Annotated in this window: 102 protein-coding genes, 2 tRNA genes, 1 pseudogene and 1 riboswitch (1 of these 106 only partly in view); of the genes and pseudogenes, 52 read left to right on the top strand and 53 right to left on the bottom strand. The window is 63.4% G+C overall.

Going from position 1 to position 113,610, the window contains the following annotated elements; genetic code table 11:
- Positions 1-265, bottom strand: partial view of a DUF6152 family protein gene (locus tag M2267_RS04645; protein ID WP_429112788.1) — the 5' portion only. The gene continues 125 nt to the left of window position 1, outside the view; 265 of the gene's 390 nt are visible here — the first part of the coding sequence; its start codon is at positions 263-265; its stop codon lies beyond the left edge, outside the window.
- 392 nt (positions 266-657) lie between these two features.
- Here M2267_RS04645 and M2267_RS04640 point away from each other — a divergent pair, with 392 nt between their 5' ends.
- The 4 genes from M2267_RS04640 to cysN all read left to right on the top strand — a co-directional run bounded on the left by M2267_RS04640 (position 658) and on the right by cysN (position 6,079).
- Positions 658-2,571: a HAMP domain-containing methyl-accepting chemotaxis protein gene (locus tag M2267_RS04640; RefSeq protein ID WP_429112786.1), complete on the top strand. Its 1,914-nt coding sequence runs from the start codon at positions 658-660 to the stop codon at positions 2,569-2,571.
- A gap of 247 nt (positions 2,572-2,818) precedes the next feature.
- Entirely contained in the window at positions 2,819-3,577 is a 759-nt protein-coding gene (locus tag M2267_RS04635) for a phosphoadenylyl-sulfate reductase (protein ID WP_429112785.1), read from the top strand.
- Between the two features lie 43 nt (positions 3,578-3,620).
- Entirely contained in the window at positions 3,621-4,574 is a 954-nt protein-coding gene (cysD, locus tag M2267_RS04630; RefSeq protein WP_043616754.1) for a sulfate adenylyltransferase subunit CysD, read from the top strand.
- Positions 4,574-6,079 carry a sulfate adenylyltransferase subunit CysN gene (gene cysN / locus M2267_RS04625; RefSeq protein WP_429112782.1) on the top strand — a complete coding sequence of 502 codons (1,506 nt, stop codon included), beginning with the start codon at positions 4,574-4,576 and terminating at the stop codon, positions 6,077-6,079. Before cysD ends, cysN begins: the two co-directional genes overlap by 1 nt.
- A 137-nt stretch (positions 6,080-6,216) precedes the next feature.
- Here cysN and M2267_RS04620 read toward each other — a convergent pair whose 3' ends face one another.
- Both M2267_RS04620 and M2267_RS04615 read right to left on the bottom strand, forming a co-directional pair.
- Positions 6,217-6,360, bottom strand: a complete 144-nt coding sequence (locus M2267_RS04620) for a hypothetical protein (RefSeq protein ID WP_089045238.1) — start codon at positions 6,358-6,360, stop codon at positions 6,217-6,219.
- A gap of 417 nt (positions 6,361-6,777) precedes the next feature.
- Entirely contained in the window at positions 6,778-7,737 is a 960-nt protein-coding gene (locus M2267_RS04615; protein WP_429112781.1) for a bile acid:sodium symporter family protein, read from the bottom strand.
- Positions 7,738-7,945: 208 nt separating this feature from the next.
- Between M2267_RS04615 and M2267_RS04610 the strand changes: the two genes are divergently transcribed.
- Entirely contained in the window at positions 7,946-8,119 is a 174-nt protein-coding gene (locus tag M2267_RS04610) for a hypothetical protein (RefSeq protein WP_192447550.1), read from the top strand.
- An 84-nt stretch (positions 8,120-8,203) separates the two neighbouring features.
- Here the strand turns inward: M2267_RS04610 and M2267_RS04605 are convergent, their stop codons facing one another.
- Entirely contained in the window at positions 8,204-8,617 is a 414-nt protein-coding gene (locus tag M2267_RS04605) for a hypothetical protein (RefSeq protein WP_043616768.1), read from the bottom strand.
- A gap of 267 nt (positions 8,618-8,884) precedes the next feature.
- Between M2267_RS04605 and M2267_RS04600 the strand changes: the two genes are divergently transcribed.
- Complete coding sequence (locus M2267_RS04600) at positions 8,885-9,817, top strand: ribose-phosphate pyrophosphokinase (protein WP_043616745.1); 933 nt, start codon at positions 8,885-8,887, stop codon at positions 9,815-9,817.
- Positions 9,818-10,021: 204 nt separating this feature from the next.
- On the opposite strand, the gene M2267_RS04595 is transcribed toward M2267_RS04600, so the two are convergent.
- A tRNA-Pro gene (locus tag M2267_RS04595) sits at positions 10,022-10,098 on the bottom strand.
- A 317-nt stretch (positions 10,099-10,415) separates the two neighbouring features.
- Here M2267_RS04595 and M2267_RS04590 point away from each other — a divergent pair.
- Entirely contained in the window at positions 10,416-10,853 is a 438-nt protein-coding gene (locus M2267_RS04590; RefSeq protein WP_034801335.1) for a hypothetical protein, read from the top strand.
- 63 nt (positions 10,854-10,916) lie between these two features.
- On the opposite strand, the gene M2267_RS04585 is transcribed toward M2267_RS04590, so the two are convergent.
- Complete coding sequence (locus tag M2267_RS04585; protein ID WP_043616741.1) at positions 10,917-11,099, bottom strand: YegP family protein; 183 nt, start codon at positions 11,097-11,099, stop codon at positions 10,917-10,919.
- Positions 11,100-11,220: 121 nt separating this feature from the next.
- A tRNA-Gln gene (locus M2267_RS04580) sits at positions 11,221-11,295 on the bottom strand.
- 203 nt (positions 11,296-11,498) lie between these two features.
- Between M2267_RS04580 and M2267_RS04575 the strand changes: the two genes are divergently transcribed.
- Genes M2267_RS04575 through M2267_RS04560 form a run of 4 tightly spaced genes read left to right on the top strand, consistent with a single transcriptional unit; the run spans position 11,499 to position 13,772 of the window.
- Positions 11,499-11,795: a cupin domain-containing protein gene (locus M2267_RS04575; RefSeq protein WP_043616738.1), complete on the top strand. Its 297-nt coding sequence runs from the start codon at positions 11,499-11,501 to the stop codon at positions 11,793-11,795.
- A 17-nt stretch (positions 11,796-11,812) separates the two neighbouring features.
- The gene (locus M2267_RS04570; RefSeq protein ID WP_402323158.1) at positions 11,813-12,736 is read left to right on the top strand and encodes an MBL fold metallo-hydrolase; all 924 of its coding nucleotides are present in this window, start codon (positions 11,813-11,815) and stop codon (positions 12,734-12,736) included.
- 2 nt (positions 12,737-12,738) lie between these two features.
- Entirely contained in the window at positions 12,739-13,191 is a 453-nt protein-coding gene (locus M2267_RS04565; protein WP_429112776.1) for a thiol-disulfide oxidoreductase DCC family protein, read from the top strand.
- Positions 13,188-13,772, top strand: a complete 585-nt coding sequence (locus M2267_RS04560; protein WP_429112773.1) for a DUF4166 domain-containing protein — start codon at positions 13,188-13,190, stop codon at positions 13,770-13,772. Before M2267_RS04565 ends, M2267_RS04560 begins: the two co-directional genes overlap by 4 nt.
- Before the next feature lie 49 nt (positions 13,773-13,821).
- Here the strand turns inward: M2267_RS04560 and M2267_RS04555 are convergent, their stop codons facing one another.
- Entirely contained in the window at positions 13,822-14,730 is a 909-nt protein-coding gene (locus M2267_RS04555) for a DUF1499 domain-containing protein (protein WP_043616723.1), read from the bottom strand.
- A 268-nt stretch (positions 14,731-14,998) separates the two neighbouring features.
- Between M2267_RS04555 and M2267_RS04550 the strand changes: the two genes are divergently transcribed.
- A complete protein-coding gene (locus M2267_RS04550) occupies positions 14,999-15,382 on the top strand; it encodes a hypothetical protein (protein WP_043616720.1) in 384 nt (127 codons plus the stop codon).
- Between the two features lie 352 nt (positions 15,383-15,734).
- Positions 15,735-16,007 (top strand): hypothetical protein, encoded by a 273-nt coding sequence (locus M2267_RS04545; RefSeq protein WP_043616716.1) that lies wholly within the window; start codon positions 15,735-15,737, stop codon positions 16,005-16,007.
- 51 nt (positions 16,008-16,058) lie between these two features.
- On the opposite strand, the gene ppdK is transcribed toward M2267_RS04545, so the two are convergent.
- A complete protein-coding gene (gene ppdK / locus M2267_RS04540; RefSeq protein WP_043616713.1) occupies positions 16,059-18,725 on the bottom strand; it encodes a pyruvate, phosphate dikinase in 2,667 nt (888 codons plus the stop codon).
- A 317-nt stretch (positions 18,726-19,042) separates the two neighbouring features.
- Here ppdK and M2267_RS04535 point away from each other — a divergent pair, with 317 nt between their 5' ends.
- From M2267_RS04535 to M2267_RS04525, 3 genes are all read left to right on the top strand, one after another.
- The gene (locus tag M2267_RS04535) at positions 19,043-20,908 is read left to right on the top strand and encodes a caspase family protein (protein WP_429112769.1); all 1,866 of its coding nucleotides are present in this window, start codon (positions 19,043-19,045) and stop codon (positions 20,906-20,908) included.
- 56 nt (positions 20,909-20,964) lie between these two features.
- Complete coding sequence (locus M2267_RS04530) at positions 20,965-22,782, top strand: caspase family protein (protein WP_429112767.1); 1,818 nt, start codon at positions 20,965-20,967, stop codon at positions 22,780-22,782.
- A gap of 64 nt (positions 22,783-22,846) precedes the next feature.
- A complete protein-coding gene (locus M2267_RS04525; protein WP_429112764.1) occupies positions 22,847-24,601 on the top strand; it encodes a caspase family protein in 1,755 nt (584 codons plus the stop codon).
- A gap of 4 nt (positions 24,602-24,605) precedes the next feature.
- Here the strand turns inward: M2267_RS04525 and M2267_RS04520 are convergent, their stop codons facing one another.
- The 3 genes from M2267_RS04520 to M2267_RS04510 form a co-directional block, all read right to left on the bottom strand.
- Positions 24,606-28,067: a chromosome segregation SMC family protein gene (locus tag M2267_RS04520; RefSeq protein ID WP_429112761.1), complete on the bottom strand. Its 3,462-nt coding sequence runs from the start codon at positions 28,065-28,067 to the stop codon at positions 24,606-24,608.
- Between the two features lie 102 nt (positions 28,068-28,169).
- Positions 28,170-29,009 (bottom strand): DsbA family protein, encoded by an 840-nt coding sequence (locus M2267_RS04515; protein ID WP_429112759.1) that lies wholly within the window; start codon positions 29,007-29,009, stop codon positions 28,170-28,172.
- Positions 29,010-29,227: 218 nt separating this feature from the next.
- The gene (locus tag M2267_RS04510; RefSeq protein ID WP_043619908.1) at positions 29,228-29,734 is read right to left on the bottom strand and encodes a DUF721 domain-containing protein; all 507 of its coding nucleotides are present in this window, start codon (positions 29,732-29,734) and stop codon (positions 29,228-29,230) included.
- Between the two features lie 92 nt (positions 29,735-29,826).
- Here M2267_RS04510 and mutY point away from each other — a divergent pair, with 92 nt between their 5' ends.
- From mutY to M2267_RS04495, 3 genes are all read left to right on the top strand, one after another.
- Positions 29,827-30,915, top strand: a complete 1,089-nt coding sequence (gene mutY / locus M2267_RS04505; protein ID WP_402323168.1) for an A/G-specific adenine glycosylase — start codon at positions 29,827-29,829, stop codon at positions 30,913-30,915.
- Positions 30,916-30,973: 58 nt separating this feature from the next.
- Entirely contained in the window at positions 30,974-31,591 is a 618-nt protein-coding gene (locus M2267_RS04500; protein WP_429112755.1) for an HAD family hydrolase, read from the top strand.
- A 99-nt stretch (positions 31,592-31,690) separates the two neighbouring features.
- Positions 31,691-32,623, top strand: coding sequence for a hypothetical protein (locus M2267_RS04495; RefSeq protein ID WP_429112753.1), 933 nt, complete (start codon positions 31,691-31,693; stop codon positions 32,621-32,623).
- A gap of 57 nt (positions 32,624-32,680) precedes the next feature.
- Here M2267_RS04495 and M2267_RS04490 read toward each other — a convergent pair whose 3' ends face one another.
- From M2267_RS04490 to M2267_RS04475, 4 genes are all read right to left on the bottom strand, one after another.
- Complete coding sequence (locus M2267_RS04490) at positions 32,681-33,082, bottom strand: YkvA family protein (protein ID WP_429112750.1); 402 nt, start codon at positions 33,080-33,082, stop codon at positions 32,681-32,683.
- A 240-nt stretch (positions 33,083-33,322) separates the two neighbouring features.
- On the bottom strand, positions 33,323-34,453 hold the full coding sequence (locus M2267_RS04485) for a site-specific DNA-methyltransferase (RefSeq protein WP_043619897.1): 1,131 nt from the start codon (positions 34,451-34,453) through the stop codon (positions 33,323-33,325).
- 197 nt (positions 34,454-34,650) lie between these two features.
- The gene (locus M2267_RS04480) at positions 34,651-35,001 is read right to left on the bottom strand and encodes an antibiotic biosynthesis monooxygenase family protein (protein ID WP_402323172.1); all 351 of its coding nucleotides are present in this window, start codon (positions 34,999-35,001) and stop codon (positions 34,651-34,653) included.
- Positions 35,002-35,004: 3 nt separating this feature from the next.
- Positions 35,005-35,325 (bottom strand): NIPSNAP family protein, encoded by a 321-nt coding sequence (locus M2267_RS04475; protein WP_043619930.1) that lies wholly within the window; start codon positions 35,323-35,325, stop codon positions 35,005-35,007.
- A gap of 94 nt (positions 35,326-35,419) precedes the next feature.
- Here M2267_RS04475 and M2267_RS04470 point away from each other — a divergent pair, with 94 nt between their 5' ends.
- The gene (locus M2267_RS04470) at positions 35,420-36,100 is read left to right on the top strand and encodes an ArsR/SmtB family transcription factor (RefSeq protein ID WP_429112747.1); all 681 of its coding nucleotides are present in this window, start codon (positions 35,420-35,422) and stop codon (positions 36,098-36,100) included.
- A 15-nt stretch (positions 36,101-36,115) separates the two neighbouring features.
- On the opposite strand, the gene M2267_RS04465 is transcribed toward M2267_RS04470, so the two are convergent.
- The gene (locus M2267_RS04465) at positions 36,116-36,784 is read right to left on the bottom strand and encodes a GntR family transcriptional regulator (protein WP_034801282.1); all 669 of its coding nucleotides are present in this window, start codon (positions 36,782-36,784) and stop codon (positions 36,116-36,118) included.
- A gap of 181 nt (positions 36,785-36,965) precedes the next feature.
- On the opposite strand from M2267_RS04465, the gene M2267_RS04460 reads away from it, so the two are divergent.
- Positions 36,966-37,661 (top strand): HAD family hydrolase, encoded by a 696-nt coding sequence (locus M2267_RS04460; RefSeq protein ID WP_043619891.1) that lies wholly within the window; start codon positions 36,966-36,968, stop codon positions 37,659-37,661.
- Between the two features lie 228 nt (positions 37,662-37,889).
- Entirely contained in the window at positions 37,890-38,996 is a 1,107-nt protein-coding gene (locus tag M2267_RS04455; RefSeq protein WP_043619889.1) for an ABC transporter substrate-binding protein, read from the top strand.
- Between the two features lie 68 nt (positions 38,997-39,064).
- On the opposite strand, the gene M2267_RS04450 is transcribed toward M2267_RS04455, so the two are convergent.
- Complete coding sequence (locus M2267_RS04450) at positions 39,065-39,616, bottom strand: hypothetical protein (protein WP_043619928.1); 552 nt, start codon at positions 39,614-39,616, stop codon at positions 39,065-39,067.
- A gap of 281 nt (positions 39,617-39,897) precedes the next feature.
- Here M2267_RS04450 and thrC point away from each other — a divergent pair, with 281 nt between their 5' ends.
- From thrC to M2267_RS04430, 4 genes are all read left to right on the top strand, one after another.
- Positions 39,898-41,298 (top strand): threonine synthase, encoded by a 1,401-nt coding sequence (gene thrC, locus M2267_RS04445; protein ID WP_429112744.1) that lies wholly within the window; start codon positions 39,898-39,900, stop codon positions 41,296-41,298.
- A 16-nt stretch (positions 41,299-41,314) separates the two neighbouring features.
- The gene (locus M2267_RS04440; protein ID WP_043619885.1) at positions 41,315-42,616 is read left to right on the top strand and encodes a M16 family metallopeptidase; all 1,302 of its coding nucleotides are present in this window, start codon (positions 41,315-41,317) and stop codon (positions 42,614-42,616) included.
- Positions 42,617-42,922: 306 nt separating this feature from the next.
- Positions 42,923-43,534: a GNAT family N-acetyltransferase gene (locus M2267_RS04435; protein WP_043619883.1), complete on the top strand. Its 612-nt coding sequence runs from the start codon at positions 42,923-42,925 to the stop codon at positions 43,532-43,534.
- Positions 43,534-46,443: an EAL domain-containing protein gene (locus tag M2267_RS04430; RefSeq protein ID WP_429112741.1), complete on the top strand. Its 2,910-nt coding sequence runs from the start codon at positions 43,534-43,536 to the stop codon at positions 46,441-46,443. The genes M2267_RS04435 and M2267_RS04430 overlap by 1 nt, the downstream gene beginning before the upstream one ends.
- A 116-nt stretch (positions 46,444-46,559) precedes the next feature.
- Here the strand turns inward: M2267_RS04430 and M2267_RS04425 are convergent, their stop codons facing one another.
- Positions 46,560-47,165 carry a YqgE/AlgH family protein gene (locus tag M2267_RS04425; RefSeq protein WP_043619926.1) on the bottom strand — a complete coding sequence of 202 codons (606 nt, stop codon included), beginning with the start codon at positions 47,163-47,165 and terminating at the stop codon, positions 46,560-46,562.
- A gap of 196 nt (positions 47,166-47,361) precedes the next feature.
- On the opposite strand from M2267_RS04425, the gene M2267_RS04420 reads away from it, so the two are divergent.
- Both M2267_RS04420 and M2267_RS04415 read left to right on the top strand, forming a co-directional pair.
- Positions 47,362-48,177, top strand: a complete 816-nt coding sequence (locus M2267_RS04420; RefSeq protein WP_429112738.1) for a protein-disulfide reductase DsbD domain-containing protein — start codon at positions 47,362-47,364, stop codon at positions 48,175-48,177.
- A 73-nt stretch (positions 48,178-48,250) separates the two neighbouring features.
- Positions 48,251-48,736, top strand: a complete 486-nt coding sequence (locus M2267_RS04415; RefSeq protein ID WP_034801256.1) for a peroxiredoxin — start codon at positions 48,251-48,253, stop codon at positions 48,734-48,736.
- Between the two features lie 45 nt (positions 48,737-48,781).
- Here the strand turns inward: M2267_RS04415 and rnhA are convergent, their stop codons facing one another.
- The 13 genes from rnhA to coxB form a co-directional block, all read right to left on the bottom strand.
- Positions 48,782-49,249 carry a ribonuclease HI gene (gene rnhA, locus M2267_RS04410; protein WP_043619877.1) on the bottom strand — a complete coding sequence of 156 codons (468 nt, stop codon included), beginning with the start codon at positions 49,247-49,249 and terminating at the stop codon, positions 48,782-48,784.
- Positions 49,246-50,226 (bottom strand): homoserine kinase, encoded by a 981-nt coding sequence (locus tag M2267_RS04405; protein WP_429112736.1) that lies wholly within the window; start codon positions 50,224-50,226, stop codon positions 49,246-49,248. The genes rnhA and M2267_RS04405 overlap by 4 nt, the downstream gene beginning before the upstream one ends.
- A gap of 40 nt (positions 50,227-50,266) precedes the next feature.
- Entirely contained in the window at positions 50,267-51,277 is a 1,011-nt protein-coding gene (gene ispH / locus M2267_RS04400; RefSeq protein ID WP_034801247.1) for a 4-hydroxy-3-methylbut-2-enyl diphosphate reductase, read from the bottom strand.
- A gap of 3 nt (positions 51,278-51,280) precedes the next feature.
- The gene (locus M2267_RS04395; protein ID WP_429112735.1) at positions 51,281-51,646 is read right to left on the bottom strand and encodes a DUF1304 domain-containing protein; all 366 of its coding nucleotides are present in this window, start codon (positions 51,644-51,646) and stop codon (positions 51,281-51,283) included.
- Positions 51,647-51,699: 53 nt separating this feature from the next.
- The gene (locus tag M2267_RS04390; protein ID WP_429112734.1) at positions 51,700-52,467 is read right to left on the bottom strand and encodes an SURF1 family protein; all 768 of its coding nucleotides are present in this window, start codon (positions 52,465-52,467) and stop codon (positions 51,700-51,702) included.
- Positions 52,436-52,819: a DUF983 domain-containing protein gene (locus M2267_RS04385; RefSeq protein ID WP_429112732.1), complete on the bottom strand. Its 384-nt coding sequence runs from the start codon at positions 52,817-52,819 to the stop codon at positions 52,436-52,438. Before M2267_RS04385 ends, M2267_RS04390 begins: the two co-directional genes overlap by 32 nt.
- Positions 52,816-53,301, bottom strand: a complete 486-nt coding sequence (locus M2267_RS04380) for a L,D-transpeptidase family protein (RefSeq protein WP_429112730.1) — start codon at positions 53,299-53,301, stop codon at positions 52,816-52,818. Before M2267_RS04380 ends, M2267_RS04385 begins: the two co-directional genes overlap by 4 nt.
- A gap of 101 nt (positions 53,302-53,402) precedes the next feature.
- Positions 53,403-54,281: a cytochrome c oxidase subunit 3 gene (locus M2267_RS04375; protein WP_043619866.1), complete on the bottom strand. Its 879-nt coding sequence runs from the start codon at positions 54,279-54,281 to the stop codon at positions 53,403-53,405.
- 64 nt (positions 54,282-54,345) lie between these two features.
- Positions 54,346-54,939: a cytochrome c oxidase assembly protein gene (locus tag M2267_RS04370; protein ID WP_043619864.1), complete on the bottom strand. Its 594-nt coding sequence runs from the start codon at positions 54,937-54,939 to the stop codon at positions 54,346-54,348.
- Between the two features lie 11 nt (positions 54,940-54,950).
- The gene (locus tag M2267_RS04365; RefSeq protein ID WP_043619862.1) at positions 54,951-55,091 is read right to left on the bottom strand and encodes a hypothetical protein; all 141 of its coding nucleotides are present in this window, start codon (positions 55,089-55,091) and stop codon (positions 54,951-54,953) included.
- Positions 55,091-56,047, bottom strand: a complete 957-nt coding sequence (locus M2267_RS04360; RefSeq protein WP_192447583.1) for a heme o synthase — start codon at positions 56,045-56,047, stop codon at positions 55,091-55,093. Before M2267_RS04360 ends, M2267_RS04365 begins: the two co-directional genes overlap by 1 nt.
- Before the next feature lie 98 nt (positions 56,048-56,145).
- A complete protein-coding gene (gene ctaD / locus M2267_RS04355; protein WP_043619858.1) occupies positions 56,146-57,834 on the bottom strand; it encodes a cytochrome c oxidase subunit I in 1,689 nt (562 codons plus the stop codon).
- 20 nt (positions 57,835-57,854) lie between these two features.
- Complete coding sequence (gene coxB / locus M2267_RS04350; RefSeq protein ID WP_043619856.1) at positions 57,855-58,736, bottom strand: cytochrome c oxidase subunit II; 882 nt, start codon at positions 58,734-58,736, stop codon at positions 57,855-57,857.
- Between the two features lie 366 nt (positions 58,737-59,102).
- Between coxB and M2267_RS04345 the strand changes: the two genes are divergently transcribed.
- Positions 59,103-59,633 (top strand): invasion associated locus B family protein, encoded by a 531-nt coding sequence (locus tag M2267_RS04345; protein WP_034801218.1) that lies wholly within the window; start codon positions 59,103-59,105, stop codon positions 59,631-59,633.
- A 124-nt stretch (positions 59,634-59,757) separates the two neighbouring features.
- On the opposite strand, the gene ribB is transcribed toward M2267_RS04345, so the two are convergent.
- The 3 genes from ribB to M2267_RS04330 all read right to left on the bottom strand — a co-directional run bounded on the left by ribB (position 59,758) and on the right by M2267_RS04330 (position 65,392).
- Complete coding sequence (ribB, locus tag M2267_RS04340) at positions 59,758-60,858, bottom strand: 3,4-dihydroxy-2-butanone-4-phosphate synthase (RefSeq protein ID WP_429112725.1); 1,101 nt, start codon at positions 60,856-60,858, stop codon at positions 59,758-59,760.
- A 40-nt stretch (positions 60,859-60,898) separates the two neighbouring features.
- Entirely contained in the window at positions 60,899-61,996 is a 1,098-nt protein-coding gene (aroC, locus tag M2267_RS04335) for a chorismate synthase (protein WP_205239339.1), read from the bottom strand.
- A 216-nt stretch (positions 61,997-62,212) separates the two neighbouring features.
- Positions 62,213-65,392: a bifunctional diguanylate cyclase/phosphodiesterase gene (locus tag M2267_RS04330; RefSeq protein WP_429112722.1), complete on the bottom strand. Its 3,180-nt coding sequence runs from the start codon at positions 65,390-65,392 to the stop codon at positions 62,213-62,215.
- A 295-nt stretch (positions 65,393-65,687) separates the two neighbouring features.
- On the opposite strand from M2267_RS04330, the gene M2267_RS04325 reads away from it, so the two are divergent.
- Positions 65,688-65,948 (top strand): DUF1344 domain-containing protein, encoded by a 261-nt coding sequence (locus tag M2267_RS04325; protein ID WP_043619849.1) that lies wholly within the window; start codon positions 65,688-65,690, stop codon positions 65,946-65,948.
- Between the two features lie 145 nt (positions 65,949-66,093).
- Here the strand turns inward: M2267_RS04325 and M2267_RS04320 are convergent, their stop codons facing one another.
- From M2267_RS04320 to M2267_RS04305, 4 genes are all read right to left on the bottom strand, one after another.
- Positions 66,094-66,678, bottom strand: a complete 585-nt coding sequence (locus M2267_RS04320) for a histidine phosphatase family protein (protein ID WP_043619847.1) — start codon at positions 66,676-66,678, stop codon at positions 66,094-66,096.
- 47 nt (positions 66,679-66,725) lie between these two features.
- Positions 66,726-67,544: an enoyl-ACP reductase FabI gene (fabI, locus tag M2267_RS04315; RefSeq protein ID WP_043619845.1), complete on the bottom strand. Its 819-nt coding sequence runs from the start codon at positions 67,542-67,544 to the stop codon at positions 66,726-66,728.
- 208 nt (positions 67,545-67,752) lie between these two features.
- Complete coding sequence (locus M2267_RS04310; RefSeq protein WP_043619843.1) at positions 67,753-68,832, bottom strand: DnaJ C-terminal domain-containing protein; 1,080 nt, start codon at positions 68,830-68,832, stop codon at positions 67,753-67,755.
- A 229-nt stretch (positions 68,833-69,061) separates the two neighbouring features.
- Positions 69,062-69,514 carry an RT0821/Lpp0805 family surface protein gene (locus M2267_RS04305; protein ID WP_429112718.1) on the bottom strand — a complete coding sequence of 151 codons (453 nt, stop codon included), beginning with the start codon at positions 69,512-69,514 and terminating at the stop codon, positions 69,062-69,064.
- Between the two features lie 141 nt (positions 69,515-69,655).
- On the opposite strand from M2267_RS04305, the gene pdxH reads away from it, so the two are divergent.
- Positions 69,656-70,276 (top strand): pyridoxamine 5'-phosphate oxidase, encoded by a 621-nt coding sequence (gene pdxH / locus M2267_RS04300; RefSeq protein ID WP_043619841.1) that lies wholly within the window; start codon positions 69,656-69,658, stop codon positions 70,274-70,276.
- Positions 70,277-70,327: 51 nt separating this feature from the next.
- Positions 70,328-70,888, top strand: a complete 561-nt coding sequence (locus tag M2267_RS04295) for an N-acetyltransferase family protein (RefSeq protein WP_429112715.1) — start codon at positions 70,328-70,330, stop codon at positions 70,886-70,888.
- Between the two features lie 33 nt (positions 70,889-70,921).
- Here the strand turns inward: M2267_RS04295 and M2267_RS04290 are convergent, their stop codons facing one another.
- Positions 70,922-71,953 carry a polysaccharide deacetylase family protein gene (locus M2267_RS04290; protein WP_429112713.1) on the bottom strand — a complete coding sequence of 344 codons (1,032 nt, stop codon included), beginning with the start codon at positions 71,951-71,953 and terminating at the stop codon, positions 70,922-70,924.
- Between the two features lie 247 nt (positions 71,954-72,200).
- Between M2267_RS04290 and M2267_RS04285 the strand changes: the two genes are divergently transcribed.
- Complete coding sequence (locus M2267_RS04285; protein ID WP_429112710.1) at positions 72,201-73,478, top strand: serine hydrolase; 1,278 nt, start codon at positions 72,201-72,203, stop codon at positions 73,476-73,478.
- A 21-nt stretch (positions 73,479-73,499) separates the two neighbouring features.
- Here M2267_RS04285 and M2267_RS04280 read toward each other — a convergent pair whose 3' ends face one another.
- From M2267_RS04280 to M2267_RS04270, 3 genes are all read right to left on the bottom strand, one after another.
- Positions 73,500-74,153: a hypothetical protein gene (locus M2267_RS04280; RefSeq protein WP_429112708.1), complete on the bottom strand. Its 654-nt coding sequence runs from the start codon at positions 74,151-74,153 to the stop codon at positions 73,500-73,502.
- 6 nt (positions 74,154-74,159) lie between these two features.
- On the bottom strand, positions 74,160-75,575 hold the full coding sequence (gene tldD / locus M2267_RS04275; RefSeq protein ID WP_429112706.1) for a metalloprotease TldD: 1,416 nt from the start codon (positions 75,573-75,575) through the stop codon (positions 74,160-74,162).
- Positions 75,576-75,710: 135 nt separating this feature from the next.
- Positions 75,711-76,907 (bottom strand): winged helix-turn-helix domain-containing protein, encoded by a 1,197-nt coding sequence (locus M2267_RS04270; protein ID WP_429112704.1) that lies wholly within the window; start codon positions 76,905-76,907, stop codon positions 75,711-75,713.
- Between the two features lie 132 nt (positions 76,908-77,039).
- Between M2267_RS04270 and M2267_RS04265 the strand changes: the two genes are divergently transcribed.
- From M2267_RS04265 to M2267_RS04245, 5 genes are read left to right on the top strand one after another with little or no spacing between them, the layout of a single operon-like run.
- A complete protein-coding gene (locus M2267_RS04265) occupies positions 77,040-77,720 on the top strand; it encodes an energy-coupling factor ABC transporter ATP-binding protein (RefSeq protein ID WP_429112702.1) in 681 nt (226 codons plus the stop codon).
- Entirely contained in the window at positions 77,714-78,319 is a 606-nt protein-coding gene (locus M2267_RS04260; RefSeq protein ID WP_429112700.1) for an energy-coupling factor transporter transmembrane component T family protein, read from the top strand. Before M2267_RS04265 ends, M2267_RS04260 begins: the two co-directional genes overlap by 7 nt.
- A 36-nt stretch (positions 78,320-78,355) precedes the next feature.
- The gene (locus M2267_RS04255; RefSeq protein ID WP_429112698.1) at positions 78,356-78,919 is read left to right on the top strand and encodes a biotin transporter BioY; all 564 of its coding nucleotides are present in this window, start codon (positions 78,356-78,358) and stop codon (positions 78,917-78,919) included.
- A 4-nt stretch (positions 78,920-78,923) separates the two neighbouring features.
- Positions 78,924-80,426: a class I adenylate-forming enzyme family protein gene (locus M2267_RS04250; RefSeq protein ID WP_429112696.1), complete on the top strand. Its 1,503-nt coding sequence runs from the start codon at positions 78,924-78,926 to the stop codon at positions 80,424-80,426.
- The gene (locus tag M2267_RS04245; RefSeq protein ID WP_429113041.1) at positions 80,404-81,594 is read left to right on the top strand and encodes a thiolase family protein; all 1,191 of its coding nucleotides are present in this window, start codon (positions 80,404-80,406) and stop codon (positions 81,592-81,594) included. The genes M2267_RS04250 and M2267_RS04245 overlap by 23 nt, the downstream gene beginning before the upstream one ends.
- 108 nt (positions 81,595-81,702) lie before the next feature.
- On the opposite strand, the gene M2267_RS04240 is transcribed toward M2267_RS04245, so the two are convergent.
- The gene (locus M2267_RS04240; protein ID WP_429112695.1) at positions 81,703-82,104 is read right to left on the bottom strand and encodes an acyl-CoA thioesterase; all 402 of its coding nucleotides are present in this window, start codon (positions 82,102-82,104) and stop codon (positions 81,703-81,705) included.
- A 16-nt stretch (positions 82,105-82,120) separates the two neighbouring features.
- On the opposite strand from M2267_RS04240, the gene M2267_RS04235 reads away from it, so the two are divergent.
- The 5 genes from M2267_RS04235 to dxs all read left to right on the top strand — a co-directional run bounded on the left by M2267_RS04235 (position 82,121) and on the right by dxs (position 87,585).
- Positions 82,121-83,092: a zinc-dependent alcohol dehydrogenase family protein gene (locus M2267_RS04235; protein WP_429112694.1), complete on the top strand. Its 972-nt coding sequence runs from the start codon at positions 82,121-82,123 to the stop codon at positions 83,090-83,092.
- Between the two features lie 62 nt (positions 83,093-83,154).
- Positions 83,155-84,084 carry a histone deacetylase family protein gene (locus M2267_RS04230; protein ID WP_429112692.1) on the top strand — a complete coding sequence of 310 codons (930 nt, stop codon included), beginning with the start codon at positions 83,155-83,157 and terminating at the stop codon, positions 84,082-84,084.
- 2 nt (positions 84,085-84,086) lie between these two features.
- Positions 84,087-84,338 carry an exodeoxyribonuclease VII small subunit gene (locus M2267_RS04225; protein WP_043619815.1) on the top strand — a complete coding sequence of 84 codons (252 nt, stop codon included), beginning with the start codon at positions 84,087-84,089 and terminating at the stop codon, positions 84,336-84,338.
- 163 nt (positions 84,339-84,501) lie between these two features.
- Complete coding sequence (locus M2267_RS04220) at positions 84,502-85,425, top strand: pirin family protein (RefSeq protein ID WP_429112691.1); 924 nt, start codon at positions 84,502-84,504, stop codon at positions 85,423-85,425.
- 246 nt (positions 85,426-85,671) lie between these two features.
- A complete protein-coding gene (dxs, locus tag M2267_RS04215) occupies positions 85,672-87,585 on the top strand; it encodes a 1-deoxy-D-xylulose-5-phosphate synthase (protein ID WP_034801149.1) in 1,914 nt (637 codons plus the stop codon).
- A 70-nt stretch (positions 87,586-87,655) separates the two neighbouring features.
- Here the strand turns inward: dxs and M2267_RS04210 are convergent, their stop codons facing one another.
- A complete protein-coding gene (locus tag M2267_RS04210; protein ID WP_429112689.1) occupies positions 87,656-89,869 on the bottom strand; it encodes a methyl-accepting chemotaxis protein in 2,214 nt (737 codons plus the stop codon).
- Between the two features lie 234 nt (positions 89,870-90,103).
- On the opposite strand from M2267_RS04210, the gene M2267_RS04205 reads away from it, so the two are divergent.
- Both M2267_RS04205 and M2267_RS04200 read left to right on the top strand, forming a co-directional pair.
- Positions 90,104-90,874, top strand: a complete 771-nt coding sequence (locus M2267_RS04205; protein WP_429112687.1) for a TlyA family RNA methyltransferase — start codon at positions 90,104-90,106, stop codon at positions 90,872-90,874.
- The gene (locus tag M2267_RS04200) at positions 90,871-92,121 is read left to right on the top strand and encodes a class I SAM-dependent RNA methyltransferase (protein WP_429112686.1); all 1,251 of its coding nucleotides are present in this window, start codon (positions 90,871-90,873) and stop codon (positions 92,119-92,121) included. The genes M2267_RS04205 and M2267_RS04200 overlap by 4 nt, the downstream gene beginning before the upstream one ends.
- A 308-nt stretch (positions 92,122-92,429) precedes the next feature.
- Here the strand turns inward: M2267_RS04200 and M2267_RS04195 are convergent, their stop codons facing one another.
- From M2267_RS04195 to M2267_RS04180, 4 genes are all read right to left on the bottom strand, one after another.
- The gene (locus M2267_RS04195) at positions 92,430-94,604 is read right to left on the bottom strand and encodes a methyl-accepting chemotaxis protein (protein ID WP_429112684.1); all 2,175 of its coding nucleotides are present in this window, start codon (positions 94,602-94,604) and stop codon (positions 92,430-92,432) included.
- 329 nt (positions 94,605-94,933) lie between these two features.
- Positions 94,934-97,012 (bottom strand): methyl-accepting chemotaxis protein McpU, encoded by a 2,079-nt coding sequence (mcpU, locus tag M2267_RS04190; protein WP_429113039.1) that lies wholly within the window; start codon positions 97,010-97,012, stop codon positions 94,934-94,936.
- Positions 97,013-97,390: 378 nt separating this feature from the next.
- Positions 97,391-98,143 carry a crotonase/enoyl-CoA hydratase family protein gene (locus M2267_RS04185; protein WP_429112681.1) on the bottom strand — a complete coding sequence of 251 codons (753 nt, stop codon included), beginning with the start codon at positions 98,141-98,143 and terminating at the stop codon, positions 97,391-97,393.
- Between the two features lie 11 nt (positions 98,144-98,154).
- Complete coding sequence (locus tag M2267_RS04180; protein WP_429112680.1) at positions 98,155-99,936, bottom strand: acyl-CoA dehydrogenase; 1,782 nt, start codon at positions 99,934-99,936, stop codon at positions 98,155-98,157.
- 286 nt (positions 99,937-100,222) lie between these two features.
- Here M2267_RS04180 and M2267_RS04175 point away from each other — a divergent pair, with 286 nt between their 5' ends.
- Both M2267_RS04175 and M2267_RS04170 read left to right on the top strand, forming a co-directional pair.
- Positions 100,223-101,212 carry a transporter gene (locus M2267_RS04175; protein ID WP_043625919.1) on the top strand — a complete coding sequence of 330 codons (990 nt, stop codon included), beginning with the start codon at positions 100,223-100,225 and terminating at the stop codon, positions 101,210-101,212.
- A 75-nt stretch (positions 101,213-101,287) separates the two neighbouring features.
- Positions 101,288-101,722: a VOC family protein gene (locus M2267_RS04170; RefSeq protein WP_429112678.1), complete on the top strand. Its 435-nt coding sequence runs from the start codon at positions 101,288-101,290 to the stop codon at positions 101,720-101,722.
- Between the two features lie 130 nt (positions 101,723-101,852).
- On the opposite strand, the gene M2267_RS04165 is transcribed toward M2267_RS04170, so the two are convergent.
- On the bottom strand, positions 101,853-102,305 hold the full coding sequence (locus tag M2267_RS04165) for a BA14K family protein (RefSeq protein WP_429112677.1): 453 nt from the start codon (positions 102,303-102,305) through the stop codon (positions 101,853-101,855).
- Between the two features lie 372 nt (positions 102,306-102,677).
- On the opposite strand from M2267_RS04165, the pseudogene M2267_RS04160 reads away from it, so the two are divergent.
- Positions 102,678-103,715: pseudogene (locus M2267_RS04160) on the top strand (glycoside hydrolase family 25 protein); the annotation flags it as partial.
- A gap of 221 nt (positions 103,716-103,936) precedes the next feature.
- Here the strand turns inward: M2267_RS04160 and M2267_RS04155 are convergent.
- A complete protein-coding gene (locus M2267_RS04155) occupies positions 103,937-105,031 on the bottom strand; it encodes a 2Fe-2S iron-sulfur cluster-binding protein (protein WP_429112675.1) in 1,095 nt (364 codons plus the stop codon).
- A gap of 1 nt (position 105,032) precedes the next feature.
- On the bottom strand, positions 105,033-106,277 hold the full coding sequence (locus M2267_RS04150; protein ID WP_429112673.1) for an aromatic ring-hydroxylating oxygenase subunit alpha: 1,245 nt from the start codon (positions 106,275-106,277) through the stop codon (positions 105,033-105,035).
- 104 nt (positions 106,278-106,381) lie between these two features.
- Positions 106,382-106,582, bottom strand: a riboswitch (cobalamin riboswitch).
- A gap of 317 nt (positions 106,583-106,899) precedes the next feature.
- On the opposite strand from M2267_RS04150, the gene M2267_RS04145 reads away from it, so the two are divergent.
- From M2267_RS04145 to M2267_RS04135, 3 genes are all read left to right on the top strand, one after another.
- The gene (locus tag M2267_RS04145; protein WP_043625931.1) at positions 106,900-107,499 is read left to right on the top strand and encodes a DUF6656 family protein; all 600 of its coding nucleotides are present in this window, start codon (positions 106,900-106,902) and stop codon (positions 107,497-107,499) included.
- A gap of 77 nt (positions 107,500-107,576) precedes the next feature.
- A complete protein-coding gene (locus M2267_RS04140; RefSeq protein ID WP_429112672.1) occupies positions 107,577-108,551 on the top strand; it encodes an L-threonylcarbamoyladenylate synthase in 975 nt (324 codons plus the stop codon).
- Positions 108,552-108,693: 142 nt separating this feature from the next.
- A complete protein-coding gene (locus tag M2267_RS04135; protein WP_429112670.1) occupies positions 108,694-110,127 on the top strand; it encodes an FAD-binding oxidoreductase in 1,434 nt (477 codons plus the stop codon).
- 71 nt (positions 110,128-110,198) lie between these two features.
- Here M2267_RS04135 and M2267_RS04130 read toward each other — a convergent pair whose 3' ends face one another.
- Entirely contained in the window at positions 110,199-112,673 is a 2,475-nt protein-coding gene (locus M2267_RS04130) for a DUF1217 domain-containing protein (protein WP_429112668.1), read from the bottom strand.
- 344 nt (positions 112,674-113,017) lie between these two features.
- On the opposite strand from M2267_RS04130, the gene M2267_RS04125 reads away from it, so the two are divergent.
- Positions 113,018-113,584, top strand: a complete 567-nt coding sequence (locus tag M2267_RS04125; protein ID WP_034801118.1) for a DUF6101 family protein — start codon at positions 113,018-113,020, stop codon at positions 113,582-113,584.
- Positions 113,585-113,610: the final 26 nt, after the last annotated feature.

Below are 113,610 nucleotides of genomic sequence, written 5' to 3'. Positions count from 1 at the left end.
CGCCAGTTTTGGCCGAACCCTCGATAAAGCCTGAACGTTCCGTTTGGCGGGGATTGCCGAGTTCGACGTGCCAGGTCCCGTCCGTGGTCGATTCGACCTGAAGCGTCGGATGCGGCGGTGCCATCGAGATTTCGCGGATCGTGCCCTTGAGCTCGATCTGGTCGGCCTCGGCCCAGGACCAGCCGTGATGGGCATAAGCGCCGGTGGCCAGCACGGCGGCGATCATAACGCCAGCTAAACCTCTGCGTGAAATGGCATCCAGCATCGACCTGCTCCTTCGTTTGCCTCGGGGAGCCGCAAGTTTGGACCTGAACAGCCGTTGACGGAAGCGCTGAGCGTTCAACACTTCTTGAAGAGAAGGGCGCCGACCTTGTCTGGCGCGGCGATAACCGCCGTGACCGAAAGTTGCATGTCGAATTCATGAACAGCTTAAAATTTAGCCATTCTTAATCTCCGGTTGTTATGTCTATATGAGACGGAGTGAACGCTGGGCGAACGTGCCATGACGGCAGTTTCGCCGCGCAATATCGCGTGCTCCATCCCATCATCGACATCACTCCCCTGCCAAGGCGAGCTCGCTTACCGATGCCTTTGCGGCCATCCCCGCGGCATCGGCCGAGGATGATTTGCCTTGCGGGCAACCGCGGAGCGTTATTCATGACAATCAAAGCACGCCTGCTCGTGTGTCTGTCCCTGCTCGCCGTCGCCATGCTGGTCATGATCGTCACGGCCTTCAGTGCGATGACTTCCATCTCCAAACGCACCGAATCGATTGTCGCCGACCGGTTGCTGCCGGTCGATCATCTGAAAACGGTGTCCGACATGTATGCGGTCGAAATCGTCGACACCACCCACAAGGTTCGCAGCGGCGCCCTGGACTGGGCGGCCGGAGCAAAGGCGATCGACCTGGCCCTCTTAACCATCGACACGCGCTGGCGCACCTATGAAGCCACGCGGCTTACGCCCGAGGAGAAGAAGCTGACCGAGATTTTCGACAAGGCGCGCATCGCAAGCGATGCGTCGATCCGCGATCTCGTGCAGATCATGCAGCGTCAGGACAAGGCCGAACTCGAACGCTTCGTCGATACCAAGCTTTACTCCTCCGTCGATCCCCTCGCTGCGCCGATCAGCGACCTGATCAAGCTGCAGCTTTCGGAGGCCAACGCCGAGCTCGAAGCGGCGAAGTCCGAGAAGAACAACCTCACACTCTGGCAAAGCGTGATTGCCGGTTTCGCCCTGCTCATGCTCGGCGCGACCATCTGGTTCGTCATTGCCGGCCTGCTGCGCCCACTGACCAAGCTGCGCGAAGCCATGCGCCAGCTGGCCGCCGGCAATCTCAAGACACTGATCTTCGGCGAAGGGCGCCGCGACGAGATCGGCCAGATGGCCGGCGCGGTCGCCGTCTTCCGCGACAATGCGTTGGAACGCCAGCGGCTGGAGCAGGAGGCGGAGGCCGGCCGTTCGCTGTCGGAGCGCGAGCGCGAGCAGCGCGAAGCGCAGAAGGCGAAAGAGGCCGCGGAGGTTCAGACGGCGGTCAGTGCGCTTGGCTTTGGCCTCGATCGCCTTGCCGAAGGTGACCTCACCTTCCGGATCGAAACGCCGCTTGCCGATCGGCTCGACGCGCTGCGCACCAATTTCAACAGCTCCGTCACCAACCTTGAGGATGCTCTGCGCTCGGTCGGCGAGAACGCCCGCAGCATCAATGCCGGCGCCAGCGAAATCCGTTCGGCGGCGGGCGACCTCTCCAAGCGCACGGAACAGCAGGCTGCCTCGGTCGAGGAAACCGCCGCCGCACTCGACCAGATCGCCACCACCGTCGCCGATGCCAGCCGGCGCGCAGAAGAGGCGGGTACGCTGGTGACCCGCACGCGCGGTGCTGCGGAGAAATCGGGCGAAATCGTCGGCAATGCGGTCACTGCCATGAGCGGCATCGAAGCCTCGTCGCGGGAAATCTCGAGCATCATCGGCGTCATCGACGATATCGCCTTCCAGACGAACCTGCTCGCGCTCAATGCCGGCGTTGAGGCGGCCCGCGCCGGCGAAGCCGGCAAGGGCTTTGCCGTCGTCGCCCAGGAGGTGCGTGAGCTCGCTCAGCGCTCGGCCCAGGCCGCCAAGGAGATCAAGGTGCTGATCGCCACATCCGGCCAGCAGGTCAAATCCGGCGTGACCCTGGTGCGCGAGACCGGCGCCGCGCTCGAAAGTATCATTGTCGAGGTCAAGGAGATCAGCAGCCACGTGACGGCGATCGTCGAAAGCGCCCGCGAACAGGCAGCCGGCATCCAGCAGATCAACACGGCGGTGAACGCCATCGACCAGGGAACGCAGCAGAACGCGGCCATGGTGGAGCAATCGACCGCCGCCAGCCACAGTCTTGCCCGCGAGGCCGGCGCGCTCAACGACCTCCTGATGCGCTTCAGGACCGGCAACGGCGCTTCGGCCGCGCCGCGCCGCGTGGCAAGTGCTGTCACGGAAAGTGCAGCCCCCTCGCCCGCACGGGCCCTGACCCGCAAGCTCGCAAGCGCCTATCGCGGCAGCGCACGGCCACAGGAGGACGGCTGGGCGGAGTTCTGACGATCCGGTCGATTGCCAACCAGGGAGGCGCGGACAGCAGTGTTCGCGCCTTTTGCTTTTTTACGACCCAGCAGCCGCAAGCAGTACAGTATTAAATCTAGTAAATTACTAGTCTATATTGGGTTTTTCGCTGCCTTTCGATATGAGAGGCAGATTTGCTCCAAACAAACAGCATTAGAAACCGCTATTTCTGTCCATTGACCTGTTCGGCTGCGATATTCCGCCCAAGTTGGAACAGGACGCAGCCATGACCACGTCATCCCTCGAAACCACCGCCAAGGCACTGAACGAGAGGCTCGAAGGCCTCGATCTCGCCGGGCGGCTGGCGCTCGTCGCAAGCCTTGAAGGGCGGGCGGTCTTCACGACCTCGCTCGGCATCGAGGACCAGGTGATTACCGCCGCGATCGGCAAGAACAAGCTCTCCGTCGATGTCGTTACGCTTCAGACCGGCCGCCTCTTCAATGAGACCGCAGCGCTGATCGACAAGACGGAAGAAGCCTTCGACATCCTGATCAAGCGCTACCATCCGGAAAAGGCCGACATCGACGCTTACGCAGCGCGTTACGGCCTCAACGGCTTCTACGAAAGCGTCGAAGCACGACATGCCTGTTGCGACGTGCGCAAGCTGAAGCCGCTTGCGCGCGCACTCGAAGGGGCAAGCTTCTGGATCACCGGCCTGCGTCGTGGCCAGTCGGGCAACCGCGCCTCCACACCCTTTGCCGAGGCAGATGCCGAACGCGGCCTGATCAAGATCAATCCGCTGGCCGACTGGGACATCGAGACCATCAACAGCTACGTCGCCACGCATGCCGTTCCGGTCAACCCGCTGCATGCCCGCGGCTATCCGTCGATCGGCTGTGAGCCCTGCACCCGCGCCATCAAGCCGGGCGAGCCCGAGCGCGCCGGCCGCTGGTGGTGGGAGAACGACGAGAAGCGCGAATGTGGTCTGCACGTTCCGGAAGCCGCCGCAAGCTCCATCATCCCCAATTCCAGCAGCGCCGCCTGAAGCTGGCGCGCCCGTCCCAAGAAAAATCCTCCCGGAGACTGAAATGCCCCATATCCATCCGGAAACGGAACTGCATAACCCGCAGAGCGCCAAGCCGCCGCTCGATCCGCATCTGAAGGCACTGGAAAACGAAGCGATCCACATCTTCCGCGAAGTGGCCGCCGAGTTCGAACGCCCGGTCATGCTCTATTCGATCGGCAAGGATTCTTCCGTGCTGCTGCATCTGGCGCGCAAGGCCTTCTATCCCGGCCGCGTGCCCTTCCCGCTGCTGCACGTCAACACCGGCTGGAAATTCGCCGAGATGATCGCGTTCCGCAACGAGATCGTCGAGCGCTACGACCTCGACCTGATCGAGCACGTCAATCCGCGCGGTGCCGCCGAGAACGTTACGCCCTTCACCCACGGCTCGGCGCTCTATACCGACATCATGAAGACCGAGGCGCTGCGCCAGGCGCTCGACGCCGGCCAGTTCGACGCAGCCTTCGGCGGCGCGCGTCGCGACGAAGAGGCAAGCCGCGCCAAGGAGCGCATCTACTCCTTCCGCACGCCGGATCATCGCTGGGATCCGCGCAACCAGCGCCCGGAACTGTGGAACGTCTACAACGGCATGATCCGCAAGGGTGAGAGCGTGCGCGCCTTCCCGCTGTCCAACTGGACCGAAGTCGATATCTGGCGCTACATCCAGGCCGAGGACATTCCGATCGTTCCGCTTTACTTTGCTGAAAAGCGCCCGATTGTCGAACGCGACGGCATGATGATCCTCGCCGAAGATCCGCGCCTCGAACTGCTGCCGGGCGAGACCAAGCGCGAGGAAGTGATCCGCTTCCGCACGCTCGGCTGCTTCCCGCTGACCGGCGCCATCCGCTCGAACGCGACGACGCTCGACGACATCATCTCCGAACTCGAAACCGCGACCGTTTCCGAACGCCAGGGCCGCGCCATCGACCGTGACCAGTCCGGTTCGATGGAAAAGAAGAAGCGCGAAGGATATTTCTGATGACCGCAACCGCAACCGCGAATGCCGTTGAGCACGCTCAAGCCGGCGAGGTTCTGGCCTTTCCGGCGCAGGAGCCGGCGCGCGCCACCCGTGACAGCCGCCCGCTTCGGCTTATCACCTGCGGCTCGGTCGACGACGGCAAGTCGACGCTGATCGGCCGCCTGCTCTGGGACACCAAGGCGGTCAAGGAAGACCAGGCGGCAACGCTGCAGCGCGATTCCAAAGGCAAGCAGAACGACCTCGGCCTGCCCGATTTCGCGCTGCTGCTCGACGGCCTCCAGGCGGAGCGCGAACAGGGCATCACCATCGACGTCGCCTATCGCTATTTCTCGACCGACAAGCGCTCCTTCATCGTCGCCGACACGCCCGGCCACGAGCAATACACTCGCAACATGGCGACCGGCGCCTCGACCGCCGATCTCGCCGTGCTGCTCGTCGACGCTCGCGTCGGCCTGCTTGAACAGACCCGCCGGCATGCGACGATCGCGACGCTGATGGGCATCAAGCAGTTCGTGCTGGCGGTCAACAAGATCGACCTGACCGACTACGACCGCGCCCGCTTCGAAGAGATCAGCCACGAGTTCAGGGAATTGGCGCTGTCGCTCGGCGTACGCCAGGTCACCGCCATTCCGGTCTCGGCGCTGAAGGGCGAGAACGTCGTCTATGACGGCCGCGCCTCCATGCCCTGGTATGACGGCCCGACGCTGATCGAAGTGCTGGAACTGGCGACGACCCGTTCGGCCCAGACGGTCGGTTTCCGCCTGCCGGTGCAGCGCGTCTCGCGTCCGGGCGAAAGCTTCCGCGGCTATCAGGGCACGGTTGCCGGCGGCTCGGTCAAGCCCGGCGACAGCGTCGTGATCCTGCCCTCGGGCATGGTCGCCAACGTCACCAAGATCGTCACCTTCGACCTGGTGCGCAACGCGGCGGTGGCTGGCGACGCGATCACGCTCGTGCTCGACCGCCAGGTGGACGTCTCGCGCGGCGACATGATCGTGGCGATCGACAGCCAGCCGCTGACGGGCCTTTCCTTCGACGCCCAGCTCGTCGCGCTGCAGGCCGAGGGCATTCAGCCCGGCAAGCGCTACTGGTTGAAGAGCGGCAGCCGCCGCCAGCGCGTCCAGGTGCAGCCGGCAAGCCAGCTCGATCTGCAGACCGGCAAGTGGAACCAGGCCGAGCAATTGCCGATGAACGCGATCGGCAAGGTGCATCTTGCCTTCGATGAGCAGGCGATCTTCGACAGCTACGAGCAGAACCGCACCACCGGCGCCTTCATCCTGATCGATCCGGACACCAACAACACGGTGGCCGGCGGCATGATCACGGCCAAGCGCTCGGCGCTCGGCGGCATCCACACGGAAGATGCCCGCGTCATCCTCTCGCTGCCGGCCGACCTTGCCGACCAGCTGATGGCGACCGAACTCTTCGCCGGCCGCCGCGAGGAAGCCGAAGTCCGACGCGTGAGCGCCGGCCGCGCCGTCGAGATCATCGACGACATCGACGGTTGAGCGACATCACACACAGCAAAAGGGGGCCGAACGGCCCCCTTTTTTGTTTACTTGGGCGGTTGAGATCCGTCGGCGATCACTGCCGGCGCGCCTTTCTATGACGTGCCGGCGGCGTAGCACCTACCGGCGCCATCGTCTCAAAGCTGCTGCTCGATCGCGGGCAGAGTGATCGTCAGCGGCGCAGGATCCGCATGCTGCCAGAGCTGGTAGCCGACGACGCTGCCAAGGATGGCGGACCAAATGGCGATCTCGCGAAAGGTGAAAATCGGTTCCTTCAACATCCGGGCCTCTCGGGCAAAGACAAGTGTTGATGGAAATATCGCCCCTATTGTTCACACTGATAAGACACCGTTTGATGAACGCCGTGTTTCCATGTGAACGATAGCGCTTTCACCGACGACGTCACACTGTCGGGCCCAAGCGTTCGGCCGCCGTCTTCGAAGCTTGTCCGCATGCACGAGACTGTCCCATTCAGGGACAGAACTGACGAATGCTTCACCTTGGCACGAGGTCGCCACAACCGAGCCTTCCAATCCGGTTTCGCATTCGTAATTTGGCGCATCGATCATGAGGATCGACAGGGCTGTTTCACCGTTTTCGAACGTCGTGGGACAGTCCGCCTGACCGTCAGGTACGGTAGGCCAAACAAAAAAGGGCCGCTGCGGGCCCTCTCCTGCTGTCACGTCTCCAACGCCCAGTCAGCGGGTGCTGACCACCGGCTCGGCCGTTTCGTCTTCCGTGCGGCTTGCGAAATAATTGGCAAGGAGCGCACCGGAAATGTTGTGCCATACGCTGAAAATCGCGCTCGGTACCGCTGCCACCGGCGAAAAATAGGTATTGGCGAGGGCCGCGCCGAGGCCACTGTTCTGCATGCCAACCTCAATGGCGATCGCCTTGCGCTTGGCAAGTGACAGCCCAGCCACCTTGGCGGCGAAGAAGCCCAGGAGATAGCCGAGGCCATTGTGCAGGACGACAACGGCAAAGATCAGCAGCCCGGAGCTGGCGATCGCGCCCTTGCTGGCGCCGACGACGGCCGCAACGATCAAGACGATGCCGGCGACGCTGACGAGCGGCAGCGCAGGCACCGCCGCCTTGACCAGACCCGGCAAAAGCTTCTGCAGGAAAAAGCCCAGCGCCAGCGGCAGCAACACCACCTTGACGATGCTCATGAACATCGCGGTCGCATCGACAGGCAGATATTGGCTCGCAAATGTCCAGACGAGGAACGGCGTGACGATCGGCGCAAGCAGCGTGGTGACGCTGGTGCAGGCGACCGAAAGTGCGACATCGCCCTTGGAAAGATAGGTCATGACATTGCTCGAGGTGCCGCCCGGGCAGCAACCGACGAGGATCACGCCGGCGGCCACCTCCGGCGACATCGGGATCACGGCCGTCAGCAGAACCGCGAGCAGCGGCATGATGAGGAACTGCGAGACCACGCCGATACCGACCTCAAACGGACGCCTGGCGACTTCCTTGAAATCGTCGAGCGAGATCGTCAGGCCCATGCCGAACATGATGATGCCGAGCAGGGTGACGATATAGGGCGTGACCTGCTTGAAAATATCCGGGAAGACGAACCCGAGAATGGCGAAAACAATGACCCAGAGCGCGAATGTGCGTCCGACAAACTGGGAAAACGATGCAACGGCCTTCAAAATCTTACTCCTTACGTGATGGCCGCTGTCTAGGTCCGCCCGCGGGCGGCTTCAACACACTTCGAACAAAAAACGCCACCTGCCGCAACTTTGTGTCGATGAAACCGAAGAAACCGACATAAAAGCGACGCATATGGACAGCGACCACGTCCTGGGGATATCAGGCAGATCAAGACAGCGAAAGCACGGGATCTTGAGGGAGACGACGATGACGAACCAGCCGGAAACGAGCGTGACGGTGGAAAAGCGCCAGAACGGCAAATGGTGCTTCGTCATCAAGCATCGCGGCGTCACCTACCCCGCACAGGGCAATTTCACCTCGATGCTGCAGGCGCAGGCCGTTGCCCAAACTGCGCTGAAGGCGCTCGAAAAGCAGGGCTGACCGGCCTACCGAGCGCTCCAAGGCCGATTGGCGGCACGCAAACTCATTTATCAGCGCACGCCAGGAGGCGTGCGCAGGGTGTCCCTATTCGGTTGCGGACCGAATGATGTTGCAGAGCCCTTCCTGCACCACCTGCTTGGTGGCCACCTGTCCCACCTGAATATCAAACATCGCATCAACCCGCGTGCCTGAACCGCGTTTGCGGGCGACGACCCGCAATGTCTGCAGGCGTCCGGAACCGGCGGTATCCTGATAGGCCTCGATGGTTCCGAGTGCCTTGTTGATCTCGATCCCGGAAAAGCCTTCCGCCGCGACGCCACGCGCCATGCGCTGCAGAGCGGTCTCGGGCTTCAGCTTCGGGAACTCCTGCCAGGTCTTATAGAAAACAGGGGTCACCAGCGGCACGCCGTTTGCCTTGAAATTCTTCTCGCAGCTCTGCGCCGCCGCCACCGAATGGCCGGCCACCAGCAGAACCGCCGCAATGGATAGGTGTTTGATCGACATGTCCGTTCCTCGTCGTCAGCATCGAATGGCGGAACGCTAGAGACTTCGCCGCTGGACCGACAGAGCGAGCCGGCTGCAAATACACCTCTATTCGACCAACGGCTTGGAAGGGGCGACGAACGGCACCGGACTGCAGCAACGGGAAGAACCATCACCGTCAACCCAAACCGGGTGCGTCACAAAAATGTGCCGCATTGGTTGTGAATCCGTCAGCGAGGCTCTAAAGCTGCCTCGAAGGCTCCCTGAAACAGGATTGCGCTCATGAAGCTGGTGACCGGTAACTCCAACCGCGCCCTTGCCGAAGCCATCGCCAGATACCTCAATCTTCCCCTCACGGACTGTACGGTCGAGCGCTTCGCCGACCAGGAAGTCAACGTTCAGCTCCATGAGAACGTGCGCGGTGAGGACGTCTATATCCTCCAGTCGACGAGCACGCCCGCCGACGCCAACCTCATGGAGCTCCTGATCCTGACCGATACGCTGCGCCGTTCGTCTGCGCGCCGGATCACCGCCGTCATCCCCTACTTCGGCTATGCCCGCCAGGACCGCCGGGCCACTGGCCGCACGCCGATTTCAGCCAAGCTGGTCGCCAACATGATCGCCGGTGCGGGTGTCAACCGGGTTATGACGCTGGATCTGCACACGGATCAGATTCAGGGCTTTTTCGATATACCGACCGACAACCTGTATTCGGCGCCGGTGATGACGCGCGATATCAAGGAGCGCTACGATGTCGGAAATCTCATGGTCGTTTCGCCAGATGTGGGCGGCGTGGCACGGGCGCGCGGCATCGCCAAGCGCATTGGCACCGATCTTGCGATCGTCGACAAGAGGCGCCCCCGCGCCGGCGTGTCGGAGGTCATGAACATCATTGGTGACGTCTCCGGGAAGACCTGCCTTTTGATCGACGACATCATCGATAGCGGCGGGACCTTGATCAATGCGGCTGACGCATTGCTGGAGGCGGGTGCACGAGAGGTCTCGGCATACATCACCCATGGCGTGCTCTCCAGGGGCGCCTGCGAGCGCATTGGTGCCAGCAACCTCAAGGAACTGGTGCTGACCGATTCCATTCAGGACACCGATGCGCAGCGCCAGACCGCCAATATCCGCCGGATCACCGTTGCGCCGCTGCTGGGCGAGGCCCTCGCCCGCACCGCCCGCGAGCAAAGCGTTTCAAGCCTTTTCAACTGACTGACGCAAACCGTGCAAGGCCGTTTTGGTTGGCCAGCCGGCGCTTGCCGATCAAAAAGGACGCAATCTGCCCTTGCGTCCGAAACCACAGAAACACGCGGCACAGGCGGCGAATACGTTCCAACGGTGATGATTGAAGCGGCCTGCAGTCGATCCGCGGCTGGCGCATATTTCGGGAAAGATCGACTAAGCAATTGATTTGGCTGGTCGGAGTGGCAAGATTCGAACTTGCGACCCCCACGTCCCGAACGTGGTGCGCTACCAGACTGCGCTACACTCCGTGACCAGCGGCGCCTCTATAGAACAGGCATTTTGATTTCACAAGCGCCTATCTCGAAAAACATTGCGCCTTTTCCAAAAAATTTGTGACGGTGGAAAACGGAGGCGGAGAATGGCCCTTGTCTGCGCCGACAGCGCCCGGCAGACCGCGCGATAGGGACTTTCTGCAACGCTTCATAATTTCCTGGAACAGGAGCCGTTGCGTGCATTTCCTTTCGTCTCTTTTGGCGCTAGAGGCTCAACGGAAAGCGCGGAAAACCAGGGGACACGGGTTTGCGCGCCATGCCTATTTCAGAACGAGAGCCAAAGGGGCAGAAACATGAACTTCCGCATGATGACGGTGGCGGGCCTCGCGCTCGTGCTCGCCGGCTGCACGACGACCGGAACGGGGATTTCCAGGAACGCGGTCGAAGCCCGTTGGCTCGGCCAGCCGGCCGGCGGCTTCTTCGCCCAATACGGTCCGCCGATCTCCGACGTCGAAAGCGGCAGCTCCACGGTCTATAGCTGGAAGGGCGGCTACAAGACCCGCAAGATCCCTGCGCAGTACGAAACCACCAAGGACGGCAAGCGCGGCAAGCGCATTTCCTCGGCGCGCACCGAATATCTGAGCTGCGCCGTGCAGCTGACCGTCTCGTCCGACTACGTCATCCGCTCGATCCACATTGCCGGCGACCGCAAGCGCGCCGAGGGCCCGAGCTGGTGCGAAGAGTTCCTCGGCGCTCCGGCCCAGACCAAGCCGGCGGCAACCGCAGGCTAACGCAACAAACAAAAAACCCGCCGGTGAAAATCGGCGGGTTTTTTCTAGGGGATTGCGTCGAACTCAGCCGTTGCTGTTGTCCTCGACGGGTGCGTCGGGACCGTTCTTCTTGATCGAGTCGATGGCGTTCTGCGCGCTGGCCTTGGTCTTGTAGCCCTCGGTCGAGAACATGATTTCGCTGTTGTACTTGAAGCGAACGCGAAACTCGCCAGCCTTGTCTTTGTAGATTTCGAATTTGTGAGCCATCTTCTCCCTCACACATGTTGGAATCAACGAAACTAGCGTGTCAGTTGCAGGGTGACTTGACAAGAGTGCATGCATATCCGGCGCGCGCGCTCGCCCAATGGATCAGCTGCCTCGAGAAATGTGGCTGGGGCGCCAGGATTCGAACCTGGGAATGCCGGTACCAAAAACCGGTGCCTTACCGCTTGGCGACGCCCCAACGGATTGGCAGGACGATACGTCCGCCAAATCGAGCGCCTGATTATCAAAGCTCGCCGCCCGTCACAATCACTAAGTTGGCACTAAGTTGAATTTTCGGCGGATTTGTTGGCGACGACGCAGAACGGCACTCACGGCGGGTACCGGATGGACCCTTCCCTTCGCTGGCCGCACCTCCTATTGTCCCGGCAGATGGAGAGTTTCATGAGCCAGTTTCGCGCCCGCCCCCCTGCCGTTCCAACCGTCCTCGTCGACGACGCAGTCGTCAGGGTCACCCGTTGGGATTTCGAGCCCGGGGCCGACACCGGCCACCATGTGCATGGGCTCGGCTATGTGGTGGTGCCGATGACCGACTGCCAGTTTCTGCTCGAGGAAGAGGCGGGCAGCCGCCGGGTCGACATCGCCAAGGGGGCCGCCTACCGCCGTGAGGCGGGCGTGGCGCACAATGTCGTCAATGCCGGAGCCGAGCCGATGTCGTTCATCGAGATCGAATACAAGTGAAATCCAGGAAGAGACGCATGCAGGGCCCGGATTTCGATCTCGATTTCAAGCCGGCCCATGGCGAGGCCGTGACGGTCGCCGACGACGTGCAGCGCATCACCGTCAACAATCCCGGTCCCTTCACCTTTCACGGAACCAATAGCTACATCGTCGGCAAGCGCTCCGTTGCCGTCATCGATCCCGGTCCCGATGACGAGGCACATTTCCAGGCGCTGATGACGGCGCTCGCCGGCCGCGAGGTCACCCATATCGCCGTCAGCCACACGCATCGCGACCACTCGCCGCTGGCGCGTCGGCTGAAGGCTGCCACAGGTGCGGTGATCGTCGGCGAAGGCCCACACCGCTCCGCCCGTCCCTTGCATGCGGGCGAGAGCAATCCCTTCGCCGAGAGTTCGGACATGGAATTCGTCCCCGATCTCGTGCTTGCCGACGGCGGGCGTATCGAGGGTGACGGCTGGAGCCTGACGGGGCTTGCCACGCCCGGCCATACGGCCAACCACATGGCCTTCGCGCTCGATGGCACCGGTATTCTCTTTTCCGCCGACCATGTCATGGCCTGGGCGACGACGATCGTCGCGCCGCCGGATGGCGCGATGGCGGATTACATGGCCTCGCTTGAAAAGCTGCTTTCCCGCGACGAACGTCTCTACCTGCCCGGTCACGGCGGGCCGGTAAGCGAGCCTGCCTCTTTCCTGCGGGGCCTGCGCGCCCATCGAAAGATGCGCGAGCGCGCCGTGCTCGAACGCATCCGCGCCGGTGACAGCCATATCCCCGACATGGTCAAGGTCATCTATGCCTCCACCGACGTGCGGCTGCATGGGGCGGCTGCACTTTCGGTGCTCGCCCATCTCGAAGACCTGATCGAGCAGGGGCGGATCGAGACCGATGGCCCGCCCTCGCTTCTCGGCGCCTATAGGCTGGCGCCCGGCGGAGCCGGCTGATCATGCGGCGCGAGGCCTACAGCTATCGCAACGATGCTTCCGTGCCCGCCTTTGCCGACGACAAGCCGGTAATCGTCTTCGACGGCGAATGCATCTTCTGTTCCGGCTGGGTGCGCTTCCTGCTTCGCCATGACCGGCAGGCACAATATCGCTACCTCACCGCCCAGTCGCCGCTTGGTCAGGCGCTCTACCGACACTACGGGCTCGATACCGTCCGCTTCGAGAGCAACATGCTGATCGAGGACGGCGTCGCCCGCTTCAAGTCCGACGGGTCGATCCGCGCGCTTGCGCGGCTGGGCCTGCCGTGGTCGCTCGCCAACATTTTCCGGATCCTGCCCGCTGCCCTTCGCGAACTGCTCTATGATCTCGTGGCGAGAAACCGCTACCGCATCGCCGGCCGCCGCCAGAGCTGCATGGTGCCGACGCCCGAGGAGCGCGGACGCTTCATCGCATGACGACGGAGGACATGGCCCAGGAACAAAGCCTCTACCGCCAGATCCTCGGCCGGCGGTGGGACGACGTGCCCGCATCGATCCGCGCCCTGCATGGCCGGCCAGAGGGGCATGCCACCTTTCGCGGGCGCGCGGTCATCGAGCGCGGTGGCTCGATAGGAGCGCGACTTGTCGCCTCAATCCTCGGCTTTCCCCGCGCCGGCGCGGACGTTCCGGTCGAAATCCACTTCGCATGCGGCAAGGGTCGGGAAGTCTGGACCCGCCGCTTTGGCGGGAAAGTCCTGCGCAGTTCGCAACAAGGGGCCAAACGGCGGAACGAGGAACTGCTCGCGGAAGATTTCGGACCGTTCCGCGTCCTCTGCGCGCTGGAGCCCAGGGGAAACCGCCTGCACCTCTCGGTGCGCGCCTGGTCCTTCCTCGGCCTTCCGCTCCCTCTGCTGTTTGCACCCGGTGGCCGGACTTTCGAGGAAGATCGCGACGGCCTGTTTCATTTCCACGTGGAGGTCGAAAGCCCGTTGACCGGTCTGATCGTGCGTTATCGCGGCTGGCTACGACCAGCGGGCGAGCCGACGGACGACCTGTAGGACGAAGCGCTCGCAAACGAATGATGTTTTCTGGCGGGCTTTCGGCCGGTCAGTCTCCGGCAATGCCCAGCAGCTCAGCATCGAGCCCGCGCAGGAATTGGTCGGCGAAGGCGGCGCCCATGCCGAGATCATGAGGCCCGTAGCGCGAGGCGACCCGCAGGTCGACGAAGGTGGTCTCCGCCTCTTCGCGCAGCCGGATCAACACATCGAAGCGGAAGCCTGCAATCAGCGTGCGCCATTCGCCCTGGAGCACGACATCGCTGGCGCGGCGGCCGGCAATCGCGCCTTCGAGAGCCATCTCCGGACGCGCCGCCGGAACGGGTACATTTTCCGGCTCGGCGTTCGTGTCCGCGCCCGCATTCGGCCGCACTGCGAGATCCTCCAGATCGGCGCGGGCATTCTCGACCCCAAGCTCCTCGGTGATGCCGACGCGGTTCTGTTCGATGACATTGCGCACGCCCTGATAGACGCGGTCGAGCGCACCATCGTAGCGCCGGCCGGTGAGGGCCGGATAGGCGAGGATCTGTGCTTCGCGGTCCTGAGGCGTTACCGCCGCCTTGCGCTTCAGCCAGCTCTCCTCCGCCTGCGGCACCTTGAGCCACGGCGGCGGCGTCACGGTATCCGTGCTGACGTCGTAAATCTCCGGGCGGGTCAGATACTGGACGACGCCATAGCCGATGAAGCCAAGCGCCGGCGCGGCATAGACAAGGGCTGCAGCAGACGCCAGACCACCGATCGCCGCAACCTGCCACAGGCGCGCCAGCCCGACGACGGCGAACAGCACGCCCAACAGGGCAAAGATGCCGGCCAGACCGATAAGGGCGAGGAAATGCGGCGTCGTCAGCGGTCCGAAGCGATGCGCCAGCAGCGAGAGCACAAAGAGCAGGAAGGAGACACGGGCGAAGCGGCGCGCCCAATGGGCGGCAAAGGAATAGGGGCGCTCATACCGGACCATCATGTAGTTGAATCAATTCCCTGCCGCGAAACAGACCGCATTCTTAGACCATGCCCCGTGCCGAGGAAACAGGCAATGCGGCAGCTCGACACCGCGCGCCGGGCCTCCCTTATGCTTCGCCGCAAAATCGCCATTCTCGTTAACCACCTATCAACACATGGGAATGTGCCCGCGCGCCCGGGATTCAAAGGGCACGCGGCGTTTCAATCGGAGGCAACGGCCGGCGCGCGGCATCAAGCGAGGGCGCTCGGCAATCGACGGAGAACCGACAATGGGCGCATCGCAAGCAGCCGTGGCCATCGCCACCCCCTCTGCCCTTCCGGCCGGAGACGGCGGCATCCCCATGGGGCTCCTTGAGCTCGAACTCTCCCTCGATGGTTTTTCCGGCAACAATGCCGATTTCACCAGCTTCGTCCGCACGGTCGCAGACAACGCCGGCGGCGAGTTTCTCTTTGCCCTACCCGCCTGCGATCTGATCGAAGACTGCCGGAGCATCGCCGTGCTCCGTATGGCTGACGTGGGAGGCGATGCTTCGATCCTGTTTGCCTGCCTCGACGAACAGGGCCGGGCCGTCCGCATCGAACATCCGAGCGACAGCACGCGCGACCTCGAGCGCTTTGCAGAGTCCTTTGTCGGCGTGCTCGAACGCATGTAACGCGGCTGCCCGCACAGGGAAAAATGGATCGTCCGACTTGAGCCCGGCGCGTTCGCGAGCTGCCAGGAAGGCTTTTCACAGGCTGCGCAAGCACGACCAGGCCGCCGCGCAAAGATCTTTTCTCCCCTCTTCCGATAGGCCCGCCGACACGGCAACAACCAGTCGGTGACGCCGCTTCGCGTACAACCGCGAACTCGACACAGAATCGCCGCCACTCGTTTCGATTCTCGATACAAGTCCCTATATTGATTGTGATTCGAGGCTTTGGTGCCGTGCCGCTCGATCGCTCACGGCGAGACGCACACCGCTACGGCTTCACACGACCCGGTTGTGCCCAGGAGGCGCGAGAACCATGATGACCCGATTGTCCATCCTTATCGCAGCTGCGCTTCTCTTAACGGCGTGCCAGACGATGACGCCGGAGGAAAGGCGCATCGCCGACGGCAACACCTGCGCATCCTACGGCTTCCGCCGCGGCACCGATGCGTTTGCCACCTGCCTGCAGCGGATCGAACTCGACCGCCGCGCCGAATCGCGCGCCTTCCGCTATCAGAACGACATGATGATGTGGGGCTGGGACCGCCCCGTCATCGTCTCGCGACCGGTGATCGTCCAGGCCAAATGAGGCGATCACGGCCGAGCCAACACCGCCTGGGCGGCGCTGGCTCTTGGCTTGTTACCCCTTGCCGTTGATCGCAGCCTGGGCTGCTGCGAGCCGGGCGATCGGCACGCGGAAGGGTGAACAGGAGACGTAGTCGAGGCCGGCATCTTCGCAGAAGCGGATCGAGGCCGGGTCGCCGCCGTGTTCGCCGCAGATGCCGAGCTTCAGGCCGTTCTTGGTGCGACGACCACGCTCCGCTGCGATCTGGATCAGTTCGCCGACGCCATCGAAATCGAGCGAGACGAAGGGATCCTGCTCGATGATGCCCTTCTGCTGGTAGGTCGCCAGGAACTGCGAGGCGTCGTCGCGCGAGATGCCGAAGGTCGTCTGCGTCAGGTCGTTGGTGCCGAAGGAGAAGAAGTCGGCCGCTTCGGCAATCACACCGGCACGCAGGGCTGCGCGTGGCAATTCGATCATCGTTCCGACCAGATAGTCGATGCCGATGCCGGCTTCGCCGATCACCTCCTTGGCGACCGCATCGATGCGCGCCTTGACGTAATCGAGCTCGGCCTTGAGGCCGACCAGTGGCACCATGATTTCGGGAACGACGGCCGCTCCGGTCTCGTGCGCCGCTTCGACGGCCGCTTCGAAGATGGCGCGCGCCTGCATCTCGGCGATCTCCGGATAGGAAATCGCCAGCCGGCAGCCGCGATGGCCGAGCATCGGATTGAACTCGTGCAGTTCGTCGACACGCTGGCGCAGTTCCGACGCATCGAGCGAGAGCGCGCCGGCAACGTCGGCGATCTCCTCGTCGGTCTTCGGCAGGAACTCGTGCAGCGGCGGGTCGAGCAGGCGGATCGTCACCGGCAGGCCGTGCATGATCGAGAACAGTTCGGCGAAATCCGAGCGCTGCATCGGCAGGAGCTTGGCGAGCGCCGAACGGCGACCGTCTTCGTCGTCGGCGAGGATCATCTCGCGCATGACGTTGATACGGTCGTCCTCGAAGAACATGTGCTCCGTGCGGCAGAGGCCGATGCCTTCGGCACCGAAGGAGCGTGCGGCGCGCGCATCCGCCGGCGTTTCGGCATTGGTCCTGACGGTCATCCGGCGCGTCGCGTCCGCCCAGGCCATGATCTTGCCGAAGTCGCCGGAAAGTTCCGGCTGCAGCATGGCGATCGCGCCCTTCAGCACCTGGCCGGACGAGCCGTCGATGGTGATGATGTCGCCCTTCCTGAGCGTTACGCCGCCGGCGGTCAGCGTTTCGTTGCGAAGATCGACGCGGATGCTGCCGGCGCCCGAAACGCAAGGGGTGCCCATGCCGCGGGCAACCACGGCGGCGTGGCTGGTCATGCCGCCGCGGGTCGTCAGAATGCCTTCGGCGGCATGCATGCCGTGGATGTCTTCAGGGCTGGTCTCGACGCGGACGAGGATGACCTTGCGGCCTTCCTTGTCGGCCTGCACCGCTTCCTCCGAGGTGAAGACAATCTCACCCGTCGCAGCCCCCGGCGAGGCCGGAAGGCCCGAGCCGATGATGTCGCGGCGTGCGTGCGGATCGATGGTCGGGTGCAGCAGCTGGTCGAGCGAGGCGGGATCGATGCGGGCGACGGCCTCCTGTTCGGAGATCAGCCCCTCCTCCGCCATGTCGACCGCAACCTTCAGCGCCGCCTTGGCGGTGCGCTTGCCGGAGCGCGTCTGCAGCATCCAGAGCGTGCCGCGCTCGATGGTGAATTCGAGATCCTGCATGTCGCGATAGTGGCGCTCCAGCGTATCGCAGATCGAGCGAAACTCGGCGAAGGCCTCCGGCATCAGCTTTTCCAGCGACGGCTTGTCGGAACCGGAACCGATGCGCGCGGCTTCAGTGATATTCTGCGGCGTGCGAATGCCGGCAACGACGTCCTCGCCCTGCGCGTTGACCAGAAACTCGCCGTAAAGCTCGTTCTCGCCGGTCGACGGGTTGCGGGTGAAGGCAACGCCGGTCGCCGAGGAATTGCCGAGATTGCCGAAGACCATCGCCTGGACGTTGACGGCGGTGCCCCAGGCGGCGGGGATGGCGTGCAGGTGGCGATAGGTGATCGCCCGCGGGTTCATCCAGCTCGAAAACACGGCGCCGATCGCGCCCCAGAGCTGAACCTCCGGGTCCTGCGGAAAGGGTTCGCCCAGCGCTTCCTCGATCGCTTCCTTGTAGCGGGCGATGACGCTCTGCCACTCGACAGCCGAAAGCTCGGTATCCTGCTCATGCCCGAGGCGCGCCTTCTCGTCCTCAAGGATTTCCTCGAAAACGTCGTGGTCGACGCCCATGACGACGTCGCCATACATCTGGATGAAGCGGCGATAGCTGTCCCAGGCAAAGCGCGCGTCGCCTGCGTCGTGACCGAGCGCATGCACCGACTGATCGTTGAGACCGAGGTTGAGAACCGTGTCCATCATGCCGGGCATGGACGCGCGTGCGCCCGAGCGAACCGAAAGCAGCAGCGGCCGGGCGGTGTCGCCGAAGACGCGGCCGGTCACCTCTTCCATCCGGCTGATCCCCTCGCGCACCTGGTCGCGCAGGCCATCCGGCATCTGCCTTTCATTGTCGAAGAAGCTGTTGCAGGCATCGGTGATGATCGTCAGGCCCGGCGGAACCGGCAGCCCGAGGTTGCACATTTCGGCAAGGTTGGCGCCCTTGCCACCCAAGCGTTCACGATCACCCGCACGTCCCTCGGCCTTGCCCCCACCGAAGGTATAAACCCATTTCGTCATGCCTGCTCTCCACCCAGAAACAGTCTTTAATGACGATTTACAGTATATGCTTCAGGCTGAAAATGCACCCGGCGAAGATTTATGCTGCAGCGCATCATTTTCTGTAACATTGCTACACATCGCGCTTCACTTCTCACAAAACGTGTCGGTGGCTTCAAATTGCAGCCGAAATTCCTGAAAAGGCTGCGCCACGCCAGCCGATCCGACATTGCCCGAAACATAACAATTATCTAATATACAGATGCGCGATGGGGGTGCATCCAGGAATATCCCGTCATGGCAATCCGTTTCCGTCTCGATGGCTCGGAGGGTCGGTCATGAGGTGGCGTGCAGATCTGACAACCTGGCTGCTTTCGGCGCTCATGGTCCTTTTCACCATGGGAAACGCCTTTGCCGAGGAAAACGGCAAGCGGCTGGCGCTCGTCGTCGGCATGAGCAATTACGTGCTCGCCGGAACGCTGCCCAATGCCGCCCGCGATGCGGAAGCATTCAACACCTTCCTCAAGGGCCAGGGGTTCGATACGAACCTCGTGCTCAACGCCGATCGCCGCGGCCTTGCCGGCGCGCTCTCAGAGTTTTCGCGCAAGATCGGGCCAGACGATACCGCCCTGTTTTACTATGCCGGCCACGGCATGCAGCTGCACGGCGAGAATTTCCTCGTTGGCACCGATGCCAAGCTCGAAAGCGAATTCGACGTGCCGGCCGAGACCGTGGCGCTGTCCGAGATCATCGGCGCGATGGAAAAACGCGCCCGCATCTCGATGGTCTTCCTCGACGCCTGCCGCAACAATCCGCTCGCCGAGCGGCTGACGCGCGAAGTCGAGGGTGCGACCCGCGGTGCCGCGACGAGAGGCCTGGCGCCGATCGAAACACAGAGCGGCGGCACGCTCGTCGCCTTTGCCGCAGCCCCGGGACAGGTCGCCGCCGACGGCACCGACGGGCATTCGCCCTTTACCCGGGCGCTGATCGCCAATCTCTCCGGCGCCGGTCTCGAGGTTGGCACCGCCTTCAAGCGGGTCGTGCGCGACGTGCGCAAGGAGACGCAGGGCAAGCAGCAACCGCAGATCCTGTCCTCCCTGTCACTGGAGTTCTATTTCGGGCCGGAGACCGTAACGCCGCCGACCCCCGTGGTGCAGACCCCTGCGGTCCAGACGACCGTGCCACAGAGCGCGACGGTCCAGCCGGCACTCACCGTACCGGCCATCGATCCCGAAACGTTTGAAGCGGAGAAGGACTTCAAGAAAGCGCTGAAGATCGGCACGGCGCGCATCTGGCACTTCTTCGTCGAAAAGCACCGAACAGGCGAATATGCCGACCTCGGACGGCAAGCGCTGGCACAGATCGAACCGGCGGCCATGCGCAACGAGGCGCATCTGCCGCAAGCCGTCGAAGCGCAGCTCCTGCCGGGCAAGGACCAACGACGAGACATTCAGCTGGCGCTTGCCTCACGGGGATTTGCAGCAGGTACGGCCGATGGCGTCTTCGGCGGACAAACCAGGGACGCGATCAAACGCTTCCAAAGCACCAACCAGCAGCCGGCAAGCGGCTTCATCACCGAGAACACGGCGGCCGCCCTCGGCATAAAGGTCAACGCCCGTGCCGAAGGCATCTACAGCGCGACGAAAGCCCGGCGATACGACGTCGCCAACCTTGAGGGGCTGGAAACCGATCAGACCGTCCTGCGGGCGCTGACCTGCCTGCGCCACTTCGAGACCGTCTACGGCGTGTTCGGAGGGCACCTCTATGTCGCCGTTCACACGGGTACGATCCTGGCCGTCTATGCGCGGGGAATTGCCGGCGGTTGCGGCGCCCACCTCGCCTCGATTTCATCTCCGGAAGAAAACGCGTTCGTTGCATCGCTTTTCAATTCCGACCCGAGCTTCTTTGAGACCGGATACGACCCGAGAGGAAACGTCAGCTACAAGATGGGGCCATGGATCGGCCTGACACAGGACCCGCAGGGCAAAGAGCCGAAAGGCGGTTGGCACTGGGATAACGGCGCGCCGATGACCTACACGAAGTGGTATCCGGACATGCCGAACGAAGACAAGAAGGGCGACGACATCGGCATGTACTTCTCCCAGCGCACAGGCAGGGCCGACACGAAATCCGTCTACGTCGACACCTGGGACGACATGGGGCCAACCGATGGAACGGCCGGTCTCATTCTTGAATTCGAGTGAAAGAACGATCAGGCGCGACCGCGCCGTTGAACGGAGCGCAAGTCGGAGGGTCGCTCATGAAATGGCGTGTGATGCTGCTGTTCCTCTCCCTTTCGGTTCCGCTCGCAAGCGGCAATGCCTTTGCCGAAGGAAACGGCAAGCGGCTGGCGCTCGTCGTCGGCATGAGCAATTACGTGCTCGCCGGAACGCTGCCCAATGCCGCGCGCGATGCGGAAGCATTCAACACCTTCCTCAAGGGCCAAGGGTTCGAAACGAACCTGGTGCTCAACGCCGATCGCCGCGGCCTTGCCGGCGCGCTCTCAGAGTTTTCGCGCAAGATCGGGCCAGACGATACCGCCCTGTTTTACTACGCCGGCCACGGCATGCAGCTGCACGGCGAGAATTTCCTCGTTGGCACCGATGCCAAGCTCGAAAGCGAATTCGACGTGCCGGCCGAGACGGTGGCGCTGTCCGAGATCATCGGCGCGATGGAAAAGCGCGCCCGCATCTCGATGGTCTTTCTCGACGCCTGCCGCAACAACCCGCTCGCCGAGCGGCTGACGCGCGAAGTCGAGGGTGCGACCCGCGGTGCCGCGACGAGAGGCCTGGCGCCGATCGAAACACAGAGCGGCGGCACGCTCGTCGCCTTTGCCGCAGCCCCGGGACAGGTCGCCGCCGACGGCACCGACGGGCATTCGCCCTTTACCCGGGCGCTGATCGCCAATCTCTCCGGCGCCGGTCTCGAGGTTGGCACCGCCTTCAAGAGGGTCGTGCGCGACGTGCGCAAGGAAACGCAGGGCAAGCAGCAACCGCAGATCCTGTCGTCCCTGTCACTGGAGTTCTATTTCGGGCCCGAAACCGTAACGCCGCAACCGCGACCTGAGGCCGTCCAGCCGACACTCGCGGTGCCGGCCGCCGACCCCGCCGCGCTCGTGGCAGAGGTCGATTTCAAGAAGGCGTTGAGGATCGGAACGCCGCGGATCTGGCGCTTCTACATCGAAAAGCACCGTACCGGCGAATATGCCGAACTCGCACGCCGGACGCTTGAGCAGATCGAACCGGCGGCGGTGCGCAACCAGTCGCATCTGCCGCAAGCCGTCGAGGCGCGACTGTTGCCGGACAAGGGCCGGCGACGCGATATCCAGTTGGCGCTGACGGCAAGAGGCTTTGACGTCGGCACTGCCGACGGTGTTTTCGGCGGGCAGACGCGCGACGCCATCAAGCGTTTCCAGGGCGCCAACAGCCAGAGCGGTACGGGCTTTGTCACCGAACAGACGGCCGAAAAGCTCGGCGTGAAAGTCAACGGCGCAGCCGAAGGTCTCTACAGCGCCAAGACGGCGCGCGTCTACGACATAAACGACCTCAAGGGGCTGGAGACAGATCCGCGCGTCCTTACCGCCATCAAGTGTCTCGGCGGGTCCCCAACGGTCTACGGCGCCTTCGAAGGGCATCTCTACGTCGTCGCAAGGACCGGACCAGCCCGTGCCTTTTATGCCGAACTCCTCGCCAAGAACTGCGGCACCCACGTCGCGTCGATCTCATCTCAGGCGGAAAACAGCTTCATCGCTTCGCTCTTCAACGCGGACCCGACCTTTATCGACACGGGTTACTACCCGCCGGACAACATCAGCTACAAGATCGGCCCATGGATCGGGCTCGTCCAAGACCCGCAGGGCAAGGAGCCGAAAGGCGGCTGGCGGTGGGACGATGGCGAGGCCCTGACCTATTCGAAGTGGTTTCCGGGGATGCCGAACGAGAGCAAGCCGGGCGACGATACCGCGATGTATTACCTTCACCGGGAAGGTCGGCTCGATTTGACCAACGCCTATCTCGACACATGGGACGATATGGGGCCAGGCAACTCGGCTGTCAGCGTCGTGCTCGAATTCGAATGAAGAGGCCCGGCTCAGACAATCCGTTTCCGGCTCAGGGGCTCGGAGGGCCGTCATGAGATGGCGCATGTTGATCACATCCCGGCTGCTGTCGGTCGTGATCGTCCTTTTTGCCGTCGGGCACGCTCACGCTGAAGACGGCAGGCGGCTGGCGCTTGTCGTTGGCATGACGGACTACGTTGCGGCTGGCGTGCTGCCGAATGCCGTGCGCGACGCCGAAGCCTTCGATGCTTTTCTTAAAGAGCAGAGCTTTGAGACCGATCTGGTGCTCAATACGAACCGTCGCGGTCTTGCCGAGGCGCTCGCGCGCTTCTCCCGCAAGCTTGGTCCCAACGATGTCGCCTTGTTCTACTATGCCGGTCACGGCATGCAGTTGCGCGGCGAGAACTTTCTCGTTGGCACCGATGCGCGGCTCGAAAGCGAGTTTGACGTTCCGGCCGAAACCATGCCGCTTTCGGAGATCATGAACGCGCTGGAACAACGCGCGAAAATCTCCCTGATCTTCCTCGACGCCTGCCGCAACAATCCGCTCGCAGACAGGCTCAACCGCGACGTGGCGGGCACAAGCCGCGGCGGCGCCACCAGAGGCCTCGCACCGATCGAAACGCAGGGCGCCGGCACACTCGTTGCCTTTGCCGCGGCGCCCGGACAGGTGGCGGCCGACGGAACCGACGGGCATTCGCCCTTCACCCGGGCGCTGATCACCAATCTCTCCGGCCCAGGGGTCGAAATCGGCACCGCCTTCAAGCGGGTGATCCGTGAGGTGCGCTCGGCGACGGGCGGCAAACAGTCGCCGCAGATCCTCTCCTCGCTCGACCTGGAGTTCTATCTCGACGGCAGCGCCACGGCTGAAGCACCCCAACCGTTAAAAGCCGACAATGTCGATATCGCCGCGCTCGACTTCAACAAGGCGATGCGCGTGGACACGGCCAGGACCTGGAAGCGCTTCATCGCCAAACATGGCGAGAGCAACTATGCCGACGCGGCGCGCCAGTCCATTCAGCGGCTCGGCAAAAGCAACGACTTCAAATCATCGCTGGCTGCGATGGCGCAGGAACAGAAGATGCTCGACAGCAAGGACAAGCGCGCGACCGCGCAGCTGGCCCTGCAGAGCAAGGGTTTCGACACGGGTGCTACGGACGGCGCCTTCGGTGGCCAGACACGCAGGGCGGTCACGGCGTTTCAGGCGGCCCGCGGGCTGAAGCAATCCGGATTTCTCGACCAGGAGACCGGCGCGAGCCTGGGCCTCACCTTTGCCCGCATCGACCAGGACATTCTTTCGGCCGCCAGCGCACGGCGCTATGACGCCACCGATCTCGAGGGACTGGAGGACGAACCGGTGATCGCCATGGTGCGGTGTCTTTCGCCTCTGCCACTGATATACGGCACCTTTGCCGGACACCTCTATGCAGCGGCCTATGACGGGCAGCAGATCGGCTGGCAGGAAGCAAAAGCGATCGCCGAGCGCTGCGGCGGTCACCTTGCCACGATCGATTCCAGCGATGAAAACACCTTCGTCGCCTCGCTCGTGAATACCGACGACCGGTTCTTCAGCAGTTCGTTCGAAGGCGGCGAGCACCGGCGGGTCGGGCCATGGCTCGGGCTTTCAAACGAAAACGGCAGTGCCGAAGGGTGGAGATGGACAACGGGTGCTGCCGTCAACTTCGGCAGATGGTTCAGGCGGCCGCCGGAAAAGACAGGGGCGGCAACGCTTTACGCGGCCTATCGGGCCAACAAGGTCCCCCTGTCCGCCTACGTCGACACCTGGGAGGCGCGCGATCCATCGCGGCCGGTCTCGGGTTTCATCGCCGAATTCGAATGAACGATCAGACGACTTCGCGCAGGCGCTCGGCGGTCTGCAGGTCGACAGAGACGAGCTGCGAGACGCCTTGCTCGGCCATGGTCACGCCGAACAGGCGGTTCATGCGCGCCATGGTGATTGGATTGTGGGTGATGATGATGAAGCGGGTTTCGGTCGAGGCCGCCATCTCGTCCATCAGGTTGCAGTAGCGTTCTACATTGTGGTCGTCGAGCGGGGCGTCGACTTCGTCGAGCACGCAGATCGGCGCAGGATTGGTGAGGAACACGGCGAAGATCAGCGCCATCGCCGTCAACGCCTGTTCGCCGCCCGATAGCAACGTCATCGTCTGCGGCTTCTTGCCCGGCGGACGGGCGAGAATTTCAAGACCCGCTTCCAGCGGATCGTCGCTCTCGATCAGCTGCAGCTCCGCCGTGCCACCGCCGAAGAGGTGGGTGAACAGCCGCTGGAACTGCACGTTGACGACGTCAAAAGCGGCGATCAGGCGCTCGCGGCCCTCGCGGTTCAGGTTCTGGATGGCGCTCCTCAGCTTGCGGATCGCCTCGATGACGTCGTCGCGCTCTCGCAGCAGGAGGGCGAGCTTTTCCGAAAGCTCCTTCTGCTCCTCTTCTGCGCGCAGGTTGACGGCGCCAAGCCGCTCGCGCTCGATCTTCAGCCGTTCGAGCTCGCGCTCGACATTGCGCATGTCGGGCAGCGCCTCGTCGACGGCAAGTCCCGTCAATCGCATCACTTCGTGCGGCGGGCAGGAGAGCGCTTCCTGAATACGCGCCTCGATCTCGACGCGGCGTTCACGGGCGGAGACCAGGCGCTCCTCGGCGCGGCCGCGCTTTTCGCGCGATTCGGCCAGTTCGGACAGCGCGGTTGCGGCCAGACGGTCGGCCTCGCGCTGGCGGTTCTCGGCCTCGGCAAGCAGATCGGCCGCTTCGCGCCGCGCCGCTTCCGCCTTCTGCAACTCATTCATCAGCGCCCGGCGCTTGTCCTCGAACTCGTCGGGCGCATCGATCAGTTCTTCCACCTCGTCGCGGGCTTCCGCTTCGCGGTCACGCAGGGTGGCGATATGTTCCTCGGCGCTGGCGGCACGCGCCTTCCAGGTCTGCCGTTCCGCCCCGATCGCGGCGATGCGACGCTGGCGGGCCTCGTTCTCGCGCGCCAGGCCATCATGAGCGGCGCGGGCCTCGGCGACGGCGGCGCGATCGGCAGCGACTTCGGCCGTCTGCGTGCGCAGCTTCAGTTCCAGTTCGGAGAGATCCGGCGCGTCCGCCAGCGCGTCGTTGGCCGTCTCGATCTGCTCGGCCACCTCTTCGACCTGCGCTTCGATCTGGCTGCGCGATTCGGCAAGCACCGCCCGCCTGCGTGCAAGGTCGCCGGAGGCGCGTTCGGCCGCAGCAAGCGCGTCACGGGCCTCGCCAAGCTGTCGGGTGATCATGCGTTGCGCGTCGCGCGCAAGCCGCAGCCTTTCGTCCTCGGCGCGAATACGGCTACCGGCGGCGGCAAGTTCGGCCTCGGCGCGGCGCAACGCTTCCGCCGCACCGTCTGCCTCCGCGTCGAGCTCGGCCAGCCGGTTCTTCTGCGCCAGCCGCAAGGCGGCAGCACTTGGCGCCTCGGAGCCGGTGACGTGGCCGTCCCAGCGCCAGACGGAGCCCTGCTTGGTGACAAGGCTCTGGCCGGGTTTCAAGAGGGGCAACAGCCGCTCGGCATCCGCCTCGTTTGCGACGATGCCGATCTGCTTCAGGGCGCGGGTCAGCGCGTCGGGCGCCTTCACATGCGCAATCAGCGGGCTGACGCCTTCCGGCAAATCGGCGTCGCCGGCATGGTCCCCGGGCGTGCGCCAATGGGCGGGCGCATCGGTTTCAAGCGGTGAGTCGAGATCGTCGCCCAGTGCGGCACCGAGGGCTGTTTCGAAGCCTCGGTCGACCTTCATCTCCTCGACGACGGCGGGATAGGCGCCACCGGCCACCGCCTCAAGCATGCGCCGGATGGTGCGCGCTTCTGTCTCGATGCCGTTCAGCACGGCGCGGGCGCGATCCACGGGCTGGCGCGCTTCGACCTCCGTGCGCCGCGCTTCGGCGAGGCTTTCCTCGATCGCGATCACATTGCTTTCAGCTTCTTCCAGCGCAGCTTCTGCGACCTCGACCTGGCCCTGCTTTTCGTGCGGATCAGGAAGGGCTGCCATCTGGCGGTCGAGTTCGTCGAGATCGCGCGACTGGTCGCCAAGCTGGCGGGCAAGGCGCGCCTGGCGCTCCGAGAGGTCGCGCAGCGTGCGCTCCAGCTGGTTGCGACCGGCCTGCGCCTCGGCACGTTCCGCCGTCAACCGCGCCAACAATGCCTCGCTGCCGACGAGTTTTTCGTTCGCCTCTTCGAGGCGCTCGCGCGCTTCCGTCGCACGGTCGTCGGCCTCGGCGAGCATGTCGCTGAGTTCGGCTTCCTCTTCGTCGAGGCGCGAAAGAATGCCGGCATTGTCGACGACAAGGCGCTCTTCGCGGGCGATGTCCTCGGCCAGTTGCGCCAGCCGGCGCTGCAACTCGTCGCGGCGTCTGAGGATGCGGCCGGCGTCTTCTTCGAGCTGCGAACGGGCGATCTGCAGGCGCTGGAGGGCGGCGGCGAACTTCGCTTCGTTCTCGCGCAGCTCCGGCAGCTTCAGGCTGGCGATCGCCTGGTCCTTGGCCGCCTGCATCTGCTGCTGCGCCTTTTCCGCAACCAGCGCCGTCACCTGATTGAGTTGGCTCGTCGCCTCGGCCTCCGCCTCCTTGGCCTGCACCCAGCGAATATGGAACAGGATCGCCTCATGCTTGCGGATATCGGCCGAAAGCATCTTGAAGCGGTTGGCCTGGCGCGCTTGGCGCTTGAGGCTCTCGATCTGGCTTTCGAGCTGCGAGGTGACGTCGTCGAGGCGTTCGAGATTGGTCTCGGCGGCACGCAGGCGCAGCTCCGCCTCATGGCGGCGCGAATGCAAGCCGGAGATGCCGGCCGCCTCTTCCAGGAGCTGGCGCCGGGCTTGGGGCTTGGCAGCGATCAGTTCGCCGATGCGCCCCTGCCCGACCATCGACGGCGAGCGTGCGCCAGTCGACGCATCGGCGAACAGAAGCTGCACGTCCTTGGCGCGCGCTTCCTTGCCGTTGATCCGGTAGACCGAGCCCTGCTCGCGCTCAATGCGGCGGCTGACCTGGATCTCGTCGCTGTCGTTGAAGGCGGCGGGCGCCGTGCGGTCGCTGTTGTCGAGATAAAGGCCGACCTCGGCCGTGTTGCGCGCAGGACGGTTGCCGGATCCGGAAAAGATCACGTCGTCCATGCCGGAGGCGCGCATGTTCTTGTAGGAGTTCTCCCCCATCACCCAGCGCAACGCTTCGACGAGGTTCGACTTGCCGCAACCGTTCGGTCCGACGACGCCGGTCAGCCCCCGCTCGATGATGAATTCGGTCGGTTCGACGAAGGACTTGAAGCCGAGCAGGCGAAGCTTGTTGAACTTCATGGGGTGAACACTGGGGTGATATCCCCCCCTCTGCCATCAGCCCAGACAAGAAAAACGGGCGCACGGCTGCTGCCGTCGCCCGTTTTCAGGAAAAGCGAAGGATCAGAGCTTGCTGTCGATGAGGGCCGACATAACGTCAACCGACATGTCCCCCGAATAGTGCTCGCCATTGACAAAGAAGGTCGGCGTCGACTGAACCCCGAATTCCTTGGCGCCCCGTTGCATAACAGAGTTCACATCATCCAGAAGTTTTTGGTTCGTCAAGCAGGCCTCGAAGCTCTCCTGTGTAAAACCGGCGAGTTTGGACATCTGCAGCAGGGCGTCGCGGCCATTCTGGGCTGCAGCCCACTGCTGCTGCTGCTTGAAGAGCATCGAGATCATCGGGAAGTACTGGCCTTCCGGAGCGCAGCGCGCCAGCATGAAGGCGGCCGCAGCGCGCGGGTCGAACGGGAATTCGCGCAGCACGAAGCGGACCTTGCCGCTGTCGACATACTTGGTCTTGATCGCTTCGAAGGTGTTGTTGTGGAAGGCGGCGCAGTGCGGGCAGGTCATCGACATGTATTCGACGATGGTCACCGGCGCGTTGGCGTCACCGATCGCCATTTCCGGCAGAGCACCCGGCTCCATCAGCTTGGCGACGTCGACGGAACCTTCCGACGAGGGGAGCTCGACCTTGACGGGCGCGGCGGTCGTCTGCGCGACTTCGGTGCCGGCAGCAGGCTTGGTTTCGGTGGTGGCCGGCGTCGCGGTCGTCGATGCGGTGGTCGTTGCGTCCGTTACCGGCTTGGTTTCGGTCTTCGCTGCCGTCTCGGTGGCTGCGGCCGGGGCGGTCGATGCCGTTTCCTTCTTTTCGTCGCTGCAGGCAGCAAGCACCAGGGCGACGGTTGCGATGGCGGCACCGCTGAGCAGGCGCTTGGTAAGGTTCATTGCGGAAGCGGACATGATTTGACCCGTGTTCGGAGGGAATTGCAGTGCGGATTCGATATCTTGCCGCGCGCAGGGCGGCAAGTGGCGCGGCGTCAACAGAATTCAAAGAATTGTGACCGACCGATGGCTGCCCGGAAGCGCAGTTCGACCTGGATATCCGCGCCTTGCGCTTTAGGCCTCTGGTTTTCGCATGCCGTCGCCGCAAACCGCTGGGGAGTTTTGCGCGACATGCCTTAGCGTCGGCGTGGGTTGAGCACAGCGGTGCCCAGTCGCCGCAGGGCCGCCTTCAGCTCTTCGCTTTCGATGCCTTCGACCATCGTTTCGAGCCGGCGCGCGGGCTCGCCCGAAAGCGGCTTCGGCTTGCCGCGGTGCTTCGGTTGTTGGGAGACGGGCTTCTGGACGATGCGCAGCTGGCCGATGGCATAAAAACCGAAGAAGCCGTTGATCCGTTGGATCAGTTCACCCTGTGCATGGGTCAGAAACAGGGCGCGCGCGCCCTCGCAGGCAACCGTCAGCACGCCCGGCTGGTGCCCGCCCTCGCCCATGATCTCGGAGGCGCGCCGCGGCCAGGCGATCTTTTCGGGCCGCGTGCAATCGGCAAAGTCCTCGCCGGCGATTTCGTCCCAGGAGCCGAGCAGCATGGTGTTGATGCCCGCGCGCTTGGCGAGCACCGGGTCGATCAGGCCATTCGCGACTTCGCTGATCTGGACAACGCCCTTCCGGGACTTCTGCTCGCTCACGTATGGACTTTCTGTAGGCAATGTCGATTGAGCCTTGATGCTGCGGCTCCGCTTCGCCAAGTATAGGCCGGAAAAGGAACTTCCGGCAAATCATGCACGATACGATACCGGCGGCAGACGCCGCACCCCTGCTTTTGGAATGGTACGACAGGCACCATCGCGACCTGCCCTGGCGGGTTTCGCCGCCCATGGCGCGCCGAGGCATCGTCGCCAATCCCTATCACGTCTGGCTATCCGAAGTGATGCTGCAGCAGACGACGGTGCAGGCGGTAAAGGCCTATTTCGAAAAGTTCCTGTCGCTGTGGCCGACCGTCGAGGATCTGGCGCAGGCCGACAATGAGGACGTGATGAAGGCATGGGCCGGGCTCGGCTACTATGCCCGCGCCCGCAACCTGAAGAAATGCGCCGAGGCCGTCGCGAACGATCACGGCGGCCGTTTTCCCGATACGGAGGACGGGCTGAAGTCGCTGCCCGGCATCGGCGACTATACAGCCGCCGCGATTGCGGCAATCGCGTTCAACCGCAGAAGCGCCGTTCTCGACGGCAATGTCGAGCGGGTGATCTCGCGCCTCTATGCGATCGAGACGCCGCTGCCGGCGGCAAAGCCCGAGATGCGGGGCCGCGTCGCCGCGCTCACCCCCGGCGAGCGCCCGGGCGACTTCGCCCAGGCGATGATGGATCTCGGCGCGACGATCTGCACGCCGAAGCGCCCCGCCTGCTCGCTCTGTCCCTTCCGCGCCCACTGTCGTGCGCTTTCCGTAGCAGACCCCGAAACCTTTCCGCGCAAGGCGCAGAAGAAGGACAAGCCGCTTCGGCGCGGTGCTGCCTTCGTCGCGATCGACGGCGACAACGCGGTCTATCTGCGCAAGCGGGCCGAGACGGGCCTGCTTGGCGGCATGACCGAAGTGCCCGGCACCGACTGGACGTCGCGGCAGGACGGCGACACCTCGCTTGCCTCGCAACCCTTTGCGGCCGCCTGGGAAGATTGCGGCACCATCAGCCACGTGTTCACGCATTTCGAGTTGCGTCTCTCGGTCTACCGCGCCAATGTCGCGCGCGCGGGAACGCAGGGCAACGGGTGGTGGGAGCCGGTTCACTCACTGAGCGCCCAGGCGCTGCCGACGGTGATGAAGAAGGCGATCGCCCAGGCGATCCCACATGCCTTCAAGGCGGAACGCTAGCGCGGTACGGGGTCACCCGTCCCGCTTCACTCCGAAAGTTCAAGCAGGGAATACGTTCATGAGCAGCATCGATATCCGTCACATCGTCTTCGACATCGGCAAGGTGCTGATCCACTACGACCCCAACCTGCCCTATAGCCGCATCATCCCCGATGAGGCCGAGCGCGAGTGGTTCTTTGCCAATGTCTGCACCCATGACTGGAACATCGAGCAGGACCGCGGCCGTTCCTGGGAAGAGGCCGAAGCGCTGCTGATCAAGGACTTCCCCGAGCGCGAAGAGCAGATCCGCGCCTTCCGCAAATATTGGCAGGAGATGGTGCCGCACGCCTATGTCGAGACGGTCTCACTGATGGAGCGGCTGATTGCCGAAGGCCGCGACGTGACGATGCTGACCAACTTCGCTTCCGATACGTTCCGAGAGGCACAGGTCCTCTACCCCTTCCTGACCTTGCCGCGCGGCGTTACCGTTTCGGGCGACGTCAAGCTCATCAAGCCCGAAATCGCCATCTATGAGACGCACACGCGGACCTTCGATCTCAACCCGTCGGCCACGCTCTTCATCGACGACAGCATTCCCAACGTCGAAGCCGCGCGGCTTGCCGGTTGGCACGCGGTGCATTTCGTCGACCCGGAAAAGCTGAAGGCCGATCTCGCCGGCTACGGCATTCATCCGTAGGCTGAAACTACCGATCGAACATGGCTTCTGCTCGTGGCGGCACGATTCCGCCACGAATCATATTCACTACCTCCGATTGCGTGATCGCAGAGGTAATATATGAATAGTTTAGAATTTTCAGTAATTCCAGACGGCGCCGCCAAGGACGCCTTCATCGACGAACTCTACGCGACGACCGAGGCCAGCTTTCGCGACGAGGTTTCTCGGCAAGAATTCGGTGAACGGTATTCAGAGACCCGTTTCGTCGTCGCCAGAAGCGGTGCCAAATTGGCGGGCTGGCTCAGCCTTCGACCGCCGACTGAAGGCGACGACAAGAGAGCGGCCGATCGAGGCTGGCACGCCATGCCATCGCACGACCTGCACGACGCAGAAATTCTGGCGCAACTCTTTCGGCTTGCAGCCGTGGAGGCCGGATCAGAAGGCATCATCTGGCACTCCCGAAAAACCGCCCTCAACCAGCAGGTCGTCGAAATGACCGGCGCGACAGCGCTTCGAGATCTGTTCAGGACCTGGCAGGCGCCATCTGAGCGCTGGCCGGCCGCAATCGCAAAACCCGAGGACGGTGCCGTCGTTTACGCCGTTCACGCGGCTCTACCGGAAGATCTCCTCACAAAGTTCGTGAACTTCCTTACACGCGCGGGGATATCGGACTGCAGTGGAGAAACCTGCACCACGACCTGGGACGCGGACGCTGTCGCCCAACGTATCGCTGACTGGGATGAGGGCGGGCTGCTGATGCAGTGGCTGGAACATCACGACCTCGTCGTCGCCGAAGCCTACGCCTTTGTCTGGAGCGATGAAATGATGATCCACATCACCGAACACAAGGCCCCCTCTCCCGGGCTGATTGCCCTGGTTACCGCCCTGCTTCAGCGCATTCCCACGGTCTATCCCGATACCAGGGTCGCCACGGTCGAATTACAGAAAGACGAAAGAGCGCGCCTCGAGCCTGTGCTCGCCAGTTGCGGCTTCGAGGATAAGGGCGCCCGAGCCCTCTACCACTTGCATCCACAGGGAACGCCGGCTCTCTAAAGGCGGCGTATCCGCCATTCAACGCGCCGTGGCGGCACGGGTCGCCGCCGCGCATTGTCAGGGCCCGGCGGCGATGAAGCGCCATGCCAGCCAGGCCGCAAGGACAGCGGCCACGAACCAGATGCTCAGGATTGCAATAAGGCCGCTTCGGCCGGACGGACGCCCTTCGAGTGTTGTCGCCCGCTCTCGGAATTCTTCCATCAGCGCCGGCGGCACCAGACGCACCGCCAAGAGGATGCCGAGCGGAACGAGGACCAGGTCATCGAGGTATCCGAGTATCGGAATGAAGTCCGGGATCAGGTCGACCGGCGAGAGTGCATAAGCCGCCACAGCACCGGCAACGAGTTTCGCCGAAAGCGGCGTTCGACGATCTCGCGCGGCGAACCAGAGCGCAACGACGTCCCGTTTGATTTGCCGCGCCCATTGCTTCACGCGCTGGAGACGATCGGGCAAGGCCATGCGGATGACACTCTTGTTCGGATGAAAGCTGGTCTGCCCGAACCCTATTGGCGGATGCGTAGATTGGCAATCGGCCTCAGGGCTGGCCGGTTGCTTCATACGCTCGGTCCTATGGCCCGGACATACAAATGCCCGGAATCCTCACATCGAGGGTTCCGGGCATTTAAAGCTCTCCTTCCGGGACTGAAGGTACAAAAACCGGTCAGAGCGCTTTTCGAAGGATCCGGCGGAACTGGTTGATCAGTTCAGTTTTGCCAGATCATTTCGAATGACGGTTCTGAGTTCGTCGATGGGCTTCAGGGTGTTCCCCTCTTCGAAGTGCCAGAATGTCCATCCGTTGCATGCATCAAGCCCCTGCACCTTGGCGCCCAGGCGATGAATTGAGCCGGCCTCGCCGCCGGAAGCGACCGTGCCGTCGGCGCGAACGATGGCGCTGTAGCGGCGCTTGGCGTCCGTCAGAACCGTGCCGGGCTTGATCAGCCCGCTTTCGATCAGCGTGTTGAAGGCGACCCGCGGCTCTGCCTTCTTGCCGGTCATGACCGACAGCATCGCCTTGCCGAGCGGCTCGACGGCGTCGATGCGCGCAGAGGCCGCGTCGATGTAGTCCTGCTCGCGCTCGATGCCGACGAAATGGCGGCCGAGGCGCTTGGCGACGGCGCCGGTCGTGCCGGAGCCGAAGAAGGGATCGAGAATGACGTCGCCCGGCTTGGTCGAGGCCATCATGATGCGGGCAAGCAGCGCTTCCGGCTTCTGGGTCGGATGCACCTTCTTGCCGTCGTCGTCCTTCAACCGCTCGTGGCCGGAGCAGATCGGGAACAGCCAGTCGGAGCGCATCTGCACGTCGTCATTGGCCGCCTTCATCGCATCGTAGTTGAAGGTGTAGCCCTTGGCGCTGGCGTTCGGCGTCGCCCAGATCAGCGTTTCATGGGCGTTCTGGAAACGGCGGCCCTTGAAGTTCGGCATCGGGTTGGTCTTGCGCCAGATGATGTCGTTGAGGATCCAGAAGTGCAGGTCCTGGAGGATCGCGCCGACACGGAAGATGTTGTGATAGGAGCCGATCACCCAGAGGGTGCCGGTCGGCTTCAGCACGCGGCGGCAGGCGAGCAACCAGGCGCGGGTGAAGGCGTCATAGGCCTCGAAGGAAGCGAACTGGTCCCACTCGTCATCGACGGCATCGACCACCGACTGGTCGGGGCGGGTCAGCATGCCGCCGAGCTGGAGGTTATAGGGCGGGTCGGCGAAAACGACGTCGACCGAATTGTCGGGAAGCGCATTGAGCGCGGCCACGCAGTCACCCTTGATGATGGTGTCTAGCCAGCCCTGCGGACGGGCGGAGCGGGAGACTTCGGCAAGCGAAACAACTGAAGACATGGACAACTCGCAAATACGCTTACTCGGAACGGATCATGGAGCTTATGGTTACCGAAGATGGTTACCAAAGCCTGAAGGCCGTTTCGAAAAAGTGCGTAGTCACGCTATGTTAGAGAGGTCTTCTGGAGTGAACAGGAAAGGCGGAAACGGGTGTTCACCCGCCTCCTGCCGCAGCGTTTAGGCGTCTCGGACGCACTTCACCTGTTGTCGTGAAAGGCGCGGCTGTCCGAGGGTGCCTCATGGCGCTCATTCAGCCCGTAGTCGCGGATCACGGAAGCGATGCGCAGGCGGTAGTCTGCAAAGACGCCGTGGCGCCCGGCATCCTGGGCGGCCCGATGTTCGGCGCCGTTCCGCCAGGCCTTCACCGCCTCCTCGTCGCGCCAGAAAGACAGGGAAAGCACCTTGTCGGGATTGGTCAGACTCTGGAACCGTTCGATCGAGATGAAGCCATCGATGTCGTCGAGAAGCGGCCGCAGGTCGGCGGCAATGCCGAGATAGGCGTCACGCCGGCCCTCGGCCGGCAGGACTTCGAAGATGACGGCAATCATGGTTCACTTTCCTCCAGTTGGCATCGAGACGTTCTTCAGGAAAATCCGATCTTCCTTCAGGATAAACCGCTCGCGGCGTGAGAAGGCATAATTTTCCCGGCCGAGCGGATCGGCAGCAAGCCGGGCGCGATAGGCCTCGTATGCCGCGAGGTTCTCGATGTTGTAAACGCCGTAAGCCGTCGTCGCCGATCCCTCGTGCGGACCGAAATAGCCGATGAGATCGGCGCCGCAGCGCGGAATGACTTCGCCCCAATTGCGCGAATAGGTGGCGAACTCGTCCTTTTTAAAGGGATCGATTTCGTAGCGGATGAAACAGGTGATCATCGTCATCTCCAGGTCCTTGGGGCCTTTCGCCCGGTCTTCGATGAGGTGACTATGCCCGCTTGTCTGTCGGGAATGCTTCGATTACGATCGAAGTATGAAGGAAGGTCCAGACATCGCTCTCATCGGTTCGCTGATCGGCGATCCCGCCCGCGCCAACATGCTGACGGCGCTTATGGGCGGCAGCGCGCTGACCGCAACCGAGCTTGCCGCCCATGCCGGCATCACGCTGCAGACCGCCAGCTCCCATCTCGCCAAACTTGAGGCCGGCGGCCTGCTCAGCCAACGCAAGCAGGGCCGTCACCGTTATTTTCAGCTGGCAGAAGACGAAGTCGGGCTGATGCTCGAGAACCTGATGGGCTTTGCCGCCGGCCGCGGCATGACCCGCCACCGGCCCGGGCCGAAAGATCCGGCACTGCGTAAGGCGCGCGTCTGCTACAACCACCTGGCCGGCGACTATGGCGTGCGCATGTATGACAGCCTGATTGCCGAAAATCAGATCGAAGTCACCGGCGACGACCTGGCGCTGACGCCCGACGGGCAAAGCCGGATCGAGGCGCTCGGCATCGACTATACGGCGCTGAAAAAATCCCGCCGCCCGATATGCCGCACCTGCCTCGATTGGAGCGAGCGCCGTTCGCACCTGGCCGGCTCGCTTGGCGAAGCGCTGCTGACGCTGTTCATCGACAAGGGCTGGGCCAAGCGCGAGGCGAACAGCCGCGTCATCCGCTTCACCGCCAATGGCGAGAAGGCTTTCTCCGAGCTGTTTCCGCAGTAGCTGCTGCCAGCCACTTTAGCCGACGATGGAAAAGGCCTCACGGGTTTCGCCCGCGGCGGTCCTGACCGGCGTCTTGCCGATCCAGCCCACATGCCGTTCGAGGATCTTTGCCGCCTCGTCGCCCCGGCCCTCGCGCAAGGCGGCGAGAATCGCGCGGTGATCGTGGTCGGTGCGCGCCTCCCAGCTCGTGCGCCAGGCGGAAAACAGGAAGCGGGCGCTCGCCGCATGCAGATCGTCGATCGCCGCAAGCAGCCGTGGCATGCCGCAAGGTTCGAGTATCAGCCGATGGAAGGCGCGGTTTGCCGCCTCCCAGGAGCGCACGTCGCGCGATGTATCGGCGGCGGCCGTGGCCATCTCGGCCCGATCGAGGATCGCCGGCGTCAGATGCGGGATGGCATGGCGAAGCGCCAGAACCTCCAGCACCGCGCGCATTTCGGCGACCTCCCTCACCTCCTTCAGGTCGAAGGAGGCGACGCGAACGCCGCGGCGCGGTTCGCTGACGGCAAGGCCCTGGGCCTCCAGCCGCCGAAAGGCTTCGCGGACGGGTACATGGCTCGCACCGAATTCCTCGGCGATATGATCCTGCCGCAAGCGCTCTCCCGGCATCAACATGCCGGAGATGATCCGCTCGGCCAGGGCCTTGCTGATGCGACTTGCGAGCGTATCGTCCTGCTGCTTTTCCATCGCCTACTGATAGAGCCGCGAAACAATGCTGTCGAGCAAGCGCAGCGGCGGTTTCGACAATTTCCAATGGTTGAGCTTTGGCCTACCATCGTATAAAAGCTCTGCCGTACGAAAGCCCCGCGCCGCGCGAACATTCCTCCCCCCCGCCTGCGGCGCCTCTCCTCCCAGGGAACTGTTCCATATGACCGGTATCGATCTCATCATTTTTGATTGCGACGGCGTTCTCGTCGATTCCGAAATCATCGCGTCGGAAGTCGAAGCAGCACTGCTGACAGAAGCGGGTTACCCGATCAGCGTCGAGGAAATGGCGGAGCGTTTTGCCGGCATGACCTGGCACAACACGCTGCTGCAGATCGAGAAGGAAGCGAGCATTCCGCTTTCGGCCCAGCTCATCAGCAAGGTCGACACCATCCTCGACGAGCGCCTGGCCCGCGACCTCAACATCATCGACGGCGTCAAGCCGATGCTGGCGCAACTGACGCTGCCGCACTGCATCTGCTCTAACTCGACCTCGGCCCGACTTGCCATGATGCTCGGCAAGGTCGGCATCAAGGACCATTTCGGCCGCCACATCTATTCGGCGCGCGACCTCGGCGCCGACCGCGTCAAGCCGAAGCCGGACATTTTCCTGCACGGCGCCAAGCAGATGGGCGTCGACCCGTCGCGGGTGCTGGTGATCGAGGATTCCGTCCACGGCATCCACGGTGCACGTGCCGCCGGCATGCGCGTCGTCGGCTTCACCGGCGGTTCGCACACCCATCCCTCGCATGCCGACCAGCTGACCGAAGCGGGTGCGGAAACGGTGATTTCGCGCATGACGGCGCTGCCGGGCGTGATCGCGGCCCTTTCCGCATGGTCGGAGTCGATGACGGCCTAATTGGCCGCAGGCGGTTGCGCACCGCCATGCCCCTTTCGCTCCGGCTTTCGGCCGGAGCGGGAAAGAAGCCTTCGGCCAACACGGCAGACGTCCAATTAGACGCCAAGGGACATGATGACACATTGCAGTGGCGTCACGTCCCCTAGAAAATCTTCCCGGTTTTCGAGGAGCCGCGCACGAGGGCCGTACCAAGCAAGCCCCATCGGGGTATTTTTAGGAGGAAACACAATGCGTCTTTCAATGTTGACCGGCCTGACCCTGGCGGCCAGCGTCGCCTTCGGCCCGCTCGCCTTCGCCGACATCACCATTGGCGTGATCACGCCGCTTACCGGCCCGGTCGCGGCCTATGGCGAGCAGGTGAAAAACGGCGCGGAAACGGCTGCAGACGAGATCAACAAGGCTGGCGGCATCAATGGCGAAAAGATCGTGCTGAAGATGCTCGACGACGCCGGCGATCCGAAGCAGGCCGTTTCGGTTGCCAACCAGGCTGCCGGCGAAGGCATCCGCTACGTCGTCGGTCCGGTTCTGTCCGGCACCTCGATGGCGGCTTCGGACATCCTTGCCGAAAACGGCATCCTGATGGTGACGCCGACGGCAACAACGCCTGACCTCACCACCCGCGGTCTCTGGAACGTGCTGCGCACCTGCGGCCGCGACGACCAGCAGGCCGAGGTTGCGGCCGCCTATGTGCTCAAGAACCTCAAGGACAAGAAGGTCGCCGTACTGCACGACAAGGCGCCTTACGGCAAGGGCCTCGCTGATGGCTTCAAGAAGGCGATCAACGCTGGCGGCATCACCGAAGTCGTCTATGAAGGCCTGAACCCGGGCGACAAGGACTTCAGCGCCATCGTCACCCGCCTGAAGGCCGAAAACGTCGATGTCGTCTACTTCGGCGGCTACCATCCGGAAGGCGGTCTGCTCGCACGCCAGATGCACGACCAGGGCGTGAAGGCGCAGATCTTCGGCGGCGACGGCCTGTCCAACACCGAGTTCTGGGCAATCGGCGGCGAAGCTGCGACCGGCACGGTCTACACCAATGCCAGCGACGCGACCAGCAACCCGGCCTCCGCTCCGGCTGTCGAAGCGCTGAAGGCGAAGAACATCCCGGCCGAAGCCTTCACGCTGAACGCCTATGCTGCCGTCCAAGTGCTGAAGGCCGGCATCGAGAAGGCGGGCTCCGCTGAGGACGCGACCGCGGTCGCAACCGCGATCAAGTCGGGCGACGCCATCGACACGGTTCTCGGCAAGCTGACCTACAGCGAAGCCGGCGACCTCACCTCGCAGGCTTTCTCGCTCTACAAGTGGGAAGGCGGCAAGAGCGTTCCGGCTGAATAAGCCGCACACAATGGAAATGAAAACGCCGGGGCAAGCCCCGGCGTTTTTTATGCGGCATGGGCCGCTGCTTATTTCTTCTTGCCCTTGGCCGGCGGACCTTCGTCGAAGCCGACATAGACGGTAACGTTGGATCCGGCACCGGCCGGCAGCGTCACGTTGGCCTTGGTGAAGACGAACTGGCCGGAGCCGGTCGAGGGGATCTCGACGGCGTGCTGGGTCAACTCGGAATAAAGCGTCTTGTCCTCATCGGTCGCCGCAACGCGGATCGGCATCGTGACCTTGCCGGGGCCGCCCGCGGGTCCGCTGACCACGCGTCCCTGAACCACCACGGTCATCGTCAGCGAGTTCTCGCTCTGGACGCACTGGCGCGTGGTGTCGGCAAGAGAGGCCTGGTAGACGACCTTGGTCGGGTCGTTCTTGGCGCCCTTGGCGTAGCTGGTGAAGACCGACGTGCCGTCACGCAGGATGACCTGCGGGCACGCGGCCTGAACGACGGCCGGCGTCGGAGCAGCGGCACTGCCGCCTGCGTCGATCGCCCCACCGGATTGAGTCTGATTGCAGCCGGCGAGGACCGCGAGAAAAGATATTGCGAGAACAGGCCGGGATACTTTGCCAAACACGTTGAACAACCTCTGCTGGACCGGTTGAAACTCCTTGACCGAAATCTCGGCCGGAAGACCTTTCATGGCCTTCGGGCATCGTCTATAGCAGCGACAAACTGAAAAATCGATTGGGTCAGTCCGTCCCTTCCGAATTTTCCGAAGCTAGTTTTGCGACCGGAAATTGGGTCGGTGACAAGAATAGATGCAGACTTTGTCAAGGACTGACGCAATAAGACGAGCGTGTCGCGACGACGTTTCCCAAGGTCGCCGCAACCCTTGAGGTGGAACGAAGGACAAAGATGGTGAAGTATATCTCGACGCGCGGCGAAGCCGCTCCTCTCGGCTTCTGCGACGCGCTGCTTGCCGGTCTTGCGCGCGATGGCGGTCTCTATCTCCCCAAGGAATGGCCGACGTTTTCCAAGAAGGAAATCCGCGGCCTGCGCGGCAAATCCTATCAGGACATTGCCTTCACCGTGCTCGAGCCCTTCATCAATGGCGAGATCCCGGCGGCCAAGTTCCGCGAAATGATCGACGAGGCTTACGCCACCTTCCGCCACCCGGCGGTGGCGCCGCTGGTGCAGACCGGACCGAATGCCTTCGTCATGGAGCTCTTCCACGGCTCGACGCTCGCCTTCAAGGACGTGGCGATGCAGCTGCTCGCACGGCTGATGGACCATGTGCTTGCCGAACGCGGCGAGCGCGCCACGATCGTCGGCGCGACCTCGGGCGACACAGGCGGTGCGGCGATCGACGCCTTTGCCGGTCGTGAGCGTACCGACATCTTCATTCTCTTCCCGCACGGCAAGGTCTCGCCGGTGCAACAGCGGCAGATGACGACCTCGAGCGCATCGAACGTTCATGCCATCGCCGTCAACGGCAACTTCGACGACTGCCAGAACCTCGTCAAAGCGATGTTCAACGACGCCGCCTTCCGCGACCGCGTCAAGCTTTCGGGTGTCAACTCGATCAACTGGGCGCGCATCATGGCCCAGATCGTCTATTACTTCACGACGGCGGTCGCGCTCGGCGGGCCGGACCGCAAGATCTCCTTCACGGTCCCGACCGGCAATTTCGGTGACATCTTCGCCGGCTACGTTGCCAAGCGCATGGGCCTGCCGATCGACAAGCTGATCATCGCCACCAACGAAAACGACATTCTCGCCCGCACGCTGAAGAACGGCCGCTACGAGATGCGCGACGTCAAGGCGACCACCGCACCGTCGATGGACATCCAGATTTCGTCGAACTTCGAACGGCTCCTGTTCGAGGCGAACGACCGCGACCCGGGCGAAATCCGCTCGGCGATGGACGGGCTGAAGCAGTCCGGCTCCTTCACCATCCGCGAGAAGGCGCTGAAGGCGATCCGCAAGGAGTTCCGCGCCGGTCGCGCCTCGGAGAAGGACGTCGCCAAGACGATTGCAAAGACGCTTGCCGACACGGGCTATCTGCTCGATCCGCACAGCGCCGTCGGCGTCTTCGTCGCCGCCAAACACGAGAAGGCGTCCGCTCCAATGGTGACCCTTGCGACCGCCCATCCGGCGAAATTCCCGGACGCGGTAAAATCGGCAAGTGGTATTGACCCGGCGCTTCCGACGTGGCTTGCTGACCTGATGAACAGGGAGGAGCGTTTCGATATCCTGGATCCGGACCTGAAAACCGTCGAGACATTTATCGGCGAGCGGACCCGCCTCCGGGGGTAAGAACGAGAAGAAACGTATGATGAAAGTTGAGTGCACCCGGCTCCCTTCCGGGTTGACGGTGGTAACCGAGCAGATGCCGCATCTTGAAAGTGTGGCGCTCGGCGTGTGGATCAAGTCCGGTTCGCGCAATGAAACCCTCGGCGAACATGGCATTGCCCATCTGCTCGAGCACATGGCTTTCAAGGGCACCGCGCGGCGCACCGCCCGTCAGATTGCCGAAGAGATCGAGAATGTCGGTGGCGAGGTCAATGCTGCGACCTCGACCGAGACGACCTCCTATTATGCCCGTGTCCTGAAGGATCACGTGCCGCTCGCGGTCGACATCCTCGCCGACATTCTGACCGAGTCCAGCTTCGACGACGAAGAACTGCGCCGCGAGAAGCAGGTGATCCTGCAGGAGATCGGCGCTGCCGACGACACGCCCGACGATGTCGTCTTCGACCGCTTCGCCGAGACCGCCTATCGCAACCAGACCGTCGGCCGGCCGATCCTCGGCACCCCGGATACGGTCATGTCGTTCTCCGCCGACCAGATCCGCCAGTATCTCGGCCGCAACTATACGACCGACCGCATGTTCGTGGTCGCCGCCGGCGCCGTCGAGCACGATGCCTTCGTTCGCCAGGTCGAGCAGCGCTTCGCTTCTCTTCCGCGCACGCCGATCGCAACGCCTGTGATGGAAGCTGCGCGCTATACCGGCGGCGAGAGCCGCGAAACCCGCGACCTGATGGACGCGCAGGTGCTGCTCGGTTTTGAAGGCAAGGCTTACCACGCCCGCGATTTCTACTGTTCGCAGATCCTCGCCAACATTCTCGGCGGCGGCATGTCCTCCCGCCTGTTCCAGGAAGTGCGCGAGCATCGCGGCCTCTGCTACTCGGTCTATGCCTTCCATTGGGGCTTTTCCGACACCGGCATCTTCGGCGTACATGCCGCGACCGGTGGCGAGAACCTGCCGGAATTGATGCCCGTCATCGTCGACGAGCTGCGCAAATCTTCGATGAACATCGAGCAGCAGGAAATCGAGCGCGCCCGCGCCCAGATCCGCGCACAGCTTCTGATGGGCCAGGAAAGCCCGGCGGCCCGCGCCGGCCAGATCGCCCGACAGATGATGCTCTACGGTCGTCCGATCCCCAACGAGGAACTGATGGAGCGCCTCTCCGGCATCACCATCGAGCGCCTGACCGACCTTGCCGGACGGCTGTTCTTCGACACCATACCGACGCTTTCTGCGATCGGCCCGCTCGAGCAGCTTGCCCCGATGGACGACATCCTGTCGTCGCTGACCGGCAAGGCCGCCGTCCCGCACGCCGTCGCAAGCTAAGCCGAAGGCTTAACGGCCGGGCTCCGCTTCATCAAAACGGTGAAGCGATCCCGGCCTCCCAAACAGTGAGCAATATAGCACGGGAGGCGCTTTCAAGCGCCGCCCGGAAACTGCGTTCGGTCAGCCGGCGCTCCGCGGATGACGACAGCGTGTGCGAATGGTGAAGTCTTTGCACCTTTTCGCAAAATCGGATTCGATTTGCGCGCAAAGTTGTGCAACGTTTCGATTTGTGACGGCGCAAAGGCGTGCCGTCGGGCGGATGGTACAAGGTCCTCGCGCGTAAACGGAACGGCCTCGGAGGCAGCTATGACACGATCGGTTTTTCGGTTCCTGTCGCGGCAGCCGGAGACGATCGAAATCGCCGACCAGAATTACCTGCTCCGCCTCCCCCGCTACTCCGATTACCGCCAGTGGTATCAGCTCAGAAGCGACAGCCGCACCTTCCTGGAGCCGTGGGAGCCGACCTGGCGCACCGACGAAATGACCGAGAGCGCCTTTCGCAGCCGGGTCATCCGCAACGAACAGGAATATGCCTCCGGCCAGGCGGTGCCGCTCTTCCTTTTCCACAAGCCAGGCGAGGTTCTGCTCGGCGGACTGACGATCGGCCACATTCGCCGCGGCGCCGGGCAAAACTGCATGATCGGCTACTGGATGGGCGCTCGCCACGCCGGCAAAGGCCACATGTTTGCCGCCCTCAAGCTCGCGATCCCCTATATCTTTTCGACCCTTGAGTTGCACCGTATTGAAGCAGCCTGTATTCCGGACAACTCAAGAAGCATCCGGCTCCTTGAAAAGGCCGGTTTTGAGCGTGAAGGCTATTTAAGACAGTACTTGAGAATCAACGGCCAGTGGCGAGACCATCTGCTCTTTTCTCTCCTGTCCGACGATGCCGTACCGAACAGGAATATGCCCCTTTGATGCCTCTAGCCCGCTCGCCCTTCGCCTGGTCAGCCTCCAAGCTGGCAGCGTTTCTGATAACGCTCACGACGATTTTCTGTGCGCTCGGCGGCGCGGCCCAGGCTTTGGAGCCGGTCAAGATTTCGCGTGAAGACACGGCGCTCGACCTGACGGCGACGACCGAAATCTACAGCGGCCGCAACGAAGCCTTTCAGGTTTCGACAGCACCCGGCACCGACGGCATCGTGCGGCGAATCGAAGTGCGCTCCAACAGCGAAGGCCATCAGGGCGACTGGGCGGTGTTCGCGCTCGCCAACGTTTCGGCCGAACAGCTCGAGCGCGTGATCGTCGCGCCGCATTTCCGACTGGTGAATTCCAAGCTCTTCTGGCCGGACCTCGGCTCCAAGCGCATGCTCTCGATCACGCCGAGCGAAGGCTCCGCGCTCACCCGCGAACCGAGCGACGAGGCGGACGTCTTCCGCGTCTCGCTGGCGCCGGGCGTCATCATCACCTTCGTCGCCGAGCTGGCGACACCGGACCTGCCGCAGATCTACCTCTGGGAGCCGGACTCCTACAAGGACACGGTCAACGCCTTCACGCTCTATCGCGGCATTGTACTCGGCATCGCCGGCCTGCTTGCAGTGTTCCTGACCATCCTCTTCGTCGTCAAGGGCACCTCGATGCTGCCGGCGACGGCAGCACTTGCCTGGGCCGTGCTTGCCTATATCTGCGTCGACTTCGGCTTCCTGTCGAAGCTCATCAGCGTGACGGCGGGGGACGAGCGAATATGGCGAGCGGGCACCGAGGTCTTCCTCGCGGCCGGCCTCGTGATCTTCCTGTTCACCTACCTCAATCTCAACCGCTGGCACCAGCATCTGGGCTATGCCACGCTCGCCTGGATCCTCGGCCTCGGTCTGCTCTTCGGCGTCGCCGTCTACGACCCGGCGATCGCGGCCGGCATCGCCCGTCTTTCCTTTGCGCTGACGGGCACCGTCGGCATCGTGCTGATCGCCTATCTCGGCTTCAACCGCTACGACCGCGCGATCCTGCTCGTTCCCGCCTGGCTGCTGATCCTCGTCTGGCTGTTCGGCGCGTGGCTGACGGTCACCGGCCAACTCGCGAACGACATCGTGCAGCCGGCGCTCGGTGGCGGTCTCGTGCTGATCGTGCTCCTGATCGGCTTCACCGTCATGCAGCATGCCGTTGCCGGCAGCGGCTACCAGCAGGGCCTGTTCTCCGATCTCGAGCGCCAGTCGCTGGCCCTCACCGGATCCGGCGACACCGTCTGGGATTGGGACGTCGCCCGCGACCGTGTGGTGACCATGCCCGATATCTCGACCCAGCTCGGCCTGTCGCTCGGAAGCATGCACGGACCCTTGCGCAACTGGCTGCCGCGGCTGCATCCCGACGATCGCGACCGCTTCCGCGCCACGCTCGACGTGCTCCTCGAGCGCCGCCGCGGCAAGCTCAATCATGAATTCCGCGTGCGCGCCGAGGACGGTCACTATCACTGGCTCTCGATCCGCGCGCGGCCGGTGCTTGGCGCCAACGGCGAAATCATCCGCTGCGTCGGCACGATCATCGACATCACCGAACAGCGCAATTCCGTCGAACGGCTGCTGCACAACGCACTTCTCGACAACCTGACCGGCCTTCCGAACCGTCAGGTCTTCCTCGACCGGCTGCAGGCGATGCTCTTGATGGCCGACGGCAGCAATTCCGTGCGCCCGACGGTGCTTGCGATCGACATCGACCGCTACAAGCAGGTCAACGATCTCCTGGGGATTGCCGCCGGCGACAACATCCTGATCGCACTGACGCGGCGCCTGCGCCGGCTGCTGCGCCCGCAGGACACGCTGGCCCGCCTCGGTGGCGACCAGTTCGGCCTGATCCTGATGTCCGAGCGCGATCCCGCCAAGGTTGCCGATTTCGCCGACGCGGTGAGCAAGGCAATCATGGTGCCGCTCAACTACGGCAACCGCGAAATCAACCTGACGGCATCCATCGGGCTCGTCTCGTGGCTCGACCAGGAACAGAGTGCTGCCGGGCTTCTCGATGATGCCGAGCTCGCCATGTTCCGGGCCAAGAAGGAAGGCGGCAACCGCGTCGAGCCGTTCCGCCCGGCCTTCCGCACCTCCGGTTCGGACCGCATGCAGCTCGAAGCCGACCTCAAGAAGGCAATCGAGCGCAAGGAACTCTCGCTCGTCTACCAGCCGATCGTGCGGCTGAACGATGCCGAGATCGCCGGCTTCGAGGCCCTCATGCGCTGGGATCACCCCAAGCGCGGCAATATCTCGCCGACGGAGTTCATCCCGATCGCCGAGAATTCCGACCTCATCAACCAGCTCGGCATGTTCGCCTTCGATCGGGCGACGAGCGACCTGACGGAATGGCAGCTGCAGACCGGCGACCTGCCGATCTTCGTCTCGATCAACCTTTCGAGCGCGCAGCTGCTCAACAACGAGCTTTATGACGACGTCCGCGCCATCCTCACCAAGAACCGCTGCGATCCGGGCAAGGTGAAGATGGAGTTGACAGAATCGCTTGTGATGGAAAATCCGGAGCAGGCCCGCCTCGTCCTCGAAAAGCTGAAGGAAGCCGGCCTCAAGCTCGCGCTCGACGACTTCGGCACGGGCCATTCATCGCTCTCCTACCTCACCCGCGTCCCCTTCGACACGATCAAGATCGACAAGGCGCTGGTGCGTGACCCGAGCGACAAGCGCGGCATCCTCCTGCGCTCCGTCATCACCATGGCGCGTGAGCTCGACATGCAGGTGGTGGCTGAGGGCATCGAATCCGAGGATGACGCGATCCAGTTGTCGCAGATGGGCTGCGACTACGGACAGAGCTTCCTCTTCGGTCCGCCGATCGGCTCGGAATCGATCCAGCGACTGCTGAAGGAACGCTTTCCGCTGATGAAGCGGGCGTAATCGCCAAGGCGACGCCACTCGGCGCGCAGACCAAAGCCTTAAGGCCCGTCGGTAACAATCCGGCGGGCTTTTCGTTTGTGCGTCAAGGATCTGGAAGAGAGCGGGCGCGCCGTCAATCAGGCGTGGCCGGCATCCATGGAGAGCATCGCGGCCGAAACACCCATCAGCGCCAGCGCCCGATCGTATTTGTCGTCGAGCGCCTTGTCGAAGATCAGCTCGTCGCGCGCCGGGCATGTGAGCCAGCCGTTCTGGGTGATTTCCGCTTCCAGCTGCCCCGGTCCCCACCCGGCGTAGCCGAGCATCATCGTCGCGCGCACCGGCCCCTGCCCACGCGAAATGGCACGGACGATGTCGAGCGTCGCCGTCAGGCAGATATCGTCGCTGACGGGAATGCTGGAGTCGCTCAGATAGTCGTCGGAATGCAGCACGAAGCCGCGCCCGGTCTCGACCGGACCGCCCGCCTGGATCTGGAAATCCCGTGTTACCTGGGGAAGCCGGATCGCCTCATCCTCATCGAGAAGATCGAGGTGAAGCAGCACGTCCGGGAAGGTCAGTTGCTGTGGCCGGTTGAGAATGAAGCCCATGGCGCCATCGTCCGAATGGGCGCAGATGAAGATGACCGTGCGGGCGAAATTGGCGTCAAACATCCCGGGCATGGCGATCAGGAACTGACCGTCAAGAAAGCCTCGCTCGCGTCTCTTTTGCGCCATCGGAGTAGCCATCATGCGAACAGCCTATCAATTCGCCGCGAAATGAAAAGCGCCTCAGCGTCGCGGCCCATAATTATTGCACGCACGGCGTTCACTTCGCCGTGTCCGATCAAGCAATTATGATCGTTGCCTCCGTCGCAGCGTCTGGAGCGGTTTTGGCAAAAGCGATATTGCTTGCCGTATGATCCAGTGCTTCACACACCAGAAAATGGCCCAGTTCATCGGCGCGGCAAGCCTGGCTGGCTGTTTTTTTCTCCCCTTCGGCGCCAATGCGGCCACCAGCGAGTGGGTCACCTCCCCCGGCGGCATGATCCGTCTGGTCGCCGCCCAGCCCAAAGAGGACGGCACGATCCCGGCAACACTGGAGGTCAAGCTCAACCCTGGCTGGAAGACCTATTGGCGCGAACCCGGTGCAAGCGGCATTCCCCCGCAGGTGACGCTCGACCCGAAAGGCGGCGTGGAGCTGGAAAAGATCGGCTTCCCAGTGCCGAAGACGTTTGACGACGGCGTCGTGCGCTACATCGGCTATGACAAGCCGGTCGCCTTCCCGCTGACATTGAAGCGCCTCCACGGCAGCGGCGACGTTACCATTCGCGCCTCCGTTTTCCTCGGTATCTGCGAGGACATCTGCATTCCGGTGCAGGGTGAACTCACGCTCGCCATCAAGCAAGGCGGCTTCGACAATCCGCTCGACGGCGCACGGATCGACGATGCCGTGGCTGCACTGCCGGAGGCGCCGTCCACGGATTTCGCAGTCGCCGCGAGCCGCTACGACGCCGAAAAGGCGATGATGCATCTGTCGGTTCGCCTACCCGCCGACCACAAGGATCCGGAAGTCTTCCTCGCCGGGCCTTCGGGCATTTCGTTCGGCAAGCCCGAGATCCAGCCTGCCGGCGACAGGGCGTTGAACGCAGCCGTTCCGGTGAGGCTCACGGGCAAGGACAGGGAACTCAAAGGCAAGCCGATCGTTTTGACTGTGCGCGCCCAGGGCCGCAGCATGGAGACGACCCTTGCCTTTGATTAGGGCGCATCTATAGTCCGCCGAGTTCTCCGACAAGCGCGGAGACGCGAGACGCAAGCAACGCAAGGAGAGTGCCGTGACCATTGCCGTCGGAGACAAGCTGCCAGCCGCAACCTTCAAGGAAAAGACCGCCGACGGTCCCGTCGAGGTCACCACCGATCAGCTCTTTGCCGGCAAGCGCGTCGTGCTCTTCGCTGTCCCGGGCGCATTCACGCCCACCTGCTCGCTTAACCACCTGCCCGGCTATCTCGAAAACCGCGACGCGATCCTTGCCCGCGGCGTCGACGACATCGCCGTCGTCTCGGTCAACGACCTGCATGTGATGGGCGCCTGGGCAACCACTTCGGGCGGCATGGGCAAGATCCACTTCCTCTCAGACTGGAACGCCGCCTTCACCAAGGCGCTCGGCATGGATATCGACCTGTCGGCCGGCACGCTCGGCGTGCGCTCCAAGCGCTATTCGATGCTTGTCGAGGACGGCGTGGTAAAGTCGCTCAATCTTGAGGAAAGCCCCGGCCAGGCGACCGTTTCGGGCGCTGCCGCGATGCTCGAGCAGCTCTGAGCACAGAAGCAAGTGCACATGGAAACGGGCCTTACGGCCCGTTTTTCATTTCACCAGAAGCGAGCCCAAGCCACGTTTCTTCTTGTAGGGTTCCATGCCCTTGCGCGCGAGTTCGTCGGCACGCTCGTTCTCCGGATGGCCGGCATGGCCCTTGACCCAGTGCCAGGTCACCTTGTGCCGCCGGTTGGCCTCGTCCAGCCGCTGCCAGAGCTCGCCGTTCTTCACCGGCTTCTTGTCCGCGGTCTTCCAGCCGTTCTTCTTCCAGCCGTGGATCCACTTGGAGATGCCGTCCATCACATATTTGCTGTCGGTGTAGAGATCGACCTCGCAGGCGCTCTTCAGCGCGTCGAGCGCCGAGATCGCCGCCAGCAGTTCCATGCGGTTGTTGGTGGTTTCGGCCTCACCGCCGGAGAGTTCCTTTTCCACCTCGCCATAGCGCAGCACAGCACCCCAGCCGCCCGGTCCGGGATTGCCCGAACAGGCGCCGTCGGTGAAGATGTCGATATGTTTCATGCCTGGCCCCCGTCGCGGCGCAGGCCGTATTCGGCGCTGGACGCAATCGCGCGGTGGAAGCGGATCTTCGTCAGATATTCGAGCGGATCCTTCTTGACCACGAGCGCGCCAGCGGGCGTCATCAGCCAGTCGTAGAGCCGCGTCAGAAAGAAGCGCAGCGCCGAACCGCGGCAAAGCAGCGGCAGAGCGTCGACCTCGGCAGGTGTCAGCTTGCGCACGCTCTCGTAGCCCGAAAGCATCGCCATGCCCTTGGTGATGTTATAGGAGCCGTTCTTCTCGAAGCACCAGGAATTAAGGCAGACGGCGACGTCATAGGCGAGATAGTCGTTGCAGGCGAAATAGAAGTCGATGAGCCCGGAAAGCTGGTCGCCGAGGAAGAAGACGTTGTCCGGGAAGAGGTCGGCGTGGATGACGCCTTCCGGCAGCGATTTCGGCCACTGGCGCTCCAGATGTTCGAGCTCGGCCGAGATCTCGTCCTTGAGACCTGCCTGCACCTCGTCGGCGCGCGCTTCGGAATTGACCCAGAGCGGCCGCCAGCCGCCGACGGAAAGCGCATTGGCGCGCTTCAGCGCGAAACCCTCGCCGGCGACGTGCATGGCCGCCAGCGCCTTGCCCACTTCGTGGCAGTGCCTGGCTTCGGGCTTTCTCAGCCACATGCCTTCAAGGAAGGAGATGACGGCGGCAGGACGACCAGAGAGCTCGCCGAGCAGCTCGCCGTCGGAACGCGGTAGCGGCAGCGGGCAGGACAGGCCGCGCTCAGCCAGATGATGCATGAGACCCAGGAAGAACGGCAGGTCGCCGGCATTCACGCGCTTTTCGTAGAGCGTGAGGATGTAGGAGCCCTTGGTCGTGTGCAGCAGGAAATTGGAGTTCTCGACGCCCTCGGCGATCCCCTTGTAGGAGGTCAGCCGGCCGACGTCATAGGCGGTGAGAAAACGGGCGAGATCGTCTTCCGTGATATCGGTGTAAACGGCCAAAGGTGTCCACTCTCAAGAAAATGCGGGCAGGAAATGCGGCTTATTCGCCGTTGACGAAGGCCATGTCGGCAGCCGTCAGCGGCACGTGGCGGATCTCGCGGTTGACGAGGAAGTTCTCGTTTTCCTCGACCGTATCGGCGAGTTCCACGGAAGCGTCGTAGCGTTCGCGAAACGCCTCGATGATCTCGTTGACGATCACTTCCGGCGCAGACGCACCGGCCGACAGGCCTACCGTAGAGATGTCGCCGATTTCGTCCCAGTCGATTTCCGACGCCCGCTGGACCAGCACGGATTTTTTCGCGCCGGCTCTCAGCGCCACTTCGACGAGGCGCTTGGAATTGGACGAGTTGGGCGCGCCGACGACGAGGAACAGGTCGCAGCCGGGGGCTGCCTGCTTCACCGCTTCCTGGCGGTTGGTGGTGGCGTAGCAGATCGAATCGGCGGCGGGCGCCGTGAGGTTCGGAAAACGCTCGTGCAGCCGCTTGATGACGCCGGCGGTGTCGTCGACCGACAGCGTCGTCTGGGTGACGAAACCGAGATTGTCCGGGTCCGGCGGCTGGTAGACGTCCGCATCCTCGACGGTCTCGACCAGCGATACCGTTCCTTCCGGCAATTGGCCCATGGTGCCGATCACTTCCGGATGGCCGGCATGACCGATCAGGACGACGTGGCGGCCGAGGCGATTGTGGCGCATCGCCTGCTTATGGACCTTGGAGACCAGTGGACAGGTGGCGTCGAGATAGAACAGGTTGCGTGCATCCGCGTCGGCGGGCACCGACTTCGGCACGCCATGCGCCGAAAAGACGACCGGCTGCTTGCGGTGTTCCGGCGGGATCTCGTCGAGTTCTTCAACGAAGATCGCACCCTTGGCTTCGAGGCCTTCGACGACGTAGCGATTGTGGACGATCTCATGGCGGACATAGACCGGCGCGCCGAATTCCTTCAGTGCCAGGACGACGATCTGGATCGCGCGGTCGACGCCGGCGCAGAAGCCGCGCGGGCCGCAAAGGCGGATGGTGATCGGGGATTTTTCTGCCGCTGATGATGCCATGGATCAGGATGCCATTAGGAGGAAAACGAGCGCTGCGATCGCCGGGCCGCCCTGGATGAGGAGGATACGCGGCTTGACCGACCACGCGCCATATATAGCGGCAACGACCACGCACACAAGGAAGAACACCTTCAGCTGGATGGCAAAGGCGGCTTCCGCCTGGAGCAACGACCAGAACAGGCCGGCGGCAAGAAAGCCGTTGTAGAGCCCCTGGTTGGCCGCGAGCACCCGTGTCGTCTCGGCCTGCTCGGCCGTCATGCGAAACACGGCCCTTCCCTTCGGCCCGGTCCAAAGGAACATTTCCAGCACCAGGAAACCGATATGCAGCAAGCCGGTCAAAGCAATCAGTGTGTTCGCGATGATCGTCACGTTGCCTCCGCTGCCGTTCGTCACGCACGGTTAGCATGACGGTAAACCCGCGGCTATCGCCCGCGCCGCATTGCATAGATGCCGCTGACCAGCACCAGAGCCGCTGCCAGCCCATACCACGTCAGCGCATATTGCAGGTGGTTGTTGGGCAGGTCGAACTGGGTCACACCGCCAATCGGCAGACCGCCCGGATTGGGCGTTGCATCGGCATCGACGAACAGTGGCACGACCTTGTCGGCGGGAAGGCCGACCGAAGACGCCATCGTGTCGAGGTCCTTCCAGTAGAAGATGTTCTTGGCGAGATCGTTGTCGGGAACGAGCGACGACGGCTTTCCGTCAAGCTTCGGCCTTGCAAGACCATGAATGCCGACGAAGGCGGGAAGCTCGCCGGCAAGCCGGGTCGAGGAATCCTTCTGCTCGAAAGGCACGAAACCGCGATTGACGAAGAGAAAGCGGCCGTCGTCCAACCGTAGCGGCGTGAAGACGTAATAGCCGGTGCGGCCATTGAAAGTCGCGAAGAAATGCCGCTCCTTGCTATGGTCGAACCCGCCAGTCACCGTGACGCTGCGGTAGTCGATGTCGCCGCCATCGGCGAGGATCTTCTCGATCTCGGCAAGTGTCGCCGGTGGTGCAGACCTGCGCTCGGCCATGGCCGAAAGCAGGCCTTCCTTCCAGTGCAGCCGCTGCATTTGCCAGGTGCCGAGCGAGACGAGAATGGCAAATGTCGCGACGAGCAGCAGCAACGTGCCGATGCGACCGATCAGGCCGCTCTTTTTCCTGGTCGCGATCTCAGCCACGGTCGATCTCGCCCGGACGCGCATTGTTGCGGAATTGCAGGTTGATCAGGATGCCCTTGAGCATCCGCGTCAGGCCGAGGCTGAAGATCACCGCAAGCGGGATCCACAGGATGAAGTGTAGCCAGAGCGGTGGGTTGAAGTTGACCTCAGCCCAAAGCGCCGCGCCGACGACAATGAAGCCGACGATCAGGATCACGAACACGACAGGACCATCGCCGGCATCGGCAAACTTGTAGTCGAGATCACAGCTCGCACAGGACGACTTGACCTTCAGAAACCCGTCGAAAAGCTTGCCCTGGCCGCAGCGCGGGCAAAGCCCCTTGATCCCGGTCATTACCGGGTCAACCGGCGGGAAATGTGCCTTGTCTTCACTCACGGCTTGATCTCGATTGGCGTGTTGTTGGGCACCATGGCCCAGATTTCTTCCATTTCGGCATTGGTAACGGCAATGCAGCCATTCGTCCAATCGAAGCGCTGCGTCAAAAAGGCCAGCCAGCCGAAATAATTGGGCTGGCCATGGATCATGATCATGCCGCCGGGATCGACGCCGCTTGCGGCGGCGGCCGAGACATCGGCCGGCGCCGGATAGGAGACGTGAATGGACTTGTAGTAGCCGCTGCCGGGATTGCGCCAGTCGAGCGAATAGAGCCCTTCCGGCGTCTTCTGGTCGCCCTCCTGGCGCTTGTGGCCAATGGGGTTGCCGCCGAGCGAAACCGTGTATTCACGGATCACCTGGTCCCCTTGGAAGAGCTGCAACAGCCGCCGTTCCTTGTGCACGACCACTCTGTCTGCGCTATCGGCGGCCACGGCGGGCAAACAGCCGGATACCACAAGCGCCGCCGCCAATCCCAACCTCATTTCCGTCACCCCTCGAGCCGTCCTGTGGGCACACCACCAAAAGAACAAGGCGGCTGCATGACTGCAACCGCCTTGTCGAAACGAGCGTAGGCTCTATTCGCTTACATGTGGGCGACAGGCGCGCCCCAACCACCCCAGATGTAGATGGAGAAGAAGAGGAACAGCCAGACGACGTCAACGAAGTGCCAGTACCAGGCGGCCGCCTCGAAACCGAAGTGCTGCTTCGGGGTGAAATCGCCACGCAGCGCACGGATCAGGCAGACGAGCAGGAAGATCGTGCCGACCAGGACGTGGAACCCGTGGAAGCCGGTCGCCATGAAGAAGGTCGCGCCGTAGATCGAGTCCTTGAAGGCGAACGGAGCGTGAGCATATTCGTAAGCCTGGACGTAGGAGAACAGTACGCCGAGCGCGACCGTCAGCGCCAGGCCGTTGACCAGGCCCTTGCGGTCGTTGTGCAGCAGCGCGTGGTGCGCCCAGGTCACCGTCGTGCCGGACAGAAGCAGGATGACGGTGTTGTAAAGCGGCAGGTGCCAGGGATCGAGAACCTCGATGCCCTTCGGCGGCCAGACGCCGCCGGTGAAGGCGGTGCGGGTTGCCTGGATGGCTTCGCCCGGGAATAGGCTGGCATCGAAATAAGCCCAGAACCAGGCGACGAAGAACATCACTTCCGAAGCGATGAACATGATCATGCCGTAGCGCAGGTGCAGGGCAACGACGCGCGTGTGGTGACCTTCGTGGGCTTCCTTCACCGTGTCCGACCACCAGCCGTACATGGTGTAGAGAACGATGATGAGGCCTGCGAGCAGGATCCAGACGTTTGCGAACTCGAGGCCGAAGATCTTCAGCGAGCTGCCCGACAGGTAGCGCATGTAGCAGATGCCGCCGAACGCCATGACGAAGGCGCCGATCGAGGCAAGCAGCGGCCAGGGGCTTGGGTCAATGATGTGGTAGTCGTGATTCTTCTGATGCGCACCGGCCATGTCAGTAATCCCCGAAATGTCTCTCTCTCGTCGCCCTTCCGGCATAGCCGAAAAGGACCTCCATTCAAAGTTTGTTCTCTTCCGTCTTCACCTGCGCGACCGGCTTTGATGGTTCGCGCGGATAGAAGGTGTAGGAAAGCGTCAACGTCTTGATGTCCTTGGTCTCCACCGCCTTGACCATGTCCGGATCGACGAAGAATACCACTGGCATCTCCATCTCCTCTCCCGGCTGCAAGGTCGTCTCGGTGAAGCAGAAGCACTGTACCTTGTTGAAGTAGGCGCCCGCCTGCATCGGCGTGACGTTGAAGGTCGCCTGACCCGTCGTCGGCTTCGACGACAGGTTCTTCGCCTTGTACATCACCTGCACCGTTTCACCGATGCGGATGTCGATGTCGCGCTGGACCGGCTTGAACTCCCAGGGCAGGCCGCCCGAGGTGTTCGCGTCGAAGGTGACCTTCACCTTTTCGTCCAGGATGACGTCGGACGCCTGCTCGACGCGCTGCGTCGTGCCGTTATAGCCGGTGACGCGGCAGAACATGTCGTAAAGCGGCACGGCCGCATAGGCCATGCCGACCATGCCGCCAACGAAGGCCAGGCAAGTGCCGACGACGACGCGGTTGGAGCGCTGCGAGCTTGTGGTCTGCGGTGAATTCGTCATGCCATCCCGCCTCAGTTGACCATGCCGTTGCCGAACTTGATCAGCGTGACGATGTAGAACAGGACGACGAGGCCGAAGAGGACGAAGCCGAGCGCGATGTTGCGGCCGCGGCGCGATTTCTTCTGGGCATCAGTGAGCTTGACGGTTTCCATCAGGCAATACTCCCGGCATTCAGCCAGATATTGACGATCAGGTGGTCCGCCATCAGGGCGGAGAAGATCACGAAAAGATACATGATCGAGAAGGCAAAGAGTTTCTTGGCCGGCAGCATGCGCTCGTCCGTCTCCGGCATGCGCAAGACGCCGATCGAGTACCACACGAAGCCGAGGCCGAGAGCCGCTGCGACTGCGCCGTAACCGATGCTCGCAAAACCGAGCAAGGTGGGACAGATGCCGATCAGTGCGGTCAGCACGGCGTAGATGACGATCTGCTTCTTGGTGGTCGCCTGGCCGCAGACATTCGGCATCATCGGCACACCGACGGCGCCGTAGTCGCCCATCTTGAAGAGCGCGAGCGCCCAGAAGTGCGCCGGGGTCCACAGGAAGGTGATGAGGAAGAGAACGATGCTTTCGACCGATACGGCGCCGGTCACGCAGGCCCAGCCGATCATCGGCGGGAAAGCGCCGGCAGCACCGCCGATGACGATGTTCTGCGGCGTCGAGCGCTTCAGCCACATCGTGTAGATGACCACGTAGAAGAAAATGGTGAAAGCGAGCAACCCGGCTGCGAGCCAATTGACGGCGAGCCCGAGGATGATCACGGAAAAGGCAGACAGCGTCAGACCGAAAGCCAGCGCTTCCTGCGGCAGGATCTTGCCGGCCGGGATCGGGCGCTTGGCGGTACGGGTCATGACCGCGTCGATGTCGGCGTCATACCACATGTTCAGCGCGCCGGACGCGCCAGCGCCGACGGCGATGCACAGGATGGCGATGAAACCGATGAAAGGATTGATGTGTCCTGGTGCGAGTACCAGCCCGGCGAACGCCGTGAAGACGACCAGGGACATGACACGCGGCTTCAGAAGCTCGAAGTAATCGCGCGCAGAGGCTTCGGACAGGCGCGGTACGCCTTCCATGCCGACTGCTTCGTGATTGTCGATGACCGTCATGTCTTGTCCCTGCAAAAGTCCCGGCCGCAAGGGCCGTGTATCGCCGGTTTCCCGGCGGGGTGAAGCCGCCGGAACCGGCGGCTTCTGTTCGTTGCCCGTCACTTGATGCGCGGGAGCTGTTCCCACTGGTGGAACGGCGGCGGCGAAGACAGCTGCCATTCCAGAGTGTTCGCACCCTCGCCCCACGGATTGTCGCCAGCGACGCGCTTCTTTGCGAAGGCTTCGAAGACGCCGAAGAGGAAGATCAGGACACCGACGGCTGCGACGTAGGAGCCGTAGGACGAAACCATGTTCCAGCCGGCATAGGCATCCGGATAGTCGATGTAACGGCGCGGCATGCCGGCGAGGCCGAGGAAGTGCTGCGGGAAGAAGATCAGGTTCACGCCGATGAACATGACCCAGAAGTGCAGCTTGCCGACGAACTCGGAGTACATGTAGCCGGTCATCTTCGGGAACCAGTAGTACCAAGCCGCGAAGATTGCGAAGACGGCGCCGAGCGACAGAACGTAGTGGAAGTGAGCAACCACGTAGTAGGTGTCGTGCAGCGAGCGGTCGAGGCCGGCGTTGGCGAGCTGAACGCCCGTGACGCCACCGACGGTGAACAGGAAGATGAAGCCGATCGCCCAGACCATCGGGGTCGTGAAGCGGATCGAACCACCCCACATCGTCGCGATCCACGAGAAGATCTTAACGCCGGTCGGGACAGCGATGACCATCGTCGCGAAGACGAAGTAGCGCTGCGTGTCGAGCGACATGCCGACGGTGTACATGTGGTGAGCCCACACGATGAAGCCGACGGCGCCGATCGCGACCATAGCGTAGGCCATGCCGAGGTAACCGAAGATCGGCTTGCGCGAGAAGGTGGAAACGATGTGGCTGACGATGCCGAAGCCCGGCAGGATCAGGATGTACACTTCCGGGTGACCGAAGAACCAGAACAGGTGCTGGAACAGGATCGGGTCGCCGCCGCCTTCAGGCGCGAAGAAGGCCGTGCCGAAGTTGCGGTCGGTGAGCAGCATGGTGATGCCGCCTGCCAGAACCGGCAGCGAGAGCAGAAGCAGGAACGCGGTGATCAGAACCGACCAGGCAAAGAGCGGCATCTTGTGCAGCGTCATGCCCGGAGCGCGCATGTTCAGGATCGTGGTGATGAAGTTGATCGCACCGAGGATCGAGGACGCGCCGGCAATGTGCAGGCCGAGGATGACGAAGTCCATCGCCGGTCCTGGCATGCCCGATGTCGAGAATGGCGGATAGATCGTCCACCCTCCCCCTGCGCCATAGGCGCCGGCCGGACCTTCGACGAACATCGAAAGCAGCACGAGCAGGAAGGCCGGAATGATCAGCCAGAAGGAGATGTTGTTCATGCGTGGGAACGCCATGTCCGGCGCACCGATCATGATCGGAACCATCCAGTTGGCGAAGCCGCCGATCAGCGCCGGCATGACCATGAAGAAGATCATGATGAGCGCGTGCGCGGTCGTGAACACGTTGAACATGTGCTTGCCGCCGTCGATGGCAGCATCGCCCTCGAAGCCGTAAACCATCTGCGCCAGACCGTGGAAGATCTGGATGCCCGGCTCCTGCAGCTCGGCGCGCATGAAGATGGACAGCGTGCCACCGATGATGCCCGCGAAGATCGCGAAGATCAGGTAGAGCGTGCCGATGTCCTTGTGGTTGGTCGACAGGAACCAGCGCTGGAAGAAGCTCAAAGGCTTGTGCGCATGGTCTGCGTGGCCATGATCGGAGTGATCATGGCGTTGGTCTTGATGAACGGCTGTTCCAGCCATGGGTCGAGCTCCCCTTCCGATTACTGTGCGGCGTTAGCGGCGACGTCGACGGTCTTGGCCGAGTCGATGGACGCCATGAGCGCCTTGTTCGCATCGCCAACATTCGTTGCGGCGGCTGCGAGCCAGGTGTCGTATTTTTCCTGCGAAACCACGCGGATGGCGATCGGCATGTAAGCGTGGTCCTTACCGCAGAGCTCGGAACACTGGCCGTAGTAGAGACCTTCGCGCTCGGCCTTGAACCAGGTTTCGTTCAGGCGGCCGGGAACGGCGTCGATCTTCACGCCAAAGGCAGGCATTGCAAATGCATGGATCACGTCAGCAGCGGTGACGAGAACGCGAACCGTCTTGCCGACCGGAACGACGACTTCGTTGTCGACGGCGAGCAGGCGCGGATATTCTTTCTTGTCTTCCTTGCCGAGCGTCGCGCGGTCTTCTTCCTTCATCATGATGCTGTCGAAGGTGAGCGGGCTTTCGCCGACTTCATACTCGTAGGACCAGTACCACTGGTTGCCGGTCGCCTTGAGCGTCAGGTCCGGATTGGCCGGCGGCGTCAGCTGCGCGGTCAGGAGCTGGAAGGACGGGATCGCGAGGAAGAGAAGGATGACGACCGGACCGACGGTCCAGACGACTTCGATCGCGGTGTTGTGGCTGGTCTTGGACGGAACCGGGTTCGCGCTTTCGCGGAACTTGATCACAACGATGATCAAAAGGAGGAGAACGAAAAGTGTAATCGGAATGATGAACCACAGGGTATAATGTTCAAACCACGTGATTTCTTCCATGATGCCCGTAGCGGCCGACTGAAAGTTCGTCTGCCATTCGACAGGCTTGTCAGCAAAGGCGCTCGAAGCAAAAAGCAGACAGGCAAGCGCTGCCAGAACTGCATAAGCCTTGTTTTTCACAATGTGTCTCCCCAATGCGCTTGATCAGGATCAAACCGGAACGCAGAATCCCTGCGATACTGCTGCGCTTCAAACCACAGTTTGTCCGATGCCGCAACATCTGACCAATCAACCCCATGCGGCATTTTTGCACAAACGTTGCTTTTCACACAGGCACCCCTCGAAACCCGCGGCGAAACCACCTATAGGGGCTGTTCTGCGCGCTTGGCGATCCGATTGCACAGCGCTTTGACGGCGGCGCGCCGGATAGGGCGCCGAACCCGCCCAATTTCCGCCATATGGCGCTGGAATGTGCCCCGCAGGGCTTTTCATTTATTCCTGCGCACTTCAAGAATAGCCCTGATGATTCGACGTTTTGAGGTTTACATGGGCCTGCCCCTCTTTTCCCGACTGTCGGCCTTCGCCGCCTTCGGCCTTGCCGTTCTCGCTCTCCCGGCTCAAAGCCTGGCCCAGCAGCCCGCCGGAACACCCGGCACGGTCAAGTCCAACCATGGCGCGTGGTCGATCGTCTGCGATCAGCCGCCGGGCGCTTCCGCTGACCAGTGCGCGCTGATGCAAAACGTCATCGCCGAAGACCGGCCGGAAGTCGGCCTTTCGGTGGTCGTTCTGAAGACGGCGGATCGCAAGGCCAAGATCCTGCGCGTGCTCGCTCCGCTCGGCGTGCTTCTGCCGAACGGCCTCGGCCTCAATGTCGACGGCAAGGATATCGGCCGCGCCTATTTCGTGCGCTGCTTCTCCGACGGCTGCTACGCGGAAGTGGTGCTCGAGGACGAACTCCTGAAGACCTTCCGCTCCGGCGCAACCGCGACCTTCATCGTCTTCCAGTCGCCCGAGGAAGGCATCGGCATTCCCGTCGACCTCAAGGGTTTCGGCGAAGGCTACGACGCGCTGCCCTGATCGGCGACATATTCAAAGACAAACAAAGAGCCGCGCTTCGAGCGCGGCTTTTTTGTTGGCGAGCATAAAAGACAAAGCCCGGATCGATGATCCGGGCTTGATACATCGCGGAGGCGACGCGTCGTTAGATGATATCAGTCCCGACGATGTTGATACCGAAGCCCTCGAGCCCGACATAGTAGCGTTCGCGCGAAGCGAGCAGCCTGATGGAACTGATGCCGAGATCCTTCAGGATCTGCGCGCCGAGGCCGATTTCCAGCCACTCGTTTTCACGGGCCTGCGCCTCGTCGTGGGCCTCGCGGTCGTGCTTGCCTTTGCGCGCCGTCTGCGACACGCCGACGCCAACCGAACCTTCGCGCAGATACACGATGACCCCCCTGCCCTCGTCGGCAATGCGCTTCATGATGCGGTCGATCTGGCAGTCCTTGCCGAAGACGTCAGCGCCGACATTTTCGAGATGCAGGCGAACCGGGATGTCGACGCCGTCGCGGATATCGCCGAAGACGACGGCGAGATGCTGCATCGGATCCCAGGGCAGCGCATAGGAATGTCCCTTGGCCGCACCGTAGGGCGTCTCGATATCGAAGGAACCGCCATGCTCGATCAGGGTTTCCTTGCGCTGGCGGTAGGCGATGAGGTCGGCGACAGAAACCTGCTTCAGGCCATGGGTGTCGGCGAAGCTCGCCACCTGCGGCCCGCGCATGACCGTGCCGTCGTCATTGACGAGTTCGCAGATGACGCCGATCGGCGGCAGGCTGGCAAGCCTGCAGAGGTCGACTGCTGCTTCCGTGTGACCGGAACGCATGAGCACGCCGCCTTCGCGCGCGACCAGCGGGAAGATGTGACCGGGGCGAACGAAGTCGGTCGGCCCGACATTGGGATTGGCAAGGTTGCGCACCGTCAGCGTGCGGTCGTCTGCGGAAATGCCCGTCGTGGTGCCATGCTTGAAATCAACCGAGACGGTAAAGGCCGTCGTGTGAGCGGAATCGTTTTCCGCCACCATGGCGTTGAGGTTCAGGCGCTTGGCCTCTTCGCGCGGCATCGGCGTGCAGACGATGCCGGAGGTGTGGCGGACGATAAAAGCCATCTTTTCCGGCGTGCAATGCACCGCCGCGACGATCAGGTCGCCCTCGTTCTCGCGGCCGTCGTCATCGGTGACGACGACGATTTCGCCGGCCTCGAAAGCGCGGATGGCATCGACGACACGCTTCTGATCATAGGACATGGTGTTCTTCCCGAATTTGTCTGGGCCGGCTGAAGCCGAATTACTTGAGGCGACCGGTCTGGCCGCGGTCACGCAGGTAGTGATCCGCGATCGTGCAGGCAAGCATCGCCTCGCCGATCGGCACCGCACGGATGCCGACGCACGGATCGTGGCGCCCCTTGGTGCGCACGTCGACCTCGTTGCCGTCGCTGTCGACCGAGCGCCGTTCGGTGAGGATCGACGAGGTCGGCTTGATGGCGAAACGCGCGATTACGGGCTCGCCGGTGGCGATGCCACCGAGAATACCGCCAGCATGGTTCGACAGGAAGACCGGCTTGCCATCGGCACCGATGCGCATCTCGTCGGCATTCTCCTCGCCGGTGATTTCGGCCGCACCGAAGCCGTTGCCGATCTCGACACCCTTGACGGCGTTGATCGACATCAGGTTCGAGGCGATGTCCTGGTCGAGCTTGGCATAGATGGGCGCACCGATGCCGGCGGGCACGCCCTCGGCCACCACTTCGACGACGGCACCGATCGAGGATCCCGACTTGCGGATGCCATCGAGATACTCTTCCCAGACCGGCACGATCTCCGGATCCGGCGCGAAGAAGGGGTTGTTGTCGACCTCGGCCCAGTCCCAGTTGGCGCGGTTGATCTTGTGCTTGCCGATCTGCACGAGTGCGCCGCGCACGACGAGCCCCGGCACGACCTTGCGAGCGACACCACCGGCAGCCACACGTGCCGCCGTTTCGCGCGCCGACGAACGCCCGCCGCCGCGATAATCGCGGATGCCGTATTTCAGATCATAGGTGTAGTCGGCATGGCCCGGGCGATAGCGCTTGGCGATCTCGGAATAGTCCTTCGAGCGCTGGTCGGTGTTTTCGATCAGCATCGAGATCGGCGTTCCGGTCGAGATCATTGTCTCGCCGTCCTCGTCGAACATGACGCCGGAGAGAACCTTGACCAGATCGTCCTCGCGGCGCTGCGTCACAAAGCGCGACTGGCCGGGTTTGCGCTTGTCGAGCCAGACCTGGAGTTCGGCGAGAGTGAAACGGATGCCGGGCGGGCAGCCGTCGATGACGCAGCCGAGCGCCGGCCCGTGGCTTTCGCCCCAGGTGGTTACGCGGAAGAGATGACCGAAAGTGTTATGCGACATGAAGGCAACCGACCCTAAGCAAGCAACGGCCGTACGTTTGTACGCGGATGCCCTCTCTTACTGCATAATTCCTCAAATCGATATCGATTTAAGGACAAAATTATGTAGCACTTCAGAGTGCTATAGCGGCCTTAGCGCGTCTCAAAGTACGCGCGGCGCTGTGGTGGAAAGCCGAAGACGGGGAAAGACTTTCGCGACCCAGCGCGACATCCTCCGTCACGATGCCAGGCGCAGACCCCGCTCGGTTGCGAAGGCGAGAAACTTCTCGGAGCTCAAGGGCCTCGCAAAGGCGTAGCCCTGCAGCACGTCGCAGCCGAGGATGCCGAGCATTTCGGCATGCGCCATCGTCTCTACACCTTCGGCCACCGTCTCGATGTTGAGCGAGCGTGCGATCTCGATAATCGAGCGAACCAGCGCCTGTTCGCTGCGTGCGCTCAGGACCGGGACCACGAGCTGGCGGTCGATCTTCAGCCGCTTCGGCTTGATCTTCAACAGGCTGACGATCGAGGTGTGCCCGGTCCCGAAATCGTCGACCTCGATGTCGATACCCAGTCGCTTGATACCCTCGATGTTGGTCGCGACGATATCGTCGCTCTCATCGAGGAAGATCGATTCCACCAGCTCGAAACAGATCTGGCCGGGCGCAATGCTCAGGCCTTCAAGCGAAAGCAGCAGATCGTCGTCCTGAAGCCGCTTGGCCGAGACGTTGACCGAAATCTTGGGAACGCGCACGCCGGCGGCGGCCCAGCGCATCTGGTCTTTGAGGGCTTTCTCCAGAACCAGCCGGTCGAGCGCAGCGGTGACGTTGAGTTCGTCGGCGATCCCGAGGAAACGGTCCGGCGTCAGGATACCCTCGCGCGGATGCTTCCAACGCACCAGCGCCTCCACGCCGCAAAGCGCAAGCGAGGTCGCGTCGAACTGTGGCTGGTACCAGGGCTCGAATTCGTCCCGCTCGATGCCTTCGAGAATTTCATCGGCGATACGTTTGGCGGTCACCACCTCCGCCTGCAACGTCTCGGTGAAGAACTGATAGCGGTTTCGGCCAGCTTCCTTGGCGCGATAGAGCGCGATGTCGGCGTTTACCAGCAGCTTGCGCGCGTCGATTTCCGGGCCTTCCCCGACCGCGACACCGATGCTGACACCGAAGCGGCAGGGAAACCCGTTGTAATCGACCGGCTGCCGCATGGCGGCGATGATGCGGTCGCAGCGCGGCGCAAGTGCGGCCTCGCCGACAGCCCCGATCACGGCAACCACGAATTCGTCGCCGCCGATCCGCGCGATGATATCGCCGGGCGAGGTGTTCGCCCTGAGGATCTCGGAGGCATGGACCAGCATGGCGTCGCCGGCGGCATGGCCGAGCGTATCGTTGATCTGCTTGAACCTGTCGAGGTCGATATGAAGGATGGCGATGTCTTCCCGATCACCGTCGGGCGACGACGTCAGGCGCTCCAGCGCCTTGTCGAGCATGCGGCGGTTGCCAAGCCCGGTTAGCGGATCGTGCAGCGCATTGTGCTCGATGCGCACGCGCGCCTGCTCCAGTTCGGCGTTTTTCGCGTCCGCCATCGCCTTTGCCGCGCGCAGCTGCTCGGTCATCAACACGTCGTCGGTGACATCGAGCGCCATGCCCACGAACTTGCGCGCACCATCGGGCGATACATGCAGCTTGCCGACCGAGCGGATGTGGCGGACGCCGCCGGTCGGCAGCACCACGCGTGCCTGATGCACATAGGTTTCATCGATCGCGATGGCGCGGTTGACCGCATCGAGCGCAGGCCGGCGGTCATCGGGATGAAGCGCAGTCAGCCACGTCTCCTCGTTGGTGATGCCGTCGGTGTAAACGAGACCGTAAAGCTGGTGCATGCGGTCGTCCCAATAGGTCAGGCCGCTGTCGAGATCGGCCTCCCACATGCCGCAGCGATAGGAATCGAGCGCCAGATCGAGCCGGCGCGACAGCAGTTCGAGATCCTGCTCACGCTCGTAGAGCCCCTTCAGCGCCTGCTCAAGTTCGTGGTTCTGCTGGTCGACTTGCGCCTTTGCGGCGCTCAACCGCTCATTTCTCGCCACGTCGTCGCTGACGTCCCAACTGATGCCGGTGACCTTGGCGCGTCCGTCGGCGCCGCGGTAGCTGGATCCGACATTGCGGATATGGCGCATCGTTCCGTCGGGCAGGAGGACGCGATACTGCGACCGGTATTCCAGGCCATCGTCCAGGCTGCGGAAGAGCGCGTTGGCGGCAATGCCGATATCGTCCGGATGCACGGTCGCCCGCCACTCGTCATATGTCGGCTCGTCCACATGGGCCTCCAGCCCGTGCAGGTGGAACATCCGGTCGTCCCAGGAGCGCTGCTGGCTCTCGACGTCGATCTCCCAGATCCCGATCTTCGACGCGTCGAGCGCCAGGTTCAGGCGATGAGACAGCGTCATCACCTCCCCTTCCCGCGCCTTCAGCTTGGCGATGTTGCGCTGTCGCTCGTTGACGAGGCCGCCGGCCAGGAGGATCGGGATGACCACCACCGTGACGGCGGCAACGATCGCCATCTGGATGAAGCTGCTGTTTTCGGGAAGCTGCTTCCATCCACCGACCGGCATGGCCGCAAGCTCCCACACGCCGCCGGCGAGCTCCAACCGACGCTTGACCGGCGCGGCGCGAAAGAGAGCGTCGTCGCCGTAGAACGCATCCTGTATGCGCTCCGGCTCGGAAATGTCGCGGATCGCCAGATGAACGTCGATGTGGCGGTGATCCCGCGCCAGTTCCGGCGCTTCGCCGCCCGATTCGAGCAGGCGTGCCGCGCGGTAAAGCGCCTTCTCGTCGAGTATGGCCTCGACATAGCCCCAACGCTCCATGCGGCCCTGGATCTTGGAGAAGACCGGCAGGAACAGTTCGAAACCATTGCGGCCGCTCGGCAGCCGGATCGGGCCGATCATCACTGGCCTGACCGTCGAGGACGCGCGCTCGATGGCGTGTCTTGTCGCGCCGAATCGGTTGAAGTCGCTGCCGACGAACCATTGCTGGCTCTCGCGCGGAAAGGCGATCCGCACCACGCCGCCCGGCGCTGCCGAAGCGCGCACCATCTGTGGGTTCTGCAGGAGGAGCTTCGTCGCCATGACCGTGAAATCGTCTGACGTCATGGCCGGATGGACGCCGATGCTGTTGGCAAAACCGTTCAACGCCGCAATGCTGGTATTAACCTCCGATTGCAGCCGGTTGGCAATGAGGTTCAGTTCGTTCTCGACGTCGATCCTAAGGTCGTTCTGGAAATTCTCGCGATTTTGTCGCTCATAGACATGCCCGCCCGTAAAAACGACAAGGCCAGCGATCGCCGCCGGAATGAGCGACGGTTTCGCAAATCTGGCGGCGGCCCGAATGCGCTGGCGCAGAACGTCAATGATCTTCAATCTCTTCCCCTCGATCCCCAACCAAAGGTAGCGAGCGAGTCTTAAGATTGGCTTTCGTCACAATTCCTTGGCAAACCCTATAATTCATGGGGAAACCACCCCGCCGATACCCGGAGTTCGGCCCCTGCCCGCTTGAAAAATACGGTATCGCCGTCCAGTCTCCAGAGTTCGGATAGACCATCAAAAAAAGCGGGGCGTCCGGCCAAAAGCCACGCCGCAAGGCAATTTTTGCCACAATCGGGGATCAAAGGGAGTGACAAGGATGTTCGCAGAAACGTTGAAGAGGGCAAGAAGAATGCGTTTTGTTATTGCCGCACTCATGGCCACCGCAGGGCTGCTCTCCCCCTTGTCCGCCCTGGCCGAAAGCGCCGACGTTGAAGCTACCATTACGGGTGTTGATACCGATAGGCTGAGCCTGTCGCTTGACGACGGCAAGAACTACCAGGCGCCCGAGGAATTCAATTTCGAAGGCCTAAAGGCCGGCGTAAAAGTTCTCGTCTTCTACACGGAAGTGGACGGCAAAAGGGTCATCAACGACCTCGAAATCGTTCAATAACAAGGCGTGGCCTTTCCTAGCGGCCACTGCACGGTTCGGACGAGCCGATTTTCACATTTCTGGAAGCAGGTTTCTCGGATGCCCCGCACGCGGGCATCCATGTGAAGCACATTGCGCGCCACCGCGCCAAACTACGCCCCAGGCTTCAGACCCAGCCGATGGCGTTGCCGGAGATCCGCAGAAGGCGGTCCTGCGGGATCGCCGCGGTCGCAGCCTCCTCAGCTTCCATTTCCCCGAAAAGCTTGAACAGCACACGAATGACGCCGCCATGGCTGACGCAGACCGTCGGCTTCGTCACGTCCCTGAGCCAGGCAGCTATGCGCCAGGACAGGATTTCGTAACTCTCGGCGTCCTCACCGGGGGGAATGAAGTCCCACTTCACGGCGCGCCGCTCGGCGATCCGCTGCGGCGCCGAGCGCTTGAGTTCGGGCAGCGTGTGTCCTTCCCAATCGCCGAAGGAAACTTCCTTGAGCCGCTCGTCGGTGCGGTAGGCCTCCGGATCGAGCCCCATGGCCCGCCGGACGCGCTCCATGGTCTCGCGGGTGCGGCCGAGCGGACTGGCGACGAAGTCGAAATGCCTGATATCGGCGCCGAGGATGCCTCCAAGCGCGACGCCGTTGCCGGTCGCCTGCTGGCGACCGAAGTCATTGAGAGGGATATCCTTTTGCCCCTGGAGCCGGCTTTCGGCGTTCCAGTCGGTCTGTCCGTGACGGATCACATAGATCAGCACAACATGTCTCCGGGCAGCAGGCTGCCGAATCCGACTTTGCGGTTCGGTCAGTCCTTGATCACGGAGATATCGGGCGCGTCCACTGCCTTCATGCCGACGACATGGTAGCCGCTGTCGGCGTGGTGCACTTCACCGGTGACCGAGCGCGACAGGTCCGAAAGCATGTAGAGACCGACGTCGCCGACTTCCTCGATGGTGACGGTGCGGCGCAGCGGCGCGTTGTACTCGTTCCACTTGAGGATATAGCGGAAGTCGCCGATGCCGGAGGCAGCCAGCGTCTTGATCGGGCCGGCGGAAATCGCGTTGACGCGGATGTTCTTCGGGCCGAGGTCGACAGCGAGGTACTTGACGCTTGCTTCGAGAGCAGCCTTGGCGACACCCATGACGTTGTAGTTCGGCATGACCTTCTCGGCGCCGTAATAGGTCAGCGTCAGCATCGAGCCGCCGTCCGTCATCAGCTTTTCAGCGCGACGGGCAACCGAGGTGAAGGAGTAGACCGAGATCTGCATCGTCTTGGCGAAGTTGTCGGCCGAGGTATCGACGTAGCGGCCGGTCAGTTCGTCCTTGTCGGAGAAGCCGATCGCGTGCACCACGAAATCGATCTTGCCCCACTGCTTCTCGAGCGTATCGAAGACGGCATCGATGGAGGCTTCGTCGCTGACGTCGCAATGGCCGGCCATGAAGCCGTCGATTTCCGCAAGCAGCGGCTCGACGCGCTTCTTCAGAGCGTCGCCCTGATAGGTCAACGCAACTTCACCACCCTGCGCGTGGATGGCCTTGGCAATGCCCCATGCGATGGAACGGTTGTTTGCAACGCCCATGATGACGCCGCGCTTGCCCTTCATCAGACCGGATGCCTGAGCCATGGTAAGTCCCCAATACTATTCCAGCATCGGCGGGCGCCGGTGCCAAAGATCAAAAATGTCAAAGACGCCCCACGAGAACGGGTGCGGCAAAATGTCGAGAATTGCCTATGGCATAGCCGCAAGGGTGGTTCAAGCGCGGCTGAGATCAGGAACTGTTAGTCCCCGTAATATTGGGTCAATGTGTCAGCGAACTGTCACAAATGACCCGTCACAGATAGAGGCCGTCGCGTTGCGACTTCATCAAATCGGTGATCTTGTCGTCGGGCGCCTCGGGCAGAACCAGTCGCAATTCGACCAGCAGGTCGCCATGCGTACCGTAAGCGCCGGGCATCCCCCTGCCCGCAAGACGGATGACCTTGTCCGAGCCGGACCAGGCCGGAACGACCACGGTAACCTGCCCGACCGGAGTTTCGAGCACCTGTTCGCAACCGAGCACGGCGCCCTGCAGGTCGACCGGCAAAGTGGTCATGAGATCAAGGCCGCGGGCGCGGAACGTCCCACCCTGGTCAACCCTGAGCGTGACGACGACGTCGCCGCGGGTCATGCCGGTCACCCGATAGCCCTGCTCCGCCAGACGAATGCTCTGACCGTCGACGGCGCCCGGTGGGATCTGCACCTTCAGGCTTTCGCCGTCAGGAAGCTCGACGGAGAGGCGCTGGCGGTTGATCAGGTCGTCGATGCTGACGGCGAGATCGACGGGAAGATCAGGTACTTTCTCGGCCGTCTTTGCCGCGCGCCCCCGGATGCGCCGGACGATCGCCGCCACAAGCTCGGCTGCCGGTGCGGCTGCACGCTGCATCAGCGGCGTCTCGGTCTTGAGAGCGCTTTCCTGCTGGGGCTCGGGCGTTGGTTCCGGCTTGCTTTCGGAAGCCTGGGCCGGGCGCTCCGGCTCCTTCGCCGCCGCAGCCGGCTTGGGCGCTGGCTTGGGTGTGGGCTTTGGGGAGGGCCGGGCCGACTTGGTGCGGGTCTCCGCACCGAAAATCTGTGAAATGGCATCCTCGGCGGTCTCGGCGTCGACGGGTGCCTCTTCCTGAGGCCGCATCTTCGCCTTCATCGCCTCCATGCGACGAAGCTCGGCCTCGCGGCGCGCATAATCGTAGCGGCTTCTGAGCTTCGGGTCGCGCAGGAGTTCATAGGCCTTGCCGGCCTCGGCAAAACGCTCGGCGGCGTTGGGGTCGTCCTGGTTGTGGTCCGGATGCACGGCCTTTGCCAGCGAACGCCAGGCGGCCTTGATTTCATCCTGCCCGGCGTTGCGCCGTACCCCGAGGATCACATAGGGATCACGCATGGTTTTACCATCTTCTCTGATCGGCAGCCGCTCCCTGACGCCCGCCTTCGCCCCGATTGCAGGCGCCATCGTCGCCCGTCCGTTGAATGCCGATGATCAGGAGAAGTTGCTAAATAGTGGTTAGCCACGGGTGCTCATGCGGCCATTGGGACGGCATCGTGGGCCGTCATGCGCGCATTTGCCGAAACGTGGTTAACCACCGATTTCAACGACTTGGGTCGGGCGCAGCTCAGGCGCGCGGGCCGAAGCTCGTCAGATACCAGGCGCCGTCGCCGCCCTGGCAGGTGCTGCCGTCGAACTTGGCGATGCCCTCGTAAGAATGACGCGTCGTGGTGAAGCGGCGGCAAAGCATGCCACTGGCGCGGTCTTCCTGGATGCTGCTGATGACGCCGGCGCTGCCGGAGGTCGCATTGGCCCAGGGAATTGGATTGATGGCGCCGCTGTTGAGTTCGGCCGACGTCACGGCATTGCGAACCATCACTGCGTCGGAAAGGCCATCGGAAGTCTTGGCGACGGGAACGGTGCCCGTCGAAACCGTGCGGTCGACACCGTTGCCGAAAAGGTCGAGGCCAGCCCCCATGCAGCCGGACAGCGCCAGGACCGGCAGGCAAATTGCCGCGCTACGCAGCAAGGCGAAGGAATACCCCTTCTTGGCGTCGATCCACTTTGCTATGTCTTGCACGGCAATCCTGTCAGACTCGCTGGAGCCGCACGTTTCTCGACAAGGTCAACATACAGGCTCCGACATTTTCGATGCGGAAACACCGGTCGGGCTCATCCCGAAGCATTTCCGCGCCAGACATCACGGCATTGGAACGCAATAATGGCGGCGAATGAGTTAACAAGCGGTGACTTCACCGAATCAAATGAACCCTTTTCCCTGTTTGGCACATGGCTGAAGGACGCGGAAGGCAGCGAGATCAACGACCCGAACGCGGTTGCGCTCGCGACCGTCGATGCCGACGGGCTGCCGAATGTCCGCATGGTTCTGCTCAAGGGTTTCGACGAACGCGGCTTCGTTTTCTACACGAATTTCGAAAGCCAGAAGGGTGAGGAGATCCTCGGCGCCCGCAAGGCGGCGATGTGCTTTCACTGGAAATCGCTCCGTCGGCAGGTGCGCGTGCGCGGCCCGGTCGAGATCGTCACCGACGAGGAGGCGGACGAATACTTCAAGAGCCGGCCGCGCGGCAGCCGCATCGGCGCCTGGGCCTCGAAGCAGTCGAGACCGCTCGAAGGCCGCTTCGCGCTGGAGAAGGCCGTTGCCGAGTACACCGCCCGCCACGCCCTCGGCGAAATCCCGCGCCCGAGCTACTGGTCGGGCTTCCGCATCCGCCCGACGTCGATCGAATTCTGGCACGACCGCCCGTTCCGGCTGCATGACCGGATGGAGTTTCGCCGTGAAACGCCCGAAGGCGGCTGGGAAAAGGTACGTATGTACCCTTAGCCTGCCTGTCTCTTGCAAGAGAGACGCCAGATGCAATGACGACGCCCGGCCATGCAGGTGGCCGAGCGGATATTATTCTTTGCCCGGCCCAAGCCGGGCGTTTTCATCGAGTGGCTTTTGATGACGATCGATGTTCGTGACGCGACGCTCGACGATGTCGCCGGCTGTCACCGCTGCCTCGACGAGGTTGCCCAGGAAGGCCGCTGGCTTTCACGGCTGAGCGCTCCACCCTTCGACGGCTTTGCCGCATACATGACCGACCTGCATCGCGGCCGGGCACCCCAGATCGTAGCAGTCGACGATCGCGTGATCGGCTGGTGCGATATCCGGCTGGATGCTTCGCCCGTTCGCGCGCATGTCGGCACCTTAGGCATGGGGCTTCTCGCCACCTATCGCAGCAAGGGAATCGGCGGCCGGCTTCTGCAACTGGCGATGCAGCGTGGTCGCGAGCGGGGGCTGGAACGCATCGAACTCTCCGTTCTTGATGAGAATGCTGCGGCCCGGGCGCTTTATGCGCAGTTTGGCTTCCAAATCGAAGGTCGCCGCGTGCGCGACTGGAAATACGGCGGCGTTTACCAGGACAGCATTCTCATGGCTTTTGCCTTCAATTGACGCCAAAGCGCTCGGCTGTCCAACTCGCCTTTTCTACCCGGCCGTCAGGCGGAACGGGATGCCGGATGCCAGCGCCGAGACGTATCGGGCACGCTGGAAATGGCCGTTCAGCGAAATGCGCGGGAGCGCATAAGGGCTGGATTGCGTCCGCGCCGTGAGCGTGCCGGGTTGGGTGGTGACGGCCAAGGTAAGACCCAGATCGGCGACGATGCGATGATCGCGTGCGGATACCGCTGGCGCGTCACCATAGGGATAGGCGAAAGTCTGGGGCGGCCGACCGGTGATCGCCTCGACCCGCCGCAGCGATCCCTCGATCTCTCGCCGCGCCTCGGCATCCGACAGGCGCGCGACCGCGCGGTGGCTGACCGTGTGGGCACCTAGGCTCGCCAGAGGACTTTCGATCAGGCGCCGTAACCCGGCCTCGTCCAGTGTCAGCTTTTCGGTGATCGACAGGGGGTCGATGCCGCGGTCACGGGCGGCAGCGTTCAGGGAAGCGATCGCCTTTGCCTCGTCATGGCCGTGAATGAACGCCGCGAAGCGATTGAAGACGGCCTGTCTTTCGGCCGTTGTCGACGCCTGCAGTGTTTCTACACCGCGGCCGAAGTCAAAGTGTAGCGTCTCGTTCGTTTCGAGCATATCGGCGAGCGTTTCCCACCAAAGCGTATGGGTGCGGTCGACGAAACCGCCGGCAACGAACACCGTGAACGGCGCCTGGTGGCGCTCGAAGACCGGCAAGGCGTGCTGGAGATTGTTCCTGTAACCGTCGTCGAGGGTAAAGCAGGCGACCGGTCCGCCCTCGGCAACCAAGGCCTGCGGCAAGTGTTCGAGCGGGACAAAGCGATAGCCGTCGCGCTTCAGCGTCCGCAGCGCGACATCGAGAAATTCCGGCGTGATCTCCAGATGGGCGTTGGGATCGAAGGCACGGGCAAGCTTGGGCCGGACATGGTGCAGCGTAAAGATCGCCCCCTGCCCGCGCGCGCCGGCCATCAGCCCGGCGCGGCTCAGGCCCCCGGCGACTTCCAGCCCGCCGGCAATTGCGGCGCGGCGAACAATTGTCCTGATCATGCCCTTGATGGTCGCCCCCAGAAATCTGGCCCACGTGCTCCCCGCGCGGCCTGCAAGCCTGGAAAGTTAACGGCGAGGGCGTTAAACCTTGTTGAACGGGGAGAGCGTTCATCGGCCATTTACCACAACCCCGAAAACAAGGTCGGCTTGCCACATTCCGCCCTAAAGTTGCAGCAAAGACACGGATCTTGTCACAAAACGAAACAGCTTTGCGCCTGACCGCGGGCGCCTTTCGACGGGGATCGACATGAAAACTCTGCGCTGCCTCCTGCTGGCGACCTTCGCACTGGCGCTCGGGACGGCGAGTGCCGTCGCCGGAAGCGCCTCGCTGGTGCTGGATGCGCGCACCGGCAAGGTCCTCTCGTCCGAAAACGCGGATGTCCTCAACCATCCGGCCTCCTTGACCAAGATGATGACGGTCTACATGGCCTTCGAGGCGCTGAGGAGCGGCAAGCTTTCCTGGGACAGCAAGATCAAGGTTTCGAAGGCGGCGGCTGCCAAGCCGCCGATGCGTCTCGGCCTCAAGTCCGGCATGACGATCACGGTGCGCGAGGCGGTCCTCGGCATGATCGTGCGCTCGGGCAACGATGCCGCAGCCGCCATGGCCGAGAAGCTCGGCGGCTCCGAGGCGAATTTCGCCCGGATGATGACCGCCAAGGCGCGGCAGCTCGGCATGAGCAAGACCGTTTTCATCAATGCCTCCGGCCTGCCGGCGAGCAAGCAGGTGACGACGGCCCGCGAGATGTCGACGCTCGCCGTGGCGCTGATGCGCGACTTCCCCAGGGAGTATCGGCTGTTTGCGACCGAAAGCTTCAATTTCCGTGGCCGCAAGGTGCGGGGGCACAACAACCTGATGTACCGCTACGACGGCATGGACGGCATCAAGACCGGCTATACCAATGCCTCCGGCTTCAACCTCGTCAGCGCCGTCAAGGACGGCAATCGCCGGGTGGTCGGCGTCGTGCTCGGCGGCAAGACGGCGCGCAGCCGCGACGCCAAGATGGCGGCCCTTCTCGATCGTCACGTCGGCAAGGCGGCCAAGGGTGGACGGCAGCTCGTGGCGTCGACGCGCGGTGGCAAGACGGTCGAAGCCCCCGTCGAAGTGGCCGCGGTCGCAACATCCGAGGTTCCGATGCCCTACGCCGCACCGCAGCGGGCCAAGCAGGATTCGGTTGCCGCCCTGATTGCGGCGACGTCGACGACCGCGATCCCGGCGGAACGCCCGACGGAACTTGCCGAGATCGAAACGACCGCTGCGGTTCCGGCAGCGTCAGGCGGTTGGCAGATCCAGATTTCGGCCGCACCTTCGGCCGAGGCTGCGCGCATGCTGCTGGCGCAGGCGCGCTCGGAGGCCGGTGCGCCGCTCGCAGGCGCCACGCCCTATACGGAAGCCGTCGGTAAGGGTGCCAAGGCGATCTACCGCGCCCGCTTCGTCGGCTTTTCGAGCAAGGATGCGGCCGCGGCCGCCTGTGACGCTCTCAAGCAGCGCTCCTATGACTGCATGATGCTGCCGTCGCGCGGCTGACGGCAGCGGTTCGCCGCAGCTTCACGCGCTTGCGGCTCTGTGGGCGCGATTGGCCATCCACCAGTCGCACTGCTCTTCGCTGTAGCCGAGAAGCAATCCCTCCTCGCGCTCATCTTCATCCGTCCATGGACGCCAATTGTAGAAGAGCTGGTCGCAGCGCTTCCTGAAGCGCTCGAAGCGCCAGGTCTCGCCCGGCAGCGCATAGAGGAAATAGCGGACCCGCTCCTCTTTCTCGCCTCCCGTGGTCGTCGGGCACATCTTTGCCAGCTCGAACGTGTCCAGCAGCAGCACACCGGTGGCAACATGCGGGGCAAAGAGCGCCTTCGTTTCCTCGAGCCAAGGCGAAGCGGGATCGTCGCCGAAATAGGCAAAGGGCTTGCGCCCTTCCAGCATCAGCGGAAGTTCGTAGCCGGTATGGACGAGGTAGGGCGTTGCATCGATCCGGTGTGGCCGGCGAAGCAGGGCCTCCTCCCCCGTATCCGGCAAGACAAACCCGAGCGCCGAGGCAAGCGCAGTCAGATCCTTGCGGTCAAGCAGGTAACAGGCATGGTCGGCAATGGCGCCGCCGTCCAGGTCCAGGGCACGCGCGATGTCTCCCGCATCCCCATCGAACCGCAGTTCGTGGCTGGGCGTAGCGGTCTCCGGCGACAGGAACGAAAGCACGAAGACCGCCACCGGAACTTACGCCTGCGTGCCGCCCACCGTGATCTGGTCCATGCGCAGATGCGGCTGGCCGACGCCGACCGGCACCCATTGGCCGGCCTTGCCGCAATTGCCGATGCCGGTATCGAGCTTGGTGTCGTTGCCGACCATGGTCACCCGCTTCATCGCATCCGGGCCGTTGCCGATCAGCATGGCGCCCTTGACCGGCGCGCCGATCTTGCCGTTTTCGATCAGGTAGGCCTCGGTGCAGCCGAAGACGAACTTGCCCGACGTGATGTCCACCTGGCCGCCGCCGAAGGAGACGGCATAGATCCCCTTCTTGACCGAGGCGATGATTTCCTCCGGCGTCTTGTCGCCGGAGAGCATGTAGGTATTGGTCATGCGCGGCATCGGCACATGGGCATAACCCTGGCGACGGCCGTTGCCGGTGGGCTGCATGCCCATCAGCCGGGCGTTCTGCCGGTCCTGCATGTAGCCGACCAGCTTGCCGTCCTCGATCAGCACGTTGTAGCCGGACGGCGTGCCCTCGTCGTCGATCGAGATCGAGCCGCGGCGCGCCTCGATCGTGCCGTCGTCGACGACGGTGACGCCCTTGGCGGCCACCTGCTCGCCCAAAAGGCCGGCAAAGGCCGAGGTCTTCTTGCGGTTGAAGTCGCCTTCCAGACCATGGCCGACGGCCTCGTGCAGCATGACGCCCGGCCAGCCGGAGGCAAGCACCACGTCCATGGTGCCGGCCGGCGCGTCGATCGCTTCGAGATTGACGAGCGCCTGACGCAGCGCCTCGTCCGCGCCCATCTTCCAGTTCTCCTCGGTGACGAAATCGCCGAAGCCACGACGTCCGCCTGTGCCGAAGGAGCCGCTTTCCTGCCGATCGCCTTCGCCGGTGACGACCGAGATGTTGATGCGGGTCATCGGCCGGACGTCATGGACGCGGTGGCCATCGGCGCGAAGGATATCGACGACCTGCCAGCTAGCGGCGATGGTCGCCGTCACCTGACGGACCTTCGGATCCTTGACGCGCAGATAGGCGTCGATTTCCTGGAGCAGCGCGACCTTCGCCTCGAAGCTCGGCTCGCCGATCGGGTTTTCGTCGCCGTAGAGTTTCTTGTTGGTGCGCTGCGGGGCTGCGGCATAGGAGCCGGCATAGCCGCGCGTCACCTGCGCCACCGCGTCCGAGGCGCGGCGCAGTGCCGACAGGGAAAGCTCGCCGGAATGGGCATAACCGACCGCTTCGCCGGCAACGGCGCGAAGGCCGAAGCCCTGGTCGGTGTTGAAGCTGCCGCCCTTGAGCCGGCCGTTGTCGAAGGACAGCACCTCTGCCTGGGCATGTTCGAGGAACAGTTCGCCGTCGTCGGCACCGGCGAGCGTTTCCGAGAGAACCTTGCGGACCGTTGCCTCGTCGGCATCGAAGAGGCTCATCAGATCGGTGTTCATAGTGGCACGCTCCCGCGTCAGGAATTTCTATCGCCTCCATTTAGGAAGGCGGCGGGTTCAAGCCAAGGAAAATATCACGGGCCGCAAGTTTCCCCCGATCCGCACCGATCGACGCCAACGTGCGGATTCAAGTCGCTACAGCGACGTGTTCCAGCCGTCGAGCCGTTCCACGCGCTCGACGCCGGCGAAGCGGGCAACCCGATCGAGCTCCGCATCGATGCGCTCCAGGCGGCCGGCCGAGGCGCGGACACCCTTTTCGAGCCAGAGCCTGCGGACATCGAGGCTACCGCGCTTGCGGTCCGCCTTCATGTCGATGCGGCCGATCAGCCGGTCGCCCTCGATTAACGGGAAGACGTAATAGCCATATTCGCGCTTGGCTTCGGGAACGAAGATCTCGATGCGATAGAAGAAGCCGAAGAGCCGCTCCGTGCGATTGCGATCGCGCAAGAGGGGATCAAAGGGGCTGAGCACGCGCACCCGGCCGGGCGGCTCGGGGATATCCCCGAGTGCTTCCGGAAATCCGGCGAAGGCGTAGGAGACACGCGGACGTCCGCCATCGATCGCTTCGATCTGCACTTCCACGAGTTCGTCGCGATGTTCGGCCACCCAGGTCTTGGCCTCCTCGGGAGACACCAGATCCCAGAAGGCGGCAATCTCGCCATGGGTCGCAAAGCCGAGACGCTCCAGTGCGCCGCGACAGGCCCAGTCGACGAATTCCGGATGGCTGACGTCACCCTCGTTGTGGTGCGATGGGATCACTCTTTCCGTGAGATCGTAGACCTTCTGGAAATTCTCGCGCCGCGCGATCGCTAGCTTGCCTGTGCGCCACAACACTTCCAGCGCCGTCTTCGACGGATGCCAGTTCCACCAGCCACCAGACTGGTGTTCGGCTTCCTTCAGATCGCGGGCAAGCACCGGGCCGCCTTCGGCAATGCGCTGATAGGTGTCGTCGCAGCCTTTCTCGAAACCTTCGCCTCGCCACGCCTTCCAGCGCTCGACGATCGTCTCGCCTTCCCATTTGAAGCGATGCTTCCAGTAGCGGAAGAAGCTGCTGGGAATGATCGAGGCATCGTGGGTCCAATGCTCGAAGAGGTCGCGATCGTCCTCCAGCAGCGCCGTCAGATGTTCCCGACGATAGGTCTGGTTGCGGGAGAACAGGATCTGGTGATGGGCGCGCTCGACCGTGGCGATACTGTCGACCTGCACGAAGCCGATGTCGTGGATGAGCTTCAACAGGCCCTCCTTGCCGAGCGCGCGATTGGGCGCGCCTGAAAGGCCCTGCTTGGCGAGGAAGATGCGACGGGCGTCGCTGTTGGAAAGGCGAATCGTCATAGCGATAACAATAGGCTTTTATTCCCATAATTCAAATGCCGCATCGGTCCGCGGACAGCATTGCCCTTGTTGTCGCACTTGGCCTATAGAGCAACCCGAAAACGGCGCGGGCCGGAGACAGCGAGGAACGGGATGGACATCCGCTTTACCGATTGCGCGGTCCGCTTCGGCGAGCGGGTGGCCTTGCACCCCCTGACGCTCACACTCAACGAAAAACGCATCGGCATTATCGGCCTCAACGGCTCCGGCAAGACGACCTTCGCGCGCCTGATCAACGGCCTGGTGAAGCCCTCCTCCGGCGGCGTCACGGTCAACGGTCTCGATACCGTCAGGGACGATCGCGCCGTGCTTTCCGAAGCCGGCTTCATCTTCCAGAATCCGCACAACCAGCTGATCATGCCGATCGTTGCCGAGGACATCGCCTTCGGGCTGAAGAACCGCGGGTTTTCGCGTGACGAGATCGACCGCCGCATGCAGGCGGCACTTTCGCGCTTCGGCATCGAACACTTGGCAAGGCGGCGCGTGCATGAGCTTTCGGGCGGGGAAACGCAGCTCGTCGCCATGGCGAGCGTCGTCGTTACCGATCCGAAGATACTGATCCTTGACGAGCCGACCAACCAGCTCGACCTGAAGAACCGGCGCCGTGTCGCCACGGCGATCGATGACCTGCCGGAGGATACGGTGGTGATCACCCATGATCTCGGGCTCGTCGAGACTGTCGAACGGCTGCTGCTCTTCCATGAGGGCCGGCTTGCGTTCGACGGCAACCCGCAAGAGGCGATCCGCTACTATCACGAGATCGCCGGATGCTGACGAGCCTGCATATCGAGGGCAACAGCCTGCTCCACCGGCTGCCGGTCAGGGTCAAGCTGATTGCACTCGTGGCGTCGAGCATCGGGCTTTTTCTGAGCGCCTCACTCGCGGTTCAGGCGATCGCCTTCGTCGTTGCGGCCGCTCTTTATCTCTCCGTCGGTCTCTCGCCCAAGGAAGCGCTGAAGCGCGTCGGCTTCGTCTTCCTGACGATCTTCTTTCTGGCAGCCGTCAATCTCTTTTACGTCTCGGTTTCCGAGGTCGCGACTTTGACTTTCCGGCTGATGGCGCTGGTTCTTTTTGCTGCCGCCGTCACGGCGACGACGACGATCAGCGCCTTCATGGACGAGATCACCATTCTCCTGAGCCCGCTGGAACGGCTTGGCTGGCTGAAGGCGGCCGATGTCAGCCTGGCGCTCGGGCTGGTGCTGCGCTTCGTTCCCGATATCTTTGCGCGCTATCAGGCGATCCGCGAAGCCCACCGCGCTCGCGGACTGCCTGTTCGGCCGTTGACGATCATCGGGCCGCTGATCATCCTGACGCTGAAGGATGCCGATACGATTGCCGCGGCGATTGACGCGCGCGGATTTCGCCGTCAATAAATTCGCGAATTCTAAAAGACAGGGAACCGGAACTACATGAATACCAGCGATCTCGTGCTCATCGCCCTCTTCGCCGCGATCGTCGTCGTGCTCGGCCTCATTCCGCCGATCACGCTCGGCTTCATTCCGGTCCCGATCACCGCGCAGTCCATGGGCGTCATGCTCGCCGGCTGCATCCTCGGCGCCAAGCGCGGCGCGCTCGCCTTCCTGCTGTTCCTGCTGCTGGTCGCCATCGGCCTGCCGGTGCTTTCGGGCGGCCGCGGCGGTCTCGCCGTGTTTGCCGGCCCGTCGGGCGGCTTCATCATCGGCTGGGTTATCGCCACCTTCGTCACCGGCCTGATCGCCGAGCGCACCGTGCGTGAAGGCCAGGCAGAAACGCGCCAGTTCATCGGCTTCTTCCTCGCCTCCGTCCTCGGCGGCATCGTTGTGCTCTATGCGATCGGCATGCCCTGGGTTTCCGCCGTCACCGGCACCCCGCTCATGACCGTCGCTGCCGGCTCGCTCGCCTTCATTCCGGGCGACCTGTTGAAGGCTGCGATCGCGACGCTTGCCGCACGCGCCGTCTACGCCGGCTATCCGCTGCTGCCGGCCCGCGCCTGAGCCGATGCCGTTTGCCGCCGCGATCCGTCGCCACGCGCAAGACCATCCGCATGCCCCGGCCTTCCAAATCGAAGGCCGGGTTTTCACTTTCGGTGACCTCGCACGCATCGCCGGGACGCTTGCCGAAACGTTCGACGGGCTGGCCGGAAGTGTCGCGCGCCGTAGCGTGCTCGGCGACCGCTCACGGCTGATCGCGCTGGAGGCGGGCAATCATCCGCTCTTCGCCGCGGCCTTGCTTGCCGCCACCAGCGGCGGCAACTGCGTCGCACTAATCGATCCGCATCTGCCTGAGGCGGCGCGCCAGGCCATGCGCGATCGCCTGTCGCCCGATCTCATCATCAGCGCCGATGGCGCCAACCTGTCGCTTCAAGCGCCCGCAAGCGGCGAGACGCGGACTTTCCGCGAGACCGATGGCAAAGAGCGAAAGCCGCTCGCAGCCGGCGACGACAGCGAGCCGTTCCTCATCGTCTTCACCTCGGGCACGACGGGCACGCCGAAAGCGATCATCCGCGATCGCGGCTCGTGGCGCAGGAGCCTGGCCACGGGCGAGCCCTTCTTCGGCATCGATTGCGCCACCCGCACCTTTGCCCCCGGGCCACTCGCGCACGGGCTGACGCTCTATGCGCTTGCCGAAACCCTCGTCGCCGGCGCCGAATTCATCGGGGCCACACATTTCGAGGCATCCCGGGCAATGTCCGTCATCGAGGCGAAAGCGGTCCAGCGACTGGCGCTGGTGCCGACCGTGTTGCGGCGGCTCTGCGCGGCAGCCGCCGGCCGGCCACAAATGTCGGTCAAACAGATCACCGTCGCCGGCGCGAAGCTGACCGAAAACGATCGAGAAATCGCGGCGCTCGCGTTTCCGCAAGCCGATATCATCGAATACTACGGCGCCTCTGAACTGGGCTTCATCAGCGTTGCGACCAAGGGCGATACCGCTTCGGCCACCGCCGTCGGCCGCGCCTTTCCCGGCGTCACGCTCAGCATTCGCGACGACCAGGGGCGCGAAATGCCGAGCGGCGAGACGGGCACGATCTTCGTCGACAGCGCCCTCATCTCCGACGGTTACATCGGTGCCGCCGACGGCGCCGGGTTCCATCGTCTCGGGTCGCTGGCGACGGTCGGCGATGTCGGTTTCCTCGATGAGTGCGGCACCCTGCACCTTCTCGGCCGCTCTGGTGGCATGGTGCTTTCGGGCGGCAACAACATCTACCCGCAGGAAGTGGAAGCGGTGCTCGTCGCCGATGCCGGCGTTCACGCGGCACTCGTGCTTGGCCTCGATCACCCGGATCTCGGCAGCGAACTGGTCGCCGTCATCGAGCCGGAAGGTGCTATGTTCGATCGGGAGGCGCTTGAGCGTCATCTCGCCTCCCAGCTGCCGCGCTACAAGCATCCACGGCGCATCTGGCTCTGCGCGAACATGCCGATGACGCAGTCGGGCAAGGTAGCGGCGGGCACGCTCAGGCAATGGATCGCGGATGGAAACGATGCTCTCGACCTCATCAACTGACCCGGCACGCATACCTGTCATCGTCGCCGCACTCCGCACACCGATCGGCCGCGTCAACGGCACGCTTCGCGATATCGAACCGTCGCGGCTGGCGGCACCGCTGATCGCCCGAATTCTCAGCGATACCGGCGTTAAGACGAGCGAGATCGACGACGTCATTCTCGGCAATGCCGCCAATAGCGCCGGCAATCTCGCCCGGCTCGCCGCTCTTGAAGCCGGCCTGCCGGTCTCGACACCGGGCGTGACCGTCGACCGGCAATGCGGTTCCGGGCTGGAGGCGATCGCGCTTGCGGCGCGGATGATCCAGGCGGGCGCCGGGCGCTTCTATCTGGCCGGCGGCACGGAAAGCGCCAGCCGTGCGCATATCCGCCTGCGGCCGCCGCTGGAGCGCGGCGGCGAGCTCGCGCCGGTCAAGCGCGCCCGCATGGCGCCGGACGAGATCGGCGATCCGGACATGGGCGTGGCCGCCGAAAACGTCGCGACCGCCTGCGGGATTTCCCGTGAACGGCAGGACGCCTTTGCGCTTCAAAGCCATCGCCGCGCCGTCGATGCCGATCTGGCCGGCCGGTTCTCCCGCGAAATCGTGGCGATCGAAACAGCGGCAGGTCCTGTGTTGCGCGACGAATGCCCGCGCGCCAATGCCTCGATGGAAACACTGCAGAGGCTGAAGCCGGTCTTCGTCGAGGGCGGCACGGTGACGGCCGGCAATGCCTGCCCGATCAACGACGGCGCAGCCGTGGTCCTGGTAACGAGCCTTGCCGAAGCGCGACGGCTCGGCATTCCCTTCGTGCTCGAATTTGTCGATGCGGCGACCGCGGGCGTCGATCCCAACCTGCTCGGGCTTGGCCCGGTTCCGGCGATGCAGAAGCTGAAAGCCCGACAACCGGCGCTCGATCCGGCAAAGATCGATTTTATCGAATTCAACGAGGCCTTCGCCTCGCAGGTGCTCGGCAGCCTCGATCAGCTCGATATCGCCGCGGATAGGGTCAATCTCGACGGCGGCGCCATCGCGCTCGGCCATCCCTATGGCGCCTCCGGGGCGATCCTCACGGTTCGGCTCTTTTCGCAGATGCTCGCATCGCCGGAAGACGCGGAGGGGCTGGCGATGATGGGTGTTGGCGGCGGCATGGGCATCGTCGCGCTGTTTCGTTCGGTCCATCCGGTTTAAGCAGCGCAGCTCCGGATGGAGACCGCTTCACATTTTTCCTGGAATTGGTCTGTTGGTCAGCAATTCCGGACGGAAAACCGCTTCGCACTTTTCCTGGAATTGCTTGGGCTAGACCGAATAGGCCGCCAGCCATTCGCGCGTCGCTGAAGGCAGCGGCAGCGGCGTGTGGCGCTGCGGATCGACTGCGACCCAGACAACCTCGACTTCGGCCGCGAGTTGGCCGCGCGCTTCGACGTTGACGACAAAGCTGATCGAGCTGCCGCCGACCTTCGCCACGTTGACGGTAAGACGGGCGGGCTCGTCGTAACGCAGGCCACGGTGATAGACGCAGGCCGAGCGGCGCACGAGATAGCTTGGCTCGTTCACCACATGCGGACGGTGACGCCAGAGGCTGGAAAGTGCCGCCTCCGCATGGGCATAATAGGCGGCATTGTGCATATGGCCGTGCATGTCTATATCGCGAAACGGAATACGGATTTCCGTGACGTTCTCCAGCTCCCTGCCGTCCATGCGAGGCTCCCTGACGATGCGCTCCACCCTCGTTAGCCAGTTCGGCGATCCCCGGCAAGTGATTGCGCTCGTCGACGCCGAACGCGTGGCGCCTGCGGCGGGCGAAGTCGAGGTGGCGCTGTCGCTCGCCGCCATCAACCCGTCCGATCTCATCCCGGTGACCGGCGCCTATAGCGCCCGCACCACGCTGCCCTTCGTGCCCGGCTTCGAGGGCTTCGGCACGGTGACGCGCATCGGCACCGGCGTCACGACGCTGAAAGTCGGCGACCGCGTGGTCCCGATCGGCGCCAGCGGTCTGTGGCAGGAATATCTGATCCGGCCGGCCGAATGGTGTTTCGCCGTGCCCGAGGATATCGGCGAGACCGATGCTGCTACCTGCTACGTCAATCCGCTGACGGCGCTGCAACTGATCGAGGCGCTGCGTACGCATTTCGGCTCGCTCGATGGCCGCCGTATCGGCGTCACCGCGGCAGGCTCGGCGATCGGCGGCATGCTGATGAAGCTGCTGGCCGGCGAAGGCGCTGATACCACCGGCATCGTTCGAAGCGCGCGCAGCGCTGAACGACTGGCAACCGAGGTCCCCGGCCACATCGTGCTTGGCGACGAGAGCCATGTGCCGCAGCTTCGCCTCGATGCTATCATCGACGCGGTCGGCGGTGCGTTTGCCGGCGATCTCATCCAGCGCACGCTCGACCCCGGCGGCGCCTTCATCCAGTACGGGGCGCTCAGTGGCGTGCCGGTGCCGCAGGCCGCGATCCAGGCGCGGCCGGACATCCGCTTCTCCTTCCTTTGGCTGCGCACCTGGGTGCATTCGGCCGGGCGACCGGCGATCGAGGCGGCCTTTGCCAGGAGTTTCGAAGGTTTGCGGTCGGGTCTCTTTTCCAGCCGCATCGCGGAAATCTATCCGCTGAGCCGGCTCGACGCGGCGCTTGCGCATCAGGCGGATCCGGGCCGCGACGGCAAGTTGCTGATCGATCCGCGCTGTTGAAAATTCCGCCTTTCCATCGCCTCGCCATGGACCTTGCGGGGTTGGAGCACTAGGTTCCGGACATGACCACGTTCCTCTACGAAAATCCGGTCTTTCTGGAACACGAGGTTCCGGAGGGGCATCCTGAACGGCCGGACCGGCTGAAGGCGCTGAACCTTGCGCTCGAACACCCGAACTTCTCCGATCTCAAGCGGATCGAGGCGAAGAAGGGAAGCGAAGATCTCGTGTTGCTCGCCCATCCGGAAGAGCATCTCGCTGCCGTCAGGCGCGCCATTCCGGAGGAAGGCCTCAACAATTTCGAGGCGGACACCTATGCGAGCCCCTTGAGTCTCGACGCGGCGCTGACCGGGATCGGCGGGGCGACCGCCGCGGTCGACGCCGTCTTTACCGGCGAGACCGACAACGCCTTCGTCGCGGCGCGGCCACCCGGCCACCACGCCGAGAAGAACAAGGCGATGGGCTTCTGCCTGTTCAACACCGTGGCGATCGCCGCCCGCTACGCCCAGAAGGTTCATGGGGCCGAGCGCGTTGCGATCGTCGACTGGGACGTGCACCACGGCAACGGCACGCAGGACATCTTCTGGGACGACCCCTCGGTGCTTTTCTGCTCGACGCACCAGATGCCGCTCTATCCCGGCACCGGCGCCAAGGACGAGACGGGCGTCAAGGGCAACATCGTCAACGCACCGCTGTCGCCGAACATGGGTAGCGAGCATTTCCGCGAGGCGTTCCGTAGCCGGGTGCTTTCAGCCCTCACCAATTTCCGTCCGGACTTCATCCTGATCTCCGCAGGCTTCGACGCCCACCACCGCGATCCGCTGGCGCAGATCAATCTCGTCGCCGAGGATTTCGACTGGGCGACCGGGCGCCTGCACGAGATCGCCGATCGCAGCGCCGGCAACCGCATGGTCAGCCTGCTCGAAGGCGGCTATGACCTTCAGGGTTTGGCCGAATCGGCCGGCCTGCACATTTTGAGACTGATGAGAGGGTAACGATGAACACCACCACGCAACCGGACGTTTCCGCCCTCTCCTTCGAGCAGGCCGTCGAAGAACTGGAGCGGATCGTTTCGGCGCTGGAGCGCGGCGATGTCGCCCTCGACAAGTCGATCGAGATCTACGAGCGCGGCGAAGCGCTGAAGAAGCATTGCGAGGCCCTGCTGAAGGCAGCCGAGGACCGCATCGAAAAGATCCGCCTCGACCGCGCCGGCAAGCCGCAGGGCGTGGAGCCGCTCGACGCCGACTGATCACTCATCGCAATTCCGGACGGAAACCGCTTCACGCGTTTCCCGGAATTGCCGAGATCAGATTGATCGCCGCGCGGAAACACTGCGTCCCGGCTTCGCCCCTACCCGCCTGGTCTCATAGGCGTTAGTACTTGATGCGACAGCAAAAACGGGAGCACGCGCCATGTCTTTCTTTCCAGGCCCCGACCCGCTCGCCGGCGACAAGCCCGCCTGCGACGCCATCGAACATCTGATCGTTCCGCGCACCAGCGACATCGGCGGGCTGCAGGTTCGCCGCGCCCTACCGACGGCGAAGCGCCGCCTGGTCGGCCCCTTCATCTTCTTCGATCGCATGGGCCCGGCGCTGCTGCGCGCCGGCGAGGCGATCGACGTGCGCCCGCACCCGCATATCGGCCTTTCGACCGTCACCTATCTCTTCGACGGCGAGATCAAGCATCGCGACAGCCTCGGCACCGAAATGGTCATCCGCCCCGGCGACGTGAACTTGATGACGGCCGGCCGCGGCATCGTGCATTCCGAGCGTTCGCCCGAAAACCAGCGCGGCCACGAGCGCTCGATCTCGGGCCTGCAGACCTGGCTGGCACTGCCCGACCACAAGGAAGAAATCGACCCGATCTTCACCCACACCGAAGAGCGCATGCTGCCGCATATGAGCGACGACGGCATCAAGGCGCGGGTGGTGATCGGCAATTTCGAGGGTGCGAAGTCGCCGGTATCGGTCTTCACCGACACGATCTATGTGGACCTCAATATCGCACCCGGCAAGAGCGCTCCCTTTGCGGCGCAGTGGGAAGAGCGCGCGCTCTATATCCTCTCCGGCGAGGCGATCATCGCCGGCGATCATTTCGCCGACAACCAGTTGCTCGTCTTCCGCGCCGGAGACGAGATCACGGTCACGGCCGGACCGCAGGGCTGTCACGTCATGCTTTTCGGCGGCGCAGCGCTTGGATCGTCCCGCCACATCTGGTGGAATTTCGTTTCCTCGTCCAAGGAACGCATCGAGAAAGCCAAGGAAGAGTGGCGCAGCGGACGCTTCGACATCGTGCCCGGAGACGAAGAGGAATTCGTTCCGCTGCCCGAGGGCTGACCGCGACCTAAAGTGGCACAGGCTGTGTGCGGAAAACCGCGCAACATTGCCTCATGGTGCTTGAATCGATTTCGATTCACAGAATCATGCGCTAGTCTCTTGGTTGACGACGCAGGAACGCCTAATTTTGCATTCAGCAACGATTGCGTCTAAAGAGCCGCTTCGACGGTACCCACCAACTATCGCGCGCCCGACCTTTGGGGCGCGCATGAGGCATGCAGCGTGACACAACTGCCAACCAATCCGATGCCGGCTACTCCCTTGCTCGACAAGGTGACCTACCCCGACGACCTGAAGAAGGTCGACGACAAGGATCTGCCGCAGCTTGCCGGAGAAGTCCGGGCGGAAATGATCGACGCAGTGTCGCGCACCGGCGGCCACCTCGGCGCAGGCCTCGGCGTCGTCGAACTGACGATCGCCATCCACAAGGTGTTCAATACGCCGCATGACCGGCTGATCTTCGACGTCGGACACCAGTGCTACCCGCACAAGATCCTGACCGGCCGCCGCGACCGTATCCGCACGCTCCGTCAGGAAGGCGGCCTCTCGGGCTTCACCCGCCGCGCCGAGAGCGAATACGACCCCTTCGGTGCTGCGCATTCCTCGACCTCGATTTCCGCCGGCCTCGGCATGGCGGTCGCCGCCGATCTCGACGGCAAGAACCGTAACGTCATTGCCGTCATCGGCGACGGTGCGCTTTCGGCCGGCATGGCCTATGAGGCGCTCAACAATGCCGGCGCGCTCGATGCGCGGCTGATCGTCATCCTCAACGACAACGACATGTCGATCGCGCCGCCGACCGGCGCGATGAGCGCCTATCTCGCGCGCCTTGCTTCCGGCCGCACCTATATGGGCATCCGCGAAGTCGGCAAGAAACTGACCGCCTATCTCGGCAAGACCGTCGACCGCGCGATCACCCGCGCCGTCGAACACGCCCGTGGCTACGTCACGGGCGGCACGCTGTTCGAAGAGATGGGCTTCTACCATATCGGCCCGATCGACGGGCACTCCTTCGACCATCTGCTGCCGGTGCTGCGCAACGTGCGCGACAACGCCAAAGGTCCGGTGCTGATCCATGTGGTGACGCAGAAGGGCAAGGGCTATCCGCCGGCGGAAGCCGCCGCCGACAAGTACCACGGCGTCAACAAGTTCGACGTCATCACCGGCGCCCAGGCGAAGGCCAAGCCGAACGCGCCGGCCTATACCTCGGTTTTCGCCGACGCGCTGACGCAGGAAGCCGGCTTCGACGACAAGATCGTCGCCGTCACCGCCGCCATGCCGTCCGGCACCGGGCTCGACAAGTTCGCCAAGGTCCATCCGTCGCGCTGCTTCGATGTGGGCATTGCCGAACAGCATGCCGTCACCTTTGCCGCCGGCCTTGCCGCCGAAGGCTACAAGCCGTTCGCAGCGCTCTATTCGACTTTTCTCCAGCGCGGCTACGACCAGGTGGTACACGACGTGGCGATCCAGGGGCTGCCGGTACGCTTCCCGATCGACCGTGCCGGTTTCGTCGGCGCCGACGGCCCGACCCACGCTGGCTCCTTCGACACGACCTATCTTGCCACCCTCCCCGGTTTCGTGGTGATGGCGGCTGCCGACGAGGCGGAACTGAAGCACATGGTGCGCACGGCCGCTGCCTACGACGCCGGCCCGATCTCGTTCCGCTATCCGCGCGGCGAAGGCGTGGGCGTCGAGATGCCGGAGCGCGGCCAGATCCTCGAGATCGGCAAGGGCCGTATCGTCAAGGAGGGCTCCAAGGTGGCGTTGCTTTCCTTCGGCACGCGCCTTGCCGACTGTCTGCTGGCCGCCGAAGACCTCGACGCCGCCGGGCTTTCGACCACGGTCGCCGATGCGCGCTTTGCCAAGCCGCTCGACCATGATCTCATCCGCGAGCTTGCCCGCAACCACGAGGTACTGATCACCATCGAGGAAGGTGCGGTCGGCGGCTTTGCCAGCCACGTGCTGCAGTTCCTGGCCGAAGACGGCCTGCTCGACGGCGGCCTCAAGGTGCGCCCGATGGTCATGCCCGACGTCTGGATGGAGCAGGCCAAACCCGAGGCGATGTATGCCGCCGCCGGCCTCGACCGCGCCGGTATCGTCTCGACCGTTTTCAAGGCACTCGGCCAGAAGCAGGACATCGGCATCGGCGCTGCCGGCTGATAGGTCCTCGCATAGCATCAAACAAAAACCCCGGCTCATCGCCGGGGTTTTTGCGTTCTGCATCAGTCGATCAGAACTCCTGCCAATCGTCCTGCGCCACCGCGGCGTTACCGCGTGACAGCGGGCGGGTGGGTGTGAAGCGCTGTGCGGGCGTGGCTGCCGGTGCCGCCATGGCGCGGGCGGCGGTGCGCAGATCTGCGGTCGTTGCCGCGCGCGCCTGGCCCGGAAGGGTGAAGCGGGTGATCAGTTCGCGGAGGCGGACAGCCTCATTGGCAAGCTGGGCGCTTGCGGCGTTGGCTTCCTCGACCATGGCTGCGTTCTTCTGCGTCACCTGGTCCATCTGGTTGACCGCCGTGTTCACCTCGGTCAGGCCCACGGACTGTTCTCGCGAGGACACGGCGATTGCGCTCATGTGTTCGTTGATGGTGACCACATGAGCGCCGATCGCCTGCAGGGCCGCACCGGTGTCGCGCACCAGCCGGACACCGCCTTCGACCTCGACGGACGAATTGCGGATCAGTTCCTTGATTTCCTTGGCGGCCTGCGCCGAGCGCTGGGCAAGTTCGCGGACCTCCTGGGCAACGACCGCAAAGCCCTTGCCGGCTTCGCCCGCACGCGCCGCTTCAACGCCGGCGTTGAGGGCCAGAAGGTTCGTCTGGAAGGCGATCTCGTCGATGACGCCGATGATGTTGGAGATCTGACCGGAGGAATGCTCGATCCGGCGCATGGCCTCGACCGCATCGGCAACCACGCTGCCGGACTTTGCGGCGCTGGCGTTGGCCTCGACGGCGACATGCCGGGCTTCCTCTGCGCGCTTCGTCGAGTTGGCGACATTGGCGGTGATCTCGTCGAGGGCGGCCGCGGTCTCTTCCAGGGCCGCGGCCTGCTGTTCCGTGCGGCGTGACAGGTCGTCGGCGCTCTCGCTGATCTCGCGCGAGCCACCGTCGATCGAGCGGCTCGAGTCGGCGACTGCCGACAGCGCATCGCCGAGCTGGGCGACGGCGCTGTTCAGGTCGTGGCGCAGCTGCTCGAAATCGGGCGCAAAGGGTTCGCTAAGCTGGAAGGCGAGATCGCCGGCGGCAAGGCGCTTGAGACCGCCGGCAAGGCCGGATGTCGCCTGGATCAGGCGGGCCTGTGCAGCGGCTTCGGCGTCTTCTTGCAGGCGAATGCGTTCGGCCTCGGCCCGTTTGCGGTTTTCAGCGGCCTCCGCCTCCAGCCTGCGGTTGGCGATCGCCGCCTGGCGGAAGATTTCGACCGCGCCGGCCATCTCGCCGATCTCGTCCTTGCGGCCGGCATAGGGGATCGACGATGCGACATCACCGTCGGCAAGGCGGGTCATGGAGCGGGTGGTGGCAACGATCGGCCGCGAGATGGTGCGCCCGACGAGGAAGACGGTCGCTGCAATGACAGCAATCGCCGCGACAACGGCCGCCAGTGCGATCGCCTCGAGCGACTTCTGGGTAGACGCACTTTCGGTTTCGGACTTGACCTTCTCCGTTTCGATGGCGCCCGCCATCTGCTCGAACACCGGCTCGACATCGGCAAAGGCCTTCGACATCGTCGCCCGCAGCGCCGTCTCGTTTTCCGCAAGAGCCGCGTAGTCGTTGAAGGCAGTCGCGTAGTCCTTGAGCGCCGCCAGGACCTTGCCCTGCAGGTCCGCACCGCCGAACAGCTCTGCCGGCGCGCCGATGAAAGCCTTCACTTCCTCGGCGTGCTTCTCCACGTATTTGTGGTCGCGCCGCATGATGAAGTCCTTCTCGTGGCGACGCATTGTCAGCATGCTCGCCTGGAGCCCCTTGTCCTTGATCGGCTTCAACAACTCCTCGACCGCATGGACGGCGGTGCGCATCGCGCCCTCTTTGCCCGCCGCCGGATCGAGACCGAGCGTGCGGTTGGCCTCGGCAACGGCCGAGAAGGCCTTCAGGTAGCGATCGTAGCCCGCGGAAATCGTCTGCAGCTCGCTCCGTGTCGACGAGCTGTCGAGCAGCTTGCCGAGCTCGGCCATCGTCGCCTGCGCCTTTGCGGCGGTTTCGTCATGGGCCGCGGCATATCGATCTTCCCTGCGCAGCAGGAAGTCCTTTTCGGCACGGCGGTTCTGCAGGAACTGTATCTCCAGCCTCAGCAAGGCGCGCTCCGCGTCACGATGCACCTGCACCTGCTGTCGATAGTCCTCCTCGATGCCCTTCTCCACGACGAAGATTGCGACGATCGCCAGGATACCGGCGATGGCGATCGGCACGAGCAGACCGATGCGATGGGAGATCCTGAGGTGAAAACGCGGCATGCAGCAACTCCTTGCGCCCGGAGGCGTCAGGTGGGGAAGAACGGATTGTGTCGGGAGGTCCGGCTTGCGGCGGAGAGCCTGCGTCATGCAGGTGCGACATCCCCGCAATGTCGCACCCATCATTTAAGGTTGGGTGAATATTCAGTTATTTTTTAGGGGTTTCTAACTGTGTCCTCCGATCGCCGTGAGCGCGGGGGGCTTGCCAATGCGCCGGCAAGCCGCCATGAGAAGCACATGTCAGAAGATCGCCAGAACGAAGAACACAAGAACCGGGTCCGCCTCGATCAGTTGCTGCTGAACTCGGGGCTCGTCGCAAGCCGCGCGCGCGCCCGTGACGCAATTCAGCGCGGGACCGTCAAGGTCGACGGCCGCACGGTCACCAAGGCAGCGTCCATGTTTGCCGAGACCGTGACGATCACCATCGATGATCCGGCGCAGGACTACGTCTCGCGCGCCGCGCTGAAGCTGGTCGCGGCGCTCGATCATTTCGGGCTCGACCCCGCAGGCGAAAGCTGCGTCGATATCGGTGCCTCGACCGGTGGCTTCACCGAAGTGCTGTTGAAGCGCGGAGCCGAGCACGTGGTCGCGATCGACGTCGGCCATGGCCAGATCCATCCGCGCATCGAGGGCGACGAACGCGTCACCAGCATCGAGGGCCTCAATGCCCGCGCCATGACCGAAGAGGATATCGACGACCGCGACATCACCTTCGTCGTCTCGGACGTCTCGTTCATTTCGCTCAAGCTCGCACTGCCGCCGGCACTCGACATGGCGCTTCCCGGTGCGCACTGCATCCTGCTCGTAAAGCCACAGTTCGAGGCGGGCCGCGACGCGATCAGCAAGGCGGGCCTGCTCAAGGATCCCGAGAGCGCGCCGGATGTTGCCGCCGAACTCGAGCGCTGGCTTGTCGAAGACATGGGCTGGCAGAGCCTCGGGCTCATCCCCTCGCCGATTGCCGGCGGCGACGGCAATGTCGAATTCCTGCTCGCGGGCAAGAAGCCATGACCACCGAAGCCGTCACCGTCAAACGGCTGGGCGCCCAGGGCGACGGCATTGCCGACGGTCCGGACGGACCGATCTATGCGCCCTTCACGCTGCCCGGCGAAAGCGTCGCGCTCGCCGTCAACAAATCGCACGGCACGCTGATCTCGGTGAGAGAAGCTTCTCCCGAACGCGTCGAGCCGCACTGTCGGCACTTCGGGCCGGATGGCGTCAATGGCACCTGCGGCGGCTGCACGATGCAGCATGCCTCGGATACGCTCTACCACGGCTTCAAGCGCGATCTGGTGATCGCCGCCCTGAAGTCGAAAGGCCTGACGCCCGAGGTGGCGCCGCTCATCACCGCCGAGCCGGGCCAGCGCCGGCGTGCGGTTTTCACGGCGCGCAAGACCGAGAAGGACCTGCTGCTCGGCTTCAACCAGGCCGAAAGCCACCACATCGTCGCGATTTCGGAATGTCCGATCGCGAGCCCGGGCATCGTCTCGAAGCTCGCAACCATCGCCAGGATCGGCACTGCGATGGCGGTCAATGCCGAGCCTTTCCGCATCACCGTGCTCGAAACACTCTCCGGGCTCGATCTCAACGTCGACGGCATCAAGAAGCTTGACGACAGCGTGCGCCGCCACACGGTCGAAGCCGTGCTTGGCGAACGCGGCATCGCGCGCGTCAGCCTCAATGGCGAAATCATCGTCGAGCCGGTGAAGCCGGTCATCGATTTCGGCGGCGTTTCCGTTTCGCCGCCACCCGGCAGTTTCACCCAGGCGACGGCACAGGCCGAAGAAGCGATGGTGAAGCTGGTGCTCGACCATCTCGGCAAGTCCAAGCGCGTCGCAGACCTCTTTGCCGGCTGCGGCACCTTCGCGCTGCGCATCGCCCGCAAGGCACGCGTGCATGCGGTCGAAGGCGAGGACAAGGCGCTAAAGGCGCTCGACGTCGCCGCCCGCAATACGCAAGGGCTGAAGCCGGTGACGGTCGAGAAGCGTGACCTCTTCCGCCGCCCGGTCATGGCGCAGGAACTGAAGGTGTTTGATGCCATTGTCTTCGACCCGCCACGGGCCGGCGCAGAGGTGCAGTGTCACGAGATCGCCCGCTCCGGCGTCAAGAAGGTCGTCGCCGTTTCCTGCAATCCGGTCACGCTCGCGCGCGACCTTTCGATCCTGACCGCCGCCGGCTACCGCATCACCTCGGTGACGCCGATCGACCAGTTCCTCTGGTCGTCTCACGTCGAGGCGGTGGTGACACTGGAGAAGTGACGAAGCCTGCAAGGCTGGCCTCAAGCCAATTGCTTCACCGCCGTCCGTGAACGTCGCCCATCGTCGCCGTCATGCTCGGGCTTGACCCGAGCATCCATCTCCGAGCCTCGAATTCCATCGCACTGGATCCTCGGGTCAAGCCCGAGGATAACAGGTGGAGGCGCCGGCGAACGAAGAAGAGGCGTACCAACGACAAGGGCCCGGTTTCCCGGGCCTTTGTCATGTCAGGCTTGAAGCGCTTGCCATTTTGATTCACGGCAAGCGCCCTATCACCTTGTTATTGCAGCGTTCTGTCGATCCACTCGTACTCAGGCCGCGCGACGACGACCACCACCACGCATCTGAACGTCACCCAGATTGAACTGGGCAAGCAATGCGTTGAGCGAGGCGGCTTCGGACGCAAGGCCATGGCTGGCCGCCGTCTGCTCCTCGACCATTGCCGCGTTCTGCTGGGTACCCTGGTCCATGGTGTTGACGGCCGTGTTGATCTCCTGAAGCCCCGTCGATTGCTCACGCGTCGCCGTCACGATCGCGCTCACATGTCTGTTGATTTCCTGCACTTCGGCAACGATCGTCTCCAGCGCCTTGCCGGTTTCGCCGACCAAGCTCACACCGCTCCTCACCTGGTTGCCCGAGGTGGTGATCAGCGCCTTGATCTCCTTGGCGGCCTGTGCCGAGCGCTGGGCAAGCTCACGCACTTCCTGCGCGACGACAGCAAAGCCCTTGCCCGCTTCCCCGGCCCGGGCCGCTTCGACGCCGGCGTTCAGCGCAAGCAAGTTCGTCTGGAAGGCGATGTCGTCGATGACACCGATGATGTTGGAGATCTCGCCCGAAGACTTCTCGATCGCGTGCATCGCGTCTACGGCGTTGGCAACGACTTCGCCGGACTTTTCCGCACCGGCACGAGTACGGGCGACGAGCGCGCCGACTTCCTCAGCCCGGCGGGCCGAGTCCTTGACGGTCGTGGTGATCTCTTCGAGCGCTGCGGCGGTCTCTTCAACCGAGGCTGCCTGCTGCTCGGTGCGGCGGGCGAGATCGTCGGCGGCCGAACGGATTTCCGTCGCACCCGCGTCGATGCCGCGGGCGTTGGCACCGACGGCGCAGAGCGTGTCGTGCAGCTTGGCGACCGAGTTGTTGAAATCGGCTCGGAGACTATCGAGGCGATCGGCGAAGGGGTCGTCGATGCGGTAGGCGAGATCGCCCTCAGCCAGACGGCCAAGGCCCGTCGCGAGACCATTGACCGCCTGCTGGATTTCGGCCGCATCGCGCGCCTTCTGCGCCTCACGCTCCCGGCGCTCGCGCTCCGACAGCGAACGGTTCGCATCCGCCTCGCTTTCGAGCTGCATCTTGGCGATCGTCGCATCGCGCAGGACGCGGAGTGAGCGGGCGAGATCGCCGATCTCGTCCTTGCGCTCGGCCTCGGACAGGTCGACGTCGGTCTCGCCGGCGGCGATCTGGCCGGTGACGCCGATGACATTGGCGACGCGCTTGCGGAAGCGGCTTGCCAGCGTCCAACCGACGATGATCATGATCGCGGCGGCAACGGCAATGACGGCGATCGAGATCATTGCAAGCTGCGAAAGGCCGGCAAAGACCGTGGCTTCGGGAACCGAGACCACGACATACCATTCCGTGTCGGGCAACAGGTTGACCGGAACGGCGACGGCCAGATGCGCGCTGCCGTCCGTGTGCTTCAGCGCGAAGGCCTGACCGGTGTGGCTCAAGAGGTCTCCCCACCCCTCACCTGCAAGCGGCGTGTCCTTCAGCACCTTGCCGAGCACCTTGGCATCGGGGTGGCTGATGATGCTGCCGTCCTTGCTGAGCAGCGAGACGAAGCCGGTGCCGAAGGGCTTCAGCTTGGCGAGCTCGGTCGACAGTTCGCCGAGCGCCATGTCGACGCCGACGACACCGATGAAGGCGCCGTCCTTCTTCAGCGGCACCATGATCGAGGTCATCAGCACGTCCTTGCCGTTGATCGGGTAGACATAGGGCTCGGTGACCATGTCGAGGCCAGTCTTCTTCGGGATCTGGTAGTAGTCGCCCGGACCCGGCTTGTCATAATCGGCCAGCGCCTCGTGGATCACCTTGTCACCGGAGCGGGCGATATAGGGAACGAAGCGGCCGGTCGCATCGTGACCGGGCTTGCCGACGAACTCGGCATCCTTGCCGTCGAAAGCGTTGGGCTCCCAGCCGGTGCTCATCCCGACGGCAAGCGGGTTGTCGACGATCCAGCGTTTCATCAGGGTTTCGATTTCGGCGCGCGAGGGCTCGCCGGTGCCCTTCACCGCATAGAGCGCGGAGCGGATGTTGTTTGCGAGCGTCTTTGCCTCGGCAAACTTCGTCTCGACGCTGCGCGCGCTTGCGGATGCGGCATTGGTCATCTCGGCGATGCTGCGCTCACGCAATTGCTGATAGGAGAGCCAGAAGACGACGGCGGCGGTGACCATCGAGGTCAGAAGGCCGGTCATCACGATGGCGAACATGTTTCTTGCCGTTGCAGTCTTTAGGATCACCGTATGTCTCCCCTCGCGCCTCCGCCATTGCGGTCGTGCGCGGCCAAATCATCGATTGCGTGACGGGCACGCTGAGCATTGGGACAGGTGTCTGGAGCACATCGCGATGATGAATGCTGGAGGCGACGTGCGGGCGAAGTCATTTCGCGGCGAAGAAACGGTATGCGCGACCGCTTTATCAAAGCTTAAGAAACAAGGGGATGACTCGCGATCCTGCAGTGAAAAGCGAGAATCCTGATGCAGTGCGCAAAGAAAAGGCCCGGTCTCCCGGGCCTTTAGCTGTCGAATGTCGGCGAAGACTAGGCTGCGCGGCGGCGGTGGCTGGTCGCCGACGCATAGGCGCTCTGCGTATCACCAAGATTGAACTGGGCGAGCAGCGCGTTGAGCGAGGCGGCTTCGGACGCGAGACCATGGCTGGCGGCCGTCTGTTCCTCGACCATCGCCGCGTTCTGCTGCGTGCCCTGGTCCATGGTGTTGACGGCCGTGTTGATCTCCTGAAGTCCGGTCGACTGTTCGCGCGTCGCGGTCACGATCGCGCTCACGTGCTTGTTGATCTCCTGCACTTCGGAAACGATCGTCTGCAGCGCCTTTCCGGTATCGCCGACGAGCGTCACGCCGTTCCTGACCTGGTTGCCCGAGGTGGTGATCAGCGCCTTGATTTCCTTGGCGGCATTGGCCGAGCGCTGCGCGAGTTCACGCACTTCCTGGGCGACGACGGCAAAGCCCTTGCCGGCTTCCCCGGCACGCGCCGCCTCGACGCCGGCGTTCAGAGCCAGCAGGTTCGTCTGGAAGGCGATGTCATCGATGACGCCAATGATGTTGGAGATCTCGCCGGACGACTTTTCGATCGCGTGCATGGCGTCGACGGCGTTGGCGACCACTTCTCCGGACTTCTCGGCACCGGCGCGGGTGCGGGCGACGAGCGCGCCGACTTCCTCGGCCCGGCGGGCCGAGTCCTTGACGGTCGTGGTGATCTCTTCGAGCGCCGCCGCGGTCTCTTCGACCGAGGCTGCCTGCTGTTCTGTGCGGCGGGCGAGATCGTCGGCGGCCGAGCGGATCTCCGTCGCGCCGGCATCGATGCCGCGGGCATTGGCGCCGACGGCGCAGAGCGTGTCGTGCAGCTTGGCGACCGAGTTGTTGAAGTCGGCGCGCAGGCGGTCGAGACGGTCGGCGAAGGGGTTGTCGATGCGGTAGGCGAGATCGCCTTCGGCAAGGCGGCCGAGGCCGGATGCGAGGCCATCGACGGCCTGCTGGATCTCTGCCGCATCCCGCGCCTTCTGCGCTTCGCGTTCCAGACGCTCGCGCTCCGACAGCGAGCGGTTCGCATCCGCTTCGCTCTCAAGGCGTGCACGCTCGACGGCATTAGCCTTGAACACGGCGACGGCGGCGGCCATGGAGCCGATCTGGTCGGTCCGCTCTTCGCCGGGAATCTCGACGTTGTGGTTGCCCGAAGCGAGCTTTTCCATCGCGCCGGTCATGTCCGTGACCGGACGGATGACGAGGCGGTTGAGGAAGGTTGCGAGGAAGACGAGCATCACGCCGACCGCAAGGATCGTGGCGATGGTCGCGGCAATGCGGAACTGGTCGATCGCCGAATAGGCGGCATCGGCGTCGATAACGAAGCCGACATACCATTCGACCGAGGGCAGGCCCTGGACCGGAACGAAGCTCACCAGCATCGGCTTGCCGTCGAGCTCGGTGTTCATGATGCCGGTGCCGATTGCCGGCGTGTCGATCGGGAAGGCATCGGCAAGCGACTTGGTGACGAGCTTTGCATCGGGATGGACGAGGATCTGGCCGTCCTTGCTCGCGAGGAAGGCAAAGCCCTCGCCGCCGACATCGACGCCCTTGATCATGGTCACCAGGGTTTCGAGCGAGAAGTCGCTGGCGGCAACGCCATAGAGCTTACCGTCGCGCTTGACCGGGACGGCCGCACTGATGATCAGCGCGCCGCTGGACGCGTCGACATAGGGTTCGGTCAGCACGCGGGCGTCAGCCTTGACGGCCTGCTGGTACCAGGGGCGCTGACGCGGATCGTAGCCGGCCGGCATCGGATTGTCGGGCCAGGTGATGAACTTGCCGCTCTCGTTGCCGACATAGGTCGACATGAATTCGCTGGTGAGAACATCGTTCTTCAGGATCGGCTGGACGGCGCCGTCATCCGCGACATTGCCGGTGGCATCGGCAACCATTGCCGTCAGCGTGACGCGGCCGTTAAGCCACTTGGCGACGCTCTGCGCAGCCTGGGTGCCGGAGGAGGCAATGTTCTCCTCGACGGCCTTGGTGGTCGTGTCGCGCTGCAGGCTGTCGATGTATACGGAAAAGCCGGCGAAGGCGCCGACGACGACACAGGACGCGGCAACAAGGATGCGCGTCATGAGGTTCGATCGCTTGGACAAGGTGGGCTCCCAATGGGTGCCGGCGGCGACCGCCGGACATGAGCTCTTGATGATTTTCGCGCAGCATCCATCGTCCGTCAGAAAGACGGCGCGCAGAGGCTGACGGGAAAACGTTGAACATGCCAGAAGGCGGGGCCAGCCCTGCTTCATGCGGCTGGGGCCATCCCGAAAAGAGGATAGGCCTATCGCGCAGGACGCTAGCGACCGGTATTTAAGAAGAAATTAAAATTGATATATGCAAGTTCGCGATAGCGTCGGCAACGGGATCTTTACCGCGGGGCGAGTAGGAGCTTGCCCCCGAATGCAAAACGGGTGCACAGCGGCACCCGTCTCGTCCTTCACGAAATCCAAGCTGGTTCAGCGGCGCATGAAGGCCTCGAAGGCGGCGCGCGCTTCGGCGCTCTTCAACTGCGCTGCGAAGTGTTTTGCTTCCTCGTCGATGCGGGCCAGCACGTCGCTGCGGTCGCCGCGCACGAGATCGCGGGCGATGCGAAGCGCCTCCGGCGGCTTCTTGGCGAGCCGGGCGGCGAGCGCCAGCGTTTCGCTCTCGACTGCATCCTGGCCGACGATCTTCCAGATCAGCCCGGCATCGACGGCCTCGCGTGCGGCGAGCGGCTCACCGGCGGCAAGCAGAGCAAAGGCGCGCTGGTGGCCCATGATGCGCGGCGCGATCAGGCTGGAGGCCGCCTCCGGCACCAGCGCCAGGTCGACGAAGGGTGTCTTAAACAGCGAGCGCTCGGAGGCAACAGTCAGGTCGCAATGGAGATGGATCGTCGTGCCGATGCCGATCGCCAGACCATCGACGCCCGAAACGACAGGCTTGGTTGCGGTCGCGAGCGCCTTCAGGAATTCGATGACTTCCATGCCCATGGAGCCGCCCATGGCGAAGGCCAGGAAGTCCGCCATGTCGTTGCCGGCGGAGAAGCAGCCATCCGTGCCGAGAAAGGCGGTGGCGCGCACGGCCGGGTCACTCGACGCTACCGTCAGCGCATTGGTCATCTTCGCGTACATCTCACGCGTGATGGCGTTTTTCTTTTCCGGCCTGTTGAAGCGGATCACCTGGACGCCGGGGTGGGCTTCCGGCCGTTCGATGAGCACGTGGTCGGTCATGATGGATCCTTTCAAGCCAGAACGGCGCGGGCGACGGCGAGGCTGTCGGCGCCGTTGACGACACGGTCCTTCAGCGCGGCAGTCTCGGCCAGCAGGTTTTCAGCGGCGAAGCGGCAGAGTGCGATGCGCTGATCGTCCTTGCCATCGCTCACTTCCGCCAGACCACCCTTTCCGAGATAGGCGCCGGTCAGCGCCAGGCCGAAGAGGCGCTGGTAGGCGGTGGCGCCGGCGAGTGCTTCCGCGAGCTTGCCGCCGGCAACCGCCGCAATCAGCCACTCGGTCGCGGCCGAAAGATCGTCCAGCGCCGTATCGAGCCGCGCCGCCGTCTCGCCGAAACCGTCGCGGTTCGAGGCGCGCACGGCCGACGCAATTTCGCGCAGTTCGCCGATGAAGCCGCGCACGTGGCCGCCATCGGAAAGCGGCAGCTTGCGGGTGACGAGATCGATCGCCTGGATGCCGTTGGTACCCTCGTAGATCGGCGCGATGCGGGCGTCGCGCAGGTAGCGGGCGGCACCGGTTTCCTCGATGAAGCCCATGCCGCCATGGACCTGGATACCCAGCGAGGCGACATCGACGCCGGCGTCGGTCGAGAAGGACTTGGCGATCGGCGTCAGCAGGCTGGAGCGTTCCTGCCAGAACTTCGCTTTCTCGCTTTCAGCCGCGTGCCCCATGTCGACGGCGTGGGCGCAGGCATAGGAGATCGCGCGGGAACCCTGCGTCAGCGCCTTCATCGTCAGGAGCATGCGGGCGACATCCGGGTGTTCGATGATCGGGCTCATGCCCTGCCCCGTCCATCCGGGCGCCTTGCCCTGGGTGCGCTCCTTGGCAAAGGCGATCGCTTTTTGGGTCGCGGCATCGGCGATGGCCACACCCTGCATGCCGACCGCGAGGCGGGCGTTGTTCATCATCGTGAACATGCAGGCGAGACCGCGGTTTTCCTCACCGATCAGATAGCCGATCGCGCCCTTTTCCGCCCCGAACTTGCCGTCGCCATAGATCATCGTGCAGGTCGGCGATCCATGGATGCCGAGCTTGTGTTCGAGCGAATGGCAGAAGAGATCGTTGCGCTCGCCAAGCGATCCATCCGCGTTAACCAGGAACTTCGGCACGAGGAACAGCGAGATGCCCCGCGTGCCGGCCGGCGCATCCGGAAGGCGCGCCAGCACCAGATGGACGATGTTGTCGGTGAAATCGTGTTCGCCCCAGGTGATGAAGATCTTCTGGCCGAAGATGCGGTAGGTGCCGTCGTCGCGGCGCTCGGCGCGCGTCTTCAGGACGCCGAGGTCGGAGCCGGCATGCGGCTCGGTCAGGTTCATCGTGCCGGTCCATTCGCCGGAAACCATCTTCGGCAGATAGGTGGCCTTCAGTTGATCGGAGCCGTGTTTTTCCAGCGCCTCGACGGCGCCCATCGTCAGCGTCGGGCCAAGTGCGAAGGCCATGGAGCCGGCGTTCCACATTTCCATGGCGGCGACGTGCAGCATGTGCGGCAGGTTCTGGCCGCCGAAGTCTTCCGGGGCCGTCAGCCCGTTCCAGCCGCCGGCGATCCAGTTGTGATAGAGATCGCGCCAACCGTCCGGGGTCTCGACCTTGCCTTCGACGAGGCGCGAACCCTGCTTGTCGCCGATGTCGCCAAGCGGCGCCACCTCTTCCGTCGCGAACCGGCCAGCCTCCGAAAGGATCGCATCGACCAGGTCTTCACCGAGATCGCCCAGCGCGCCTGATTGCAGCGCATCGCCCATGCCTGCCACGTGCTTCAGCGTGAACGCGATCTCGTCGACGGGTGCCTTGTACATGATGATCCTCCCAGATAGCCAGGTCGCGCCGGGCGCTGCCTTGTGCGCCGAACACTATTGATTTTTACGTAAACGTCAACGTCAATTGCCGTCGGCATCCCGAGCGTCGGGCTTCGGCCACCCGTAACAAAACTGTCATCAACGGCGCATAGAAGCCAAGACAGACAGTGCCGCACGTTGTCGAAGACGCGGCGGTCACTGTAGCACTTTGAATGGCTGCATGTTCTGCCCTTCCATTGCCAGCCATGGATCGGAACAGACGGCCCACCCTGGACAAGGCGTTCAGATGAACCTGATTTCCCCCGAAATACCCGGCATCGTCTGGGCCTATCGTTTCGTGCCGGGCGAAAGCCGCTGCCAGCGCATCGCCACCGACGCCTCGATCGACAGCCTGCTTGAAGGCGACGGATGGGTGTGGGTTCATCTGGCGCTCTCGGACGCGCGAACGCCCGCGCTCATCGAGAGGATCGGCAACCTGCCGCCGCTCGCGGTCGCCACGCTGACGAGCCACGACACACAGGCCGCCATCACAGTTTCGGACGATATCGTGCACGGCACGCTCGTCGACTTCGAGCGCACCTTCGACGCGGTGACGAAGACGATCGGCTGGCTGCATTTTGCCGTCAGCGACCGCATCATCATCACCACGCGCCTGCATCCTTTGCGCAGCATCGATCGGGTCAAGGCGGCTGTCGAGAAGAGCACGAAATGTGCACGCCCGATCGACCTCTTCGAGATGATCGTCGTCGAATTCCAGCGCACGCTGATCTCGCTGGTTCTGGAGTTGACCGAGGACCTGAACGTCATCGAGGACCATGTCTATGGCGAGGCCGGGCATCGCCAGCAGCCGGGGCTTGCGCCGCTGCGCAGGACCGTGGTGCGGCTGCATCGGCACCTGCGCACGATCCTCGCCTTGCTGCGGCGTGCGGGCGCATCGGATGAGGACGAGGTGCCGCCGGGCTTCATCGACGCAGCGGAGCGGCTTTCCGACCGGCTGGAAGCGGTCGACCGCGACGTCTTTGCGCTGCAGGAGCGGGCACGGCTGCTGCATGAAGAGATCGACAGCAAGATCTCCTCGGAGACCAACCGGCATCTTTACATCCTGTCGCTGATGACCGCCTTCCTCTTGCCGCCGACGCTCGTCACCGGCTTCTTCGGCATGAACACCGGGGCACTGCCCTTCGCCGACGGCACTGGCACGCTTTACGCAGCGCTGTTCATCGCGCTCTCCATGGCCTTTGCCTGGTGGATTCTCCGGCGGATCGGCATTCTCTGAGACGCCGCTCGGAACCCTCACCAAGCGTTCGGTGTTGAAGAGAGCGACCAGAACGACACCGTGGAGATTGGAAGCATGGCGCTCAAGCGAATGGACAACATAGGTATCGTCGTCGAAGACCTCGAAGGGACGATCGATTTCTTTCGTGAACTTGGCCTTGAGCTCGAAGGTCGGGCGGAGATCGAAGGAGAATGGGCCGGGCGTGTTACCGGACTTGGCGATCAGCATGTCGAAATTGCCATGATGCGCACGCCGGATGGCCATAGCAGGCTTGAGCTTTCCCGCTTCCTCGCGCCGCCGGTCGTCGCCGATAACCGCACGGCTCCGGTCAATGCGCTTGGCTACCTTCGTGTCATGTTCGCCGTCGACGACGTCGACGAGACGCTCGAGCGGCTTCGCAAACGCGGTGCGCAACTGGTCGGGGAAGTGGTCCAGTACAAGGACGCCTACCGGCTTTGCTACATCCGCGGGCCTGAAGGCCTGCTCATCGGGCTCGCCCAAGAACTTTAGCACCGCCAAGACAAGTTCTCGCCCGGGCACGACGGTGCTATCGGCCAGTCCCAGCGCGCGCAGTGAGGGGTCTCATGCGAAGCCCGGCGCAAAAAGGCCGGGAGCGGAAGCGCCCGGCCCTGCCTCCCCGTTAGCTATAGGGCGAATAGCACTGGCGACGCGGACCGCCATAGGGCTGATAGGTATTGTCGTAGGCCCGGTAGGAGCGGTAGCGGTCGTAGCACCACTGCACATGGCGGCTGCCATAGACGGGCGCCGGACGCGTGTAGCGCGGCGGCTGGGCAATCGCTCCGCCGATGATGACGCCGGTGCCGAAGGCTGCCATCGGATACCACCAGCCATTGTAGTAGCGATAGCCAGGACGGCGGTAGTTATAACCGCGGTAGCCGTTGTAGTAGTAATAGCCGCCGCGACGCTCCATGCCCGGTCGGCGATACTGGACGTTGACCACATCGTTCTGCCGCTCGACGCGCGGCGGGGTCGGCGTGAAGGCCTGCGACGGGGCAGCCGACGTCACCAGCATGGCCGCCGCAACGGCCACGGAAAACCACCGGCCCATCCCGGACTTCAGCACGTTCTTCATCAAATCCCTCCATCACCGAAAGCATGTTGCGCGCCCCCGGCTTCGGGATGCCGCGACATTTCAACCTTTTCCATGATTTCACCCCGACCGAGGCCGATCCGGGGATGTCCCTCAGCCGGGAAATCCGAAATCGACCGATAACGCATAAGTCACCGGTTTTGTTCCATCTTCCGCGTCCTTTGGGATCAGGCCGCGCGGCCGACACCCGTTGCCGTGGCGCGCTTACCGCATCATCGACCACCTGCCGCGACCATGAAAGCAATTGCTTATATACAGCTGCAGGTCGGTATACATTCGCGCGCCGCTCCCGCACAGTCCGCGCGGGGGCTGGGATTTACGATGCGTTAACGATACTGTCGGCAATCTCAGAGAATGGCAAAGCGGTGTATCTCCACGACAGGGATGATTCTGCGCCTCGCGACCTTCATCGGTCTGGCTTTCGCGGCGGCGATCGCACGCGCCGGTGAACTGGAGCCCTGGAAGACCAAATCGAACGCCATCATCGTCGACGCCTATGAGATGAATAGCATCGACTGGGAAACGATGCTTGGCGACAAGCGCATTTCCGGCTTCATCGCCAAGGCCTCCGACGGCCTGCCCGAAAGCTTCTCCTGCACCGGCGACCACAACGGCGACACCTTCAACCACTGCAAGACCATGTGGCGCAAATACGCCGTCAGCCGCGAGCTCTACCAGACCCGCCGGATGATTGCCCGCTCGCATGGACTGCTGTGGGGTGCCTATCATCTTGCCCGTCCGGGCAATCCCGTCGACCAGGCGAACCATTTCCTTGATTACGCCGATCCGCGCGACGACGAACTGATGGTGCTCGATCTCGAAGGCATCGACCCGGACAAGTACATGTCGCTCGAGGACGCCGCCATCTTCGCCGGGCACATCAAGACCCGGACCGGGCGCTACCCGATCCTCTACACCAACCACATCACCGCCAAATACATCGCCGCGCACCGGGCCGAGCACCGGCTGCTGTCGCGTCTGCCACTCTGGTACGCCCGCTACAAGCCGGATATCCGCCAGGTCTTCCCGATGGGCAACTGGGACAGTTACGCGCTGTGGCAGTTCTCCTCGGGCATCAACTGCGGAAAGCGCCGCTGCCCCTACCGGGTGCCGGGAACGCTTGACGACATCGACGTCAATGTGGCGGCGATGTCGCCGCCGGCGCTAAAAGCGATCTGGGCACAAGGCGCCTTGCTGCCGGAAAAACCGCTACCGCTGATGCTCGTCGCCCAAGCCGAGCGGGGAACGGGCATGCAGGCGGTCGCACAGGCGACTGCGATCTTTAGCGAGCCGCTGCTCGTCAGCCGCGCCGACGCTGCGAGCGGCGTCGGCAGCGGCGTCGACATGATGGTGACCGGCTCGATCGATTTCGCCCGCCAGGAGCGCGCCCTGCAGGTGGCGATTGCCGGCAATGAAGCTGCCCAGGGCACATGCCCGAAAACGGCGACCGGCACCGACGCCCCGGCAAGCGTTTCGGCCAATCCGATCCCCTGCAACGCGCCCTAAGCCTGTCGCGTGAAAAAGGATCTCGCGCCAGGCTTTAAGCTCTCATCCTTTATGCACGTCGCTGCTGCAGAACTGCGGCGCACTTCTCGCGACATGCATTGACGCCCTCAGGCTTCGATCTGGACGTCGCCAAGTGGTCGCGAGCAACAGGCGAGGATGTAGCCCTCGTCGATCTCGTCGTCGAGAATGCCGCCATTGTGGTTCATCTCGACCTCGCCCGCGACCTTCATCACCCGGCAGGTGCCGCAGATGCCGCCTTCGCAGGCAGCGCCGATGCGCACCCCATTGGCGCGCGCCGCCTGCAGGATCGTCTGGCCGGGCTTGGCCTCGACCTCCTTGCCGCTCATGGTGAAGGCAACCTTGGCCGCCTGGACCTCGCCCTCGTCTCCGGCACCGGCGCGCACGGCGATCTCTTCGGCGGCGGGTGCCGCCGCCGGCTGGAAGCTCTCCTCGTGATAGCGGCCCATGTCGAAACCGGCCGATTTCAGCATCTCGCGCACGCCGCGCATGAAAGGCTCGGGGCCGCAGCAAAAGACGGTGCGGTCCATGAAATCGGGCGCAAGCAGCGGCAGCTTGGCGCCGTCGATGCGGCCGCGCAATCCGTGCCAGCCGTGGCGCGCCTCATGCCCCTCGACGATGAAGCCGAGGTTGAGCCCGGACATCTGCGTGGCCAGGACTTCCAGTTCCGAACGGAACAGCAGATCGTCCGGCCGACGCGCGCAGGAGATGAAGGTCACATCCGTCTCCGGCACGCAGTCCGCCATCCAGCGCGTCATCGACATCATCGGCGTGATGCCGGAGCCGGCCGAGATGAACAGGTACTTGTCGCCGGGATGGCGCACGAAGCTGAAATCGCCGAGCGGACCGAAGGCTCTCAGCTTCATGCCCGGCTTCAGGTGGTCGAACATCCAGCGGGTGCCGATGCTGTCGGCCTGCGCCTTCACCGTGACCGCGATTGAAAGCGGCCGCGACGGCGTCGACGACAGCGTGTAGGTGCGCATGACCGGCTCGTCGGCGACGGGCAGTTCGAGCGTTACGAATTGCCCGGGCAGATAGCGGAACCAGGCGGGCTTTTCCGCCCGGAAGGTGAAGGTCATGACATCGGCGGTCTCGACCACCGCCGATGTGCATTCGAGCATCTGCTGCCGGTCGATCCAGACATGCAGCGCGTCGAAATGGTGAAACGAGGAGGCCATCTGCATGTCAGGCGACCCTTGAAAGCGGAGCCGCGTCGCCGGCAAGGCGCTGCTCCATGAACTTGCAGTACCACTCGACGAACTGCATCACGCCGCCTTCGTGCTCGGGCGAATAGGGACCGGGCTCATAGGCCGGCGAGCGGATGCCGAAGGCATTCTCCTCGACGATCTGGCGATCCTGATCGTTGGTCTCGGTCCAGACATGCGTCAGTTCTTCGAGATTGTAATCGATGCCTTCGACCGCATCCTTGTTGACCAGCCACTTCGTCGTCACCTGGGTAAGTTCAGGCCCGAGCGGCAGTACGCGGAAGGTGATGGCGTGGTCGGCAAGCACATGGTTCCAGGTGGTCGGGTAATGGAACATCAGAAGCGTGCCGATCTGGCTCTGGGAAACATCGGCCGACAAAGCCCGCCTGACGGCGCGCGCGCCCGACATGGTGTAGCTTTCGGCATTGTCGACAAGCGGCATGCGGGCGGCGCGGAACTGGCCGGTCGGCGACATCCTGAATTCGCTCGGCAAGCCTTCGGCCTCGCATTTCGCCCAATGTTCGGCGATCACGGGATCATCCTTGGCGCCCTGCACCCCGGTCGCGGTCGGGGCTTCCGGATAGGTGCGGCAGAGTTCTGGATGATTGGCGGCGCAATGGTAGCACTCGCGGTTGTTCTCCCAGACGAGCTTCCAGTTGCCCTTTTCGATGATCGTGCTTTCGAAGGCGACCTTGGTTTCGCCGAGGCGGTGCGGCGCGAGATAGGGCGTGACCAGTTCGCGAAATGCCGCGAAGTCCGCAGGGTTCTCCGAAAGATTGATGAAGATGTAGCCGCCGACCGTTTCGCAGTGGATCGGTTTCAGGCTGTGGGCGGCCTTGTCGAAATCCTCGCCCATCTGTCGGGCGAACAGCAGCGAACCGTCGAGCTCGTAGGTCCATTGGTGATAGGGACAGACGAGTTTTGCCGACGAGCCCTTCTGCTGCGTGCAGACGCGGGAGCCGCGGTGGCGGCAGGAATTGTGCAAGGCGCGGATCGTGCCCTGGCGGTCACGGGTGATGACGACGGGAAAGTCGCCGACCTGGACGGTGAAGTAATTGCCGGCCCGCGGGATCTCGCAGTCATGGCCGATGAACAGCCAATCCTTGTACCAGATGTTTTCCAGATCCTGCCGATAGTAGTCGGGATCGATGTAGAAAGCCCGATCGAGGCTGTAGCCGTCGCGCCGACCCTTCAGCTTTCGAAGCATATCGTTTCTGGTTTCCATGTCCTGTCCTCATGCGCCATGTCTTGGAGAGGCAGGACAGGAACCCGCACGGGCGCACGCCCATGCGTTGTCGGCTCCGATCCGGCTGCCCGCCGCAACCCGTTACGGTTATGTCCGTCAAGGCTGGTTTCCGGGCTCAGGAGCCGTCCCTTCGGACCAGCCCGGCGCCTTCCCGGACGAACCGTCCAGTGGCCTTTGCCGAGGCTTTCGCTCCACCACCGTTGCGGGGGCAGCGCCGGGATTTGACCGGCTTCCCAATTCTCCGCCTTCTCTTCGAAGACGGCACCTTGAGTAAGGATATGTAATCGCGGAAACCGCCCTGGCAGCTGCCGGATAGCGACATCCAATTCCAGAATGACGACACGGGAAAAACCGCCATCACCGGCGCCTCTCTTAGATTTTTTACACTACAAACATATAGATAGCCCACATCTTGGGCATTTGCCGCCTTTTGCGGCGCGGGCGGCGCAGACGCGGGAAAGCTTCGCCCGTTTGCGACATCCCGTCAGATAGGGAACGCTCATGATGCAGCCAGGAGGCAATCATTCATTAACCATGAGCCGCTAGCCTAGCCGGCGGACGAGAGAGGTCCTGCAGGCAGGCAGATGGCGCGCTGACGATCATGGCAAAGTTGAGATACTACGACGCGGCAGCCGAGGCGCCGCCGACAATCCCGCCGAAGACGGCGGTTCATACCGAATTCCTGCGCACGGGCCGGATCAATCGCAGGCAATGGGTGCCGAGCGAACGGCGCTACCTGAGCTATGAGGAAGTTGCGGACAGGACGGGCAAGAAGCTCAACACCGCCGGCGACACGACCCATAAGCGGATCAACGGCTTTCACACCTCGATCCAGTTCCCGAAGATGATCTTCCACCGCACGCTCGTCGGCCGGCCGCATCTCGGCTACTGTCACGTGACGGCGGCGCGCACGCCGGTCACGCCCTCCAAGGACATCACCTGGTCCTTCTACTTCGCCAACTTCTACTGCGACCTCGGCCATGAGACGCATTTTTTCGAAGGCATCCAGCCCGGCTATTCGCGCATGTATTTCGCCGTCGCCATCGAACCGGGCGCGGAAGCCGGCCAAATGGTCATCAACCGCAATTTTCGTGACAACGGTCTGCTGTTTCGCACCGACGATCCCAAGGTCGCGCTGAAAAACGTGCTGATGCTCGGTGCCAAGGACGACGCGTTGCGCCGCATCATCCGCAGCCTCTGAGCCGAACCGGTTGCTTCAAAGAAAATCGTTCTGTTTTTCCGGTGCGTCCGTTAAGGAAGCATCGGAAAGGAAACGGCATGGCTGAGATCATCGATACGGAAAGGGAACCGGACCGCGCGATCGCGCGCGCCTGCGCCGTTCTTGCCGAAGGCGAACCGGTCGCCATTCCGACCGAGACCGTCTACGGCCTTGCCGCCGACGCCACCAATCCTGATGCGATCAGCCGCATCTACGAGATGAAGGGGCGCCCGCGCTTCAATCCGCTGATCTCGCATGTCTCCGACATGGCGATGGCCGAAGCCCATGTGCATTTCGATCCGGTTTCCCGGCAGCTGGCCGAAGCCTTCTGGCCCGGCCCGCTGACGCTGATCCTTCGGCAGCGCGCCGCCAGCACGGTTCATGCGCTGGCGTCCGCCGGCCTCGACACGCTCGGCATCCGCATGCCGGACGGCTTCTCGCGCCGGGTGATTGCCCGCTTCGGACGCCCGCTGGCTGCGCCCAGCGCCAATACCTCGGGCAAGATCAGCCCGACCAGTGCGGCCCATGTGGAGGCCGATCTCGGTGGAAAACTGAAGCTGATCCTCGACGCCGGCCAGGCCCAAATCGGCCTTGAGTCGACAATCATCAAGGTCGATGGCGACGAGATCCGGCTGCTTCGGCCGGGTGGCCTCGATGCTGCCGAGATCGAACGCCTGCTCGACCGTCCGGTGATCCGGCCGGAGACGGCAGGAGCGACGATCGAGGCGCCGGGCATGCTCGCCTCGCACTATGCGCCCGGCGCTGCCGTCCGGCTCGATGCCGCCGAGGTGCATGCCGGCGAAGCCTTGATCCGTTTCGGCGGCAATCGGATCGCCGGCGAGGAACAGGCGGCCATCGTTCTCGATCTCAGTCCGGCTGGCGATCTGCGCGAAGCCGCCGCCAATCTCTTCGACTACATGAAGCGGGCGGATGCCAGCGGCGCAGAGACCATCGCCTTCGGGCCGATCCCTTCGGACGGGCTGGGGGAAGCCATCATCGATCGGTTGCAGCGGGCAGCCGCACCACGAGGGTAAGATGGCGTGCGGCATCTTCTGCGCACCCGCCCTCAGCGAACGGCGCCAATTGCGGTTATGATCGCCGCCGACCAGGAACCGAGGATCACATCCTCAGATCGACCGATCCGATAGCGCACAGGCGCAACGCGAAGTGAGGCCCATGACCACCCTTCCCTCTCCCGAACTCATCGCCTCCTTCGCCGACATCGTCGGCAGCGCCAACGTGCTGACGGCCGAACCGGACAAGGCGCGCTATCTCGTCGAATCGCGTGGACTTTACCGCGGCACGACGCCGATGGTGCTGCGTCCGGGCTCCGTCGACGAGGTCTCGCGCATCATGAAGCTTGCGAGCGCCACCCGTACGGCGATCGTGCCGCAGGGCGGCAACACCGGCCACGTCGCCGGGCAGATCCCGCGGGAGGGCAAAGCGGACATCGTTCTTTCGTTGGAACGGCTGAACCGCATTCGCGACGTCGATCCGGTCGGCAATGTCATCGTCGCCGATGCCGGCTGTATTCTTGCCGACATCCAGAAGGCGGCGGACGAGCACAATCGCCTGTTCCCGCTGTCGCTCGGCTCGGAAGGTTCGGCCCGCATCGGCGGCAACCTCTCCACCAATGCCGGCGGCACGGCCGTGCTTGCCTATGGCAACATGCGCCAGCTCTGCCTCGGCCTCGAGGTGGTGCTGCCGACCGGCGAAATCTGGGACGGCCTGCGCCGGTTGAAGAAGGACAATACCGGTTACGACCTGCGCGATCTCTTCATCGGTGCCGAAGGTACGCTCGGCGTGATCACCGGCGCCGTGCTCAAGCTCTTTCCGAAGCCGCTCGGGCATCAGGTCGCCTTTGCCGGGGTTGGCAGCGTCGAGCATGCGCTCGCTTTGTTCGAAAAAGCGTCCAGCCTTTGCGGGCCGGCTTTGACCGGTTTCGAGCTGATGCCGCGGCTCGGCGTCGAATTCACCGCCAAGCATATCCCCGGCGTTCGTGACCCGATGGACACGATCCATCCCTGGTACGCGCTGATCGATATCTCGACATCCGATAGCGCCGAAAGCGCGGAACGGATGGTGCAGGATCTTCTGGAACAGGGATATGCGGCCGGCCTCGTCGAAAATGCCGTGATCGCCGCCAACGAGACACAGGCCAAGGCGCTGTGGCACATGCGCGAGAGCATGTCGCCGGCGCAGAAGCCCGAGGGCGGCTCGATCAAGCACGATGTCTCCGTGCCCGTCTCCAGCATTCCGGCCTTCATGAAGGAGGCGGATGCGGCCGTCATGAAAGCCATCCCCGGCGCGCGCATCTGCTCCTTCGGCCACATGGGCGACGGCAACATCCACTACAACATTTCGCAGCCTGTCGGTGCCGACAAGCAGGCCTTCCTCGACCGCTGGCGCGAAATCAACGCCATCGTCCACGGCATCGTGCTTGGGTATAACGGCTCGATCTCTGCCGAACACGGCATCGGCCAGCTGAAGCGTGACGAACTCGCCGAGGTCCGGACGCCGATCGAAATCGAGCTGATGCAACGCATCAAGCACGCCTTCGATCCCGCTGGTATCATGAACCCCGACAAGGTGTTGCGCGCCGACCGATGACGACGGCCCGTCTTGCGCGGCGGGCTGCGAAGCAGCCGCCGCGCTCAAGCTCGGCCATCAGGGGGCTGGCGTCAGCGACCACCTGCGCGTAGCTGCGAGAGCGTCATCAGCGTTTCGGCACTGACGCTACCGCCTCCGCCACCGGTCAGGATCGCGAGACCAGGCGAAACGTCCTGGTTGTTTTCGACGTCATAGAGTGCCGTGAAGCGCTGCAGCAGCTTGTCGATCTTCCCGGGCTCCTGCAATTCCTTGAGGTTGATCGTGCGCTCGATATAGGCCGCCTGGGCTTCGATCTTGGCGTTCTGCAAGCCCTCCGGCATGCTGTAGGCGGTCTTGATCACCTCGAACAGGGCGCGGTCGGCCAGGATGTCGTATGCCGTGTTGATCTCCGGGGCCTTGCGCTTGAAGTAGAGCGCAAGACGAATGCCGCCGTTGTCCGCGCCTTCCCGTTCTTCGAGGGACTGGTTGAGGAAGAGATCGACCGTGGTGATGAGACCTCGACGGGTCTGGATCTGGCCTGCCTCGCCCCTGACGATCTTGCCGTCCTTGTCGAAGTTGAAGGACGAGACGATCTCGCGGTATTTCAGCCCGTTCGGGTCGGTGTTGATGAAACTCTTCGGATCTTCGAGATCCGACGTGAACATCTCCCTGAGATAATCGCTCTTGACCGTCTCGGGATCGATACCGGAGCCGACAAGGACCAGATCGACCAGTCGCCGGTTCTTCAGGAAGTCATCCAGCGTTTCGATCTTCGCGATCTCGGCGGTGTAGTATTTGGCTTCGTCCTGGGCCTTTTGCTTGGCGACCTTCTTCTCGTCTTCGGTCCCGAAGCGGGACTTGGCGATGATGTAGTCCCGCGCCGTGCTCATGATGTCGTTGTCGCTCTGCGCGAGTTTCGGCGCGCCGAGTGTTCCGTCCGGATTGAAATTGAACGCCTTCACGAGCTTGACGTAGCGCTCGTCACGCAGCGTGTTGGCATAGCTCCTGGGATCGTTGAGATCGCTGGTCAGGATGCGCTTCAGCTCACGCGTGCTCAGCCCCTCTTCTTCGAGCCCGAAGGCGCGCAGCGTGAACGTCAGCACGCCCTTGTCGGCAAGCAACTTGTCGACCGATTCCATCGAGTTGACCAAGAGCTTGAACCTCCTGACCACGGCTTCGTCTTCGGCATCGCCCTTGTCGTTGTAGCGCACCATGTAGCTGTCGGACGTCTTCTTCAACTGATCGGCGTCTTGGGCCGTCTTGCCCGGCTGCAGCGTGCCGTCGGCCTGGAAGTTGAAGGCCTTGTGCAGTTCCTTGAAGGCGGCATTGTACTCGCCGCCCTGTGTGTTGACGTAGCTGTTCGGGTCGTTGATGTCGCTGGTGAGGATGTTTTCGATCGTCGACGGCATCGTCGTCGATGCCTTGAGACCGAAGGCCGTGACGATGTAATTGAACAGCCGGGTTTCGCTTGTCAGCTCGGCGATGGTGGTGATGCCGGCGATCTTCTGTTCGTAGTATTCCTTGTTGAGCAGCGCCCCGGCGCCCGTCAGGCGCTCGCCCCCCAATGGCGTCTCCCCAGGTTTCTTGAAGACGTAGATATTGTTGAGTTCCGTCTTCTTTGCGTCGCTGATCGCCTTCCCGCCAGCCGGCACGCTGCCGTCGGGGTTGAAGTTGAAGAAATTCTTCATGGCGATATAGGTGTCGAGATTGCGGATGCGTCCGTTCAGCGTGTTCAATTCCTGTCCGAGCGACGTCATCAGCGCCGGCGCCTGGTCGCGTGGCGGCAGCTTGGCATCGAGATCGGCGACGATGGCGTTCTGTTCGTCGATCTTCGCCTGAATCGCCGGCTTGTCGGCAGCGGGCGCCTCCGCCAGTTCGGCGGTCAGCTTGTCGATCGCACCGAGAGTCTTGATCCGCGTGTCGAGATCCGTATACAGCTTGAGCGCTTCATCCCGTCTCGTCGCTGCGGCGAACCTGGCGTTGCCCAGGTCCGCAGAACTGGTGGTCAGCCCGTCGCGAACTTCCGTGTAGTTGAATGTCTTCGGGTCCAGGTCGAAAACCGTAAACGCAAACGAGCGCAGCCTTTCGTTGCCGAGGAATTGATCGACATCGGTAACGAGGTCCATGGCCGCGCCAAAATAGGCCATCTCGCCCCGCATGACCGTGTCGAGACTGGCGATGCGCTCGTTGTAGAGACCGATCAGCGCATCCTGCTGTGCGTTGGTTTGAGCCACCGGTTTCGACGAGCTGAAGCTGAAGGCCTGCGCGAAGTTGCGGTAGCGTTCATCGGTGAGACGGTTGGCAAAGCTGTTTTCGTCCGAAAGGTCGCTTTCCAGGACCTTGCGCATGAAGGCCTTGGCATAGGTCATGTCCTCCAGGCCATGCGCTTTCATCGCGTATGAGTAGAGTCGATAGTCGTCCAGAAACTCCTCGACAGTTTTCACACTGCCGATGTTCTCTTTATAATATTCGGCTTCACGCGCGATCTGCGGCTGCTGGGCAATGCGGTTGAGGCTGCTCCTCATGTCCCGCGTGATGCGACTGTAGTCGAGATAGGTCGATACCATGCCCTGGCGCCTCGTCGGTTACCCATGGGGACAGGCCGGACCCGAGCCCCGAAACAGAATTCTGACGCGTCATGATTGCAGAGCTGGCTTGCGTGTGGCTTTTCCCGGCCGTTCGAGCGACAGCGCAGGTGCGCCTGATCGGAACGAATGCAGCCGCACTGTTGACGAAACGGAAACCCTGACCGGTCGGCTTTTGCTAACCATCGAAAAACGCAAAGTTTTCTTAACCGCGAATTTTAAGTCGTTCGGAAAGGGCGCCGCCTATTCTCCTGCTCATAGAGGACGAAAAAGTCCCGACGAGAAGACCGGAAACCGGCTCTCAAGGAAAAACAAGGGCGATTGAAATGCGCAACACACTCTCTCAACCCGCATGGGTCGAAAACACGCTCCGTCTTGATCCGCAGCGCTTTCCACAGCAGGCGAGCTACGCTTTGCGCGGTCACACCGGTAATGTCACGATCAGCCTGGACGAGCGTGGCGCAGTTCTGCGCAAGGTGCTACCATCGAGCGGCCTGCCGCTTTCGATCGCACTGCCGGCGCGCGCATTCAAGGGGGTCGCGGCTCGCGCGATCGATCACGGCGACGGAGACGTTACAGTGACGCTGGAACTTCATCACGACGACCCGGACCTCTGTGTCCCGCTGCTCGTCGCACACGACCTGTCCGACATCGCGGCCGACTGGCGCGCCTGGGCAGAAGCTTACCGCATTCCGATGCTGATGGTCGAAGCGGATGGCGTGGCAAGGCCGCTCGAAGAGCACCTTGGCGACGTACGCACCGCGCCCGTCAAGCCGCGCCGCCGCCACTCCTTCTTCGCCGAGCGCCGCCCGCGCTTCCTCGTGCGCCGTTCCACCGGCACGCTTGGCGTACACATGAAGATCGACGGGCGCGAGATCATCGCCCGCAGCTAATTGCAGAGCCTACCTCCAGCGCGACA

Source organism: Ensifer sp. KUDG1 (assembly GCF_050434285.1).
Classification (GTDB): domain Bacteria; phylum Pseudomonadota; class Alphaproteobacteria; order Rhizobiales; family Rhizobiaceae; genus Ensifer.
Note: the sequence above shows the minus strand (reverse complement) of the source record. Positions and strands in the feature narration are given on the sequence as shown.

What these genes read in the sequence shown, in the direction of transcription:
- M2267_RS04640 (WP_429112786.1), top strand. Translation starts at nt 658, where the DNA reads ATGACAATCAAAGCACGCCTGCTCGTGTGTCTGTCCCTGCTCGCCGTC.
- M2267_RS04635 (WP_429112785.1), top strand. Translation starts at nt 2,819, where the DNA reads ATGACCACGTCATCCCTCGAAACCACCGCCAAGGCACTGAACGAGAGG.
- cysD (WP_043616754.1), top strand. Translation starts at nt 3,621, where the DNA reads ATGCCCCATATCCATCCGGAAACGGAACTGCATAACCCGCAGAGCGCC.
- cysN (WP_429112782.1), top strand. Translation starts at nt 4,574, where the DNA reads ATGACCGCAACCGCAACCGCGAATGCCGTTGAGCACGCTCAAGCCGGC.
- M2267_RS04620 (WP_089045238.1), bottom strand. Translation starts at nt 6,360, where the DNA reads ATGTTGAAGGAACCGATTTTCACCTTTCGCGAGATCGCCATTTGGTCC.
- M2267_RS04610 (WP_192447550.1), top strand. Translation starts at nt 7,946, where the DNA reads ATGACGAACCAGCCGGAAACGAGCGTGACGGTGGAAAAGCGCCAGAAC.
- M2267_RS04600 (WP_043616745.1), top strand. Translation starts at nt 8,885, where the DNA reads ATGAAGCTGGTGACCGGTAACTCCAACCGCGCCCTTGCCGAAGCCATC.
- M2267_RS04590 (WP_034801335.1), top strand. Translation starts at nt 10,416, where the DNA reads ATGAACTTCCGCATGATGACGGTGGCGGGCCTCGCGCTCGTGCTCGCC.
- M2267_RS04585 (WP_043616741.1), bottom strand. Translation starts at nt 11,099, where the DNA reads ATGGCTCACAAATTCGAAATCTACAAAGACAAGGCTGGCGAGTTTCGC.
- M2267_RS04575 (WP_043616738.1), top strand. Translation starts at nt 11,499, where the DNA reads ATGAGCCAGTTTCGCGCCCGCCCCCCTGCCGTTCCAACCGTCCTCGTC.
- M2267_RS04570 (WP_402323158.1), top strand. Translation starts at nt 11,813, where the DNA reads ATGCAGGGCCCGGATTTCGATCTCGATTTCAAGCCGGCCCATGGCGAG.
- M2267_RS04565 (WP_429112776.1), top strand. Translation starts at nt 12,739, where the DNA reads ATGCGGCGCGAGGCCTACAGCTATCGCAACGATGCTTCCGTGCCCGCC.
- M2267_RS04560 (WP_429112773.1), top strand. Translation starts at nt 13,188, where the DNA reads ATGACGACGGAGGACATGGCCCAGGAACAAAGCCTCTACCGCCAGATC.
- M2267_RS04555 (WP_043616723.1), bottom strand. Translation starts at nt 14,730, where the DNA reads ATGATGGTCCGGTATGAGCGCCCCTATTCCTTTGCCGCCCATTGGGCG.
- M2267_RS04550 (WP_043616720.1), top strand. Translation starts at nt 14,999, where the DNA reads ATGGGCGCATCGCAAGCAGCCGTGGCCATCGCCACCCCCTCTGCCCTT.
- M2267_RS04545 (WP_043616716.1), top strand. Translation starts at nt 15,735, where the DNA reads ATGATGACCCGATTGTCCATCCTTATCGCAGCTGCGCTTCTCTTAACG.
- ppdK (WP_043616713.1), bottom strand. Translation starts at nt 18,725, where the DNA reads ATGACGAAATGGGTTTATACCTTCGGTGGGGGCAAGGCCGAGGGACGT.
- M2267_RS04535 (WP_429112769.1), top strand. Translation starts at nt 19,043, where the DNA reads ATGAGGTGGCGTGCAGATCTGACAACCTGGCTGCTTTCGGCGCTCATG.
- M2267_RS04530 (WP_429112767.1), top strand. Translation starts at nt 20,965, where the DNA reads ATGAAATGGCGTGTGATGCTGCTGTTCCTCTCCCTTTCGGTTCCGCTC.
- M2267_RS04525 (WP_429112764.1), top strand. Translation starts at nt 22,847, where the DNA reads ATGTTGATCACATCCCGGCTGCTGTCGGTCGTGATCGTCCTTTTTGCC.
- M2267_RS04520 (WP_429112761.1), bottom strand. Translation starts at nt 28,067, where the DNA reads ATGAAGTTCAACAAGCTTCGCCTGCTCGGCTTCAAGTCCTTCGTCGAA.
- M2267_RS04515 (WP_429112759.1), bottom strand. Translation starts at nt 29,009, where the DNA reads ATGTCCGCTTCCGCAATGAACCTTACCAAGCGCCTGCTCAGCGGTGCC.
- mutY (WP_402323168.1), top strand. Translation starts at nt 29,827, where the DNA reads ATGCACGATACGATACCGGCGGCAGACGCCGCACCCCTGCTTTTGGAA.
- M2267_RS04500 (WP_429112755.1), top strand. Translation starts at nt 30,974, where the DNA reads ATGAGCAGCATCGATATCCGTCACATCGTCTTCGACATCGGCAAGGTG.
- M2267_RS04495 (WP_429112753.1), top strand. Translation starts at nt 31,691, where the DNA reads ATGAATAGTTTAGAATTTTCAGTAATTCCAGACGGCGCCGCCAAGGAC.
- M2267_RS04490 (WP_429112750.1), bottom strand. Translation starts at nt 33,082, where the DNA reads ATGGCCTTGCCCGATCGTCTCCAGCGCGTGAAGCAATGGGCGCGGCAA.
- M2267_RS04485 (WP_043619897.1), bottom strand. Translation starts at nt 34,453, where the DNA reads ATGTCTTCAGTTGTTTCGCTTGCCGAAGTCTCCCGCTCCGCCCGTCCG.
- M2267_RS04480 (WP_402323172.1), bottom strand. Translation starts at nt 35,001, where the DNA reads ATGATTGCCGTCATCTTCGAAGTCCTGCCGGCCGAGGGCCGGCGTGAC.
- M2267_RS04475 (WP_043619930.1), bottom strand. Translation starts at nt 35,325, where the DNA reads ATGATCACCTGTTTCATCCGCTACGAAATCGATCCCTTTAAAAAGGAC.
- M2267_RS04470 (WP_429112747.1), top strand. Translation starts at nt 35,420, where the DNA reads ATGAAGGAAGGTCCAGACATCGCTCTCATCGGTTCGCTGATCGGCGAT.
- M2267_RS04465 (WP_034801282.1), bottom strand. Translation starts at nt 36,784, where the DNA reads ATGGAAAAGCAGCAGGACGATACGCTCGCAAGTCGCATCAGCAAGGCC.
- M2267_RS04460 (WP_043619891.1), top strand. Translation starts at nt 36,966, where the DNA reads ATGACCGGTATCGATCTCATCATTTTTGATTGCGACGGCGTTCTCGTC.
- M2267_RS04455 (WP_043619889.1), top strand. Translation starts at nt 37,890, where the DNA reads ATGCGTCTTTCAATGTTGACCGGCCTGACCCTGGCGGCCAGCGTCGCC.
- thrC (WP_429112744.1), top strand. Translation starts at nt 39,898, where the DNA reads ATGGTGAAGTATATCTCGACGCGCGGCGAAGCCGCTCCTCTCGGCTTC.
- M2267_RS04440 (WP_043619885.1), top strand. Translation starts at nt 41,315, where the DNA reads ATGATGAAAGTTGAGTGCACCCGGCTCCCTTCCGGGTTGACGGTGGTA.
- M2267_RS04435 (WP_043619883.1), top strand. Translation starts at nt 42,923, where the DNA reads ATGACACGATCGGTTTTTCGGTTCCTGTCGCGGCAGCCGGAGACGATC.
- M2267_RS04430 (WP_429112741.1), top strand. Translation starts at nt 43,534, where the DNA reads ATGCCTCTAGCCCGCTCGCCCTTCGCCTGGTCAGCCTCCAAGCTGGCA.
- M2267_RS04425 (WP_043619926.1), bottom strand. Translation starts at nt 47,165, where the DNA reads ATGGCTACTCCGATGGCGCAAAAGAGACGCGAGCGAGGCTTTCTTGAC.
- M2267_RS04420 (WP_429112738.1), top strand. Translation starts at nt 47,362, where the DNA reads ATGGCCCAGTTCATCGGCGCGGCAAGCCTGGCTGGCTGTTTTTTTCTC.
- rnhA (WP_043619877.1), bottom strand. Translation starts at nt 49,249, where the DNA reads ATGAAACATATCGACATCTTCACCGACGGCGCCTGTTCGGGCAATCCC.
- ispH (WP_034801247.1), bottom strand. Translation starts at nt 51,277, where the DNA reads ATGGCATCATCAGCGGCAGAAAAATCCCCGATCACCATCCGCCTTTGC.
- M2267_RS04390 (WP_429112734.1), bottom strand. Translation starts at nt 52,467, where the DNA reads ATGCGCGTCCGGGCGAGATCGACCGTGGCTGAGATCGCGACCAGGAAA.
- M2267_RS04380 (WP_429112730.1), bottom strand. Translation starts at nt 53,301, where the DNA reads ATGAGGTTGGGATTGGCGGCGGCGCTTGTGGTATCCGGCTGTTTGCCC.
- M2267_RS04375 (WP_043619866.1), bottom strand. Translation starts at nt 54,281, where the DNA reads ATGGCCGGTGCGCATCAGAAGAATCACGACTACCACATCATTGACCCA.
- M2267_RS04370 (WP_043619864.1), bottom strand. Translation starts at nt 54,939, where the DNA reads ATGACGAATTCACCGCAGACCACAAGCTCGCAGCGCTCCAACCGCGTC.
- M2267_RS04365 (WP_043619862.1), bottom strand. Translation starts at nt 55,091, where the DNA reads ATGGAAACCGTCAAGCTCACTGATGCCCAGAAGAAATCGCGCCGCGGC.
- M2267_RS04360 (WP_192447583.1), bottom strand. Translation starts at nt 56,047, where the DNA reads ATGACGGTCATCGACAATCACGAAGCAGTCGGCATGGAAGGCGTACCG.
- ctaD (WP_043619858.1), bottom strand. Translation starts at nt 57,834, where the DNA reads ATGGCTGGAACAGCCGTTCATCAAGACCAACGCCATGATCACTCCGAT.
- M2267_RS04345 (WP_034801218.1), top strand. Translation starts at nt 59,103, where the DNA reads ATGGGCCTGCCCCTCTTTTCCCGACTGTCGGCCTTCGCCGCCTTCGGC.
- ribB (WP_429112725.1), bottom strand. Translation starts at nt 60,858, where the DNA reads ATGTCCTATGATCAGAAGCGTGTCGTCGATGCCATCCGCGCTTTCGAG.
- aroC (WP_205239339.1), bottom strand. Translation starts at nt 61,996, where the DNA reads ATGTCGCATAACACTTTCGGTCATCTCTTCCGCGTAACCACCTGGGGC.
- M2267_RS04325 (WP_043619849.1), top strand. Translation starts at nt 65,688, where the DNA reads ATGCGTTTTGTTATTGCCGCACTCATGGCCACCGCAGGGCTGCTCTCC.
- fabI (WP_043619845.1), bottom strand. Translation starts at nt 67,544, where the DNA reads ATGGCTCAGGCATCCGGTCTGATGAAGGGCAAGCGCGGCGTCATCATG.
- M2267_RS04310 (WP_043619843.1), bottom strand. Translation starts at nt 68,832, where the DNA reads ATGCGTGATCCCTATGTGATCCTCGGGGTACGGCGCAACGCCGGGCAG.
- pdxH (WP_043619841.1), top strand. Translation starts at nt 69,656, where the DNA reads ATGGCGGCGAATGAGTTAACAAGCGGTGACTTCACCGAATCAAATGAA.
- M2267_RS04295 (WP_429112715.1), top strand. Translation starts at nt 70,328, where the DNA reads ATGCAGGTGGCCGAGCGGATATTATTCTTTGCCCGGCCCAAGCCGGGC.
- M2267_RS04290 (WP_429112713.1), bottom strand. Translation starts at nt 71,953, where the DNA reads ATGATCAGGACAATTGTTCGCCGCGCCGCAATTGCCGGCGGGCTGGAA.
- M2267_RS04285 (WP_429112710.1), top strand. Translation starts at nt 72,201, where the DNA reads ATGAAAACTCTGCGCTGCCTCCTGCTGGCGACCTTCGCACTGGCGCTC.
- tldD (WP_429112706.1), bottom strand. Translation starts at nt 75,575, where the DNA reads ATGAACACCGATCTGATGAGCCTCTTCGATGCCGACGAGGCAACGGTC.
- M2267_RS04270 (WP_429112704.1), bottom strand. Translation starts at nt 76,907, where the DNA reads ATGACGATTCGCCTTTCCAACAGCGACGCCCGTCGCATCTTCCTCGCC.
- M2267_RS04265 (WP_429112702.1), top strand. Translation starts at nt 77,040, where the DNA reads ATGGACATCCGCTTTACCGATTGCGCGGTCCGCTTCGGCGAGCGGGTG.
- M2267_RS04260 (WP_429112700.1), top strand. Translation starts at nt 77,714, where the DNA reads ATGCTGACGAGCCTGCATATCGAGGGCAACAGCCTGCTCCACCGGCTG.
- M2267_RS04255 (WP_429112698.1), top strand. Translation starts at nt 78,356, where the DNA reads ATGAATACCAGCGATCTCGTGCTCATCGCCCTCTTCGCCGCGATCGTC.
- M2267_RS04250 (WP_429112696.1), top strand. Translation starts at nt 78,924, where the DNA reads ATGCCGTTTGCCGCCGCGATCCGTCGCCACGCGCAAGACCATCCGCAT.
- M2267_RS04245 (WP_429113041.1), top strand. Translation starts at nt 80,404, where the DNA reads ATGCTCTCGACCTCATCAACTGACCCGGCACGCATACCTGTCATCGTC.
- M2267_RS04240 (WP_429112695.1), bottom strand. Translation starts at nt 82,104, where the DNA reads ATGGACGGCAGGGAGCTGGAGAACGTCACGGAAATCCGTATTCCGTTT.
- M2267_RS04235 (WP_429112694.1), top strand. Translation starts at nt 82,121, where the DNA reads ATGCGCTCCACCCTCGTTAGCCAGTTCGGCGATCCCCGGCAAGTGATT.
- M2267_RS04230 (WP_429112692.1), top strand. Translation starts at nt 83,155, where the DNA reads ATGACCACGTTCCTCTACGAAAATCCGGTCTTTCTGGAACACGAGGTT.
- M2267_RS04225 (WP_043619815.1), top strand. Translation starts at nt 84,087, where the DNA reads ATGAACACCACCACGCAACCGGACGTTTCCGCCCTCTCCTTCGAGCAG.
- M2267_RS04220 (WP_429112691.1), top strand. Translation starts at nt 84,502, where the DNA reads ATGTCTTTCTTTCCAGGCCCCGACCCGCTCGCCGGCGACAAGCCCGCC.
- dxs (WP_034801149.1), top strand. Translation starts at nt 85,672, where the DNA reads ATGCCGGCTACTCCCTTGCTCGACAAGGTGACCTACCCCGACGACCTG.
- M2267_RS04210 (WP_429112689.1), bottom strand. Translation starts at nt 89,869, where the DNA reads ATGCCGCGTTTTCACCTCAGGATCTCCCATCGCATCGGTCTGCTCGTG.
- M2267_RS04205 (WP_429112687.1), top strand. Translation starts at nt 90,104, where the DNA reads ATGTCAGAAGATCGCCAGAACGAAGAACACAAGAACCGGGTCCGCCTC.
- M2267_RS04200 (WP_429112686.1), top strand. Translation starts at nt 90,871, where the DNA reads ATGACCACCGAAGCCGTCACCGTCAAACGGCTGGGCGCCCAGGGCGAC.
- M2267_RS04195 (WP_429112684.1), bottom strand. Translation starts at nt 94,604, where the DNA reads ATGTTCGCCATCGTGATGACCGGCCTTCTGACCTCGATGGTCACCGCC.
- mcpU (WP_429113039.1), bottom strand. Translation starts at nt 97,012, where the DNA reads ATGACGCGCATCCTTGTTGCCGCGTCCTGTGTCGTCGTCGGCGCCTTC.
- M2267_RS04185 (WP_429112681.1), bottom strand. Translation starts at nt 98,143, where the DNA reads ATGACCGACCACGTGCTCATCGAACGGCCGGAAGCCCACCCCGGCGTC.
- M2267_RS04180 (WP_429112680.1), bottom strand. Translation starts at nt 99,936, where the DNA reads ATGTACAAGGCACCCGTCGACGAGATCGCGTTCACGCTGAAGCACGTG.
- M2267_RS04175 (WP_043625919.1), top strand. Translation starts at nt 100,223, where the DNA reads ATGAACCTGATTTCCCCCGAAATACCCGGCATCGTCTGGGCCTATCGT.
- M2267_RS04170 (WP_429112678.1), top strand. Translation starts at nt 101,288, where the DNA reads ATGGCGCTCAAGCGAATGGACAACATAGGTATCGTCGTCGAAGACCTC.
- M2267_RS04165 (WP_429112677.1), bottom strand. Translation starts at nt 102,305, where the DNA reads ATGAAGAACGTGCTGAAGTCCGGGATGGGCCGGTGGTTTTCCGTGGCC.
- M2267_RS04155 (WP_429112675.1), bottom strand. Translation starts at nt 105,031, where the DNA reads ATGCAGATGGCCTCCTCGTTTCACCATTTCGACGCGCTGCATGTCTGG.
- M2267_RS04150 (WP_429112673.1), bottom strand. Translation starts at nt 106,277, where the DNA reads ATGGAAACCAGAAACGATATGCTTCGAAAGCTGAAGGGTCGGCGCGAC.
- M2267_RS04145 (WP_043625931.1), top strand. Translation starts at nt 106,900, where the DNA reads ATGGCAAAGTTGAGATACTACGACGCGGCAGCCGAGGCGCCGCCGACA.
- M2267_RS04140 (WP_429112672.1), top strand. Translation starts at nt 107,577, where the DNA reads ATGGCTGAGATCATCGATACGGAAAGGGAACCGGACCGCGCGATCGCG.
- M2267_RS04135 (WP_429112670.1), top strand. Translation starts at nt 108,694, where the DNA reads ATGACCACCCTTCCCTCTCCCGAACTCATCGCCTCCTTCGCCGACATC.
- M2267_RS04130 (WP_429112668.1), bottom strand. Translation starts at nt 112,673, where the DNA reads ATGGTATCGACCTATCTCGACTACAGTCGCATCACGCGGGACATGAGG.
- M2267_RS04125 (WP_034801118.1), top strand. Translation starts at nt 113,018, where the DNA reads ATGCGCAACACACTCTCTCAACCCGCATGGGTCGAAAACACGCTCCGT.